This is a genomic window from Anaeromassilibacillus sp. An172 (genome assembly GCF_002160515.1).
GTDB classification, from domain to species: Bacteria; Bacillota; Clostridia; order Oscillospirales; family Acutalibacteraceae; genus Limousia; species Limousia pullorum.
This window is the reverse complement of sequence record NZ_NFKS01000001.1, coordinates 57,672-173,014: the sequence shown is the minus strand read 5'-3', so window position 1 is coordinate 173,014 and position 115,343 is coordinate 57,672. Positions and strand designations below refer to the sequence as shown.

Here is a 115,343-nt window from a genome sequence, read left to right as displayed (position 1 = left end):
AAACACCTTATGCCCAAGAGTGCCCATCACAATTTTCGCATAGTCGATAAACTCTTCAAGTTCGCTCTCTGTCTCCTCAGTTATATTCCCCGGATTGGGGTCATTTCCGTTTTTAACAACATAACGACCTGCTTCAATCGCCATATTACAGAAGCGATTTTCAAGATAGCTTATCTCCGTCGGCCCGAAAGAGTTATTTGTCGTAGTGAACATGACTGCCTCAGTCCAATAGTCAATGGAGTTATGTGCCTCCTGCACTCGCAGAAGGAGCCCCTTGCCATTTTTACGAACTCCTGCCTGGCCTATGTACACCACGGCATTATCTGCCTTATCAGTTCCAAACAGGAAATACACGCCACTCTGTTTGAGAATATCCAAATCTTTGCACTTGTCCAAAGCAGTACGAGGGATTTTATATGCAATCCCGGTCCAGTTGGCCAAGGAGCATTTAATCCTGCCGCTCGGCTCTCCATCCATCAAAAATAGTTTTAAAGTCTTACTCCTTGGCATGGTATTTCCCTCCTTCTCCCATTACTTCCCAATCAAAGCCGCAAACTCCGAGTCAAATTCTTTCATGCGGTTATCCTGATTGAAGAAGTGGAGTCCCCAAATCTTGTAGTCGTTGTCGTCCACAAAGATGGTGGCTGGCACAGCCTCCGTCCTTAACTGGAGCAGGAATTTTTCTTTCCATGCATCCTTTTCGAGAAGCTGCGTACCTTTCGGCTCGATAAAAATCTGGAGTTGCTCAAAACCGTCCGTCTTATCCCTCTGCAGGAAGAGAACATAGTCAGGCTCAAAACGCTCACCATCCTCGAACGAATAAATGTGGAATTCCCGCTCGTTTCTGATAAGGTAGATACGATTATACATTTTTCGTAACTGAGCAACATACCCTCGGAAGTAAGCAACAAATGCCTTCTCTTCCGATGTTCCGTAGTTATCAGTATAGACAAACCAGTCCTCAGTCGAGAGGTCGATTTTCCAGTCGCTCTTCACAGATGGATCGTTCTGCGATATACCAATTCCGCCATCATGAGGATCGGTATAGTTGACAGTCTTGTTGCGAAAGACATCTCTGATATTTCTCGCCCTAAATGTCTTTGTGCCTCTATAGGTTTCTTCAATGCCGGAAATAGAACCGGCGATTTTGCCAAGCACATAGAAAACTGCAGCATAGAGCGTTTCCATAGTCGGATGCTCATCCTTGCTCTGAATGTCGATACGGACAGCACCGAGATACTCATCATCGGTGATAAACTGCCTCGTGGATGAGACATTCGGAAAATAGGAACGCAGGGTATTAAACTTGAAAATCGGATATTTCATCAAAGCCTTGTTAACAATTGCATAATTGATGGCTGCAATTTCCTTGATGGTCATATGAGCCGTTTTTAAATCAATAACAAGGTCGACTCCCTGCGAAGTTTCCACCATGACAGAATCAAAGCCGGATGCTCCCGTCGCAGCTTGGAAACGGTATATGTCATCCCGGACGGTCGGTGTAAGACCGCGCACATCTTTTCTATCTTTCACCTCTCGATCATTCAAGAAGATCAGGCCTTGCTGGTATAAGTCGGTGCCCTTAAAATCATCCTTAAGGACATACTCACGCTGCACGATCTTGTCGGTATCCAAACCAATCTCACGAAGGGCATTACGCAGCTCCGTCACATAGCGATGGTCATTCTGGCAATGGTAATAGAGCGTCTCGCAGACACGCAGTTCACAGGTTACGTCCTCGTCATATTTTCTTTGAAACTTCGGCTGCTCATCATCAAGCTGAAATGGACAGTATCTTGCTCCACGTCCAATCAGCTGTGCTTCCGCTATAGTGGCGGGAGCTATTTTTTTGCCGCTGGACTGTCTCGTTTCATAAAGTCGGACAATATCAAACAGGTTCAGGACATCCCAGCCTTCATCCAGCTTCTTGACTTCAAAGATTGCACGGTAAGGATTGTCCGCATCTTCAAGAGAATTCAAAAGAATCTGCTTCTGCGTGGCATCCTTATCATCATTTACGGAAACGCAATGCTCCTCGGAAAAGTCATCACGAAGCTCCGCAGCAAGCGTATCAAAAGAGATACCGTTGTTAGCGAAGTAAGCAAAGGCTTTGTGCATGACCTCATTATTGACAGCAGTAGAAAGACTGCGCAGCTGTGCGCCGGTCAGCTTTTTCACCGTTTCAATAAACTCAGCCATGAAATCCTTGCTGTCAGCAATCTTCGCAGCCTTAAAAAGCACAACAGGCTTAATCCCAAGACGATGATCCTGAAATACCTTCAAACGATATTGACTGAGGACAAGTGCTTGCAAAGCCCTCTCCATGACGGTCAGATCGGAACGCAGCGTGATGATGTCCTTGGAATACCTGTCGCCATAAAACTTTGCCAGGGCATAGTCGAATATGATCTTGTTCTCATAAGCCGCACGAATCGCGGGGTTTGCGAGGTCGCAGGTCGCCGTAAACTCCAGCAGAATGTTTTCGGCATTTCGGTTGAAAATATTCTTTACAGTCTGCTCCCAAGAATGGTAACTCGACTCCTCATCTGCTGACATTTTCTTTTTAGTATCAACATTCAAATGGTGCGCCTCATCGGAAATCAGAACGACCTTCTGTTCGTCAAAGTCATCAAAGGACATACCATTTTCCTTTGCCATCCACATATCCATATGGAGTCCCTGTGTAGTGGCAAAGCAGATGTTGATGGCATCCTGGTCGGAATACTGGAAATTGTTCACCTGGTTGATGCGGATGCGTTCCCCGTCCAGCACAATCTCATCTGCAAAAAGATACTTTGAGGATACCGGATTGCAGAAGTTCTCTCGTGTCTTTTCGACAATGTTTGAAAGGTTGACAAAGAACAAGAAATTCCGATATCCCTGTTTGTAGAGATACAGCATCAGTCCTGCCATAATCAGCGTCTTGCCGCTGCCTGTCGCCATGTGGAAAAGCACCTGCGTAGGCCTCGGACGGTTACCACTCTCAAAATGTGTTATGAAGTTTTCAAACGCCTGCTTCTGATACGGGCGCAGCTCGAAGTTTGGGTTCAGATTCTCCGGAATATAGGAAGGGAGAACGGCACTGCTACCGTATTCACGCAAGGCATCTATTTTTTCGTATAAGAATGCCATAATTATCCCTCCCTGTAAAAGCTCCTCGTAAACGCCTTGTCCTCATCGGAGATGCCAAACTCCTCATCATCAATATCGCAGTAGTTTACATACAGAAGATTCTTATCCAAGATCTCCATCAAGAATCGTTTCTTGTCATTCAGCGAGAGCGCAGCGTAATCATCAGCAGCCGCATCAATATCAGCCGGATTTACCTTGTAACTGATAAAGCCGGACTTTACCATTCTGCCGTAGATGTCGGACAAAGTAGTATCATCAGTAGAAGCTTCTATTTCTTCCACAATCGTCTGGTTCAGTTTTGCCAGTTCGCAGTAAACGAAGGAACCGCCGCCTTGCCAGTCAACTTCCTTAGATATGCCGCCGTCCTCGCCATCAACTACTCTTTCGAGACGTTTAACGATAAATGTCTCGATATAGTCCATCTGCTCACAAAGGATATATTGCCTTTTCATTTTGTGAGCTACAGCGGCCGACGTACCGCTTCCTCCGAAGAAATCAAGAACGATATCTCCTTCCTCAGTGGAAATATCATAGATCTTTTTTATTACCCTTTCCGGCTTTGGAGTTTTGAACAGATCGCTTGTTGTTACGCCCGGGTAGAGCTTCTTTTGTTCATACTTTGCCTGCCGGGTATGACCTGTTTCTTCAATATCAACCCACAAGGGCTCCTCACATATATCCCACAAAGTTGAAGGCGGCAACCCTTTCTGCTCATTAAGGTATGTTCTACGGATGATTCCTGTTCCAGATTCATTGAATCTTATTTCCCCCGTGGCCATTCTCCTTGCGAGTTCTTCTTGGTTCCATCTCCATCCATTTGCTGGTGGATTGATAATATTGCCATTCGGAGCGGTAATTGTATACCGTAGATTAGGCCGAGGGTTCGGTGAATTTACAGGGTTGCCATCGAACCACGGTCCACGCGGATCGTTATCTGGATTTTTGTAATGTTTAGCTTGACCTTCAGTTCTATCCAGCTTAAAACTTTCCCAGCCTTCATTGCGAGAATAGACAAGAATATAGTTGTGATCCTGTGAAAACTGCTTTGCATCATTGTTGCTATTATCGCAGTTTCTCCAAATAACAGTTTGTATGTATCTTTCCCTGCCAAAAATATCATCCATAAGAACCTTCAAGTAAGCCTGTTCGTTGTCATCACAAAAAACGAATATTGTACCGTGCTTTGACAGCAATCGAAGCGATATTTCCAGCCTTGTTTTCATAAATGTGAGCCAAGCAGAGTGGTTAAAGCTATCGTTATATCCGAACCCGCTATTGCTCGTGTTATAAGGTGGGTCGATGCAAATACACTTGATCCTTCCTTCATAGCGTTTTAAGAGCGATGAAAGGGCAAGTAGATTGTTTCCCTTTATAACAAGATTATCATCATCGGTAATCGAAGATGCAGAGACGATTCCTTCCTTTGAATACGACTTTGCAGAAGCGAGAACCTTTGGAAAAAGAAGCCTATCAACCTCATCGGTCGCTAATGCTTCGTTATAAAAAATCTCATGGCGCTTTTGATCTTCCGTTGTTTGACCGCCTTCCAGAATGCAATCTTTGTAGGGAAAAACAAGTTCCACCTTACCAGATGCAGAAATCAGCGCACCAGTCTCATCGGCAAGCCCAATCTTATTCTTGAAACGGGTATAACTATCCGGCAGAAATTGCCGATTGTTGATTATCCAGGCAAATCCCATCTTGTCAAAGACTTTGACGCCATCGACTTCTGCGAAGAATCGAGTGCGTGTCTCGTCATTCGCAAGAAGGAGACGGATAAGTCCCTCGTCCATCTTCATTGCAGCCTCATAGACCGCATTACGTAGAAAAGTGCCATCCTCGGCAACAAATCTCTCGTCTGATTTTAGTACCGTCAGCACGGTTTCGTAAAAATTCGCCATCTTATTCTTCTCCTTCATCTATGAATAGCTCCGGTACATTGTACTGGATTTCTTCGGTGTCTCTTCTCACCAGTTCATTTGGACACTCCAGTAATGCCGTTTTAAGCAGCTTGGGATTGTCCGGAGTTCCTCGTACATACGTATTAGCATTTTTTCGGATATACTCCGTTGAGTCTCGCTTAAAACCGCTCCGCTGCAGAATGATTCGCAGGCGGTTTGTTGTCCCATACTCCACAAATTCATACCAGTCGTTCGTGAACGGTTCGTTAGGATGCTGACGCTTGTATTCCTCCGAAAATTTGAGGAAGTAGTTTGACAGCCGGAACAGAAGTACATCCTCGATTGCCTCCAGCGTATCGGCGATGATTATGTTCTTGTGTTTCTGAGAACCGTCAAATGGTTCCCACTTGTTGTAGTCAACTTTTACCTCTCGCTTTTTCTCATCGTAATCATCTATGCTTCGTCCGATGATGTAGCTGAGTCCATGTCCCTGCATCCATTGGATTAGGAGAACGGTATACCATGTCAGTTTGGTATAATTTCTTCCTTCTCCGGCTCCGAGAGTTCGATTTTCGTAGATGCGCCATTTGAACGCCACAGCCAGTTTGTTGAGGAATGCCAGCGTCTCGTAATAATCCGCTCCGCGTTTCGAGTCTTTGATTTCTGGGTAAGCCAGTCCGTCGCGGATGAGTTTTTCGATGCCCTGTATCTGGTCATACGAGACATTGATATCATCCTCAGGCTTTTTCTCTGGTACGGAAAACTGCTCCCGGATTTTTGACTCAGTCTCAGATGTCAGGTAAGGGGCAAATTCCCGCTTTATCCGGCTGTTCCTGCCGTCTACAATATCCCCAACAAGAATCAGCATCGTTTTTCGCATCAGCTCGTAGTTGTCTTCACTCTGGTTCTTCTTGGACTTGTGTATTTCTACGCTGCCGGAAAGAAGCGTGTCTACTATTAGCTTTTTCTGGTTCGAGTTTAGCTCCGCTTCTATGGATAGTTTCTGCGGCGGCACATCGTCCTTCAGCAAATTCTCAAACTTCTGTAGATCTTCTTCTCGTTCCTGCTTTTGAAGCCGGACGATAAAGACATTGCCATATAAATTGTACTTAGCGCGTCCTACACGCCCGACCAGGTTCTTGAAGTCTACCTCTGAGAAGTCACTCCTGCCTTTCTTATAGCTTGTAATAAACAGGTTCTCCGCAGGTAGATTTACTCCCTCCAACAAGGTGCTTGTGCAGAACATTGTCTTAATAAGACCTTCGCGGTAATAATCCTCAAGCTGCATTCTGATATTTGCCGGAAGATAACCGATATGGTATGCCACGCCTCTTTCAACCAATTCAGCGAGATAGTACTCCTTATGGACATCGTTGCGGATTGCCTCCGCAAATGTCTGTAGCTTTTTATCGCCGATCGGCTCCTGTGTGTCCGCATAATCTCTTGCAAACTGAATGGCATCATTCTTTGATTTGCAATAAACGATGTTGTGCCTCTTATCGCCGATTCGGGCAATCACCTCACTCAACGAGTACTGGCGACTCATTTCGTGTAACAATATAAATTTCTTCGAGTATGAGTCGAAGACGCGAATATTGCGTTCCCACAAGTCAACGATGTATTTTAGCTGACTGACAGGAGCATATCTGCACGCCACGATAGATCCTTCTCCAATGGTCGATTCTCCCATTGACAATGTATCGAGATAAATTCCCGGATTCGGAATGTTCGGCGATGCAAATATAATATGTGCGTTGCTATGCCGTTCTCCTAACTTGTTGATGACCTTGTAATAAAATGCACTCCTCTTATCTCCAGAAGATATTTTATGAGCCTCGTCCACAAACAAATAATCAATCTTAAGGTCAGGATCATCAATCAGAATATAAAGCATTCGCTCCGGTGTTAGAACGAAAATATAATTATGCTTCGTCTCTAATGCCATCGAGCCAGAGGATGTCACAATACGGTAATCTGTCTCTTTCAGTAGAGTGGTGAGACTCTCGATCAATTCACTTGTAACCTCGTTTATCAATGCCTTCGTAGGGATGAGCAAGGCGAAATTTTTCTTTGCACCATCCACAATCTGCTGCTTAATAAACGCACGCATCATAAAAGATTTCCCCATAGACGTGGGCGCGGAATAGCTGAAATAGGGTCTGGACAGGCTGTCGTATATCTCTTTTTGCGCAGGAAAGAAACGAGCCCCGCCATCGGACGGCACAGACAGATAATCCATGTTGAAGTGCATGAACACACGCTCGAGCAGAGAGGCATTTTCAAAATCTGGTGTCAGTTTATTCATGCCGAGGAAATTCCCCGTACTGGCAAGGACAGAACCGAGATAATACTTCACCTGCTCATCTTTAGGATACATATCGTAAAGCAGTGCTACCATTTCCTGCGCACGAGTCTTATGAATATCCGACAGGTTTGTGCCGCATGATTTTGAAAGCACATCTGCAAAGGTCAAAGCATCCCCAATGTTAACAGGCTGTTCCTCCATCTCATCCAAATGGAACAAACGCCTGGAATAGTTGATAAGGATATTGTGATACAGCTTTTGCAGATAAACGTTATCATCTATTCTCGAAAACAAATGCTCCCCGAAGGTGACATCTCTAAAATCGCTCATGCCTGACCTCCTCCGGATTGCAACAGCTTGTCCATGATATCTTTTTTGTCCTCGTCCGCATCAGCGAAGGGTAGCAAATAGATATACATAGAGTAGCCGTCAAGTCCATACTGCGTGATTTTCGATTCAATGAATAACACATTGTTTTTGATGTCATTTCTGACCTGCTCAAACACATCGTCCTGATATTCGTTTACTGGTTTTCCGTGTGCGGATACTCCGTTCAAACTATACCCCACGAACATACCAAACGCTGTGGCAGGCTTTTGACCGCCCGTTTCGGAAGGCAGGATTATTGCTTCAAGCTGATCGTAAATTTTCGATGGAAAAGAAGCCGCAAATATGTTTGATTCAACAAATCGCCGCTCGTCCTTCTTTCTATTCTTTAGTTTTTGTGCATCCGCAAAGGCTGAGTCTATTGCTGTTTGCAAATTCCCGTTTATCATTGATGTCCCGAGAATGACCTGACTAAAAGGGACTGTTTCATTAGCGGTAAGAAGGTGGATACCGGAACTTTCGCTCGTCATAAAACCGCCGTGATTTCCTATTTCGACCTTGCTCATTAATTTAGGAGCTACGAGAACCTGCTCCAGGAATATGTACAGCAAGAGTTCTCCGAGCTCATTGCCAGTCGGTAATTTCCCGTCAGCGATGGCCTTTTTGATATACGCTATTGCGTCGTAAGCAAGTGCAGAAATCTCATCATCTTCCATGTAAGTCTCAATCTGAGCCCTGGAATAGACGTAATACCCGATATTGTTACGAAGGTGTCTCCACAGACCATGATAGTCAAAATCAAAATCATCAAACTTCAAGCAAAAAATCTGAAGGTCGTGTTTTGCGGATATGGAAAGTGTCTCGCTTGATACGGGCGTAAAAACCTTGTCAAATTTGCCCTTGCTCGTCAGGGGGATTGCTGCCGCAGTTCTTGGTTTTGTTACTTCGTAAAATTTAATGGTATCTGCCATCAAATTGTAAGCTGTATAGAAATTCTTCTTGATAGATTTAGTGAATGCAGCCTCTATCATGTTATCTGTTTTTGCGACTGCATAAATGAACACATCTGTCAGGAATTCAGAGAGTACGAACTCATTTTTATTCCTAAGATCATTCTTGGTGAGGTTGCCGATTGTACCAAGCTGTGTAGAGTCGGCAATTGTGGCATCTTTCAGAATGACATTTTTCAATGCAAGCACAGCATTTTTCTTACGAGCCTCTTCCATTGCAGGGATGATGGTCTGAATAAAATACCGTTCGATTACACGGGCATCCTTCTTTAGAGCCATTTGCATAACCTCGGTTGGCAGGTTCTGGCTTGCAGAGTGAATCTTATTGAAATTAGTATATGAGTAAGTAACCTCATACCCATCGGCTGATGTATATGAAAAGACTGTAGAACCTACCGGACATAGCGACAACATGATTTTTTCGCAGAAGGGATCAAACTTGCGCTCTGCGGGAATAGCGCATGATGTCATAATTCTTACATATGAGCCAACGCAAAGATGCTCCATTTGATTACCTCCTTCTGCTATAGTTCCATTCACTTCAAATTAATCTTCTTTAATCACATCAACGATATCGCCTATATTACAATCCAAAGCTATACATATTTTCCCGAGAACCTCCATACTCACCGCTTTGTTTTTCCCCATCTTGGCGATGGTAGATGATGTGATGCCGGTTTTTTCCATCAGATCTTTTTTCATCAATTTTTTGTCTATTAACAGTTTCCATAGCTTATTGTAGTTATATTCCATCGGCGATCCTCCTTGCTTTAATGTACACTGATATCGTCAATAAAATATTATAGCACATACCTTCGTGTTTGTCAAGCCAACATTGAGAACGTTCGTGTTTAACTTTGACTTTTCAAAGTCAAAATCTATGTCTGATCGTCACCCAGCATATTCGCATCGTCTTGAACCACAACTTGCCAATACAAAACACCTTTTTATCTTTCCGGGGTTTCCGCAGTGAGCGGAAACCCCGTTTTTTCGTTCCGAAAATCTTCCGATTCCATTCTTTTTCCATTCGTTTTTTGCCTCTGCCGTTCTGAGTAAAATTTTAAGTACAAGCACAGCCAAAATCCGGATTGAAGCTGAATACGACAAGGAGGAGGAAAAGTCAATGAAAAATTGTGACAAGCAAAATCTAATCATCAGCATTGAAAGCAGCATCGATTTCATTGAGTCCCACCTGGATTCAGCTGATAAATCCATTGCGTTTATTCTAAAAAAGCATGGCGTTAGAAATCTTGAAAAAGCAAGCATCTATACGCTTCAAGATCTTTTCAGCGAACTGTACGCCATTGAAGCCGATCTAAGATAGTCCATCTGTCCTGAGCAAGACAAAAAACTGCTCACCGCCCGACACCGCATCAGCTGATCACTGATGGCTCAACGGTATCTGGCGGCACAACTCAATATCACGGCTGCCTTTTGAGCGGGTTAGCCGCAATCCGAAACGGAGTACTCCGTCAGGACTGCGGTTAGGTTTTTGCACCCTTTTTGCGGCAGCACCCAGAGTCCTCCGTTTCGAGAAATCGAAAATCGGAGGACTTTTTATGAAAACCAATGCAAATCAGACCACATCAACCATCTACTACCGCCCGCTCAAGCAGTGGATCGAGGTCACCCCGGAACAGAAACGGGACTGGGAGCGGTTCGTAGGAACTACCCGCAAGGCAAAACAGAGAGCCGGAGCCTGCTGTATCCCGTACAAAAAGAGCTACAAGTGCGACGGTATTTGCGACACCTGCGAGTTCCGCTGTATCCCGAAAGACGCTCCCCAGCATCTCTCCATCGACACAGAAATGGAGAACGCCTATGAGAACGGCGTCTCCCGCGCCAGCTTTCTTGCGGACAGCAGGCTGACCACAGAGATCGATATCGACTCCCTGATCCTGAACGGTCTGCTCACGGAGCTTCAGTCAACCGACCCGGAAAGCTATGAGATCCTCATGGCAATTGCGGACGGGCTTTCCGAACGCGCCGGCGCAGAGCGGCTGCAGATGCCCCGGAACACCTTTGTGTATAAGCGCAATCAGCTGCTGAAGCGGCTCAAGGAAAAATTCTAAAATCTTTCGGCCAACCCCTCCTTTCCTGTCCAGATGGGTCTGTGAAAGGCAACACAAGACGCCTTGGGAAAGGAGGAACGCCGATATGCGTTACAACACAAACCGTTATGGCACCCACGCCGACGAGGACATTGTTGATATCCTGACCGCGATCAGCGTGGTGTCGAAGAGACTGGCGAGCAACCTGACCGCCGCACGCCAGCAATGCAAATCCGGGGAAGGAGGAAAATCACATGAGCAGAATGAGCGATATGGCACAGACCATCGAAGACTTACGCAGTGCTGCCGCTGCTATTTCGGATGCCGCTGACTGGCTGACGAAGATGTTCAGCGGAGAGCCGCAGGCAGAGGATACTCCTGCTGCTCCTCCTAAACCGGAACTGACGCTGGAGCAGGTCCGAACCGTGCTTGCGGACAAATCCCGCCAGGGACACACCGCCGAGATCCGCGCCCTGCTTCAAAAGTACGGCGCATCCAAGCTGTCACAGATCGACCCCGCACATTACAAGGCACTACTCGCCGAAGCGGAGGTGATGACGGGTGGCAGTTAAGCACGCAGTCTTATCCGCTTCTTCTTCAGAGCGGTGGATCAACTGTCCGCCCTCAGCAAGGCTGTGCGAAGCCTACGAGGACAAGGGCAGCGATTACGCCGCAGAAGGAACAGACGCCCACTCGCTCTGTGAGTTTCGTCTGAAGCAGGCTCTGGGGATTCCGGCGGATGATCCCATCGAAAACCTCTCCTGGTACAACGAGGAGATGGAGGACTGCGCCGCCGGGTATGCCGCCTATGTATCGGAGCTTCTGGAGACCGCAAAGCAGACCTGCGCCGACCCGCTCATCCTGATCGAACAGCGGGTGGACTTCTCACGCTGGGTCAAAGAGGGCTTCGGCACGGCAGACTGCATCGTCATTGCGGATGGTGTTCTGAACATCTGCGATTACAAAAACGGGCAAGGATGCCTCGTGCTTGCAGAGCGTAATCCACAGATGATGCTCTATGCCTTGGGCGCTCTGGAAATCTTCGATGGCATCTACGACATCGACACTGTCCGCATGACCATCTATCAGCCGAGGAAGTCCAACATCAGCGTGTATGAGATGGACAAGGCCGACCTGTACGAATGGGCAAACAGTGAACTGACTCAGAAGGCGCAGCTTGCTTATGAAGGTCAAGGCTCCTTCAGCTGTGGTGAGTGGTGCCGGTTCTGCAAGGCGAAAGCCGAGTGCAGAGAGCGCGCCGAAGCGAACCTGGCTCTTGCCCGGTACGAATTCCAGACCCCTGCGCTCCTCGCTGATGAGGAGATCGCCGATATTCTCGGCAAGGTCGACGCTCTTACCGCCTGGGCTGCGGATGTGAAGGAATACGCTCTTCAGCAGGCAGTCAGCGGTACGGCGTTCCCCGGCTGGAAGCTGGTCGAGGGCCGCTCCAACCGCAAATACACCAGCGAAGCCGCTGTGGCCACAGCCGTTGAGGGCGCCGGCTTCAACCCCTACGAAAAGAAACTCCTCGGCATCACCGCCATGCAGAAGCTGCTGGGCAAATCCCGCTTTGAGGAGCTTCTCACACCCTACATTGAAAAGCCGCAAGGCAGGCCGACGCTCGTGCGGTCGAGCGATAAACGGCCCGAATGGAATACCGCGAAAAATGATTTTATGGAGGAAATGTAATATGTCTACCAACACAAACAGAGTCAACAACCCTATGAAGGTCATCACCGGCCCCGACACCCGCTGGTCCTACGCCAACGTCTGGGAGCCCAAGTCCATCAACGGCGGCACGCCGAAGTACTCGGTGTCGCTGATCATCCCGAAGTCCGATACCCGGACGGTGGCAAAAATCAAGGCCGCCATTGAAGCCGCCTATCAGGAGGGACAGGCCAAGCTGAAGGGCAACGGCCGCAGCGTGCCTCCTCTCTCCGCGATCAAGACTCCGCTGAGAGACGGCGATGTTGAAAGGCCTGACGATCCCGCCTATGCGAACGCCTACTTCATCAACGCCAACTCCGCCACCGCTCCCGGCATCGTGGACGCAGACCGCAATCCTGTTCTGACCCGCTCCGAAGTGTATTCCGGCGTGTACGGCAGAGCTTCCATCAACCTGTACGCTTTCAACAGCAATGGCAACAAGGGCATCGCCTGCGGTCTGAACAATCTGCAGCTCATCCGTCCCGGCGAACCCCTGGGCGGCAAGGCCAGTGCCGAAGCTGACTTCGCAACTGACGACGACGAGGATTTCCTCGGTTAAGACAAGGGAGGTAAACGGCCATGACAATGTTTCAGACAATTCTGCTTTTTGCTGTTCTCGCCATCTGGCTGTGCATCAGCGCAGTCATTCTGATCAGCAGCATCCAGTCCTTCATCTATGACCGCAAGCACGAAAAGCGTGAGCGTGAACAGGCGGCCCGTGACGCAGAGTATCACGAAAACCGCATGAAGCTGCTGGAGAAATAAAGTACCAAGCCCCAGGGCGGCGGAGCGATCTGCCGCCCTATTGGGGTATGGAAGGAAGTGACGAAATGCAAACCTTATCAATCGACTTGGAGACTTACAGCGACCAGCCCCTTGCTAAAACAGGTGTGTATCGCTATGTGGAGTCTCCCGATTTTGAAATACTGCTCTTTGCCTACAGCGTGGATGGCGCTCCCGTACAGCAGATAGACCTTGCCTGCGGGGAGAAGATTCCCTCGGAGATTCTTTGCGCTTTGGAGGATGACAAGGTAACCAAGTGGGCCTTCAACGCCAATTTTGAACGCATCTGCCTGTCACGCTTTCTGGGCTATCCGACCGGCGACTATCTGGAGCCGGACTCCTGGAAATGCTCGATGGTCTGGGCTGCGTACATGGGTCTGCCTTTATCTTTGGAGGGAGCCGGCGCCGTTCTTGGGCTGGAAAAGCAAAAGCTGGCCGAAGGCAAAGACCTCATCAAATATTTCTGCCAGCCCTGTGCGCCAACGAAGTCCAACGGCCAGCGCACCCGCAACCTCCCAAAACACGCCCCGGACAAATGGCTGGCATTTAAAAAATACAACATCCGCGATGTGGAGACGGAGATGTCTATCCAGGCACGGCTCTTAAAGTATCCCGTGCCGGACAGCGTCTGGGAGGAATACCACCTCGATCAGGAGATCAACGACCGCGGCGTGGGACTGGATATGGAGCTGGTGCGGCAGGCCATTCAGATGGACGGGCGCTCCCGCTCGGAGCTGACCCAGGCGATGAAGGAACTGACCTCACTGGATAATCCCAACTCGGTACAGCAGATGAAGCAGTGGCTTGCGGATAACGGCGTAGAGACCGATACCCTGGGCAAAAAGGCTGTAGCAGAGCTTTTGAAAACTGCGCCGCCGCAGCTGCAAAAGGTACTAACCCTGCGCCAGCAGCTTGCGAAATCCAGCGTTAAAAAATATCAGGCGATGGAGACCGCCGTCTGCGCCGATGGCCGGGCAAGAGGCATGTTCCAGTTTTACGGAGCCAACCGCACCGGGCGGTGGGCAGGCCGCATCATTCAGATGCAGAATCTCCCTCAGAACCATCTGGACGATCTGTCCGAAGCCAGAGGGCTTGTCCGGGCAGGCGGCTTTGACGCTCTGGAAATGCTCTATGAGGATGTGCCGGATACCCTTTCTCAGCTGATCCGCACGGCATTCGTGCCGCAGGAAAACAGGAAATTCATTGTGGCGGACTTCTCCGCGATTGAAGCCAGGGTGATCGCATGGCTTGCCGGCGAGAAATGGCGGCAGGATGTATTCGCCGAGGGCAAGGACATCTACTGCGCCAGCGCGTCCCAGATGTTCGGCGTCCCCGTAGAAAAGCACGGCGTCAACGGTCACCTGCGGCAGAAAGGCAAGATTGCTGAACTGGCTCTCGGCTACGGCGGCTCAGTGGGCGCACTTAAGGCTATGGGCGCACTGGAGATGGGGCTGTCAGAGGACGAGCTTCCAGCTCTGGTTTCCGCATGGCGTCAGGCGAATCCGAAAATCGTGCAGTTCTGGTGGGCGGTTGACCGCGCTGTGATGGAAGCCGTTAGCCGTAGGACTACCACGAAAACACACGGCATCATATTCTCCGCCAGAAACGGGATGCTGTTTATCACTCTGCCGTCCGGCAGGAGCCTTGCCTATGTGAAGCCAAAGATCGGAGAGAACCGTTTCGGCGGCGACTGTATCACCTATGAAGGCGTCGGCGGCACGAAGAAATGGGAACGCATTGACAGCTACGGTCCGAAATTTGTGGAAAACATCGTCCAGGCAACCTCACGAGATATCCTTTGTTACGCCATGAAGACCCTTCGCTGCTGCTCCATCGTCATGCATATCCACGACGAGGTGGTCATTGAAGCCGACCGCCGGATGTCCCTGCAGGCCGTCTGTGACCAGATGGGCAGGACTCCACCCTGGGCAAACGGACTGCAGCTTCGTGCAGATGGCTACGAGACTGATTTTTACAAGAAAGATTAACGAGGTAACACCTATGAGCATCAATAAATTCAACAGCGAGGGCTACTACGACCCTACCACCTATGAAGCCCTCACCAATATAGAAAAAGAAGAACGCGCCCTCCGCGCTTTCCGCCCTATCGTCTACATCTGCTCTCCCTATGCCGGAGAGGTGGCCGCCAATGTGGAGAACGCCCGGAGGTACAGCCGCTTTGCCGTGGACGCCGGATACATTCCCATTGCGCCGCATCTGCTGTTTCCACAGTTTCTCAGTGACGACAACCCGAAGGAGCGCCAGCTGGGGCTGTTCTTTGGAAACGCCCTGATGAGCAAATGCTCCGAGGTGTGGGTGTTCGGAGAATACATCTCTTCCGGCATGGAAGCGGAGATCCGCAGAGCCAAATGGAAGAACTACCGTTTGAGATATTTTACGACTACATGTGAGGAGGTAACCGACTATGCGTGAACTGAACATCGCCTACGGCAACAACCGGCAGGCAAAGAGATGGGTCAACAAGACCATACGGTTTGACGATCTGAAGGAACGGCTCCGAGTGCCTATCCGCACCACCGAGTCCGCCGAGGAATATGCAAAGATGAGCCGCGCCCAGCGCGACACTGCCAAAGACCACGGCGGCTTTGTGGCGGGTGTGCTGAAAGGCGGCAGACGCAAGGTCGATACCGTGGAGAGCCGCTCGATGGTGGCGCTTGACGGTGACCGCATCGACGCCGCTTTTCTGGAAGGCTATGAAACGCTCTGCCCCTATACCTCCGCGCTGTATACCACCCACAGCAGCACAGAGGAAAATCCCCGCGTCCGGCTGGTGTTCCCGCTGACCAGGGATGTGACCCCGGAGGAATTTGTGGCGGTGTCCCGCTATCTCGCTCAGATGCTGGGCATCGACTATTTTGACGAATGCTCCTACCAGCCCAATCAGCTGATGTACTGGCCGTCCACTCCGGCTAACGGCTCCTTTGTGTATAAGGAGACGGACGGTGGCTGGCTCGATCCCGATGCAATCCTCGCAAAGCACCCGGAATGGACTGACCCCACAAGACTGCCCACCTCTTCCAGGGAGAGCAAAGCGAATACCACCGCACAGCAGAAGGTGCAGGATCCTCTGACCAAAGAAGGCGTGGTGGGCCTGTTCAACCGCACCTATTATCCCATCAGCAAGGCGCTGGAGGCATTTCTCTCCGATGTCTATGAGCCGACCGACAATGAGAACCGCTGGCACCTGATCGCATCCTCCAGCATGGCGGGCGTAGAGGTCAAGGAGGACAAGTTCGTCTACAGCCACCATGCCAAAGACCCGGCTTACCTCAAGCTGTGCAACGCCTTTGACATCGTCCGTATCCACCGCTTTGGAGATCTGGACGAAAAAGCGTCGTACAAGGCGATGTGCGAGTTCGCCATGCAGCAAGATGAGGTAAAGCTGCTGGCGGCAAGCGAACGGATGGCGGATGCCGAGACGGATTTCTCCGGCAGCGAGGATACCGACTGGCAGAAGCGTTTCCAGTACGAACCCCGCTCTACAGTTCTGAAAAACAACCTCCACAACATCACGCTCATCCTCCAGAACGACCCACAGCTCCAGAATATCGTATTCAACCAGCAGCTGGACGGCATGGAGATCAAGGGCGAGGTGCCCTGGAAGCACCCATCCAAATACTGGAGGGACGCTGACGATGCCCAGCTGATCAGCTATGTGGATTCCCACTACGGCACATTCTCCCAGCGCAATTATCAGATCGCTGTAACCAAGGTGGCGGACGACCGCTCCTACCACCCCATCCGTAAATATCTGGCGGCTCTGCCGGAGTGGGACGGCGTTCCCCGTGTGGACACGCTCCTCATCGACTATCTGGGCGCGGAGGATAATTCCTATGTCCGTGCTGTGACCAGAAAGACCCTCTGCGCCGCCGTGCGCCGGGTGCAGGAGCCGGGTGTGAAGTTCGATACCATGCTGGTCTTGAACGGTCCCCAGGGCATCGGCAAAAGCACTCTTATCTCCCGCCTTGCCGGGGAATGGTTCTCTGACAGCCTGAACCTGAGCGATACCAAGGACAAGACCGCCGCCGAGAAACTGCAGGGCTATTGGATTCTGGAAATCGGTGAGCTGGCGGGACTTCGCAAAGCCGAGGTGGAGACGCTGCGCTCCTTCCTCTCCCGACAGAACGATATCTATCGCGCCGCATTCGGCAGACGGGCAACGCCGCATCCAAGGCAGTGCATCTTCTTTGGCACCACCAATGCCGAGTCCGGCTACCTGCGGGACACCACGGGCAACCGTCGGTTCTGGCCGGTCAAAACGCCGGGCGGCGGCGCAAAGCACTCCTGGGAACTCACCCATGAAGATATCAGCCAGATCTGGGCGGAGGTGCTGGTGCTTGTGGAGAACGGCGAGAAGCTGCATCTGGCTCCCGATCTGGAGACACTCGCCAAGAGCGAACAGCGGGAAGCGCTGGAGTCCGATGAGCGCGAAGGGCTGGTGCGCGAGTATCTGGAAACTCTGCTCCCTGAGGATTGGGACGGCATGGATCTGTTCGACCGCCGCTCCTTCCTCGCCGGGGTGAATAATATCGGCCGTGCTGGTACGGTCGCCAGAACACGCGTCTGCAATATGGAGATCTGGTGTGAGCTTTTTGGCAAAGACCAGGGCAGCCTTGGCCGCGCCGAATCCAACAACCTCACAGCCATGCTCACCAAGCTCGGCTGGGTACGCAAGGAGAAAAAGGAGCGCGTCAAGCCATACGGGCCCCAGTTCGTCTTTGTTCCCGGCGATGTTCCTGACTGATTTTTCGGGAACGGAGCGAATAAGGAACAGTTCCCGACTTCCGGCAGTGTTCCCAGGGGAGACTCCGGGAACGCCGCCAGGAACACACCGAATGTGCCGCCGCAAGGTAACTTTACAGGCTCCGTTCCTGTGTTCCTAAAAAAGCATATAAATCGGAAATGTATCAAAAAGACTGTACAGAACCCGTAAATCACGCATACGCACGCGCGTAAGGATTTTCAGGTTTTTAAGAACACGGAGGTAAATCAAAATGTCAATGTATGAAATAGACAGCGCATATGTCCGCAGGTGTCAGAAGCGGCTCCAGGAATGGGGAGCGCCCCTCTCCGGCTGGTATTGTGAATATATTTACGATGTGGCCGATGAAGAGGAAGATCCCGATCACATCGACCTGTTCACCTGTGAACTCTGCGATTGTTCACAGGTACGCTTTGTCCATGTGATGCGGCATGACGAGTATTTTGAGACTGTTTCAGTCGGCTGTATCTGCGCAGGGATTATGGAGGGCGATATCCTTGCCGCCAGAGAGCGTGAGCGGCTTATGAAAAACCGAGCCAAACGGAAGCGGAACTTTCCTCACCGTCAATGGCGGAAGAACTGGTACGGCAACTATCAGCTGACTTATCAGGGCAGAAAGGTGTTTATCAACAATAAGGGCGGCAATCGCTACAGCGTTTATGTAGATGGCAAGACATCTTGGAGTTACAAGGGCAAACCCCTCGACAATTTTGTCTCAGCCGCCTACGCCGCTTTTGAATTAGCCGACCCCATAGAAAGGATACGCCCATGAGAGAAAAAGAAATTGAAAAGAAACTGACGCAGATGGTCAAACAAGCCGGCGGCATCTGTCCCAAGCTCGTCTCTCCCGGTTTTGACGGTATGCCGGACCGCATGGTGCTGCTGCCGAATGGACGGATAGGCTTTGTTGAAGTCAAGACTCCGGGAGAAAAGCCGAGACCGCTACAGCTTTCCCGCCACAGGCTTTTGCGGCGGCTGGGATTTCCGGTGTATGTGCTGGACGATATGGAGCAGATTGGAGGGATACTGGATGAGATACGAACCTCATGAATATCAGAAATATGCGGTGGATTACATCGAGACACACCCCGCAGCCGCTATCTTCTTAGACTGCGGCCTGGGAAAAACCAGCATCACGCTGACAGCCATAGCCGACCTGCTGTTTGACAGCTTCGAGGTCCATAAAGTGCTGGTCATCGCACCCTTAAGAGTGGCGCGGGACACATGGACGTCTGAAGCGGATAAGTGGGATCACCTTCAGGATCTCATCTGCTCCGTGGCTGTCGGGACGGAAGCCCAGCGCCGGTCGGCATTGATGAGACGCGCTGACATCTACATCATCAACCGGGAAAACGTCCAGTGGCTCATTGATGAGAGCGGCATTCCCTTTGACTTCGATATGGTGGTGATCGATGAGTTATCCTCGTTCAAGAATCACCAGACAAAGCGGTTCAAGTCACTGTTAAAGGTCAGACCAAAGGTGAGCCGCATCGTCGGACTGACCGGCACTCCTGCGTCCAACGGTCTGATGGATCTGTGGGCGGAGTTTCGCATCCTGGACATGGGGCAGCGGCTTGGACGGTTCATCACCAAGTACCGCACCGATTACTTCACGCCGGACAAGCGAAACGGCCAGGTCATCTACTCCTACAAACCCCTGCCCTATGCAGAGGACGCCATCTACCGACAGATTTCGGACATCACCATCTCTATGAAGTCCGCCGACCACCTGCATATGCCAAAGCTGGTCAGCAGTGAATACACGGTTCGGCTTTCCGAGGATGAACAGAAAAAATACACGGACTTGAAACAGGAGCTGGTGCTGTCGCTGGGCGACGCAGAGATCACTGCCGCCAACGCCGCCTCCCTCTCCGGGAAACTCTCCCAGATGGCGAACGGCGCAATCTATGACGACGGCGGCGAAACCATCCGCATCCACGACCGCAAGCTTGACGCTTTGGAGGACATCATCGAAGCCGCCAACGGCAAACCGCTTCTGGTGGCTTACTGGTTCAAGCATGACCTGACCCGTATTTCGGAAAGGCTGCAAAAGCTGCATATCCCGTTCTCAAAGCTGGATGACGCCGCCAGTATCCGCAGATGGAACAATGGCGAGTTGCCGGTGGCGCTGATCCATCCCGCTTCCGCCGGGCATGGGCTGAATCTCCAGAGCGGCGGTTCGGCCATCGTGTGGTTCGGACTGACCTGGAGCCTGGAGCTTTATCAGCAGACCATAGCGCGACTCTGGCGGCAGGGGCAGACTTCTGAAACTGTGGTGGTACAGCACATCGTCACAAAGGGCACCATTGACGAACGCATCATGAAAGCCATCTCCAAAAAGGAGCATACCCAGACGGCGCTAATCGACGCCGTGAAAGCGGACTTGAAAATCTGAGACAATCTAAGAAAATCCGTGCCAATCCGAGGATCAAAATTTCGGAGGTGCGAATATGAGCAATATCACGATTTACGAGGACCTTGCGAACGCCATCATCCTGCAAGCTGTGAAGGATTACCGCATGGCGCTGAAAAGCCTGAAAGCCAACTCCCGTAATAGGACGGCACAGGCAGATAAAGCCGAAATTGAGCGGTTCTTCCGTTCGCAGTGGTACTCGGCACTCACAGATGTGAATGGCGAGATGCTGATCCGCTCCCTGCAGAAGGAGGTGGACGCATGACCGCAAAAGAGTATCTGAACCAGGCGCGGCACCTGGATGCCCTTATAAACTGCCGCCTGCGTGAGATTGACTACTGGAGGGATTTATCGAGCAGCGTCTCAGGCAGTAATTTCGAACCGCACTACAATCCAAACAAACCGACAGAAGCCCCTTTTGTACGATGCCTTGAGAAAATCGACGCCATCCAGAGGGATGTGGCGGAAAAGGTGGCGTATCTGGTGTGTCTCAAGGAAACCATCAATGCGGCAATCGACAGGCTTGCCAGCCGCGAGGAGCAGCTGGTACTCCGTTACCGTTACCTGGACAACTGCTCCTGGGAGGAGATATCCCGGATGCTGAACGTGTCGCTTCGCACGGTACACCGCATACACGGGTCGGCTCTCCAGAACTTTTCTGTCCCGGATTGAAAGTTGGCACGGTTTGGCACAGTATGGCACACCCGTCCTGTGATATCATTACAATAGCGAAGTAGAATACAAAAACAGCCTTCATGGGAGCGTCCTGTGGAGGCTTTTCTTATGCCCCAAGGAGGTGAAGCGATGCCAAGAAAACCCAAGCGCCCCTGTTCCTACCCCGGCTGTCCCAACCTCACGGAGGGCCAGTACTGCAAGGAGCATGAAGCAGCCGCCCGCAGGCAGTACAACAAATACGAACGCAGTGCGGACGTAAATAAGAAATACGGCAGAGCATGGAAACGCATCCGTGACCGATACGCTGCGGCGCATCCTCTCTGCGAGGTGTGTCTCAAGGAAGGACGGCTGACTCCTGTGGATGAGGTACACCACATCGTTCCCATCTCTCAGGGCGGCACTCATGCAAGGGACAATCTGATGAGCCTTTGCCGTTCCTGCCACACCAAGATCCACCACGACCTTGGCGACCGGTAGGGCGGTCAAAATCTCTGCGGGTCCTGTACGCGGGCAGCGGCCCGGGGCTTCGTGCGCGAAAAAGGCGAAATCAAAAGGGTAATTGACGGCGGCCGATAGCGGTCGCTCTATTTTTGCGGAAAAGAGGTGAGAAAATGCCGACAAAATCCAATAACACAGGTGGGCGCGGTGGTGCGAGACCCGGTGCGGGAAGGAAGAAATCCGCTGTCAAAGAGAAAGCTGAGAACGGCAATCCTGGCGGCAGGAAACTGGAAGTGCTGGACATTCCCGAAGTCGAGGGTGTCGATATGCCAAAGCCCCATGAGTTTTTATCCGCCGAGCAGCGTGACGGAAGCACGCTCCAGGCGGAGGAAATTTATACGGAAACCTGGGAGTGGTTAAAAAAGGTGGGCTGCGCGGCGAAGGTGTCACCTCAGCTTCTGGAGCGGTACGCCATGTGCAGCGCCCGCTGGATTCAGTGCGAGGAGATGACCAACCGCATGGGTTTCCTCTCCAAGCATCCCACCACGCAGAAGCCGATTCCGTCGCCGTTTATTAATATCGGCATCAACTACATGAACCAGGCGGTGCGGCTCTGGAACGAGATCTTCCAGATCGTGAAGGAAAACTGCAGCACCGATTACGGGGAGGTATCTCCCCAGGATGATCTGATGGAGCGGCTGCTCCGCGCAAGGAAGGGGTGAAGCTATGTTTGAGAAAGTAAATCCGTGCCACCCGGACAAGGTGGCGGACCGCATTGCCGGCGCCCTGGTGGATGCGGCGTACCGGAAAGAGGAAAATCCCAGGATCGCCGTGGAAGTCCTGATCGGCCACGGCGTCTGCCATATCATCGCGGAAACATCAGTGAGCATTCCACAGGATGAAGTGGAATCCATTGTCCATCGCATCGCAGGAAATCTGCACACGGACTATCTGGAAATGCCGCAGGACGGATGTCTTGCCAATAACCAGGCGGAAGGAATCCGCTGCGGGGACAACGGCATCTTCAAAGGGGTTCCGGTCACGGAGGAGCAGAAAGCACTCTGTGAGATCGCCAAAAGTGTATATCACACTTATCCCTCGGATGGGAAGTACATCATTGACGAAGCAAGGCTCATCCTCTGCCAGAGCAATGCCCCTGCCGCAGAGCTGCGGAAACGGTATCCGGGCGCCGAGGTCAATCCCTTGGGCGACTGGACAGGCGGCACGGATGTAGACTCTGGGGCGACCAACCGCAAGCTGGGCAGCGACATGGCCGATTCGGTGACGGGCGGCGGCCTTCACGGCAAAGACCTCTCCAAAGCGGATGTGAGTGTGAACATCTACGCATGGCTGAAGGCGCAGGAAACGGGAAAGCCCGTGGAACTGTGCTGCGCCATCGGGGAAGATACGGTGGACGGCATCCCCTATAGAGAAATCGTGGAGACTGCCCGGAGATACATCCGGTCCCTCGGCGGCTTTGAAAAATTTGCGGAATGGGGGCTGGTGCGATGAAAACGACAACCGAGATGCAGCTTGTCCCTATCGCCAAGCTGGTACCCTATGTGAACAATGCCCGCACCCACTCCCCGGAGCAGATTACCAAGCTCCGCTCGTCCCTCCGGGAGTTCGGCTTTATCAATCCCGTCATCATCGACCGGGAGTTCAATGTGATCGCCGGCCACGGCAGAATCCTTGCGGCAAAGGAAGAAGGCATCCGAGAGATTCCCTGTGTGTTTGCCGACCATCTTACCGAAGCGCAGAAGAAAGCCTATATCATTGCGGACAACCGCATGGCGATGGACGCCGGATGGGATGAGGAACTTCTGCGGGTGGAGATTGAGTCTTTGCAGGGCATGGACTTTGACCCTCTGCTCACCGGCTTTGATGAAAAGGAACTGGCAGCTCTGTTCGATGACGGCATGGAAGCCAAAGAGGATGACTTCGATGTGGACGCGGAACTGCAAAAACCTGCGTTCTCCCGGCTTGGCGATGTATGGACGCTTGGCAGGCATCGTCTGGTGTGCGGGGACTCCACGAAGGCTGAGACATACACCACACTCATGGATGGCGTCAAAGCAAACCTGGTTATTACGGACCCGCCGTACAACGTCAACTATGAAGGCTCGGCGGGCAAAATCAAGAACGACAATATGGCAGGCGAGAAATTCTATGAGTTTCTGCTTGCCGCATTTCAGAATATGGAGTCGGTCATGGCGGCGGACGCATCCATCTATGTGTTCCACGCCGACACCGAAGGACTCAATTTCCGCAGGGCGTTTGCCGATGCGGGATTTTATTTATCCGGCTGCTGTATCTGGAAGAAGCAGTCCCTGGTACTTGGACGCTCTCCCTACCAGTGGCAGCATGAGCCTGTGCTGTACGGCTGGAAGAAAAACGGCAGGCACCAGTGGTACACGGGCAGGAAGGAAACCACCATCTGGGAGTTCGACAAACCCAAGAAGAACGGCGACCATCCCACCATGAAGCCAATCCCACTGCTGGCTTATCCCATCGGCAACTCCAGTATGGCAAACTCGGTGGTGCTGGACCCCTTCGGCGGCTCCGGTTCTACCCTCATTGCCTGTGAGCAGACCGACCGCATCTGCCGAACCATTGAGTTGGACGAGAAGTTCTGCGATGTCATCGTGAACCGCTACATCGAGCAGGTCGGCTCTGCGGATGGCGTAAGCGTCCTGAGAGACGGTAAGACATACAGCTATGAGGAGGTCGCGGATGGAACAGAATAAACTGACCCTCGGCAGCCTGTTTGACGGCTCCGGCGGTTTTCCTTTAGGCGGCTTGATCTCCGGCATTACCCCTGTGTGGGCTTCGGAGATCGAGCCGTTTCCTATCCGGGTGACCACCAAACGGCTGCCGTTTATAAAGCATTACGGCGATGTCTCGAAAATGAACGGCGCAGATATTGAGCCGGTGGATATCATCACCTTCGGCTCACCCTGCCAGGACATGAGTATCGCAGGTCGGCGGGAGGGCTTGGACGGCTCCCGTTCCAGTCTTTTCTATGAAGCCGTCCGAATCGTAAAGGAAATGAGGTGCAAAACCAATGGCAGATATCCAAGATACATCATATGGGAGAACGTCCCCGGCGCGTTCAGCTCCAACAAGGGCGCGGACTTCCAGTCCGTCCTCGAAGAGGTCTGCTCGGTCAAAGGATACAAGATTGATCCTGCTCGACCTGCGAAGTGGCCAGCCGCCGGGGAGATCGTGGCAGACGATTTCAGTCTCGCATGGCGGGTATTTGATGCACAGTACTGGGGAGTCCCCCAACGCAGAAAACGTATCTACCTTGTCGCAGATCTTGCAGGCGGGAGTGCCGGAAAAATACTATTTGAGTCCGAAGGCGTGTCTGGGTATACTCCGCAGGGCTTCCGTTCGTGGCAAGGAGCTGCCGGAGCTTTTGAGGAAAGCGCTGGAGCGACAGGCTGCGTCTGCCTAAACGACCAGGGCGGCGGCCGCATGGATGTGACGGAGGACGTTGCAGCAACGCTTCGGGCGGAAAACCACGGGCATCCTCCCTGCGTGATGGGAGCTGCCGGATTCTGCACCGAGCATTCCGCACAGGCCAGGGGCATCGGGTATGAGGAGGAAACCTCGCCCACCCTCCGGGCCGGTACGGTGCCGGCGGCGGTCTATGAGAACCATAGCCAGGACACCAGATACACCGGCCCGCTGGAGACGGCCCCCACGGTCAACGCCACCTACGGCATGGGCGGGAACAACCAGCCCTTTGTAGTGGAGACGCCTAAGACGCTGAAGATCCGCTCCGGCTGTGAGGGCGGCGGCAAAGGCGCGCTGATCCAGGATAACAAGTCCGCCACGCTGGGCTGCAACAACGACCAGACGGTGTTCGTGCCGTTCGTGAAAGGCACACGTCCCCACTCTCCCGATGAGGGTCAGCAGTGGAAAGCCTTCGATGTGGCGAACACGCTGAACACCTACGATGTGGGCGAGATCCGGTGCAATGAACTGGCGGTCAAGGTTTACGGCATCTGCTCCAAGGACAGCAACGCCATGAAATCCGAGAATCCCAAGAGCGGCTTCTACGAAGCGGAAACTTCCAGATGCCTGGATGCGAACGGCGGAAATCCTACCTGCAACCAGGGCGGCATGGCTGTGGTGGCCCTGCAGGGTTCCATGATTGGCAGGGCGGACAAGAACGGTCCCCAGGGCAGCGGCGTGAATGAGGATGTGTCCTTTACGCTGGATGCCGCTGACCGCCATGCGGTGGCTTATTGCATGACCACCGGCACTTACACCCAGATGCTTAAGGAACAGTCCCCGACCTTGATGGCGAGGGACTATAAGGACCCGCCTGTGGTGAACGAGACCGAGCCGGAGTACATCGTCCGCAGGCTGACACCCACCGAATGCGCCAGACTGCAGGGGTTCCCGGACTGGTGGTGCGCCGGACTTGGGACAGACGAGCCGACCGAGGACGAGATCGAGTTCTGGACAGAGGTGTTTGAGACACACCGCTCCGTCATGGGGACGTCCTCCAAGCCTAAGAGCCGGAACCAGATCGTCAAGTGGCTGAAGAATCCCCACTCCGACAGTGCGGAGTATAAAATGTGGGGCAACGGTGTGGCGCTCCCCAACGTCTATTTCGTGCTTTCCGGGATCGTGTACTATGCACAGTTTTCGGAAGGATAAACTGGTTTCTATTCTACAGAGAAATGTGCGAAAACCGCTTGCTATTTCAAGGGTTCAGAGTGATATATGTACCTACCAAAAACAAAGGAGGTTTTCGCACATGGAAATCAGATACAATGTGACAGGCGCCAAGCGCAAGGAACTGGTAAAAGTTATCGCCAATGCCACAGGCGCCAGGGCGGAATACAAGTTTATGCCCACCTGCAATTATGAAATCGACTACTTTACGGTCACCAAGGATGGGACGCTCCTCTTTGATGACTGTGCCGACAGCGAGGAAGTCGAGCGGGTGCTGGAAGCCGTTGCCGCTGCCGGCTTTGAATGTGAGCCGCAGGACGGTGGTGAACAGCCCTCCGGGGAAGAAACCAAGGAAACGGAAGAAGCCGCCGACAGTGCGCCACAGGGCGAACCCGTGGGGCTTACGGTGGAAATCCCGTTCGACAAGGTGGCGGTGGGCAACCTCACCAAGCTGCTGGATGCCAAAGGGAATCTGATACGGAAGGCCATGGGCATCACTGATCTTCGTATCGAGGTGCTGGACGACCGGGTAGCATTTCCCTGGTTCAGGGAGCTGCCAGATTGCGATGCCATCAAAGCCTACACCCATTTCATTTTCGCACTTTGCGAGATGAGCAGGAATGCCAAGCGGGTAACAGCGACCGAGAAGCCGGTGGACAATGAGAAATACGCCTTCCGGTGTTTTCTCCTGCGCCTGGGCTTCATCGGCAGCGAGTACAAAAGGGAACGCAAGATCCTGCTGAAGAACCTCTCTGGGTCCTCGGCCTTCAAGAATGGAGGTGCCGGCCATGCGGTTTCCGAATAAAGATACCGTGGAGCGTATCCGCCGGGACTATCCCGCCGGCACCCGTGTGGAACTGGTGCGGATGGATGATGCCCAAGCGCCACTCGCCGGTACGCTCGGCACGGTACTCGGTGTGGATGATACCGGTTCCCTCCTCATGCGCTGGGACAACGGCAGCGGCCTGAACGTGGTCTATGGGGAGGACATTGTGAGAAAGGTGGGTGACCGCCGTGCCGAATAACATTCTGAAGGACTTCTTCTATGGGAACATTAATCCGAATGAAAAGCAGTTTGATTGTAATTCGGAGTATGGAAAAGCCGCTGCCGGTCTGGCCGATGAAGAAGAAAAACTCCGATCCATGCTGGATCATGAGACGTCCGAAATCCTTGATAAGATGATTTGCCTGCAAGCCTCCATTACGGGCATGACCGCTGAGGAGTATTTTATTGATGGGCTGCGGACGGGATTCCGGCTGGCTCTCGCTATACTCGATGAAGGAAAAAACGGCTCTCTCACGCCAATTACGGATGGTGGAAAAAGGCTGTAAATTACACAGTATCCAGCAGTCATCTTTGTGTAGTATATTATCGGAAATGGCCTTGCTATTATCCTCTTTTAGAGCGAATATGTGTACACCGAAAGGGAAAACACACCAAATGAAAACGGAGGATTCACCATGAATGAGAAAACCGCAAGGCAGATTACAGAGATGAAAAAGCAGACCATCGGGGTCGAGGTTGAGATGAATAACATCACCCGCCAGAAGGCAGCCAAGGCTGCCGCCGAGTTTTTCGGCACCGGACGCTACGAGAATACCGCCGGCCGCAACGGATACAGCACCTGGTCGGCCTGGGACGCAGACGGGCGCGAGTGGAAGTTCCAGAAGGATGTTTCCATTGCGGGACCGGATGACCAGAAATGCGAACTGGTCACCCCGATCCTGACCTACGATGACATCGAAACCCTGCAGGAGCTTTGCAGGCAGCTCAGACACGCAGGCGCCAAGAGCGACGCCTCCAGAGGATGCGGCGTCCACATCCACATCGGGGCGCAGGGACACACGCCGCAGAGCCTGCGCAACCTTGCCAACATCATGGCAAGCCATGAGAGCCTGATCGCTGAGGCGCTGAAACTCGACCGGGGCCGCATGAGCCGCTATTGCCGCACGGTAGACCCACGGTTTTTGGAACAGGTCAACCGCAGGAAGCCCCGCTCAATGGCGCACCTTGCGGATATCTGGTACACCAGCAACGGCGCAAGCTACGGCAGGAGTCACCACTACAACGACAGCCGCTACCATATGCTCAACCTCCATGCCACCTTTACCAAGGGGACGGTCGAATTCCGGCTTTTCCAATTCGATGAGCCGACCGCAGAGCGCCGAGGCGGCATCCACGCGGGGCAGCTTAAGAGCTACATCCAGCTTTGCCTGGCCTTAAGCCAAATGGCAAAGGATGTGCGGACGGCAAGCCCTAAGCCCCAGCAGAACGAGAACCCCAAATACGCCATGCGCACCTGGCTCCTCCGCCTGGGCTTCATCGGCGAGGAGTTCGCAACGGCCAGAGATTTCCTGACCCGCAACCTGACCGGGGACACAGCCTTCCGGCACGGCAGGGCCGCCGCTTGAAGGACACGCAGGAGTTAGCCTCCTGCCACCTTTCCCCTGACCGCTTCGGCGGTCTTAGGGTGGTAGAAGGACAAGTAACCTAAGTCCTTCAGGAAAGGATGGATACACATGAAAAGAAAAAGATACTACATCGCCTACGGCAGCAACCTGAATGTTCGGCAGATGCGGATGCGCTGCCCACACGCCACGATCCTCGGCACGGCAAACCTCAAAGATTGGGAACTGCTTTTTAAGGGGAGCCGGACCGGCTCTTACCTGACCATTGAAGAATGCGAAAACGGCACGGTTCCCGTGGTGATCTGGGAGGTAACGGCTGCAGACGAAGCCGCCCTCGACCGTTATGAAGGATTCCCGACCTTTTACTACAAGCGGGATATCCGTCTCCAGTACAAAGGCATCCGGACAGGCAGACGCAGGACGGTGACGGCCTTTGCCTACATCATGCACGAGGACAGGCCGATTGGGGTTCCCAGCAATCTCTATATGCGGACTTGCCTGGAAGGGTACGACGCCTTCCGCTTTGACAAGAATATTCTGGTTGACGCCTACGATAAATGCAGGGAGGTATGCGGATATGAAGGATAATGTGATCCGGATGGCGGTTTGCCCGATTTGCGGCAGGACCTACCACGGCGCCCCGGCACTTTCCAGAGAGGATAACAAAACGCTCATCTGCCCGGACTGTGGCACCCGACAGGCGCTCCAGTCCATTGGCGTGGAGCCGTCCGAGCAGGAGCAGATCATTGAGACGATCCACCGCCATACACAGGAGTGATATACACAATTTATTCCTCCGATCTTTGTGCGGATTATGCTCAGAATTAACTTGATAATATATGGTTTTAGAGCGAATATGTACACACCGAAAGGGAAAACAAAGAAAACGGAGGATACAAGCCATGATGATCAACGAAGCGATGAAAAAGTACCGGCTGCCGAACCCCACCACAACCGAGGATTTGGAGATGCGGTTCTCCGGCATGGACGGCAAGACGTTGACTTTTGGAGATAAGGTTCTCCTTGCCGGATACTACTACAACGGGAGAAACAAGCCCTGCTGCTTCGGCGCGGCATACGAGTTCCTTACCGATGACCACACCTGCGAAGGTATGATCGGGCTGAGAGCAGCCAGCGGGGTTGAGTTTGAGGATGATGGCCACGCCATCGCTTGGGCGATGCAGCAGTAAATAAAAGAACATAATAACCTGAGATCGAGCCGCACGGCTCTTTCTCTCGTACAGAACCATTTTGGAAGTCGCAGCGATGCGGCTATTTTTTATGCCATTTGGGAGGTGGTGTCTATGCGAAAACTGAAGAAATACAAGCCTACCAAGTTCATGGCGAAGACCTCGCACTATGATAAGGACGCCGCCGACTATGCGGTCATGTTCATCGAGTCCCTCTGCCACACCAAGGGCACCTGGGCGGGAAAACCCTTTGAACTGATTGACTGGCAGGAACAGATCATCCGCGACCTGTTCGGCGTGTTAAAGCCCAATGGCTACCGTCAGTTTAATACAGCATATATCGAGATCCCCAAGAAACAGGGCAAATCGGAGCTTGCCGCCGCCGTGGCGCTCCTGCTTCTCTGTGGGGACGGCGAGGAACGGGCTGAGGTGTATGGCTGCGCCGCTGACCGCAACCAGGCAAAGATCGTGTTTGATGTGGCGGTGGATATGGTGCGGTTCTGTCCGGCGCTTTCCAAGCGGGTAAAGATCCTGGAATCCCAGAAGAAGATCACCTACCTTCCCACTAACAGCTCCTACCAGGTGCTTTCGGCGGATGTGGCGAACAAGCATGGCTTTAATACCCACGGCGTAATCTTCGATGAGCTGCATACCCAGCCTAACCGGAAACTCTTTGACGTCATGCTCCAGGGCTCCGGGGACGCCCGGATGCAGCCGCTTTACTTTCTGATCACCACGGCCGGCAACGATACCAACTCCATCTGCTATGAGGTACACCAGAAAGCCATTGACATCGCAGAGGGACGGAAGGTTGATCCTACCTTTTATTCGGTCATTTACGGTGCTGCCGAGAATGAGGACTGGACAGACCCCAAGGTCTGGAAGAAGGCAAATCCTTCCCTGGGCATCACGGTGGGGATCGACAAGGTCAGGGCAGCCTGTGAATCCGCCCGGCAGAATCCTGGCGAGGAGAACGCTTTCCGGCAGCTAAGGCTCAATCAGTGGGTGAAACAGTCTGTCCGTTGGATGCCGATGGACAAGTGGGACGCCTGCGCGTTCCCGGTTTCCGAGGACGATTTGGAAGGCCGCATCTGCTACGGCGGGCTGGACTTGTCCTCCACCACGGACATCACGGCCTTTGTGCTGGTGTTCCCGCCGCTGGATGAGGAGGACAAATACTACATCCTGCCCTACTTCTGGATACCGGAGGAAACGCTTGACCTCCGTGTCCGACGCGACCATGTCCCCTATGATCTATGGGAGCGCCAGGGGACGCTGATGACTACAGAAGGCAACGTGGTACATTACGGCTACATTGAGAAATTCATCGAGCAGTTGGGCGAACGGTTCAACATCCGGGAGATTGCCTTTGACCGCTGGGGCGCTGTGCAGATGGTGCAGAATCTGGAAGGCATGGGCTTTACGGTGGTTCCCTTCGGACAGGGCTTTAAGGATATGTCCCCGCCGACCAAGGAGCTGATGAAGCTGGTGCTGGAGGAACGCATCGCTCACGGCGGCCACCCAGTGCTGCGCTGGATGATGGACAACATCTATATCCGCACGGATCCGGCGGGCAATATCAAGGCGGACAAAGAGAAATCCACAGAGAAAATCGACGGCGCAATCGCCACTATCATGGGGCTTGACCGGGCGATCCGCTGCGGCAACGATACAGGCGCTTCGGTTTATGACAGCCGGGGGCTTTTGTTTATCTGAAAGGACGGTGATTCGATATGGGTATCTTTTCCGGGCTGTTCCGTTCCAGGGACAAGCCCCAGGACTGCACCGCCGGCAGCGGCTATGCGTTCTATTTCGGCGGCACCACCTCCGGCAAAGCGGTGACGGAACGTTCCGCCATGCAGATGACCGCCGTGTATTCCTGCGTCCGCATCCTGGCCGAAGCGGTGGCAGGTCTGCCGCTGCATCTCTACCGCTACAAGGAGGACGGCGGCAAGGAAAAAGCACTTGACCATCCGCTGTATCTGCTCCTGCATGATGAGCCGAACCCGGAGATGAGTTCCTTTGTGTTCCGGGAAACGCTCATGACGCACCTGCTCCTGTGGGGCAACGCCTACGCCCAGATCATCCGCAACGGCAAGGGCGAGGTCATTGCCCTCTACCCCCTGATGCCAAACCGCATGGTGGTGGACAGGGATATCCACGGGCAGCTTTATTACCAGTATACGCGCTCCACGGAAGAAGCGCCGACCATGAAAGGCGTGACGGTCAATCTGCCGCCCTCCGATGTGCTGCACATTCCGGGGCTTGGCTTTGACGGGCTGGTGGGCTATTCCCCTATCGCTATGGCCAAGAACGCCATCGGCATGGCGATTGCCTGTGAGGAGTACGGGGCCAAGTTCTTTGCCAACGGCGCCGCCCCTGGTGGCGTCTTGGAGCATCCGGGTACCATCAAAGACCCCCAGCGGGTACGGGAGAGCTGGCAGTCCACCTTCGGCGGCAGCGGCAACAGCAATAAGATCGCCGTGCTGGAGGAAGGCATGAAATATACGCCCATCGGCATCTCACCGGAGCAGGCGCAGTTTTTGGAAACGAGAAAGTTCCAGATCAATGAGATCGCCCGGATTTTCCGGGTGCCGCCCCACATGGTGGGCGACCTGGAAAAGTCGAGCTTTTCTAATATTGAGCAGCAGTCCTTGGAGTTTGTGAAATACACGCTGGAGCCCTGGCTGGTGCGCTGGGAGCAGTCTATCCAGCGGACGCTCTTTTCTCCGGAGGAAAAGAAGCGGTACTTTGCCAAGTTCAACGTGGAGGGGCTGCTCCGGGGCGATTATGCCAGCAGAATGTCCGGCTACGCCACGGCGAGACAGAACGGATGGATGAGCGCCAATGATATCCGGGAACTGGAAAACCTTGATCGTATTCCTACGGAAGATGGCGGCGATCTGTACCTTATTAACGGCAATATGCTCCCGCTGGGAAATGCGGGTGCTTTTGCAGATACACAAACGGGAAAGGAGGAAAACCCCGATGAAGAAGTTCTGGAAGTGGAAGAACCAGGCAGCAACGGAGACAGCTCCGGCGGAACGGACGCTGTTCCTGAACGGCACCATCGCCGAGGAAAGCTGGTTTGACGATGACGTCACGCCGCAGCTTTTTAAGGAGGAACTGATGTCCGGGGACGGCGATATCACCGTCTGGATCAACTCCCCAGGCGGGGACTGTGTGGCGGCGGCGCAGATCTACAATATGCTCATGGATTACCCCCATGATGTGACCATAAAGATCGATGGCATCGCAGCCAGCGCCGCCTCGGTCATTGCCATGGCCGGCACGAAGGTGCTGGTATCTCCGGTGTCCATGATGATGATCCACAACCCTATGACCGTTGCCATGGGCGATACCGCAGAGATGCAGAAAGCCATCGAGATGCTTGGCAGCGTCAAGGATTCCATCATCAACGCCTACGAAATCAAGACCGGTTTGTCCCGCGCTAAACTCTCCCATCTGATGGATGCCGAGACCTGGATGGACGCGAACAAGGCGGTGGAACTTGGCTTTGCCGATGACGTCCTGCACCGGGCGGAGATCCCGGAGGATGTGGAGCCGTCTGCGGTGTCCATGCTCTATTCCAAAGCCGCTGTGGTGAATTCCCTTATGGATAAGATCGCAGCCAAATGCAGGACCAACCCTAAGAAAACTGAAAAACCCAACCCCCAGGGCCGCTCTGTAGACAGTCTCTACGAGCGGCTCAATCTTTTGAAGCATTAAGGAGGATACGACTATGACGATTTTGGAACTGCGCGAGAAGCGCGCGAAAGCCTGGGAAGCCGCCAAAGCCTTTCTGGATTCCCACAGAAATGATAAGGGCGTCCTGTCTGCCGAGGACGACGCCGCCTACACCCGCATGGAGCAGGAAATTACCGACCTTGGCAAGGAGATCGCCCGCCTGGAACGCCAGGAGGCGCTGGACGCGGAACTGAACCGCCCGGTGAACAAGCCCCTGACGGGTAAGCCTATGAACGGCAAGGAGGAGAATAAGACCGGCCGCGCCACGGATGAGTACCGGCAGAATTTCTGGAACATGATGCGCTCCAAAGCGCCCATGCCCTCTGTGGTAAACGCCCTGCAGATCGGTACGGACTCCGAGGGCGGATACCTGGTGCCGGATGAGTACGAGCGCACCCTGGTGGAGGCGCTGGAGGAAGAGAATGTGTTCCGCCAGCTCGCCAAAGTGATCCAGACCTCCAGCGGCGACCGCAAGATTCCGGTGGTGGCAACGAAGGGCACCGCATCCTGGATTGACGAGGAAGGCGCCTACACCGAGAGCGACGATTCCTTCGGTCAGGTATCCATCGGGGCCTACAAACTGGGGACGATGATCAAGGTTTCCGAGGAACTCTTGAACGACAGCGTCTTTGATCTGGAAAGCTACATCTCCCGTGAATTTGCCCGCCGTATCGGCGCCAAGGAGGAAGAAGCCTTCTTTACCGGGGATGGCTCTGGCAAGCCCCTGGGCATCCTGGCTTCGAGCGGCGGCGCGGAAACCGGCATCACCGCTGCGTCCGCTACCGCCATTACGGCGGATGAGCTGATCGACCTGTTCTACTCCCTGAAATCTCCTTACCGCCGCAACGCCGTGTGGGTGCTGAATGACTCCACCATTAAGGCCATCCGCAAGCTGAAGGACAGCAATGGCCAGTACCTGTGGCAGCCTTCCCTGACCGCAGGCACACCGGATACAATCCTGGGCCGTCCTGTGCGCACTTCCGCTTATATGCCCGCCATCGCGGCCAGCGCCAAAACCATCGCCTTTGGAGATTTCAGCTACTACTGGATTGCGGACCGCCAGGGGCGTTCCTTCAAGCGGCTGAACGAACTGTACGCGGCAAACGGCCAGGTGGGCTTCCTCGCTTCCCAGCGCGTGGACGGCAAGCTGATCCTGTCCGAAGCCATCAAGGTGCTGGCACAGAAAGCATCGACATAACGGAAAGGGGGCGGCGGTGATGGACACTCTGCTGGAAAAAGTCAAGGCAAACCTGATTCTGGAACATTCGGCGGATGATGCGCTTTTGCAGGGCTACATCACCGCCGCTGTTTCCTATGCGGAGAGCTACCAGCATATCCAGGAGGGGTATTATACAGAGAATGCGATGCCGGCCACCACCGAACAGGCGGTGATCATGCTGGCATCGCATTTTTACGAGTCCAGGGACGGTTCCACGGGCGGCTTTTTCGCAGACAATGTACAGGCCGGCCAGCAGGTCTGGAACACGGTCAACCTTCTTTTGCGGCTTGACCGGGATTGGAAGGTGTGAGCATGAGCTTTGGCAAGATGAACACCTTCATTTCGCTTGTGGAGAAACAGTTCACGCAGGATGATGAGGGCTTTAAGACGGAAACGGATGTGACTGTGGCGGAGGTCCGGGCTTACCGGGAAGGCCGGCATGGCAGTGAGAAATGGGCCAATATGGCGTCCTTTTCCACCGCCACCGACCTGTTCCGGTTCCGGGTAATCCCCGGCGTCACAGTCACAACGGATATGCGCATCCTCTGCGATGGGCATACCTTTGAGATCACTTCGGTGGAAGACGTCAAAGGCCGGGGGATGTATCTGGAGATTATGGCGCAGGAGGTGAAACCCGGTGGCTAAGGTTCAGATGAAAATGCCGGACGACTTTCTGATGAAGGTGTCCAGGCTGGCGGACAAGACGGATGAGATTCTCCCGAAGGTGCTGGAGGCAGGCGCGGAGGTTGTGGAGGACAAGGTGCGCTCCAATTTGCAGGCGGTCATCGGCAGCGGGACGAAGTATGAGTCCAGAAGCACCGGGGAACTTCTGCGCTCCCTTGGCACTTCACCTGCCCTGCAGGATAAGAACGGCGATCTCAATGTAAAGGTGGGCTTTTCCGAGCCTCGTTCCGATGGCGACAGCAACGCCAAAATCGCCACCATCCTGGAATACGGCAAAAGCGGCCAGCCCGCCAAGCCATTCTTAAAACCAGCCCGTTCCTCTTCCAGAAACGCCTGTATCAACGCTATGAAAGCAAAACTGGACGAGGAGGTGGAGAAAATTTGAGCCTTTTATCGGAAATCAAGGCTGCGGTTACCGGCTGCGGCCTGCCTGTGGAGACGGGCGTGTTCTCCGATGAGCCGCCGGAGGAATATGTGGTGGTCACGCCTTTGGCGGACACCTATGAACTCCATGCGGATAATCTCCCAGAGTATGAAACCCAGGAGGCGCGGCTCTCCCTGTTTACCAAAGGCAACTACCTGAAGCGGAAGGAGCAGCTTTCAAAGGCGCTCCTCGCCGCTGATTTTACCATTACGGACAGACGGTATATTGACCATGAGGACGATACCGGCTTCCATCATTACGCCATTGACGTGGCGAAACCCTACAGATTGGAGGAATGAACTATGGCTACGATTGGCCTTGACAAGCTGTATTACGCCAAGATTACCGAAGATACTTCGGGCAATGAAACTTACGAAGATCCGCTGCCTTTGGCAAAGGCCATGACCGCCGAGCTTTCCGTGGAACTGGCGGAAGCTACGCTGTATGCGGACGATGGCGCGGCGGAGGTGGTGAAGGAGTTCCAGAGCGGGACGCTGACGCTGGGTGTGGACGACATCGGCAAATCTGTCGCAGAGGACCTAACCGGGGCGGTAATCGATGAAAACGGCGTCCTGATCTCTGCGTCGGAGGACGGAGGCGCTCCGGTCGCTATTGGCTTCCGTGCCAAGAAAGCCAACGGCAAGTACCGCTATTTCTGGCTGTACCGGGTGATTTTCGGCATCCCTGCCACCAACCTGACCACTAAGGGCGAGAGCATCGAGTTTTCCACCCCGTCCATCGAGGGAACCGTGACCCGACGCAACAAGGTGGACGGTCAGGGCAAGCACCCCTGGAAAGCGGAGGTGTCCGAGGATGACTCCGGTGTGTCTTCCACGGTTATCACGGGCTGGTACGATGAGGTCTATGAGCCGTCCTATGCGGATCAGACAGCGGGCGCGGGCGGCGAAGGATAAGGAGGTTTGAGGTATGGATGAAAGAACAGCTACTGTCAATATCGGCGGGCAGGAATACGAAATGCTCCTGACCACCAGGGCGACCAAGGCCATCGCAGGACGCTACGGCGGATTGGAGAACCTGGGCGAGAAGCTGATGAAGGCGGAGAACTTTGAGATGGCGCTGGACGAGATCGTGTGGCTGATTACCCTTCTGTGCAATCAGCCCATCCTCGTTCACAACCTAAAACACCCGGAGGACAAAAAGCCGGAGCTGACCGCCGAGGAGGTGGAACTTCTCACCTCCCCAATGGAACTGACGGACTATAAGGACGCCATTATGGAGGCGATGTACCGGGGGACGAAACGCAATATTGAAAGTGAGCCGGAGGGAAAAAACACAGCGGCCGGGTAAGCGATGAGGAATTGTTTACCCGGCTTTTGTATTACGGCATGGCGCACCTCTCCCTGCGCATGGACGAGGTGTGGCTCATGCCGTTTGGTCTGCTGATGGATTTGTGGGAATGTCACAGGCAGTTTTTAGGGCTTGCAAAGCCAAAGCAGGAACTGACCATTGACGATGTGATCCCATACGGAATTTAAGGAGAGGGGGTGCGGCTTGTGGCGGATAATTTTGGCCTGAAAATCGGCATTGAGGGCGAGAAGGAATTTAAAAAGGCTCTTTCAGAGATCAACCAGTCCTTCAAGGTGCTGGGTTCCGAGATGAAGCTGGTTTCCTCTCAGTTTGACGCCAACGATAAATCCATCCAGGCGCTTTCCGCAAGGAATACCGTTCTGAACAAAGAAATCGACGCCCAGCGCCAGAAAATTGAAACGCTGCGGGCTGCCCTCCAGAACGCTTCCGAGTCCTTTGGGGAAAATGACCGCCGGACGCAGAACTGGCAGATCCAGCTTAACAATGCGGAAGCCGCCTTAAACGGCATGGAGCGGGAGCTTTCCGCCAACGAGCGGGCGATGGAATCCCTTTCCCAGCAGGAAACGGAGGCGGCGGACGCTACAGAGCGGCTCTCCCAGGAGATTTCCCGGCAGGAGGATGAACTTGCCGGGATGAAACGCGCCTATTCCAACGCCGTGCTGGAGTATGGAAAAGGTTCCAGCGAGGCAAAGGAGCTGGAAGGGCGTATTTCCCAGCTTTCCGGGGAACTGAGGGAAAACCGGGAGCGGATGAAGGATGCCGGGGATGTGGCGGAGGATTTCGGCGATTCCCTGGAGGACGCATCCAACAGGGCGGATAAATTGGGCTCCGGCCTTTCGGTCGCTACGGTGGCGATGGGCAACCTCATCTCTTCCGGCATCCAGGCGGCATTGAGCGGAATCCAGGAGCTTGGCAGCGCCATCTGGAACCTGGACGAAGCCACCGAGGAATACCGGGTGGCCCAGGGCAAGCTCACCACCGCCTTTGAAGCGGCGGGATACAGCGGGGACGCAGCGCAGAAATCCTATACAGAATTTTATAAAATCCTGGGCGATACGGATACCGCCACCGAAGCCTCCCAGCTTTTGGCGCAGCTTGCGGAAAACGAGCAGGACATTACCAAGTGGACGAATATCGCGGCCGGCGTCTACGGCACCTTCGGCGATGCACTCCCCATCGAGGGCATGATCGAGTCCGCCAATGAGACCGCCAAGGTCGGGCAGGTCACCGGTTCCCTGGCGGACGCCTTAAACTGGGTGGGTATCAGCGAGGATGCCTTCAATGAAAAGCTGGCGGCCTGTTCCAGTGAAAGTGAACGGAACCGTCTCATCATGGATACCCTCTCCGGGGCCTATGACGAGGCGAGCAGCGCCTTTTACCGCAACAACGAGGCGCTGGTGGCGTCACGGGAAGGCCAGGCGCAGCTTGACGAAACCCTGGCAGGGCTTGGGGAGACCATTTCCAATGTGAAAAATAACCTCCGGGCAGAGTTCCTCCCGGCAATCTCAGAAGTCATCTCCGCGTTTACCGACATGGTAAACGGTGTGGACGGGGCGGATGAAGCCTTTGCCGGAGCTATTACCGGGCTGGTAAACACGGCGGTTTCCATGCTGCCGCAGTTTGTGGATACCGGGATGCAGATGCTGACCTCGCTGCTCTCCGGCATCATCCAGAGCCTTCCGGCTGTGATGGAGGGCGCGGCGCAGATCCTCGTCACATTGGCCCAGGGCATTGCGGCGGCGGTTCCCACCCTGATCCCGCAGATTGTCCTGGTGGTTACCCAGATCGTGCAGACCTTAATCGAAAACCTGCCGATGATTCTGGACGCGGCATTGCAGCTTATCACGGGGCTGGCTCAGGGGCTATTAAATGCCATCCCGGTCCTGATTGCGGCCCTGCCCGCCATCATTACGGCGATTGTGGAGTTTATCGTGGGGGCGATCCCCCAGATCATCAATGCCGGGATACAGCTATTGACCTCGCTGGTTTCCGCGCTGCCGGAGATCATTACGGCCATTGTGGCGGCGATTCCCCAGATTATTGACGGGCTGGTAACGGCGATCCTCGGCAGTATCCCCCAGATCATTGACGCGGGCGTGAACCTGCTGATCTCCCTGATCCAGAACCTTCCGACCATTATTACCACCATTGTGGGGGCAATCCCGCAGATTATTTCCTCGTTGGTGAACGCCATCCTGAACAGCATCCCCCAGATCATACAGGCAGGCGTCCAGCTATTCGTGTCGCTGATCCAAAACCTGCCCACTATCATCGTGGAAATCGTAAAAGCAGTACCGCAGATCATCGCGGGAATTGTAAACGCCTTTACTTCCTCAATGGGGCAGATTGTCAATATCGGTAAGAACATCGTGCAGGGGCTGTGGCAGGGTATCCAGAGCCTTGCCGGATGGATCTGGGACAAGGTTTCCGGCTGGATTTCCGGCATCTGGGACGGGATCTGCAGCTTCTTTGGCATCAACTCTCCATCCAGGGAAATGGCCTGGGTAGGCGAAATGCTGGGCAGGGGCCTTGCCGGCGGCATCGAGGACAGCGCCGGCGAAGCGGTCAGCGCCGCAGAGGATTTGAACAACGGCATTCTGGGCGTGATGAACGGGCTGGCGGCAGATATGCAGTCCGCTGTTCCCTCGAACTTTGCCTTTGACGCCGGCGGGACGATCCGCTCTGCGTCCGGCGGCATGAACAGCGGGGGCGCATCCTTTGGAACCCTCATTACCATCCAGCAGATGATTGTCCGCAGCGAGGATGACATCCGCAGGATTTCCCAGGAACTTTATAATCTCATGCAAGTCGGCTCCCGCGCACAGGGCCGCATCATTACAGCCTAAGAGGAGGTGGGATTTATGGGCTTTCAATACAACGGAATTTCTTCTCAGTCCATGAATATCAAGGCCCGTCTTACCGGCTGGCAGATGGTTCCCACTCTTCGGAGCAACACGGAAATCGTTCCCGGCAAAGCGGGTCTTGCGGACTTTGGGGCCGACAGCGGCGAGCGGTACATCGATGTTTCCTGCAATGTCTATCCGCAGAAAACCTTTGCCGGTTTGGTGGCAGTTTTAGATCGGGCGGCGGCATGGTTAGACCCTACGGTGGGGACAAAACAGCTTGTACTGGACGATGTGCCGGACCGGTATTTTATGGCCCGGCTTTCCGATACGGTGGACTGTGAACGGCTCCTCCGGGCAGCCGGTTCCTTTACCCTCCGTTTTCTTTGCCCTGACCCTTATGGTTACGCACTGGATGATGAAACCTTTACCCTCTCCCAAGCGGGTGAGCATGAGGTGGAGCGTGAAATCGGAAACACAGACTCCGAGCCGGTGTATTCTCTGCAAGGAACAATTTCCTCCGGCGCGGTTGTACTGACGACCAATGGAGAAAACCTGCGAGTGGTTGGCCCGCTGGCTGCGGGGGAAGTGCTGGTAATCGACACCGGCATGGTCACAGCCAAAGTGACGGACAGCGCGGGCAATACCCTGCGAAACGGCCTACCCTGTTTGGAGGAGCTGAATTTCCCGGTACTGCGCCGGGGTGTGAATAAGGTTGAAATCGCGGTTGAAGGCAGCGCCGTTTTTACCGAACTTCACATACAGGCAAAGAGCCGATGGAGGTAAGCAATGGCAGTAAAAACTACTTTGACTGCGCAGGAGGACTTTACCGGGGAATTTCCATCTGCATGGGCAGGCTCCGGCCTCTGGCGCTTTAACGAGTCCGAACCGGACAGCAACGACCGGCTGATGGATTCTTCCGGCAATGGCCGGGATTTCAATATTATCAACTGGAGCGGCACCACGGCAAACCTGCTGGAAGGCTGGCGTGGACATTATTTCCGCTTCAACATCAATAACCCAACCTCGGAGAAAACATATCTTCAAGCCGTAAACGACGGCTCGATTTTCTCCTCGCTGGGGGAACGGATTGTGGTGGGCGGCTGGATGAACCCCACCATTTACTCGGTAGGCAATACCTTCTGCCCTATTTTTAACACAAGGCAGGGGCCGGGCCAGCCGATCCTGTATCTTTCGCTGTATTCCGGGCGGCCCCGCCTAATGCTCTATAATTCCTCCGGCTCCCTGATTTTGGACGAGTCGGTAACGCCCCCGTTTTCTCTGGTAAACAACGGCTGGTATTTCCTCGCCGCTGTGATCGAGCCGGACGCATACAAAGCCTGCTATGTGGTAGGCGACCGCAGCACCGGTACAGTCTGGATTTCAAACGAGCTGACGATTGAGGGTGAACTGAACCGTTCCTGTACCGCCGACCTTATCATGGGGATGCACGCTGACACCTATTATTACGCAGGCGGCTTTGATGATTGGTTTCTGGATACGGATTCCTCTTTGACTGCCGAAGATCTGGCGGAATATTTTAAGGCCACTCTGTTTGCCAACGGCGGAGATATGTCCGGTGACGTGGATGCGCTCACCGAGCCGGGGAGCGTTACCCTTAGAAGCTCGGACGGAGCCTATCCATCCAGCGGGCAGCTTATTACAAAGGCGACAGCCTGCTCCCTTTCCGGTACGGGCCGCGTGGCTGCGACCAGCGAATATACAGCGGGCGTGACTGCCATTGAACAAGTGGAAACCTCCACTTCGGACGATTTGGAGGAATGGTCTGCCTGGCAGACTATCGGCACCAGCGGCGAACTGCAATCTCCGAACCGCCAGTATATCCGCTTCCGTGTGACGCTTGCCACTGAGGATACCAGCCGAACTCCGAAGCTGTTGGAAATCCAGCTCCACGATATACCGAAGGCCCCCTATGAAAAGCTGGGCTTTGCGCGCCCGGTAGTGCTGGATGCAAACGGCGCGTGGGAAGCGGTTCTGGAAAACGCCTTTGATATTGTTGTCACCAGCGAAGTCAACGGGGCCGATACGATGGAATTTTATCTGCCTTTCCACGATCCCAAGCGTGCCATGCTGGACAATGAAAAGCAGGTGCAGATCGTCAATGACATTTACCGCATACGAACCCTCACCGATACAAAGGACGCCGATGGGCGGATTGTGACGCAGGTATATGCCGAAGCTGCTTTCTACGACTTGTCCTTTTCCGAGGAAAAAGAAACGGTGGACTTCAACGCAGATACGGCGGACGCACCGATGCGGCACGCACTGGAAGGCACCGGCTGGTCGGTGGGAACGGTCAACGTCACCACTCTGCGCACATGGCAGTGTACGGAGAAAAACGCCCTTTCCATCCTGCGGGCCACGCAGAATATCCACGGCGGCGACCTGATTTTTGATTGCCCGAACCGGCTCGTCCATCTTCTTACCTTTGGCGGGAATGACAGCGGCGCTCTGTTTGCATATCGCAAAAATCTCAAAAGTATTGAGCGGGTGGTGGATACCCGCAGCTTGGTAACAAGGCTCTACGCCTATGGCAAGGATGGAATGACGTTCGCCTCGATCAATGGCGGCAAGGACTATGTGGAGGACTTCTCCTATACCACCGAAGTGCGCATATCCACGCTGGACTGCTCGAACTTCACCAATCCCTATCAGATGCTGGAATACACGCAGATGCGGTTGGCGGAATATGCGCAGCCCCGCGTTTCCTATGTTCTCTCCGCAATGGATTTGTCGGCCCTTACCGGGTATGAGCATGAGGCGTGGGCGCTGGGCGACATTGTAACGGTGGATGATAAAGACCTCAATCTGTCGGTAAAAACCCGCGTGGTGCGCCGCCAGTACAATTTGCAGGAGCCGTGGAAAACTGTGCTGGAACTTTCCACTACCCTTCGGGAACTGGGCGATTCCTCCGCACAATGGGATAAGGCCGCCGATGTGCTGGCATCCACCGATGTGATCGACCGGCAGGAAGTAAAGGACTTGGTGCCTTTTAACCATCTGCGTAATTCCCGCGCTGACAGCGGCATGAATTACTGGACGAACTCCGGCTTTGAGGTGGATGCGGAAAACGGCGTTTCCGGTACGGCTTCCTTCAAGGCAGAGGGCGTATTGGGTATGACAAAAAGCCTGACACAGACGGTCTACCCGGCCAGCCGCCGGAGTTATACCTTTTCAGCGCAGATTGCCTCGGAGGATTTGCAGAAAGGCCCCAGCGGGCAGGTCGGCATCGAAGTAACCTTTGAATATGAGGACGGTTCCACGGAAACGCGGTTCATCGACCTCTTTTAATATAGAAGGGAGCGGCCTATGGCTTCTTTTTCGCAAACTGCCACCGACCTGTCCCCCAAGGGGTACGGGAGGCTGCGTTCTATCACCATCCGGCTTTGTATTACGGACTGCACCGGCAAGGTGTATTTTACCGACATTATGGTGCAGGGTGGCTCCATTGCTACCGGCTGGGTGGGCCATCCCAGCGAAATCCAGTGGACGCTGGACGGCTAAGGAGGCAGATATGGCGGCGGAATTTACTCGATTTTCAGAAACAATTTTGACAAAACAGGATCAGCGGGTGGTAAGCATCACCGTGAAGCCGATGATTTCTGATTGTACAGGCCGGATTTACTTCACCGACCTGATGGTACAGGAAGGCGACCGGCTCACAGGTTATGTGATAAATACAGAAACAATTCTGCAAAAATACCGGGAGGATGGCTCCATTGTTCCTCCCCGTTTCTACAACGGCGTGGTGCGCTCGGCGGAAACGGTGGTGCTGTTCAACCTCGGCTCCGATACGGCGGGGCTGGACTGCTATCTCTACCCGGTGCAGGACATGGCGGCGGGCAGCATTTCCGTGGCTTTAGGCGCGGGCGCACACAAGGCAGCTTTCCCTGCTGCGGTAAGTGCCGGGGATGAGCTGGCCCTTCTGGCTTCTTCCCGGAAATGCCTGCTCAACGGAAGCCCCGCGGAAAAGCGCGGCTTCTTTCAATACACGGCTGCCGGGGACAGCAAGCATCCGGTGACAGTAGAGGAGCATAAATCCGCCCGGCTGTTGTTTGAATTTCAGGAAATGCAGGAAGGCGGTGATCGGTTTTGAACCGGGACTATCTAAAAGGAAGGCGGTGCATGGTCTGGTCGTTCATGCAGAACGCTCGGATGTACGAGGCTTTGCGGGACTATGGCGACCGGCTGGATACGGTGGGGATTTTTACTTTTGAGGTGGATGCCACCGGGACGCTCTCGGAAACTGGCACAAGCATTTCCTCCATGATGACCTACATCAACAAGTGGACGCACATTCACTGGATGCTGACCGTGATGAACCACGGGACAGCCAGTATTTTCACGGCTCTGCGCAATAACACAAACGGAGCAAAAGATAAGTTTTTAACGGAGCTGGTGCGCATCATGGAAAAATACCCGTGGTGTGCCGGAGTGGACATTGATTTGGAGCGCGGCGGCGGATATGAGAACCGGGAAGCGGCAAACTCCTTATTTCAGGCTATTTACCAGACGGTCAAAGCCTATGATTCCTCCAAACTCGTCAATATCTGCCTGCCCGGCATGACCGGCGTTCAGGGCAGTGTGGGCGGGGAAAACTGGTGCGTCTATGCCGACCTCAACCCGTACTGCGACACGGCTTCTATTATGTCTTATGGCATGGCGTGGGCAGGCAGCGCCCCCGGCCCCGTATCTCCCCGGAGCTGGTTGGAGGGCATTTACGATTACGCGGTCACGGCGATGTCCCCGGAAAAGATTTTCATGGGCCTGCCGGGATACGGCTGGAACTGGCAGATATACGACACCCCGGAGAACCTGGGCGAAACCTACCGGGGGATTTCCAACACCTACTATGCCGCCAAGCTCTGGATGACTGGCGGCTACAACTTTACCGGGGATGCGCCGCCCCAGCCCATGATCCCCATTATTGCCTATTGGGACGATGTAGATATGGTGCCGTGGGCGCTTCCGCAGGTATATGACTACATGGAAGGATGGGATGCTTCCTCGGTAACTTCGCCCCTGCAGCAGGAAGTCTATAACCGCAGGCGGTATCTGACCTGTTACGGGAAGGAGCAAAAGACCTCCTTCGGCACAATCTACATTGACCGTGGCGGCGGCACACCGGATTCCTACACCGGGCTTGCCACTGTGTCCGATTACATGACGGTTCTCGGTGAGGGCGCGACAGCAACCTTTCATTTTACGATTGAGCAGGCTGGCACCTATGACATAGCGGTACGGCTTGCTTTTCCTTTTTGGGATAAAAACGCGCTGAATGTGGCTGTGGACGGAAGCTCAAAGACCTTTTCGGAGAGCCGCCTGTGGTGGCCATACTGGCGGCGCACCTGCTGGCTTTCCTTTGCTTCCGGCAGGAGCCTCTCCGCAGGCAGCCATACGCTTACGATCAGCGGCGGCGTTCCCGGTGTACAGTTTTACGGTTTCCGGGTATGCAGCAGCTTTTCTGAGGAACCGTCTGCCGGAGAGGCGGCGTTTACCCTCTCACCCCGGCAGTTTCTGGACGTGAACGGCCAGCCAGCCACACCAGACAAGGGCTTTAAACTCACCTGTGAAATGCTCCGGCGAAAACCGGATTCGGCGCTGGTATGGTATGAGGACTTCCGGGATGATACCCCTCTGCCGGACAGCTACTGGATGACGCTCTCCGGGGAATGGTCGGTGTGGAGGGAAAGCTACACCACCGAGAACCGGCCATATTCCTTGCTGGAAGGCTCCGGCAAGCTGGCATGGAAATATGATGGATTCTCCGACCTGCATATCCGGGCACGGGTGGGTTTTCCACAGAATGGCGGCGGACGGGCCGGGGTATTCCTTGGAAACCTGTTCTGCTGCTTAAACTACGATACTCAGCGGGTGGAGCTATACCAAGGCTCCACGCTTTTGGGGAGCTACTCCACCAGCTTTTCCAAGACCCCGGATGCGCAGCTCCACAGCGATCCGACCGTCTATACCATTGAGATGCGAAAGCGTGGGAGCAAGGTCCGGGTGTATTCCGGTTCCAGCTACACCCTGCGGTTTACCGCAACGGTGAGCGCCACCTCCGGCTATGCGGGGATACAGGCGGACAATGAGATCGTCTGCGACCTGCTGCGGGCCGGTGATGCCTGGGCTTATGAACCCTATGAGTGTTTTGACGTGGTGTATCCGGACGGGGTGCGCACCAGCTTCGGGCGGATCGCCCGCTCTGGCGTGACGTGGGACGAGGAATTTCAGATTTTCTCAGTGAACAGCGACGTGGATGAAGGCTCCACCCGCAGCGAGGATATTTCCCTCGACTATGATTTCTTTCATTCCCACCTGCTGGAAATTTCCTGCGGGAATGATTACACAGCCAGGGTGATCCCACGGGATATAAACGTCTGGACCGCCCGGCTGTTCTTGGGCGACGCGGACGGTTTTTCCATTCTGTATTATCAGGACGTGGATTCGCTGGTATATTGGGCCAACGAGGCTGCTTACCGGTGGGGCCTGCGCGGCATTGCGATCTGGTCTTTAGGACAGGAGGATATGCGGCTGTGGGAGGTCATGCCGAAACAAATCGAATAAATCATGGGAACTGGCGACTGCCCTGCGGGGCGGCCGCTTTTTTCAAGTACACAAACCATTTCAAGAAACGGAGGTATCAACATGAAGGAACTTTGGAATACGGCGCAGGTGATCTTTGCGGCAATCGGAGGATGGCTGGGCTATTTCCTGGGCGGCTGCGACGGGTTGCTCATCGCCCTGGTGGTGTTCGTGGCGGTGGATTACATCACCGGCGTGATGTGCGCCGTCTCGGACAAGAAGCTGTCCAGCGAGGTGGGCTTTAAGGGCATCTGCCGGAAGGTGCTGATCTTCCTGCTGGTTGGAATCGCCAACATCGTGGATGTACAGGTCATCGGCACAGGCTCGGTGCTTCGCACGGCAGTCATCTTCTTTTATCTCTCCAATGAGGGCGTGAGCCTGCTGGAGAACGCGGCGCACCTGGGGCTTCCCGTGCCGGAGAAGATGAAGGACATCCTGGCGCAGCTCCATGACCGGGCGGAAAACACAGAAAGCGAGGGAAAATAACTATGGCTTATACGAACAGTTCACTGGTATCTTACACAAAACTCAGCCCGAACCACTCCGGGCAGCGGACGCACTCCATCGACCGCATCACGCCCCACTGTGTGGTAGGACAATGCTCTGTGGAAACACTGGGGAATATCTTCCTGCCGGTTTCCAAACAGGCAAGCTGCAACTACGGTATCGGCGAGGATGGCAGAATCGGAATGTATGTAGAGGAAAAGAACCGCTCCTGGTGTTCTTCTTCCAATGCAAACGACCAGAGGGCTATCACCATTGAGTGCGCGTCCGATACGGCTGAGCCGTATGCCTTTAAGGATGTGGTCTACCAGAAGCTGATCACCCTCTGCGCGGACATCTGCAAGCGAAACGGCAAGAAAAAGCTCCTGTGGCTGGGAGACAAGGACAAGACGCTCTCTTATGAGCCGAAGTCGGATGAGATGGTGCTGACCGTCCACCGCTGGTTTGCCAACAAGTCCTGTCCGGGAAACTGGATGTATGCCCGGATGGGTGATCTGGCGGAAAAAGTTACGGCACAGCTTGGCGGCGGGATCTCTGGGAACACAGAGACGGAGCATCCCGAAAAGCTGACAGAAGGCTATTACCGTGTCCGCAAGACATGGGCGGACAGTAAGACACAGAAAGGCGCATACAAGATCCTATCCAACGCCAAGAGGTGTGCCGACAGCAACCCAGGTTACAGCGTGTTCGACGATAACGGGGTCAATATCTACTCGCCGGGCGGGGCTGCTTCTGCGCCGTCCGAAGATGTGCCGTTTCTTGTCCAGGTCAGCATTTCTGACCTGAATATCCGCAAAGGGCCGGGAACGGACTATGCCAAGACCGGTAAGTTTACAGGAAAAGGCGTATTTACCATCATGGAGGTCAAATCCGGGCAGGGTTCCACGGCTGGCTGGGGCCGGCTGAAATCCGGCGCGGGATGGATTTCGCTTGACTATACATCTAAAATTAAATAACCAAACTGCTGAATGCCCATCGAGCCATAACCGCTCGGTGGGCATATTTTTTTCGGCCAAAATTCGCTCTTCTGTCCAGATGGGTCATTGAGGGTAACCCTCGGAATGGAGGAACCAAAATGACCCATCAGCAAAAAGAACAGATAACTGCCCTACGCTCCCAGGGCTATGGATATGCAACCATTGCAAAGGCGATAGGACTGAAGAAAGATACCGTTGTAGCATTCTGCCGTAAGGTGGGGCTGACCGGCACGAAGGCCGCAGATAACAGCCGCATTGAACTGGACGCCGGATTTTGCCCGCAGTGCGGCGCTCTGCTTACGCAGACTCCCGGCAGAAAGCGCGTCAAGTTCTGCTCCGATAACTGCCGTACCGCTTGGTGGAATGCACATCCTGAAAAGGTTAACCGCAAGGCCGTATACCACTTTACTTGCGCTCACTGCGGAAAGCCCTTCACCACCTACGGCAATGCAAAAAGAAAATACTGCTCTCACGCCTGCTATATTGCAGACCGCTACAAAGGCGGTGACGGGCATGAGTGAGGATAAATTCCGCTCTGAAATGAGCTACCTTGCCGCCCTTTCCATCGCAAAGAATCTCAGGGAAAAGGGGCTTCTGAGCGAGGAGGAATATGCCGTAATTGATACAAATCTGCGGGCTGAGTTCTCGTCGTCTTTGGGTACATTATTATCGGAAAACGACTTGATATAATTGGCTTTCAGAGTGATATATAGTGTCGGAAAGGAGTGATTTCATGCGGATTGTAAATAAAATCGAAGCGAAAACACCGCAGATGCCGCGCCGCAAAAGGGTCGCTGCCTACGCGAGAGTCTCAATGGAGTCCAAGCGGCTGCAGCACTCCCTTTCGGCACAGGTCAGCTTTTACAGCAGTTTGATACAGAGCAACCCCGCCTGGGAATATGTGGGCGTATATGCCGACAATGGAATAACCGGAACCAAAGCCGAAGCCCGCGAAGAGTTCAATCGGATGATTGCCGACTGCGAAGCCGGAAAAATCGACATTGTTCTGACAAAGAGTATTTCCCGTTTCGCGCGCAACACCGTTGACCTGTTGAATACAGTGCGCAGGCTCAAGGAACTGGGCGTTTCCGTGCAATTTGAAAAGGAGCGCATCGACTCCCTCACCGAGGACGGCGAGTTGATGCTGACCCTTTTAGCATCCTTTGCCCAAGAGGAGATACGCAGCCTGTCGGACAACGTCAAATGGGGTACCCGGAAACGATTTGAAAAAGGTATTCCCAATGGTCGCTTTCAAATCTACGGGTACCGCTGGGAGGGCGATCATCTGGTTGTCCATGAGGAGGAGGCAAAGATCGTTCGGCTCATCTACGACAATTACATGAATGGTTTATCAGCGGAAACCACAGAGAAGCAGCTTGCCGAGATGGGTGTGAAATCCTATAAGGGCCAGCACTTCGGCAATACCTCTATCAGACAGATCCTCGGCAACATCACTTATACGGGCAACCTTCTGTTCCAGAAGGAATATGTGCAGGACCCCATCAGCAAGAAAAGCAAAATTAACCGTGGGGAGCTGCCGCAGTATTTCGTGGAGAACACCCACGAAGCCATCATCCCGATGGAGGTCTACCAGGCGGTGCAGACCGAGAAAGCGCGCCGCCGGGAGCTTGGGGCTTTGGCAAACTGGAGCATCAATACCTCCTGCTTTACCAGCAAAATCAAGTGCGGTCGGTGCGGAAAGAGCTATCAGCGTTCCAACCGCAAGGGGCGCAAAGACCCAAACGCCAACTATACGATCTGGATTTGTGGGACTCGAAGAAAGACCGGGAACGCGCATTGTCGAAATAAGGATATCCCGGAACCGATGCTCAAAGAAGCCTGTACTGCGGTTTTGGGACTAGATACGTTTGATGAGATCATCTTTTCAGAGCAGATCGACCGCATTGAGATCCCTGCTCCGAATGAGATGATTTTCTATTTTAAGGATGGCCACATTGTACCGCACCACTGGGAATCCACCATGCGGAAAGACTGCTGGACGGATGAGCGCCGAGCCGCCAAAGGACGGTATGTGCAGGAGCATCAGCTCGGTCCCAACAGTTCCTGCTTCACCAGCCGCATTCGCTGCGACAGCTGCGGCGAGAACTACCGCAGGCAACGTTCACGGCACAAAGACGGCAGCTTTGATTCCGTATGGCGGTGCGCGTCAGGCGGAAAATGCAATAGCCCCAGCATCAAGGAGGAAGTCCTTAAAAACCTCTGCGCTGACGCTATGGGGCTGGAATCATTTGACGAAACGGCTTTCCGTGAGCAGATTGCCTGCATTCATATCGTTGCTCCGTTTCAACTTTCCATCCGCTTCTTTGACGGGCATACCTTTGAAGCGGCATGGGAAAATAAGCGAAAAATGCCCAAGCATACGGAGCAGCGCAAGCAGCATATGCGGGAAGTAATGATACAGAAATGGAGGGAAAAATGTGGCGAAAGTAACGACTATACCGGCAACGATAAGCCGGTTCACGGCAACGCCGATCAATGAAAGGAAAAAGCGCCGCACCGCCGCCTATGCCCGTGTCTCCACGGACAGCGAGGAGCAGCTTACCAGCTACAGCGCCCAGGTGGACTATTATACCAACTATATCAAGAGTCGGGACGATTGGGAGTTTGTTTCCGTATATACGGACGAAGGTATAACCGGTACGAATACCAAGCACCGTGAGGGCTTCAAACGCATGGTAGCGGATGCGCTGGCGGGTAAGATAGACCTTATCGTTACCAAATCGGTCAGCCGCTTTGCCCGCAATACGGTAGACAGCCTGACCACGGTGCGCCAGCTAAAGGAAAAGGGCGTGGAGATCTATTTTGAAAAGGAAAACATCTGGACGCTGGACAGCAAGGGAGAATTGCTTATCACCATTATGTCCTCCCTGGCGCAGGAGGAAAGCCGCAGTATTTCCGAGAACTGTACCTGGGGACAGAGAAAGCGGTTTGCAGACGGCAAGGTCACCGTACCCTTCAAGCGGTTTCTTGGCTACGACCGGGGTCCCGATGGCAATCTCGTCTTGAATAAGGACGAGGCGGTCATCATCCGCCGCATCTACAGTATGTTCCTGCAGGGCATGACGCCGCACGGCATTGCCGCCAGGCTGACTGCCGACGGCATCAAGTCGCCGGGCGGCAAAGACAAATGGAACGCAGGGGCAGTTCGCAGCATTCTCACCAACGAGAAGTACAAGGGCGATGCGCTCCTGCAAAAGAGCTATACGGTGGATTTCCTCACCAAGAAGAAAAAGGTCAACGAGGGCGAAATCCCGCAGTACTATGTGGAGGGAAATCACGAGGCCATCATTCAGCCGGAGGTGTTTGAACTGGTTCAGCAGGAACTGAAGCGCAGAAAGCAAGGTCGGGGCCCGCACAGCGGTGTCCACCTTTTCTCCGGCAAGATACGCTGCGGACAATGCGGAGAGTGGTACGGTTCCAAGGTCTGGCATTCCAACAGTAAGTATCGCAGAGTAATCTGGCAGTGTAATCACAAGTATGACGGCGAGGAAAAATGCTCCACGCCGCACTTGACGGAGGATGAGATCAAAGCGATGTTTATTTCAGCGGCGAACAAGCTGATTGGCAAAAAGACCGCAATTATCTCGCCTCTACGGGCTTCGCTGGACATTGCCTTCGACACCTCCGCACTGGAAGCCGAAACCGAAAAATTGCAGGAAGAACTCATGGTCGCCTCAGACCTCATCCAGAAATGCATCTACGAAAACGCTCATGTGGCGCTCGACCAGAGGGAATACCAGAAACGCTATGACAGTCTTACCGCCCGCTTCGACATTGCAAAAGCACGGCTTGAGGAAATCGAAACCGCCATTGCTGATAAGAAATCCAGACGGGCGGCGATTGAATCCTTTCTGGGCACGCTGGCGCAAGCTGACCTGATGGGAAAATTTGACCCTGTCCTCTGGTGCGGTCTGGTGGATCATGTAACAGTCTACAGCAAGGACGATGTGCTTTTTACCTTTAAGAATGGGCAGGAAATCCGAGCGTAAGGGGAAAAAGGATACTCCTCACTACCAATTGCGGTGGTGAGGAGTATCCTTTTTCCATAAGCATCCTCTTCAGTTGAATACTACGATGTAATCTCTTGCGAATCGGTCAAAGGTTGCTTCGGCTTCCGAGAGGACATCATCCAGTTCTTCATTGATTTTACCACGCACATAGGCTTCTCGTAGGGCAGGTCTTTCGAGCAGTGCCCATTTGAGTTGGCTATAGGTGTATTTAGCAAAGGCTATCCATTGAGGATAATTGATTGCAACAGGGTTGTGCGTAAAATATACCTTTCCGGCATTTGCTGCCGTAGCACCGGCATGAGCAATGAAGAGCATTGTTGCCAGTTTAGGGTGCTTCTCTCGGTTTAAGGAAAACGGAATAGCATCCTTTATTTCGTGTCCTTCCTTTATGCGCTTAATAGAATAACCCAAACGGACAATAACCTCTACAAGCATTGCGGGAATGGACATGGAGCAGAAGTGGATGAAATCATAACCCTCATAGTACATACCTTGAACGATTTCTGCTATGGTTTGTTCCTCTTCACCGATGCTGCCAAATTGAAGAAGGTTAAAGAGACTCATCAGCGGTACAGGGAGTCCCATAGAAGTGGTTACGTCCGATTTGAAATGAATGACCTGTTTTGCCAGTGCTGCGAAGATATCTGATTCTTTGCGGTCGGCATAATTCTCCATCACCTGAGATACGATATTTCCGGCTTTGTCGATGGTAGTCATTCTGCCGGTCAAAATATCCGCTACACCGAATACGAAACCGAGGAGAGGATCATGCCCCAATTGAAGCAGTCTGTGGTAGTAAGCAGAAAGTCCTTCCACACGGATTGTTGTGTGGCGATTATCCTGGGCATCATAAGGAACCTTGCTGACTTTTGAATTGGCAAGTTTCTGCATTTCTTCTTCTGGGAATTTTTTATCGAAGTAGTCTCGAACGTAGTTGGAAAGGGGACCACCTTTCAGCCCATCCGGGGTTTTCTGCGGAATGCCGACAAGAAGAATATCCACTGCAGCACCAACCAACCCGGCAAGAGCGGCGATGCTGATGTCAAAGGCATCAAGCCGATGTACAGCATTAAATTCTTCGTTGAGTTGTTTAATAGCAAGCTCGTTACTGCGGAGTTCCTCCTCAGTGAAAAGGGACTCCAATTCGCAGTCCGTTCCTACGTGTGTTTCTGCTTCGGCGCAGCATTGCTCCCAAGTAGGGATAACCATTGTTTTTCTGGGTTGTACAGGCACTAAGCCCTTGATCGCATCCGGCTGATATCCAAGCCTACGAAGCAGGGCATCCGCTTTGGCTACAGTGGCATCCGCTTCAGACAAAGACGGAAAGTGAATCGATTTGAGGTCTTCATCTTGGTGCTTGAGTACAGAATTTATCTGCCTTTCGGTTTCGCTATACTTGTACTTGCTCATTCAGAAGCACCTCCCTCCGTTAGGTTATTTACGATTTGCTCCAACTGGTCAACCTTTTGTAGAGCTTCCTGTCCCTGTTCTGCCTTGTCTTTCAGCACATTGATTTCAGCTTCATGTTTTCTGATAACTTGCTGTTGTTTGTGAGCATTTTCCTCAAAGGCTTTTTTGTCCTTTTTACGACCCATACGAATACGAATGTTATCAATGGTTACACCAGCAAGAGCCCCTGCGAGAAATTCAGTCGCATGGTTTTTGACAAATGCGCCTGCGGTCTTGCCTGACTCAACAAGGGTGTTACCAACCTTGACAAAGTCAATATTGGGGAGTTTGATTTGCTTTCCCATAGAAGCCCTCCTTTAAGCCACCCCCAAGTCGTGGCCCAAATCCTTCACGGCTTGCTGGAGCAGTATATTCAAACTCTGCAAATAATCCAGACGTTCCTGCGTGGCGTCTGCTTCATCTTTTAGTGCCTTGATAATCGCTTCATGACGAGCGAGAACTTCTTTATAGAGACGCTCCTTCTCCTGTCGCAACTGTTTATTTTTGAGGTGTGCTGCAACGCCAACACCTCCTGCTGCTAACGCTGCGATAGGGGCGGCCAAAACAAATATGCCAGCTACCATACCACCGCCGACCACGGCACCAGCAGCCGCCAGTCCAGATGTTATTCCGGCAGCGGACAAACCAACAACGCCCAGGCCATAGAGGGCAGCAAAGGAACCTACACCGCCAATTCCAGCACCAAGGGCACCTGCAAGGACTTCGGGGATTGCACTTTCTTTGATTGTTCGTTTCGAGTCGTTCACAGCAGCGGCGGCCTCATTTACAACATTTACGATCTGCTGGAGAGAGTCCACACTCTGAAAAACCATGTCTTTTTTCTTTTTCACATATCCGCCCATAAGATTACTCCTTGCCCTTTTTCGACTTCTTTTTTCCGTCGGCGATTGATTTAGCAAGCCACACATTCACAGCAGCAATGCCTGCACCGATTCCGAGAGGTCCCATAAGAACTCCGGCACCAACCACAGCACCGGCTACTTTCATCCATTCCTTAGACACATCCGCACGAGTGGAAGTGCCTGCTAGGATGGAAGGAGCCATCATGTTTGCTTTGGCCAAGAGTTCATTTCTGTGGTCTTCACTGTAGTTCTCCGGGTGATCCACAAGGACATCCAGAAGAACTTTCAGCATTTCTGTGTCATCTGGCTTTTGAATCATTTCTGCATCGAGGACACTTCTCATGGCGATATATTGTGTTTTGGTCAGCTTATTGCGACCACTTTCGATGTTATTAATAGTCTGTCTGGTGACGCCGATTTTTTCACCAAACTCCTCGGCAGTCCATCCAACAGTGCGTCGTATTAAAAGTAAATATTCTTGCATACGAATGATTTCATCCATAGGTGCGCCCTCCTCTTGTATAAATTATATCCTTTGACAATATATTTGTCAATAGTTCGGCGTGGTATATACGCTCTGCTACAATAAAAAACAGCCGCTTCGGATTCTACACCGCAACGACTGTTTTTACACCGCAAAGGCGCACTTTTTAATTATTCCTGTCCTTTGTATCAAACTCGGTAAGATTATTTCTAAAATACTGCCCTCGGAAAATCCCAAACGCTCAAGAGCTTCATACATACCTTTGATTACAACAGGCGGCGTATAAAATGCTGTCAGGGTGGACTCCATTGCCGCACGGTATTCTTCTGGGGAAAGACTTACATACAGCTCTTTGAACTCATCAGCCCACGCCGCATTGTTTTCGTCAAACGCCATAGACAGACCGCCCCAACCGACATACTTTGAAAGGGTTTCCTGTTCTTCGGGTGTGGCAAGTCGGTTTTCAAGCTCCAACTCGTGCAAGAGATTGATAGCCGCCATATTATTACGGAACTTTTCTTTTGCGCCGCCGACACCCAAAGTATCCTCGGTAATGCGGTAATTGTGCCGTGGCTCTGAGGGAGCAGGGACAGGAGATACAGCCTTTTCGGGTTGTTTTTCTTCCTGTGCCTTACTGAGCAGACTGCGGATATAGCCGATTTTCTCAACACGGTTTATGGGAAAGCCCACGGCATTTGCAAAGGTCATATCCCGCATTGACACATCGCCGCTTATTTCGCTGATACTTTCAATGACATAGCGGCGGTTATCAATAAGGATTTCCTTACCGATGAGGTCAGAGTTATCCTGTATATCGGGCTGTTCCTGCTGGCTTCGTTCCTCATCTTTCTGAGCGAACAGCTTGACGATGTTTTCGGCACTATTCAAGGTATCGGCATATTCCTGTGCTTCTTCCTCGGTTTCAAAGGTCTGGTAAATGCCGTCCACATCGTAATATTGCCCGTCCTCTCCGTATGGTACGGTGTTATCCCGTATGATAAACGGGTCGGCAAAGGCATCGGAAGTCAGTTCTACGGTATAATGCGGAACTTCCTCTATTGACAAGAACGGTGTCATCTCGTCTATGAGCTGACGGCAGACCTGCTTTTGCTCATCATCTTCTAATTCTTCTAACCACTCTGTAAGCTGTTCCACATAGCTTTGCACAAGCTCAGGGTTACTTAAATCATTGTTGATTTTCTGAATGGCATCTTCTTTTGTTTCTCCTACTTCAAGGGCGTCCATATACTCATAAGGAGAAACATCTTCCGCAAAATCTACCAGTCGCTCCGCAAGAGTGGCTTCCTTATCTTCTGGAACTCTAAACCAATCGCTTTCCGTTGCCATAATCTCCGCATAGAGCTTTTCGTCCTCTGGAGTAAGGGCTTTATGCTGTTCCAGATAAGGGATAAACACATCTCGTCCCCATTGCAAGGTTTCTATTTTTTCACGGTAGTAATCCTCGCCCTGTTTCTTCCATTCAGGAATAAATGGGCAATTCGGTGACAGGGAGTATTCGTAAAAGTTTTTGATGTGGGAGATAAGGTCGCCCTCGCCATCACCAATATCAAACCTTCCTTCATAATGGAAATCCTCGCCGCCGATAGTAGCGGTAATCTCAAAATCAGTCTTATGATACCAACCAACATTATCTTTGCTTTCACGCTCACGGTGCTGCTTTTCGTCCAGAACGCCGAGAAGATAGTTGCCCAGAGCAAAGCTCAAATCGGTATATCGGTCATTAAATTGCCTGTCATAAAAGGCAGGGTGTTCCGAAAATCCGATAGAGAACTTTATGCCGTCTGACTTTTCTTCGGACGGTATTTGAACGCTCTGCTTTTCGGTAACGACTACTTTCAAATGGTCGTTAGCAGGGTTTTCCTTTAACTTTTCCTCAAAATCAGCTCGGCTGAGTTCCTTGCCGAACAATGGAAAGTCGGGATTACGCAGAGAAACAGCGTTTTCATCAAACGCCGCAATCTCATATTTGTCTGCCCCGATATATACAACATCGTCCTCGTGATAGACATAGCGGAGAGGATACAGCTCCATAAGCTCCTGTGAAAACCGCCACGCATTGCTGCGGCTGTAAACATCGGCGGTCTTTCCCTGTACCAAAGCAAGAAAATCAATGAGCTGCTGAACAGTAGCGGGGTCGCCTAAATGCTGTTCCATTTGTTCGGCGGTCACATTTGCAAGGTCGGTACGCTCCACATTTTCAAACATGTCTTTCTCGTAACCGTCTAAATCACGGATAAAATCGGACAGCCGCAAAGCAAGGGTATCTCTCTTATCGGCAGGCGGAAGGTCACGGTTTGCGTCAATGAAACGCTGCCTTGCCATTTTCCTTTGCGTGTCGATTTCGTACTGCGGAGCTTCCTCACTTTCGAGATAATCGGCGTAGTGGTCTTTTTCCTTTTCATTCAGGTAGCGGTCATTCTTTATCAGCTCACGCAGCCGTTTTTCGACTTTTGCCCAAGAAAGAACAAGGTCGGGGTTTGTAGATGAGCCGTACTTTTCAATCGCAATGCCTTTCCCATCGTGCCAAGTGTGTCCCTGCGTACCGTCTGGGAAATAATGCGTGCCGCCGCCTGTGCCGTACTCTTTTTTGAGAAAATCAATATTGCTTTTGCCGTCCTCATTCTTTTGAAACTGACGGTAGATACGGTATTTACCATTCTGAAAGCCGCTTCCTCTTAGGAGAACAGAGTCAATATCTTCCTGAGAAATAACAAAAGCAGAGGATTTTTCGTCCTCTGCTTCAGCTAACATTTCAATCTGTTCTTCTACGGTGGGGAGATTAACTGTGACCTGCTGTTCATCAGCGACATTTAGCTGTAAATCAGCTCGTTCAGTATCGTTTCCTCCGCTTGACTGCGGATATTGTTCATCAGCCCGACCCATTGCATCGGTGCTTTTTCTTTCAGTTCCTCCGTCACGCCCTGCTCCTTGCAAAGCTGTTTTGTCAGAAGCTCCAACCTCGTGAGAGCCGTCTGTTCCACCTCGTAAAGATGTTTGTTCAGCTCGCCCGATGTCAGCAGGTTGAGGTAGGTCACTCGTTTGTGCTGCTCCAGATAATCCCTGTGCATCAAAGCGTATCTGCCAAGCTGAATTTCTGGCTCTGTCGGTAATGTTAGGTCGGGAATAAGATAATCCCCTTGTTTGGTGTATGTGATTTCGCTCATTATGATTACTCCTTTCGGCTTGTTCTCTGCCTACATCATAGCGTGTTTGAGATTGCGGCGCAAAGGTGCGATTTTGACTTTTCTCCGCAATTTGCACATCTCGGATAGTCTGAGAGATTTCTCTGAGTGCCATTTCAGAAATATCGCTTGTAGCAATACCGAGAGCGTTGATAGTGGCAGGAGTATTAAAGTTAATGATTTCCGCAAAATCCTCACGCTCAAATACCGCTTCGGTATCAACACCGCAACGGCTCATCAGCATATATGCTACGCTGTTGACCGCAAGCTGTCGGTAAATGACCTCGATATTATATTCGTCAAGACCCTCTAACAAACTATCCTGCGTACAGGATTTGAGCTGCGGCATATAATCCTGCAAATTATCCTCAACTGCGTTTTTTGCCGTTTCCATCAGCACCGAAGCAAGGTCGGTGCTTTCCACATCGCCAAATCTGTCGGAAAGCCGTTCAATAACTGCCTGCTCGTATCGCTCACTCATCTGCCATATCGGAACAGGGCGGCTGCCGTAATAGCCCTCGTGCGTATCGGATATATCAAAATAGTATTTCAGCGTGTTCCTGCGACCTTTCGGGTCGAACACCGCAATGCCTTTGCTGTCTTTGTTTACCCAACGCTTAAACTGCTTGTTCCAAGTTTCAAGCTGTGCTACCGCAACAGCGTCAGGGCGTTGAGCGTAAATCAAGAGCTGTTCATCAAATCGGCATTTATAGTTACGGCAAGCGGCAGACAAAAAGCTCTGCCACGCCTGCGGATTTTTAGCAACCGCCACGCCTGTGCGCCGATACAGCTCTGTAATTAGCTGATACTTCGCAGCCATTCTTTACACACCTCCTTATCGTTCTAAATCTCGGTTTTTGTGTTTACGGTCATACTCGCCGCATCGCTCGGCAATCTCAGCGTACATTTTGTTACGCATTTCACGCTCAAAGGCTCGATATTCCTTTGCCTTTTCTGTCGGCTTGTACCATACGCTGTCCTTATCTGCTTTGTCCATCTGTTCGTATTTGTCGTCAATTTGGTCGGTATATTTTTTATAGATGGCGTGAGCAGCAGGACTTTCAATCGCATAGCGATAACGGTCAAGGCTTTTATGACTGCCACGGAGCTGTGCGTATTCATACAGCATACAGACGATTTCTCGGTCAAGTCCTGCCTGTCCTTCGGCGGCATAGATTTCCGAAAGGCTGTTACACCGCCAAGCGTGAAAGGGGGCAGTATCATTTGAACTGTGTGAGGACAGATATACACCGTCTTTCTTTACTGTAATACGGTTGATAAGCTCTGTACTCATTCAGCATTACCCCCGAAAAAGGAAATGACCTTGTTTGCCTTGATACTCTTTTGCAGCTCATTGATAATGCCGATGTCGGCTATGGTGATACCCTGTATCGCAAGAATATCGTCCATTGTCATAGCGGCAATCGACTTTTCATCAGTAAAGCCTGCTTCAAAGACCTTACCAAGCACCTTGATTGCCTTTTGGTTGAGTGCCATTTTCAAAACCTCCTATCGTTCTAAATCTTTATGCTTTGGGGCTTTTGTTACCGTCTGCGGCTCTGTGGACTTTGGCTCGTAGGTCGCTCCGTTTTGTTCCATACGCTCGGCAAACTCGCAGATATGGAAAATGTTATTTCCAATCTCGGTATGATACTCGTCAATAAAACGGCAGGGGCGTTCGGTTTTTTCTCCCCACGATGATGTGATGATGATTTTGCCGCCGTCTGGGATACGAAACAGCTCTTTGTAATTTGGGTCGATAAATCGGATACCCTGTTCAGCTTTTTGGATATGCTTATCAAGCCATTCTTTCACAAAGCAATAGCAGTAAAAATTGTAATCGCCCTTAGTCGGATTGCACCGAAACAGAAAGGCGTGTTTTTCCGTATCCACACGGAAACCGTACTCGGTGCAATAGCTTCCTGCAAATGCGCTTTCGGGATAATGCTTTGCAAACGCACTCATATCATAGCGGTTGTGCAAAAGTCCCTTGTCCTCACGAAGCGAATTGATAACCTCGTCAAGCTCTTTCTTAAACTCGTCCGTTTTCCATTGCGGTCTTGTATCAAACCAAGTAGTGTAAAAGCCATATCCAGAAGATGCAAAATCTCCACGCAAGTGTCCGATATTACTTGTCTGTCCCTCAAGCTGCATACTTTGAGCGTAGGTGTATTTCTGTTCGGCAGGGGTTAAGGCTCGTATCTCCATATCAGCGTTCCTCCCGATTTTTCTGTTTTTTCTCTTTCTGCTGCTCCTTGATTTTTGCAAGAGCTTCCTTTGCCCAAGCTGGCATACATTCAGGCTTGATTTCACCCAACACATCGTACCGTTCCCATCTGGATTTTTCGCCTGTAGCAAGGCAAGTACCAAAGACAGCGTTACCTCTGCCGCCTGTTGCTCCATTGCCGCCGTCCGCCAAAACGAGCTGAAAAGCAGGGTGCTGATATTCATACCGTTTCGGCTCTGCATTGATAACGACAACCTTGCCGACAATACTGCTGCTGCGTTTGTCGGGAATACAATGGTCTTTCGTGAACACGGTATTGTCAAAAGCGAATTTGGATAATTCGGATTTGGTTTGCTCTATCTGGGACTGTACTCGCTGAATGAAAATCCCCATAGCCTCCAGATAATCGTCACAGCCGACGCTTTCGGTTGCCCACGGCACACCAAACGGATTATGGTAGTCGCAGTAGCTTACAAGGAAAGGGTATTTATCGCTTTTATCTACACCGAAAACAACCTCTTTGTCGCCAATATAAATGCTGTTCACGACCTCATAATTGCCGAGCATTCGTTTTTCTTCACTCATTCGATTGCTCCTTTCGTTTCTTTTCCTCTTTCTGCTCGTCTAAAATCCTGCGGATACAGACATCGCAGAAAATAACAGACCCGTCCTTATATCGGGGATAAGGACAGGTCGTGCAGTCATATTTTCGTTTATCGCTCACGGTCATCACGGCTTTTCTGTTTTTTATCGGGCTGGTTGTAGGGCATACGGCACTCTCTCTGGTAGCGTTCATTCAGCTTTTCTCTTGCTTCAGATAACTGATTGCAGTAATATCCCCAGAAATAATCCGAGCCGTCCTTACAATACCAGCACACATACGGGTTGGGGGCTTTGGAGTTATGACCGATGACAAGCTCGTTGTTCCCGATAGTACAGCTCTCAATAATCTCATAACCGCCGTTTATGCGCTTTTCGTCCATTTCACACCTCATTCCTTAGCGTATTTGCGGTATGCCTTTTCGCCCTCGGCACGAAGCCGTCTTACACGGGCGTTTCCCGCAAGCTCTGGATATTTTGCTTGCAGCTTGCGGCGTGTTCTGCCCACGCTCTCAAAACTCGGCAGACCGAGATATTTATACTGTTCCATTACTTCCGCAAAGGGCATTGCTCCTGCACCTTTCAAATAGGTGTTGCACACAATCAGATAGAGGGTCATATCATCGTTTCTTGCGTCCTCGTTCTTTTGCAGAACAGCCTTTACCTTAGCTTCAATGGTTTTCAGATTTTTCATAGATTGCCTCCATATATGGAAAGAGGGCGGCTTATCAACATAAGCCGCCCTTTTCCTGTCATATCGGGTTATTTCTTCTTTCTGTTTCGGATATTAAGCCATATTGCCGCACCGACGATAAACACTACAAGCACAATGGCAATAATAGTTTTAGCGTCCATAAATCAGTCCTCCTTTTTCTTTTTCTTGAAGCCGACAAAGCCGAGAACGCCTGCACCGATAACGGAAGCAGCCGCAAGGCTTACCCACAAGCCCAGATTAAAGTCATCGCCTGTTTTTGGCGTATCCCTGAACTCGTTGTGCATTTCAACAATAGTAGTAGAGTCTGTTTTGACGGTTGCCTGTTTGTCGGCAGGAAGGATATATCCTGCGGAAGCCGAGTCGCTGACTTCGGACACGGTGTATTCACCGATACGCAAACCCTCAATAAAGATTTCTCCGTTTTTGTCGGTCTTAAAGGTCTGGTCGTAGCCGTCAGCACTTGTCACACGGAAAGAGAAGCCCTCAACTTTACCGTCAGAGGAAGTCTTTACGATTTTGAGAGAGCCTTTCTGTGCGTCATTGATAAAGCCAACGCCTGCTTTGTTTTCTACGGTATAGGTCTTGCCGTTTTCCTCGATGGAAACGCCGTACACGCTTTCATCAAGCACAAAGCCGTCTGGAGCTGTTTTTTCACGGACGAAATACTTGCCGTAGCGCAGCTCGGTCATTTGATAAACGCCGCCCTCAAGCTCAGTCATTTCGCCGCACAGCTCATCGTCTTTATCAAATTCGCCGTTGCCGTTTGTATCGGCATACACCTCAAAGACCGCACCTGTGAGCTTATTGTCAGGATAATCTGCGTCAACCTTAGTCAGTTCAATATTCCCCTTGATAAAGTAGTTCACAAGCTCGATTTCCACGACCTCATCAACCTTGCCGACAGTTACGGCGATTTCTTCCTCGGAGAGTACAAAACCTGTGGGACTTTCAATTTCACGGATTACCCAAGTGCCATACGGTACTTTTTCAAAAGAAAAACTACCATCATCGGCTGATGTGGTAGTTTGGATAGCATTTTCTTTTGTAAACTCCTCTGTACCTGTCTTAAAGATACCGATGACCGCACCGCCCAGAGCGTTTCCGTCCTCATCGGATTTCAGACCGCTTACCGAGCCGTAAATGATTTCATTCTCAATAGCTTCGCTGTCATTGGCGGAAAGATGAACAACCGCCGTGTCCTGACCTGCGTACTCAAAGTGGACAGGGTATTTCTGCTCATTCAGCACATAGACGGAATTGGTTGACAGCTCTTTTACATAGTAGCTGCCGAACGGAAGGTCGCTATTGACCGTGCCTTTGCCGTTTTCGTCCAGAGAAATAATCTCAATCAGACCATCGGCGGGGATAACCGTACCGTCTGCGGCGGTAAGGTCTGTTTCTGCATACAATCCAAAGGTTACATCAAAGATTTCGCCGTTATTGCCAACACCGTAGGCTTCGTCTGTTTCAAGGCTCTTTACAAGGTCAATTTCCACACGCTGCCTTTCATTGTAGAAGCTCGTTTCGGTTTCGGTAACAGCAATATTCTGACCTGCATACACAAGCTCGACAGCGTGAATTTCGTCATTCAGCACCATTCCGTAAGGAGCTGTGATTTCCTTGACCTCATATTTGCCCAGATACAGCTCTTTTGATTTTGCAGTTCCGTCCGTGCCTGTGGTAATAGTGTCAACAACCTCGCCCTTAGAAGCTCTCAGCGTTCCGTCCAGAGTATAAATATCCTCGGCGGCGGTAATCTCATAAACCGCACCTTCAAGCCCCTGTACTGCAAATACGGGCTGATACATTCCGTTATTCTCAGAAACGGAAGTGAACACCTCACCAGACTTAGAAACGGTAATTGTGCCTTTCTGCGCCATATTGGAGCGAACTACCTCAATGACCGTAATGCCGCTTTCTTCGGCAGAGCCGTCCTGCGTCACATCAAAATAGACAGGCTCGGAGTTCAGAACATAGCCATACGGAGCCTGCACTTCCACGATTGAGTATCCTGTGCCGTATTCCAAAGTCTGCGGCGTAATGAGATAACCGTCTGCTGTGGTATAAAAGGTGTCAATGGTCGTCACTTCGGGATAAGTGAAAGTCATTGTCACAAGCTCACCGTTGGGGTCGTAAATCTGGAAGCCTGCGCCTGCATACGGAATGGTAGCACCTGTTTCCGCATCTTTCTTTACGATTTTGATATAGCTTTCAAAATTAGCGTTATTGATAAGATAGCGGTAGGTCTGACCGTCCTTGCTGATAAATACCTCAAAAGGCTTCATCAGCTCTCGACCTTCCCACCCAGAGGTCTGCTCTACGACATAAACGCCGTAAGGCAAATCCTTTGTCTGAGCAAAGCCGTTTTTATCACAGGTGAGTATATCCCGCTCGGTTTCCTTTGCTGCGTCATAGCTGCCTGCGTCTTTCAAATAAACCTCAAATGTTGCTCCCGTTTCGGGTGTTTCAATCTGGGTTTCTCCGTCATCGGTGTGCTTGATAATGGCGATATTGCCCTTGATAATCTGCTCAGTCACATCGTTTGCGGTACTGTTGCGCTCTACGGTATAAAGCTCTGGCTCTGCGCCGATATGATGAATTGTAGTATCGAGCAGATAGCCCTCGGACGGGCTGATTTCTCGGATAGTCCAATCATCATCACAGATATAATAGTCGGTGGTAAACTGCCCGTTCTCGTCCGTAGTGTAGGTGTCAATCAGTTCTTCGCCTTTATAAATGCCGTAAACTGCACCTGCAAGAGAAGCGTCGCCCTGTGCCGTGCCTGTTTCCGCATCGGATTTCGTCACGGTCACATTGAACTTTTTGAGAATGTTCGTAAAGCTGCGGCTTGTAACCTTTTCCCATTCAATAGGAGCTGTCTGGCTTTCGGGAACAACATAGCGAATAGCCGTATCTACTTCCTCTACGGTGTAAGGTGTTTCGCCGCTGATTAGGACATTTTCAAATCTTGCCACACCGTTTTCATCGGTAACAGCATACTCATCAACGGGCAAGCCGCTAAGAGATGTGCCATAAAGGTGGAACTTCACAACCTCCACAAGATTGTCCTCAGAGTTTTTGATAATCTTCAGACTGCCACGCTTCAAGGTGTTGTTAAAGGTTACGGTAGCAGTATGACCGCTTACAATCGTTACCCTTTGAACGCTCTGCGGCTCGTATCGGTCAATGGACTGCTCTGTGACGGTGTAAACCCCCGGCATTAGCTGAACATCTACCGTACCGTCTGCGCCTGTGGTAACGGTTTTATTTACACCGTTTCCAGAAATATTGAAGCTAATGCCAGACACAACACCGTCCTCAGAGGTCTTTTTAATCTGCCCTGTGCCGTAGGTTTCTGTGTCGATTTTAAGATAGAAATATACGGGGTCGGAAGCTCCAGAAACCATTGTCTGTTTACCAACACAGCCCCAGATAAGCATTTCTCCGCAATCGAGATTGACATTTTTCTGTGCCGATACTGTTACGGGAGAAGTAATCATCTTATCACTCGTAAAAGTATATTTGTTGCCGCTTCTTGTTACGGAAATACCGCTTGCGGAAAACTTAATATCGGACAATGTGTTGTTGGTATCCTCAAGCGTCAGGCTGTATTTCTTTGTATCGGGATTGTATTTGAGAGTGTAGGTGTCCGCATTGCTCTGGCTTCTTGCTGCAAAGCTCGGAATGGTATAGTGTTTTGACATCTGCGACAAAATCCAGTTGTAGCATTTCTCGGCGGGTCTGCCTTTCAGGGAATAGTAGTAAGTGTCCCCGTCAATCCCGTTTGCACTCTGACGGTTTGAGGGGCTTGTGCGGAGCTGCTGCTGATATTCCCAGATAATTGTCTGGGTCGCAAAAGCATAATCATCTACATTTGTACCTGCAACGGGAGAGGATTTACCCTCGTGCCAGCCATACATCAAAGCCATCATAATACCGAACTGAGCGTCAGTCGGCAGGTTTTGAAAATACGAGCTGTTCTTTCCGCTTTTGGACACATAGGAATTGCCCGTGTTGAAATCAACGCCAGACTCCACGCAGTAAACCTGATGTGTTCCGCTATTATCTGTCATCAGATATTTTCGCTTGGCGTTACCTGCGTTAATGCTTTGCACGGTAATGTTGCCTTTACTGTCATAAACGATAAAGGAATAGGTCGCTTTGCTTCGGTAATACTCGCCGTCAGAGCCGACATAGTAATCGCCAAAGGAAGATGTGCAGCTTTTACCTTCCTCGCTCGTCCACGCAAAGGCAGACATCGGCAGAGCTGTTATCATCATCAGCAAGCAGAGAGCCGCCGACAGGATACGCCTGCCTTTCTTTGTAAACTTAGTTTTCATAGGCTGTTAAACCGTCCTTTCTTGATTTTGGGCATAAAAAATCCCTCTGTCTTTGAACAGAGGGAAAAGCCTGATAGCTGCTCACGCAAAGAGGAAATAAATCGAGTAGCTGCCGTTTCCTCTTGCTTCGCAATAAATATTAAAAGCTGTGATTTCATCAATTCCGTATGCGCCGAGATTTTCGACAGTATGGAATGTGATATAGCGTTCAAGGCTCTGCTTTAATGCTTCGCCCTGATTGTTCTGTGATGCCGTTACAGGTTTCCACCAAGTAGAATTACTCGGAGTGAGTGAGCTGTCTAAGGCAAGCCCCATATCAAGACCAATGCCGATGCAATCCGCTTTAACCGCTTCAATGTCAAATTCATAATCATAGGCGGTCTTAGGCTTTGTATCTTCTGGGACTGTCTGCGGCGGTATTACCACGGGCGGCTCTGTTTCCTCTGGCTTTTCGGCAGGAGCAGAGCTGCTTTCCGTTACCGCAGGCTTGCTTTCAGACACATTGTTTTCCTCTTGCAGCACAGGCTCAGTCTGCTTTGGAGTTTCGCTGTCAACAGGCTCACACGCCGTAGCTTCTGCATCGCTTTCAAGCGCAGTATCCGTTTTCGCACTCTTGCTTTCGGAACTTTCCGAGAAAGAACTGCTTTCCGTGCTTTCTGCTTCGGCGGCGGCTTCTGTTCCCGTCACAAGCCCGTAATTATCACTTTCTTTGGGAGCTGTTGAAACATCGGCACAGCCGCTTAATGACAATATCAGCGCAAAAAGCATTGCAATCATCTTTTTTCGCATAGCATAGACCTCCTTTGCGGCTTCATTATACGAAAAACCGCAGAAGCTCTCAAAGGTAGAAAATCTTTCAAGCAGAGTGATTTGCATATTCTCTTTTCGGATAGTCTTGGTAGTAGCAAAGGGGGTGAGGTGTGGAGAGGGGGAAAGCCGAAAAAGCGGCTATCCACGCAAACGGACAGACCTCGCCCTCGGTGTGCGGCTATCGTTCCTGTGCTTTCTGCCGTTGCAGGTGGCGGTTGTAAAACTCCAGCGCCTTTACAACAAAATCCGCTTCCTGTCCTTTGGGAACAGATTTAGGAATGAGTTTGGTTATCCTCTCGTCACGGAAAGCAGGCTTTTCCCTTTGGTTGGGTTTTTCTTCCTCCATAATGCTCTGGATAACCTCACCTGTCAGCTTACCCTCCTGCATAAACTTCTTCATTTTGATAGCCTGTGCAAGCGACGGGGTAGCGTCGTTGTAGCTCATAGCTTCAAGCAAGGTGTATTGCTGTTCTTCGGTCAGATAAGAGATTTCAACAGCAGGACGAAAAGCAATCTGCCTTTCATCTACCATTTGCAGGATTTCGGGAACAAGCTCGGTCAGACGAATAAAACGGAAAATCTGATTTTTACTTTCACCAACTTTGTCGGCAAGTTCATCGCTTGAAGTGGCAAACTCTAAATTATTACCCATTGGGGAATAATTTTCTTTCGTGGGTCTGCCTGCTTGTCGCTTCATCGCTTCAAGCCGCATTTTATAAGCAAAGGCTTTCTCACTCGGTAAAATCGTTGACCTCTGTAAATTGCTTTCTACCATTACAATAATGGCTTCATCACGGGTCAGCTCTTTAACCTCGCATTTCAGCGTTTCAAGCCCCGCAAGCTCGCAAGCCTTTTTTCTTCTGTGTCCGCTTACAAGCTCATACCGTCCGTCCTCTTTAAGCCGAACGGTAGCAGGGGTCATTACGCCGTTTCGCTTAATGCTCTCGACAAGCTGTTCCATATCCTCGTCCATTAAAACCTTGAACGGGTGGTCTGGAAACTCGTCAATCTGCGATAAGGGAATATCTCTAATTTTACTCAGCTTTGCTTCTGCACGGCTTTCATCTGTCTGAAAAAGGTCATCGTAAGCGGTCAGTTCGATTTTGGTTTCTCTGCTTCTCGCCAATCTCTGCCACCTCCTTTCCGAACTGCTCATAAGCTGCGGCAACCTTACCGCTTTTGTCGTAAGCAAAAATGCTCTTGCCCTCTGCGGTAGCTTCCACCGCACGGATAGAATGCGGTATCTCAGTATCAAACACCTTGATTTTTTGACCGTAGGCACTTTTTACCGTTGCCGTGATTTCCTTAGAAATGTTGGTACGGGGCATTACCATAGTCATTAAAATACCGTCTATCCGCAACTTGGGATTGATTTGTCGTTTTACCATTGACACAGAGCGAAGCAACAGCTCCAAACCTTTCGCTGAAAGGTAGTGCGGCTGTGTTGGGATAATCACGCTGTCTGCCGCCGCCAGAGCATTTATCGTTATCATACCGAGAGAGGGCATACAGTCGATAAGCACATAATCGTAATTCTTCTTAACCTCATTTACATAGGTTTTCAGAACACGCTCACGGCTCATAGCATTGATAAGCCTTACTTCAAAGCCTGATAACTCAATGTTGGACGGAAGCAGGCCAACGCCCTCGCTATGGTGTATGATACCTTGCGAAACATCAAAAGATTTATCGTCTATGATGTTCTGCATTACGGTGGAGAGCGTTATGGGTATATCGTCAGGTCTGTTGTAGCCGAGTGCCATTGTGAGATTTGCCTGTGCATCAGCATCAATGAGCAGAACTTTCTTTCCTTGCTGTACCAGACCTACGCCCAGATTGACCGCCGTGGTCGTTTTACCGACACCGCCTTTCTGATTGGTCAGAGCAATCACTTTGCAATTTGACATTTGTGCGTCCTCCTTTCGCATAAATTTAGCCGCTTTGTCAAGGCGGCTATGTAAAAGAGTGAGAGAACGCAAAAAAGCCGCTTACTCTTAGGGAAATAAGAATAAGCGGCTATGTGTGATATGCCTTAGATATGTTCAATTTTCATTTTCTTAACAGGAGCATTGACAACCTTGAAAATCAGCTCGTCAACGCAGTCCGTGTATCTGCCTTCCTGTATCAGTCTGTTTTTCAGCTCTACAAGGCTATGTATTACCAACTGTCGCTCGTGGCTATCCAGATATGCGTGGTAGGTTTTATCTTTCATAACGAATACCTCCGTTTCATTTTTCATTATAGATATGTTTAAGAAATTACGCCATTGTGCCATCGCTGCCTGTACGCAATTTTCGTATTTGCTCATTAAACCTCTGGTGCTTGACAGACTTCACGGCAATTCCTATGAAATATCTGCTTACAAGGAAATCCAATAGATACTCTTTAGGGATTTGATAACGCTGTTTGATATAAAAGCATTTCAGCTCTTTTTTACCACACCAGCGACTAACCGAGTTTTTATTGTAGCCCGTAAACTGAGCTACCTGTTCAACCGACATAACATCTGGGTTGTTTTTTAGCAGTCGTTCATAATACTGCCGCATACGAATTAAATCCTCTTGTGTGAACACCTCATCAAAGGACGGAGCTTTTTTATCTCCGCCTTTTCCTTTGTAAAAGCCGTCTGGAGCTTTGAATAGCTCTGGGTAATCATCTCTGTCTTTCAAATACTGAATAACATCAACCGTCTTGATTTTGAAGCGGCGTGTTTTTTTGCCGCTATCTATGTTCGGCACAAGACCGCTTTCCAATAAAAACAAGCAGGTCTTTTTGCTGATATGACAGATACGGTACATCTGGTCTTTGGTTATGTATTCTGGGTATTGCTGCAAAATCTCGTTGCAATATTTTTCTGTAATCATCACTTACACCTCTTTGCGCTTTTTGGTCAACAGCAGAAGAAAGGTGTAAAAGTTCTCTCCAATAGTATTTTGAGAGTGCCTGAAAAGTAGGCGGGAAAAGGGGTTTTGTTCTCTCCTGAGTTCTCTCCGTTCTCTCCAAGTTCTCTCTTTTTTGCTTTTTTTGAGCCATTTTTGAAACCTATTCGAACTCACGGTTTTTTGCCGCTTTTCGCCGCTTTTAGCTCAGATTTTACCTGTAAATAAAGTAGTTTTTCTTGCATTATTTTCTGCTCCTTTCTAACACTTTCCATATCACATAACACATTCGAAATCCGGTAGGCGTCCATTGGGCGTGCAAGGGTTCAAATCCCTTCATCTCCGCCAAAAGCTCAGTATTTATGCGGTTTTTACCGTTTAAATACTGAGCTTTTTATATACCTTTTAGATTGTTTTTTGATTGTTCTCTCCTAAAATTTCGGAAAACTCAACTCTAATGATGTTCTTTCGATAGACTTTGTTACGACAAAAGATAGAAATAATATTTCCTTATAACAACTGATTACAAGTCACGTATCAAGTTATATTTGTACGAGTTGGCAAAGAAAGTCATATTTTTCATAAAAGATTAACGGTGCTGTAAACATTAAAAGGATTTACAGCACCGTTTTTTGTATTTATTATCTGTTTAAAAATTATTCAACCTTCATCATTCTGTAACCAACGCCGATATGTGTCTGAATATATTGGGGAGAATTTGCATCCTTTTCCAGTTTTTTGCGAAGTGTCGCCATAAAGACGCGCAGAGAGGCAATATCGTTATCCCAACAACTGCCCCAAATATTCTGCGTAATAAAAGTGTGAGTCAGAACCTTTCCGACATTTCTTGAAAGCAGGCACAAAAGTTTATATTCAATAGGCGTAAGGTGCAACTCTTCATTGTCTAAATAGGCGCATCCTGCGGCGTAGTCTATACGAAGTTTGCCGTTTGTGAAAACGGACGCTTTAGCGGAAGTTTCGTTCTGCATCATATTAAGGCGCCTTTGCGTAACCCTGAGCCTTGCCAACAGTTCTTCCACAGAAAACGGTTTGGTCAGGTAATCGTCGGCACCAGCATCGAGAGCATCAATTTTATCGGTATCTTCACTTCGTGCGCTGATAACAATAATAGGCATATTGGACCAAGTACGGATTTTTTTAATTACATCAACACCATCAATATCAGGAAGTCCTAAATCGAGCAGGACAATATCCGGATTGTGCGATGACGCTTCCAAAATGGCATCTGTACCGTTTTGTGCGGTTAAATATCTGTAATCATGTGCTTTAAGAGTTGTTGTAATAAGATTTTTGACCGAATTATCATCTTCAACAACCAATATCAAGGTTTTATTCATGAATTTCTACCTCCCCGGCAGGTAATGTAATGGTGAACACCGTACCATGCGGTGTATTGTCCGAAACGATTATTTTTCCTCCGTGTGCATTTACAATGGAACGGCACAGAGACAATCCCAAGCCTAAACTGCGGCGGCTGTCAGCTATTTTATTCGCTCCGCTGTAAAACATATCAAATACCCTTTCTTTCATTTCATCGGGTATTCCGTCGCCGTTATCGGCAATGGTTATAACGGCTTTATCTCCTTGCTTCCAAGTTTTAATCAAAATATTGGAGCCTTTCGGCGTGTATTTAATGGCGTTGTCTACAATATTTATAATAACCTGTACCATCAGTTTTGCATCCATTTTAGCAAGAAGATAATCCTCTTTATGTCGGACGATGATATGGTGTTCCACGCTTTTTCGATTCACATGATGAAGCGCTTCAGTGATGACATCGTCCACTAAATCCTCTGTAATGTGAAGATTCAACCGTCCCTCTTCAATTCTTGTTATGGAAAGCAGATTTTCAACAAGATTGATAAGCCACATGGAGTCATCGTAAATATCCGTATAAAGCTGAATCTTTGTAGCTTCATCAAAGGAATTGCCGTTTGATATAAGATTGCTGGCGTTTCCCGAAATAGAAGTAAGCGGTGTTCGTAAATCGTGCGAAATAGCTCGCAGGAGATTTGCACGAAGCTGTTCGTTCTTAGCAAGAATTGCCGCTTCTTCTTTCTCTCTTGCGTTCTTTTCGTTTTCCAGCGACAAAGCACATTCGCCGAGTATGGACAATAGGATACTTTTTTCAAACGAATCAAGCGGCTCATCGCCTATATAAATGCCGACAACACCATAAACATGGCTGTTTACCCTTACGGCAAGGTATAGGCATTTTGCATTTGAAAGCGTTTCCGTAGTTGCTCCTGCGTGTTTATTATTCTTTTGCGCCCACTCCGCAACTGCCTTTTCTTTTGTTCCTGTTATTTCTTTATCTGTTTTATCTCCAGATACTGTAAAAATATGAGGTTCGCCAAGTTTCTCGTCCTCAGTTAGATAAAACACTATATCCTTACCAAGCAGTTTTATGAGCTGATTTGCCGTTGCTGAAATGATTTCGTTCTTGTCCTTTGCCTGCTGTAAGAGCTGATTTGTGTCAAACAGCACCTTTGTTCTGTAAGCCGCCTTTGCAGACTGTTTTGCATGCTCTTTTAACTTTACAGCAAGGGAGCTTGTGAGCAATGCCGCCAAAAACATAATCAGGAAGGTAATAGGATAACCTTTATCGTAAGCCTGAAGTGTAAACTGCGGATCGGTAAAGAAAAAATTGAAAACCAAAACACTGACAATAGAGGAAATCAGGCTATAAATCCTATGTCTTGTAACAACCGAAGTCACAAGCACGCCGAGAACATATACCGTGATAATATTTGCTTCTGCAAATTCTAATTGACGGAATAGCATTCCTATACAGCTTGCCAAAATCAAAATAGCAATGCTTTTCAAAAGATCGGATACCGAAAAGACCATTTTGCTTTTTCTTCTCGCTTTTTTTGCACGGTATGCGGCATTTTTACCGTCGGTATCGGGTATGATATGCACATCCAGGTTCGGCGCATTTGCAATCAGCTTTTCTGTAAGAGTCGGTTTAGAAAATATGCTCTTTCGTGTTGCGGAGCTTCTTCCTATAACGATTTTTGAAACCCCCGACAGCCTTGCAAATTCGGCGATTTGATAAGAAACATCTTCACCGTACACTGTTTCGATTTTAGCACCAAGCTGTTCCGCAAGACGCATATTACTACGCAGTCGCTTTACATCTTCCTCGGGCATAACCTGATAATCCGGGGTTTCCACAAACAGCGCGGTAAAAGCTCCCTTAAAAGCATTCGCCATTCGGGCTGCGGTACGAATAATTTTCGCATTGGACGGTGACGACGATAGGCATACAAGAATATGCTCATCGGTATGATAATCGCTGTGGCTTTTCGTTCTGACGGTTTCGGTAAGCAGGTTTACCCTGTCGGCACAGCGGCGCAAGGCAATTTCTCGAAGCGCCGTTAGATTTTCCACGGTAAAGAAATTCTCTGTAGCACGCTCAGCCTGAACCGAATTATAAACATTTCCCGCCTTAAGCCTATCAATCAATTCCTGAGGCTCAATATCCACAAGCTCGACCTGACTGGCATTGTCAAATACTGAATCCGGAATGCGCTCGTGTACCATAATACCCGTTATAGACGCAACTGTGTCATTAAGGCTTTCAATATGCTGAACATTTACTGTGGTATAAACATCTATTCCTGCTTTAAGTAATTCTTCAATATCCTGATAACGCTTTGTATGTCGACACACGGGGGCATTTGTATGAGCAAGCTCATCCACAAGGATTAACTGCGGATGGCGAGCAAGTGCGGCGTCAAGATTAAATTCCGAAAGAGTAATTCCGTTATATTCCGAAACAAGATTAGGAATACATTCCAATCCGTTTACAAGTGCTGATGTCTGCGGTCGGGCGTGTGGTTCAATGTAACCGGCAACGATATCAATACCATGCCTTTTAGCCGCATGTGCGGCTTTTAGCATGGCATAGGTTTTGCCTACTCCTGCGGCATATCCGAAAAATATCTTTAAATGCCCACGATTAAGACTTTGTTCTTCCTTTTTAATTTGCTTTAAAATTTCTTCCGGGCTTTGCCTTGTTTCGTTCATGAAAACACCTTCTGTAAGTCTCATATTTTAAGAGAAAAGTAAGAAACAGAAAAACGGTTTTTTCACCGCATTTTTGGGTGACTTTGCAAACTCACATTCTTTGAATTAATAAAGCATTGCAGCATATACCTTTCTTTCCGCTCTTTATTATATCATATAAGTCAACGCTTGAGTTGCGCTTCTCTGTATCAGCTTTATTTTTCGACCTGAATCGCTACAACTGTAACGATGTAATATTCTTGTGTTTTAAATTTGCCGTTTTATCATAACGGATACCTTTGCAATCTTAATATCACATTTAGGCTGTCTTTATTTTATCTTAATCTGCATTAAATCGGCATAAGCAAGAGAAAGACAGTATTAAGATTGTATAAAGATAAAGGCGAAAAAGCCTAAACTCATCCGCCTTAAATTTATTACATAATTCCATCCAGCATCAAATTCACTTCAAGAACATTTACTGTTTTTTCTCCGAATATGCCTAAAAATTTACCGTCAGTGCATTTCTCAATAATCTCTCGTACCTCGTCTTCGCTCATATCGTTTGCTTTTGCAATTCTTGCAACCTGATACTCGGCGGCGGCAGCTGAAATATGCGGGTCAAGTCCACTGCCTGAGCAAGTCACAAGATCAACGGGGATTGCCGTTTCGTCCATATCGGGGTTAGACTCTCTCAGCTTTTCCACACGTTCCTTAACCAAAGCCTCATATTCTTCGCTTGCAGTAGAAAGATTGGACGGTGCGGCATACATCAAAGTTTTTCCGTTTTCATCTTTGTAGGTTGAAACATCAATATTCATAATGCGCCCCCACATATGTCTGTCGTCCGTATATTGCTGACCAAGCAACTCGCATCCATACTTTTTTCCGTCAACCTCAATAATACTGCCGTTTGCTTTGTCGGGGAAAATAAGCTGTGAAATGCCTGTAACAACACCCGTATAAGCCACACCGCAGAGTAACGTAAAAATAAGAAAGATTATTGCCGCTTTCGGAAGTACATTTTTAAATGTTTTCATTATAAATTCCTCCTTATGCAAGTCCGAAAAGAACTAACAGCATATCAATCAGCTTAATGAAGATAAATGGTGCTGCCAGACCGCCGAGACCGTAAATTAACAGGTTACGTGACAAAAGCTTACCTGCCGGAACTTCACGGTATTTTACACCTTTAAGCGCCAAAGGAATCAGCGCAATAATAATCAGTGCATTGTACATAATAGCCGACAAAACAGCGCTTTGCGGTGAATGAAGACCCATAATGTTAAGTGCCGAAAGTCCGGGATAAATTCCCATAAACAAGGCTGGAATAATAGCAAAATATTTTGCCACATCGTTCGCTATTGAGAAGGTAGTAAGACTTCCTCTTGTCATCAAAAGCTGTTTTCCGATGCGGACAATATCAATAAGCTTTGTCGGTGACGAATCAAGGTCAACCATATTACCAGCTTCCTTTGCCGCCTGTGTACCTGTGTTCATAGCAACCGCCACATCAGCCTGTGCAAGCGCTGGAGCGTCGTTTGTGCCATCGCCTGTCATTGCCACAAGGTGTCCCTTGCTTTGAAAATCACGTATCATCTGAAGCTTGCCTTCTGGTGTTGCTTCGGCAAGAAAATCGTCCACGCCCGCTTCTGCTGCAATAGCGGCGGCTGTCATCGGGTTATCGCCTGTAATCATAATGGTTTTTATACCCATTTTACGAAGATCTGCAAATTTTTCCTTTACTCCCTGCTTGATAATGTCTTTCAGATGAATAACACCTAAAATCTTATGGTTTTTCGCAACAACAAGCGGAGTTCCGCCTTTGTTTGCAATTTCTTTAACGATTCGGTCGCATTCCTCTGAGTAAATACCGCCGCTTTCGGTTACATATTTTTGCATTGTATCGGCGGCTCCCTTGCGGATTTCGTTGCCGTCATAATCAACGCCGCTCATACGTGTTTTTGCCGTAAAGGGAATAAATGTCATATTCTTATCGGAAAGCTCTCTGCCTCGAATATTAAATTTCTCTTTTGCGAGAATAACTACACTTCTGCCCTCTGGCGTTTCATCGGCAAGCGAGGATAACTGTGCCGCATCGGCAAGCTCCTGTTCACTCGCCCCGTCTACGGGAATAAAAGCACTCGCTTTGCGGTTTCCCAGTGTAATTGTTCCTGTTTTGTCAAGCATAAGCACATCTACATCGCCTGCGGCTTCAATGGCTCTGCCGCTCATAGCAAGTACATTTGCCTGATTGAGTCTGCTCATTCCCGCAATACCAATAGCAGAAAGCAATGCACCTATGGTAGTTGGGGCAAGGCAAACAAGCAAAGCCACCAAGGTAGTAACAGAGGTTGGATTGTCAATTCCTGCCTGTTTTGCCGAGAATATGGAATATGTATACAGAGATACAGTAACAAGAATAAATATAATGGAAAGCGCAACAAGAAAAATCTGCAATGCAATTTCGTTAGGTGTCTTTTTTCTGGAAGCGCCCTCGACCATAGCAATCATCTTATCAAGGAAGCTTTCCCCTGCTTCATTTGTTATCTGCACGACAATCCAATCGGAAAGTACAGTAGTACCGCCTGTTACGGCGCTTCTGTCACCGCCTGCTTCACGGATTACAGGTGCAGATTCGCCTGTAATCGCACTTTCGTCTACCGAAGCGGCACCCTCGATTACCTCACCGTCTCCCGGAATTTGCTCTCCTGCTTTTACAATCACAATATCGCCTTTTTTAAGCATTGCGGAAGAAACTGCTGTTATCTGCTCCTTTTTATTGGCAAACGGTATTTTATGTGCTTCTACATCTTTTTTTGATGCTCTCAAAGCGTCCGCCTGAGCTTTTCCGCGTCCCTCGGCAATGGCTTCGGCAAAATTTGCAAAAATACAGGTAAACCACAGAATTACTGCGATTGCCAATGTGTAGCCGCTTGAAGCATCCTTTAGCCCGAACAGAGAAACAATCCACAGTCCGCTTGTAAGAATCGCCGAAATATACACCAAAAGCATAACTGGGTTTTGTACCTGCGTTTTTGGGTTTAGTTTTATAAATGAATCTTTTATAGCTCTGCCGAGCATCTTTTTATCGGCAAAAGTACTTTTTGTATTTGATGCCATAACAGTGCCTCCTTATATCACATTACTGAAAAATTCAGCCAACGGTCCGAGTGCCAGCGCAGGGAAAAAGCTGAGTGCGCCGATAATCAGGACAATTAAAATCAGCAAAAATATGAACATACCATTTGTGGTGGAAAGTGTACCCGAGCTTGTTGCAATTTTCTTTTTCCCTGCAAGGCTTCCCGCAATCGCCAGAGTTCCGATAATCGGCAGAAAACGAGCAAACAGCATTACAATACCGAGCGAAACATTCAAAAATACGGTGTTTGCATTAAAACCTGCAAAGGCGGAGCCGTTATTACCGCCGCAGGAGGAATATGCGTAGAGCATTTCGGAAAAACCGTGTGCTCCGCTGTTGTTGAGACTGTCCGCCACGCTCGGAAAGACAGCCGCAATACCGCTTCCTATAAGAATTGCAATCGGTGTGGCAAGGCAAACAAGCACAGACCATTTCATCTCGTAAGGTTCAATCTTTTTGCCTAAAAACTCAGGAGTTCTGCCCACCATAAGTCCGGCTATAAATACCGTCAGAATGGCAAAGGCAAGCATACCATAAAGACCGCATCCAACTCCGCCGAAGATAACTTCGCCGAGCTGCATCAGAAGCATTGTCACCATACCGCCGAGCGGCGTGTAGCTGTCGTGCATAGAGTTTACAGAGCCGTTGGAAGCTGCCGTTGTAAATGCCGCCCATGTTGAGGATGTTGCAATGCCGAATCGGGTTTCCTTACCCTCCATATTGCCACCTGCCTGGTCGGTCATAGAGATGTTAACGCCATCCTGTGCAAGCTGCGGTGTTGCAACCTGTTCGCTGACGGCGATCGTGCCGAGCGCCAGCACAAGGCATATAAACATTGCCATAAAAATTGCAATGCCCTGTTTTTTATTTTTTACTGCCTTACCAAAAGTAAAGCACAGCGCCGCAGGAATAAGCAAAATTGAAATCATTTCAATTAAATTTGTAAAAGCATTAGGATTTTCCAGCGGATGAGCGGAGTTAACGCCCATATAACCGCCGCCGTTTGTACCTGTTTGCTTAATGGCGACCTGACTTGCCGCAGGACCCATAGGTACAAACTGTTCGGTAACAATTTCGGCGTCTTCTATTTTTTTACCGTCAACTGTTACGGTGTTTGTATCAATGTCAATTTCGGCATTTTCAAGAATTTCTCCGTCTGCACTTACCGCAATCGGTTCAACGAGCGATACGGTTTCAGCGCCTTTAAGGTTTTGAATAACGCCTCCGCCAACAAGGCAAATGGATATTACAAGATTAAGCGGAATTAAAATGTGAATCACAATTCTCGTTATATCAACCCAAAAACTGCCTAATCCATCGGCTTTAACTTTTATAAATCCACGTATCAGGGCAAACAGCACAGCAATGCCCGTGGCTGCGGAAACAAAATTCTGCACGGTAAGTCCGAGTGCTTGAGTAAGATAGCTTAATGTAGACTCGCCGCTATATGCCTGCCAGTTTGTGTTGGTTACAAAACTGGCTGCTGTGTTAAATGACAAATCCCATTTTACACCTGAGAGCCCTTGTGGATTTCCAGGAAGAACCCCCTGCAAAAGCTGAAGCAAAAACAGAAAAATAAGCCCTATGCCTGAAAAAACCAGAACAGAAACGGCATATTTTTTCCAGTTCATTTGCTCGTCCTTATTAATATGCATAACCTTATACACAGCGTTTTCGCAGGGCGTTAGAATTTTAGAAAGAAATGTTTTCTCTCCGTTCATTACTTTCTTGATGTAAGCACCGAGCGGAATTGCTAAAACAATAAGAACAACAAGATAGAGTATGTATTGTATTACCGCACTCATTTTTGTTCATCCCCCTTCATTAGTATATAAACATAATAGATTAGCAGTGCCGCAGCACAAAGACCGATAAATCCGATTATAATATTCATTAGTCTTACCTCCTTGCCTGATATTTTAACAGCATAAATATTAAATCGGGATTAGGAGAATTTTCAGCGTATTAAGATTATATTAAGATGCTTACAGCCATCCGAAAATCAAAGCGATAGGAACAGTAATAATTACTGTAAAGAAAAACACGGCAGCGAAAACACAAATCGGCATACCGATAAATAAAGCGAAAAAAGATATATATGGATACTTAAACGCAAAATGCTCCGCATGTGCTTCTATACGTTTGTCAAGTTTATGTATAGTTTTAAATATAGCTGACATATTTAATCCCTCCTTATGCTTATAGATTAACACATGAGAAATTAAAACGGGCAAAAGACCTCATTGATTACTGTTAAGAAAAAATAAAGTTCCAATTAGTAGAACTTACCTCCCAAAATAAAAAGTGGCGACAGATAGACGTTTGTCTTTCAGTCGCCGCTTTTTCTATTTTATAATAAATCTTTTATTGCTTTTCTTCTCTTATCCAACGCTTTTTGTACTTCTTATGTATAGATCTACGAATTGTATCTTTTTTTATTGAAAAATATGTTCTTTTTCCAGCCTAACATATTAGAAATATATATTATGTTTTTTCTTGCCATCTTTATAAAGTTTATATATTGTAGGAATTATAATGAACACAATAATACTGATTATAATAATGATTATTATAATGTATTTAGTGATTTGATAACTATTAACATCATAAATAATTTTAACATCACTGTTTTGATCTGTAATCAGTAATTGGGAATAATTGAATGAGAATATATTCAACGGTCCCATATCGTTTCTGATTTCGTATGTTTTGTTATTATTTGTCCTCTTTGTAGCATAAACTGTATTTTTCCAATACAACTGGTTATTTATTGTATCTGCTATTTTATCAACAGCTACAACATCACCTTTTGAATCTACTGAAATCACAATATTACCTCTAACGTTATAAATCAAAATATTATCATTGTCCCACTCCAGCCCAAATTTTCCTGCAGTTTCAAACTCAAATCCGTATTGAAAAGCTCCATCTTCTGAATAAATTTTTATAATTCTTTTGAGAAAGTCAGAAGAACCAACAGCAATGTTTCCTTTTTCATTTACATCAAAACATTCTATAGCTTTTTTATCTCCCTCTTCTGTAATTTTATTAATTTCGAAATTAGATAATATTTCTTTCTCTTCACTTGAAGTAAGTATCTCTGTTTCAAAACCGGTATGTATTGTCGAAGCGAAAGCAGATAAAACAAAAATATCCCAAAATACAATAATAAAAAATATTGATATTAAAGCTGATGTCAGTTTTTTCATACGTCATTGTCCTTTCTATTCAAATAAATTATTTATTCTGAATTGAAAATTTAATTGAAAGGTTTTCTAAATTAGTAAGATCACTTTCGGTTGCATTCCACATAAACGCCATTTTTTCGTGGGAAACACTTCCAAACCATGGTCTTTGTTTTCTGTAAAAACATATATCCTCTGGGAGACCATTTTTCAAAGGTAAATACCAATTCTCCAATTTTTCCAATAGGTACCTACTGTTTTTACATAATCGATAGGTAAGCATAACAGTATGACTTCCCCCACTTCGATATGTACCAGGCCATTCTTTTATACCAACAATATAATCTACCATATAAGGGGACAGTTCCATCATTATTTTGTCATGGATAAAATTTGGTGGTCGCTTTGAATATGGCTTTTTAAGAGTTGTAATAACAGTAAACGTATCTGAATTTTTTCCTGCATACCTCAATAGTTCAATTTGATGATTTATTATATCTTCAAAATTTATCATTAAATTATAAACAATATTTTTCACCCCCATATTTTCTTATTAACATTCAAAGTTTTATTCATGTTGTTTGATTTTATTATACTACTTATAATTATATAATTCAATAAATTTAACAAAAACAAATAAGCCAACCAAAAATCAAAATCTTGATTAGCTTTTTTGCATTTGTATTAAAGTCCTAATATCGCAAGCGTCCGTTTTTGAATAAAACACTGTTTTGATTTAATTGAAATATTGAGTTCATTTATTTAAAATACCTATTCGTCGGATTTGGCTATTGATTGCATTTTATTATTTCTCTGTAAGCATTAAAAATAAAATTTAAGAATTTATTATAATATCACGAGTTTAAACGTGCATTATATCGTTATATTTCAAATTGTTTTATTTTATATAAACTATTTATAAAAAAAACTAAATATATATTTTCTTTATAACCACAAAAGTATATTATATTTTGAATTTTTTTAACTTTTTATAAATACAGTATTGACATTAAAAATTATGTATGATAATATAAATGCATAAAAAATAAAAATTTTTATTAAGGTTAATTGTTTTTATCTATTTATTATAATTGACAAAGTTTTAGATTAAAAAACATTGTCTGTGTTTTTATACTTATGTTTTTTCTTTGGATTATTGGTGTAAAAAACGCCGGTACATATACAAGATCTATTTATGGAGTCTGGAGCCCTGATTCAAGTCATTTTTAAAATGTCATAAAACAAGCGCTGTTCGCAAATATTTGCGAACAGCGCTTGCAAGGAAAGAGAGGTATTTTCTATGGTAAAAAGACGAATTTTTGTGTTTATTTCCGTTTTATTGGTTGGACTTTTAGTTTTATCCGGATGCGATGTGACATCCATACTCAGCAAAGATAAAGAACCGCCATCTCATGGTGAAACCTCAGATAATGAAAATAACGCCTCTGAATCTTCCGACATTATTGAAGTTTCATTTGCAGAGCCTATTAAGCTTGATAATCACATCACTGTAACTGTGAACGACGCAAAAATTTTCAGTTCCTTTGCGGAAACAGGCTATGCAGAAGATGAAGAATGTGTTGTCAAAAAAAAGGATTTTAACAGCGGCTACGTATTTCTGCTTTTAGATTATACCTTTCTTTATACAGACGAAAACCTGAAAGGACAGCTTATAAAAGGAACGGACAAACTTTCAGGCATAAACAGTATGTTTGGTTTGTATTCCTCCGAAACAGGTGAACAAAGCGGCACATGGGACAGATTTCCTGACACCGAGGTTGTTTTTGATTACACCATAGTTGACGGAGGAGAAAACTATACAGATTCCAGTACTCAGTATCTTTATTTTGATCTTATAGAGGGACAGGAATTAAATCTAAAAGTTCTCTATGCCGTTCCTGAAGAAAGAGCCAATCTGCCGTTTTACTTGCTGATTTCCAAGATTTTAGATTCAGATGAACAAAAATATTATGTCAATCTGAATCTATCCAAGGAGGGCTCATGATGGCAATATTTAAAATAGAAATGAAAAAAGTATTTAAAGGTAAATTATTTTGGTTGGTAATAGCCTTTGCTGTTGTATTAACTGTATTGAGTGCAGTATATGAGCTTCAGTCAAGTAAAAAAGATTTCGACACTCTGGCTGGATTTGGATATAATGTAATGTCTGCCACTTTAGACAACACTTATGTCAATACGGTTTACCGTGACTTTACCAGTATAACTCCTGCCATGTTTTATCGCTTTATTCCCCTTATCTGTGTGCTTGCCTACGGCTGGTCATACAGCAGCGACGTGAGAAGCGGCTATATTAAAAGCATTATTACCCGTACAAGTAAATTGAAGTATCTTACCTCCAAGTATTTTGCCACATTTATCTCCGGAGGGCTTGTGGTGCTCATCCCAATTTTGGTGAATATTTTAACACTTGCCTGCTTTATGCCATTTCGTATGCCAAATGTTTCTGAAAGTATATACTATGCGGAACTCCCGGCGTTTGCCTTTGCCAATTTATTTTATAAAGCTCCGGCATTATACATGGTGATTATTCTCATATTTCATTTTATATTGGGCGGTCTGTTTGCCACATTTGCAATGGCGGTTTCAATGTTTACAACAAATAAATATATTGTAACGCTTTTTCCTTTTGTATTTTCTTTTTTGTATTCATATGCATGTTCAATGTTTTTAAATCGCCTGTTTTGGGGAGAAATGGATCCACTTTACCTTATAAACGGGCTTAGCAACACATATAGAGTATTGGAATATTTAATCTTAGTATACGGTGTATTTTTAATTTTAACTGCCGGAACGATATTTTTTAAAGGGATGAAAAAAGATGTTTTTTAAAATACTTAAATACGACTTAAAAAACACCATCATAAAAAAGTATAAAAACTACATACTTACCTTTTTTGTATTCTGCTGGTTTTTACTTGATGCCTATATGAGAATCTTAAATTCCGATATATCCATTAAAGATGTTACAATTACTGAAATGGTGATGTTTATTTTCAATGGCATGAAAGAATATATCCCCGGCGGCGATGAATCCTTTGCTTTTCCCATGATGTGGATGGTAATTTTTGTTTTGCTCTTGTTTTTTACCCTGTACTATCCATACAACGACATTATGGGCTACGGAAAAAATGTACTGATTGCAAGCACATCAAGGACGGTCTGGTGGCTTTCTAAATGTGTGACAACCATTTGTATATGCATAGTCTATTTTTTTACTGCTGCACTTAGCATTTTTATCTTTGCTTTTTCCTTTGGCTTAAAATTTGAGCTTACTGTTAAACCTGAGGTATTTTCAAGGCTTCTTATACTTGGAGGAATGCCCGAGGGATTTAACTTGTCACCTGAACCTTTATACATGGTTCTCACTGTATTTGTACTTCCGTTTATATTTGCAATAGCTATGTGTCTTTTGCAAATGCTTTTAACCTTGATAATAAGACCTTTTGCCAGTATAATTGTGATAACCGCAATATTTATGGTTTCTTCGTATTATGTAAGTCCCTTTATGATAGGAAATTATGCTATGACTCAGCGCAGCATATGCTTTGTTTCAAATGGCGTTGACCCTGTTGTGGGAGTTATAGTTATGGCGTCAATAATAGTATTTTCTATTGTGGTCAGCACGGTTCTGTTTAACCGTTATGAGATTTTAGAGAAAGAATAGTGATAGCTTATGACAGAAATTAAAATTGAAAACCTTGTAAAAACAATCAAGGGAAACAAAGTAATAGACAACATTACCCTTACCCTGACATCTCCCAAAATAGTTGGCTTTAAAGGTATCAACGGTTCCGGAAAAACTATGCTTATGCGTTTGATTTGCGGGCTTATAAAGCCGACAGACGGAACAATAACCATAAACGGAAAAGTTCTTCATAAGGATATTTCTTTCCCTGAAAGCGTCGGCATACTTATTGAAAATCCGGCTTTTCTCGACGGTTATTCAGGATTTGAAAACCTGAAAATGCTGGCTTCCATAAAGAATATTGTTAAGGACTACCAAATAAAAGATATTATCAAAGCTGTTGGACTGAACCCTGATGACAAAAAGCATTATAAAAAATATTCTCTTGGCATGAAACAGCGTCTCGGAATAGCCTGCGCCCTTATGGAAAGTCCCGATATCATTGTTTTGGATGAACCTACAAATGCTCTTGACAGCGACGGAATTACAATGGTAAAGGAGCTTATTGTCCAAAAAAGAGAAGAAGGTGCGCTGGTTATAATATCATGTCACGATATAGATATTCTCAAGGAACTGAGTGAGGAAATATACGTGCTTGAACAAGGAAAGCTCACAGACCATTTCAATGTAGAGGAGTGATGAAGATGAAAAAAAGAAAACTTATATTTCTGATTTTTGTTATTGCTCTCTTTGTTGGTGTGATTTCCCGAATTATGTATGTAAACATTACCTCAACACGACCGCCTAAGGTATATTATCCTATGGGAGAAACAATAGAATACACAGATGATTTTTTATTTAATCCTATGGATTCACCCATAGGATACACAGTCAACATAAAAAGTGCCTCATTGATGACTTCTCAAGATTATATGGAAAAATATGAGATAAAACAAGAAGATTTGCCGCTTCCTGAATACGAGGTTGCAAGCTATGTTATAGATTTGGAAGTAGAATTTTCCAATATAAATTCTGAAAAGGGTATAAATCCTTCAATATACACACTCTTATCTGATTTTGATGGGCTTGTTATAGAACAAAACCTCTTCGGTGCGTTGTATGAACAACCGCAAATCATTCAAGGAATATCATTGGAAAAAGGTGAAACAAAGACATATCATCTTCCCTATTGTTATAACGGCTCTGAAAATATACCTTTCTTTGATGTATATGATTATCTGAAAAATTCAGATTATTTGTATGTGCTTTCCCAGTATCCAACAGAAAGATATATAACCGTAACAGTCAAAGATGAAACATAAAAACATATCTCAATTAAACATAAAAAACTCAATCTCTTCAAATACATAATAATAGAAAAACAATCTTTTCTGCCAAAAATACCATTAACAGCAAAACGCATCGAAGAAAACTGTTCTCCGATGCGTTTCTAATTTTGTGATATAAATCATTTAATCTTTCCAAATAAAATTATGTTTTATAGACTCTCCGCCGTCTACTACTATGCTTTGACCTGTGCAAAATGTGTTTGTAACTGTTAAAAAATACGCCCATTGTGCAATCTCTTCAGGTGTTGCCCACTTTTTCAAAGGTGTTTCATCCATAATCTGAGCCCAAAGCTCTTCGTCATTCATAACACATTCATTAAGAGGCGTCAGAACACCGCCCGGGTCAAGACTGTTACAGGTCGCTCCAAAATTTGCCACACGCATTGCCACATTCTTTGTATATGCCAAAACTCCGCCCTTACTTGCGCAGTATTCCGGAAATTCCGAACCTGTATGTGCGCTTGCGGAACCGATATTTAATATAGAACGTATATCTCCTTGAACACCGTATTTTTCGGTGATATGAATAAGTGCTTTCAGATTTATATCTATATCATCTTCGTTTTGTGTTCCCGCATTGTTTATTAAAATATTCACACCGCTAATCTCCGGTAAATTATCGTAATCACGGACGTCAAGCTGATGATGTGTATAGCATTTATGTTCAATTTCAGATTTTTGTCTGTCAATTCCGATAACATCATGTCCTTCTTTTAAAAACAACTCGGCAATGGCTTTCCCTATGCCCTGTGATGTTCCGGTTACAAGTATTTTCATATTATTGACCCACTTTCATATAGGTGAGATACTCCTGTCCCACATTATACTTATGCCATCTCTTTACAATCTTATATCCTATAGGTGAAAAAACTATCTCCATAAACAATTCTGCCACAGCTCCTGTCAAAGAACACATTGCGCACTGCACAATTGTCCAGTGAAATCCGTCCCAGAATATTGGCGCAAAAAACACAAAGACAATAATTGCAAATATGAAATTGTCCATAAACTGACCTAAAAAAGTAGATATATAGGTCTGCGCCGCAAATGCTCGTTTGCTGTCCGGATTATTCTTAAAAGCTTTTCCTATAGTCCAGTTTAAAAAATTGTTTATCACAGCAGACGCCAAAAATGCAACCGTACTACCAAAAAGAATAAACCATGTGCCGCCTAAAATTCCATTTAAGGCAGTGTAATCTGCTGCATTTGATGGAATTACGCTGGCTATATAAAAAATCAAACAGGTAAGCAGATTTATAGCCGCCGCAAGAACCGCAATTTTATTTGAGGCTTTCGGTCCAAAATGCTTGGTTATAATATCCATGCACATAAATGAAAGCCAAGATATTAAAATACCGCCGTCCAAAGCAATCCACTCTGTTTGAACCAATGTCTTATTTGCAAGCAAATTCATGCATATAACGCTTACAACAAAAAGAGAAACCACCGTTGCAGGTATGCATCTGAGCAATATAGCAGTTTCTTCTTTTTCTTTTTTAATCCAAGCTCTGATTGTTTTGGTCTGTTGTGTTGATTGTAAAATTTCACTATTCATTTTCATTCCTCCGAAAAATAGTTTTTACAAAACACAAAACCACTTTCACAGAAAGAAAATGGCTTTGCAAAACGCAAAGCCACTATCATTACAAAATATGAATAGCAGTCCTGGTTTTGTTTAACGACAGGATGGTACAAACGAACTGTCGGCATCGCACTGATGCGGATAATATTATATACTATATTTTTTGAAAATACAATACTTTATTTCGGTTTACGCATAACTTTTTCCAGTGCTTTTCCCTTTGCAAGTTCATCAGCCAATTTATCCAGATATCTGATTTCCTGCATAAGAGGATTTTCAATATTCTCCACACGCACTCCGCATATTGTACCTGTTATAAGCTTTCTATCCGGATTTAAGTTTGGTGCTTTTAAAAAGAAATCACCGTAGGTTATATCGCTTTTCATAAGTTCATCTAAATTTTCTATGCTGTATCCTGTTAGCCAGCAGGTAACCTCATTAAGCTCTGCTTTGGTACGTCCTTTCTTTTCTACTTTAGCTATAAGCAACGGGTAAACCTTTGCAAATGACATACCGAATATTTTTTCTTCTTTCATTTTTCCCTCCGATATTCTTATTTAATAACATTTTACCACAAAAACAAAAGAACACAAGTGAGAAAAATCCGAGAACAACGGCAAAATTGTTCTCGGATTTTCTATATTGAGTGAGGTTAGATGAATATGGTATTATCAAATATTATTTCAGCTTCCAAATATCCTTATTGTATTCGGAAATTGTTCTGTCAGATGAGAAATATCCGGAATTTGCGATATTTGCAGTCATCTTCTTTGCCCATGAAATTCTGTCTTCATAATCCTCATAGGCCTTTTCTCTAACTTTGATGTATTCTTCTGTATCAAGAAGAGCTTTGAAGTAGTCTTCGTACTTTATATTGCGCCAAAGTGCTGAGAGCATTTGAGGATTTCCGATGGACAAAAGTTCAGGTGATACTATAAAGTCAACAAGATATTCAAGCTCCGGCTTATGATAGAAATCAACTGCTCTGTAAGATGAGTTTTTGTAAAGCTCTATAACTTCGTCACTTGATTTTCCAAAGGTATAAATATTATCTTCTCCAACAAGCTGAGCTATTTCAACATTTGCGCCGTCCATAGTTCCCAGAGTAATTCCACCGTTTGCCATAAACTTCATGTTTCCGGTTCCGCTTGCCTCTTTTGAAGCCAAGGAAATCTGTTCTGAAATATCACAGGCAGGAATTAAGCTCTGCGCCCATGTTACGTTATAGTTTTCTATCATAACGACTTTAAGCCACTTGTTTACACTTGGGTCATTTTCTATTAAAGACTGCATACAAAGAATAAGATGAATTATATTTTTCGCCATATCGTATGCTGGCGCCGCCTTTGCTCCGAAAATAACCGTAATAGGACGTTTTGGAATTTCGCCGTTTTTAATCTTGATATACTTGTAGATTACATAGAGCAAATTCATCTGCTGTCTTTTGTACTCGTGGAGTCTTTTTACCTGAATGTCGTAAATAGAATTTTCGTCTATCTCCACGCCGCTTGTTTTCAAAAGCTGTTCTTTAAGTCTGATTTTGTTCTTATGCTTTACCTCAAGTAATTTATTTAAAAACTCCTCATCCTCGGAATAATCCATAAGTTTTTTAAGGTCTTCGGCGTCGTTTTTCCAGCTGTCCCCTATATATTCTGTAATAAGCTCTGATAAATCCTGATTGCAAACCTGAAGCCATCTTCTGAATGTAATTCCGTTTGTCTTGTTGTTGAATTTTTCAGGATAGAGCTTGTAAAAATTATTAAGCTCAGTATTTTTCAGTATCTCAGTGTGCAGATAAGCAACACCGTTTACTGAAAAACCGAAATGCATATCCATATGAGCCATATTTACAAGCCAGCCGTCGTGGATAATTTCAACACTGTTATCTGAGGTTACTTTTCGTGCTCTTGCGTCAAGCTCTTTGATTATCGGAACAATCTGAGGAGCTACCTTTTCAATATATGAAATGGGCCACTTTTCCAAAGCTTCTGCTAAAATTGTATGGTTTGTGTATGCGCAGGTCTTGGAAACCTCTTCAACAGCCTTATCCATAGTTAAGCCTTTTTCAACCAGCAGTCTTATAAGCTCAGGAATAACCATTGACGGGTGGGTATCGTTTATCTGGATAACAACGTGCTTTGAAATATTTTCAAAGGAAAATCCGTTGTCCTCAAGCTCTTTCAGTATAAGCTGTGCGCCTGCCGATACCATAAAATACTGTTGATATACTCTAAGAAGCTTGCCGTCTTCATATCTGTCGTCAGGATACAGGAACGAAGTAAGACAATGAGAAATATCGTTTTTGTCAAAGTCTATGCCGCCGTTTTCAAACTCCTTTGGTTCTTCCACATCGAAAAGATGAAGTCTGTTTGCAACTTTTGAACCTGCTCCCGGAACAAGTATATCTTTCATAATTGCTTTCTGGGTAAAACCTCCGAAAGGAACTTCAAAGCTCACGCCTGTATCTTCCAGCCAGCTTTCATTTTCTATCCATGGATCGGGGTTTTCCTGCTGATTGTTATTTACAAATCGCTGTCTGAAAAGACCGTAATGATAATTAAGTCCTACACCGTCGCCGTTAAGTCCAAGGGCTGCGATAGAATCGAGAAAACACGCCGCAAGTCTGCCGAGACCGCCGTTTCCCAAAGAGGGCTCCGGCTCATATTCTTCGATTTCACTGAGCTTTTTGCCCATACTTTCAAGAACTTTTTCTGTTTCCTCAAATATTCCCAAAGCCAAAAGGTTGTTGCTCAAAAGTTTTCCTACAAGGAACTCTGCGGAAAAATAATAGAGCTTTCTTTCACCCTGAGGTTTAGGCAAATCTCTGCACAGCTTGTTTGTCATTTCAAGCATTGCGTAATATATTTCATGATTGGTACAATCTTCCGGTTTTTTATTCCATTTTGTATTTGTGACATCGTTCAGTTTTTCATAAATTTTCATCATAATCAATCTCCTTTTCAGACATTGGTTTATCCAAAAAATTTAATCCTTTGGAAGTCTTCCATAGCATCCTGTGATACTATATATTTTTTCCGCAAGGGATTTGTCAAAAGCTGATTTTGGCAATCTCCATTTCCAGTTTACGCTGACGGTTGACGGTGTATTCATTCTTGCGCTGTTGTCAAGTCCCAAATAATCCTGCATTGGAATTACGCACCATTTGGAAACCGACGCCATTGCAAGGCAGACAAAATCCCAGTAAATCTCACTTTCAGGGGTATATCTGTTGTTGAGATAAAGCCTTGCCATGTTTCTTTCTTCCTCTGTTATATTTTTAAACCATCCCGCAATGGTTTCGTTGTCGTGCGTTCCCGTATACACAACTGAGTTTTCTTTATAATTGTATGGGAAATAGTGCTGAGCTCCTGAAGAATCTCTTGAGTCAAAAGCAAATTCCAGCACCTTCATTCCAGGGAAACCGCAGTCGTCTACAAGTTTTCTAACTGAATCAGTGAGATATCCTAAATCCTCTGCGATAACCTCTCTTTTTCCAAGCTTTGCTTCAACTGCCTTGAAAAGCTCAATACCCGGGCCTTTTTCCCATCTTCCGTCAATGGCTGACTCTGCACCAAAGGGAATACTGTAGTACTCGTCAAATCCTCTGAAATGGTCTATTCTCAAAATGTCGTAGAGCTTATAGCAGTATTCAATTCTCTTTATCCACCAGCTAAATCCTGTTTCCTTGTGGTAATTCCAGTTATAAAGAGGATTTCCCCAGAGCTGTCCTGTTGCGGAAAAACCATCCGGAGGACATCCGGCAATTCTTGTAGGCTTATTGTCGCTGTCAAGGTAAAAAAGCTGTGGGTTTGCCCATGCATCAGCGGAGTCAAGGGATACATATATAGGTATATCTCCGATGATTTTTATGCCTTTGGAATTTGCGTAACTTTTAAGCTCTTTCCATTGGCTGAAAAACTCAAACTGCATGTACTTTTGAAAATCAATCTGTTCTTTTAATTCTTCTTTAAGTTTTTCCAAAGCTTCTTTATCTCTGAGTCTTATTTCTTTATCCCAGTTGTGCCAGCTTTGATTATCATATTTTTCTTTCGCCGCCATAAAAAGGGCATAATCTTCAAGCCAGAATGAATTTTCCTTTTGAAACTCTTTAAATGCGTTATTTTCATTTATATTTGAATTTTCAAAAGCCTTTTTCAAAAGTTTGTATCTTCCTTTGTAAAGCTTTTCATAATCGACTTTTTCGTTGTCTTCTCCAAAGTCAACAGCGTCACATTCTTCCTTTGTCAAAAGTCCGTCCCTTATAAGTTTTTCTAAATCTATAAAATAGGGATTTCCCGCAAAGGTTGAAAATGACTGATAAGGGCTGTCGCCGTAACCTGTAGGGCCTAAAGGAAGAATCTGCCAAAAGCTTTGTCCCGCTGCGCAAAGCTTATCGACAAATTCATATGCTTCCTTTGAAAAACAACCGATTCCGTAATTTGACGGAAGGCTGCTTATTGACAATAAAATACCGCTTTCTCTCAACATAATCACCTCTCACTTTAAAGTAATCATTACACCGTAATGATCCGAAACTACACCGTCGTTAGTTCCGTTAAAAACAACAACGGATTTTTCAATATTTGTATTTTCGTTAGTAAAGATAAAATCTATTCTCATTTTGCTGTCTGTGTCTTTATCTTTCCAGCCGTCTATTTTTTTGCATACTGTGTAACCCTCATCTTTTAGTTTAGCAAGATTATACGTATCATTCCAGCCTTTAGCTGTGATATAGTCGTATCCTCCGCCTGAAACCGAAGCCGGACTGTTAAAGTCACCCATAACAAAACATTTCATATTCTTTTCAACTATTTTTTCCAGTGATTCCCACTGATCGGTGAAAGGCTCTTCCTTATCCTCCCACCAGCCCATATGTACGGTAACAAACTGCATATCTCTCCCATTTACATCACAAACAACTGAAAGCGCTTTTCTTACTTTCCAGTTTTCAAACTCTTTTGAATGTGTTGTATAGCGCTGGGTTGTCTTTTTAAATGGCATAGACGAGAAAATCGCCAAACCCTCCTGATATTTTCCATAGCCTATTTTTGCCGGTGTCCATGTCCAGTACATGGGATATCCCAATTCTCTCAAAAGCTTTGCCAAATTATAGGCGTGGTTGTCGCTTTTAAGAATTAAATCCTTTTCGTCGGAGGTGAAGCCGTATGCGGCTTCCGAAGAAACCGCTTTAGCTTCGATTGACTGATTAACCTCCTGCAAAGCAACTATGTCAGGTTTTTCCTTTGCAGTCCATTGGGCGAATTTTAAAAGTTTGTCCTGATAGTTTTCTTCTTCAAGACTATGACAGTTTAAAGTTAATATTTTCATGGCAATCACAAAATATCCAAAATATCGGATTTAATAACATCGGCTTTCGGGCCGTATATAGCTTGAATACCTGTGTCTTTTCTTACAAGTCCCAAAGCTCCCTCATTTTTCCAGTCGCTCAGTTCAGCAACCAAATCAGGATTTTTTACTGTAACACGGAGTCTTGTCATGCAAGCGTCAACATCAACAATGTTTTCTCTTCCGCCAAGCAATGCAATAATTCTTTCAGCCTTACTTCCTGCAGCTCCTGTCTTTGCTTTGCCCTGGTCTTCGGAAACGTCTTCTGATTGAACATCATCATCAATATAGTTGCCGAGTCTTCCCGGAGTTGCAAAGTTAAATTTCTTAATCATGAACTTTGATACGAAATATCCTACAACAAAGAATACTATTACGCAGATTACAAAGTTGAATACGTCCCAGCCAAGACCTGCGCTGAATGACATTGGAAGTCTGCTGATAAGCTCAAGGTTTCCGAATGAGTGAAGTCTTAAATGGATAACTCCTGCAAGGGCAAATGCAATACCCTGAAGAATAGCGTAAACAATGTAAAGAGGAATTGCACAGAACATAAACATAAATTCCAAAGGCTCTGTAACACCTGTAAGAAGAACTGCAACGATTGTTGAAAGGAACATTGAAGTATATTTCTTTCTCTTATCCGGGTCAATGCACTTGTACATTCCCACACCGATACCTATAAGCAATCCTGTTGCACCGATCATCTGTCCAACCTTAAATCTTGCAGGTGTAACAGTTGTTAAAAGCTCCTGATAGCCAGCCATATCGCCCTGATTTTTGAGATTTACAAGGTCTGTAACCCATGCAAGCCACAATGGATCCTGTCCGAATACCTGTGTTCCTGCGTTTGTTCCTGTAAGAATTGTATATGTACCGCCGAATGATGTGTAGTTCATTGGAATTGTCAGCATGTGATGCAATCCAAATGGGAGAAGCAATCTTTCCAATGTTCCGTAAACAAACGGTGCAAGGATAGGAGATGTTTCTGATGAATTTGCAATCCAGATACCAAAGGAATTGATTCCGCCCTGAATAAGCGGCCAAACTATTGCAAGAACAATAGCAATTACCACTGACCAAACCATTACAACCAACGGAACAAATCTTTTGCCGTTAAAGAATGAAAGTGCGTCCGGAAGCTTTCTGAAATTGTAGTACTTATTGTAAACAACAGCGCCTACAAATCCTGAGATAATTCCTATAAATACTCCCATGTTAAGAGCAGGTGCTCCCAAAACAGATGTAAAGTAATCCGCAACCGGAATTTCCTGTCCGAACAATGTGTGTGTCGTTGCTCCTTCTGCTGTAAGCATAGCGCTTGTAACACCAAAGAATGAACCTGTAAGCAGGTTGATAAGAATAAATGCAATGGATGCCGCAAATGCTCCGCCTGCACGCTCCTTAGCCCAAGAACCACCTATTGCAACCGCAAACAACAGACTGAGGTTGTTAATAACGCCCCATCCGATATTGGAAACAATATTTCCTATCCACATGGCTGTTGAATTATCTTTTCCGAAAATCTGAACCATGCTTCCCAAGGAAATCATCAAACCTGCCGCAGGCATAACAGCAATAACAACCATCATTGCTTTGCCCAACTTTTGCAGAAATTCAAAATTTACGAATTTTTTCTTTGAAATCTTTTTTGACTGCTCCTGAGCAGATTTAATTTTTTTATCAAGAGCCTTGTCAGTTTTGTTTTTTTCTTTTGTCTTACTGCCTATTGACATGACCTGTCACCAACCTTTACCTCTCTTAGATAATATGTAACCATTCAGAAGTCAAACATTTTCTATTTCCGTTTTACTTCCATGTTTTAACACAAAACTTTTAATTTGTGTTTTCCGCCAACGCAAACAGCCGGACTGCACATTTTTTACTGCTTTCTTTCCCCGCAAAATATGCAAAAGAAAGCATCAAGAACATTTTAAACGGAACTGTTTTACATTTAAGCGATGCTGAATACAACCTGAAACCTTTCCCAAACACCTTTTCAACCTCCTTTTATTTTATTTGTGCAATCCGTTGTGCAAATTTACGCAACCGCTTTCATAACTTGATTGTACTACTGCAAAATCTATTTTTCAAGTACTTTTTTCTATTTCTCTCTTTTTTACAATAACAAATGATATTTTTTATTCAATTTAACTAATCTAGATTTTGGATATTTAATAACCGCATAAAACCATTCCATAATGCCTCATAAAAACTCAACGTTTTCTTGACAAGTTTCGTTGAAAGAGATATAATTATTTCATAATTTTTTGCATAAAGGAGTTGCGCAAATCATGGCAACAATTTCAGATGTAGCAAAACTTGCAGGTGTTTCCCCATCAACTGTTTCGAGAACATGCAGCAATCATCCCTCTATAAGCCAGCGTACAAAAGAACGTGTGCGCAAAGCCATGGCAGAACTTGGATATGAACCTAATTTTCAGGCAACAAGCCTTGCAACTCAAAATTCCAAAACTTTCGGGATTCTTCTTCCATCTTCCGATTATGATGTTTATCAAAAATCTTTCTACCTTGAAGCAATACGAGGCATAGGCTTGTTCTGCAATCAAAAACAATACATGAATACGATTATCACAGGTCAAAATGACGAAGAGATTTTACAAACCGTCCAGTCCATGGTAAAAGGCGGTCGTGTAGAAGGCTTTATCCTGCTTTATTCACGCCATGACGACCCTGTAATTAAATATTTGAACTCCGAAGGTATTCTCTATGTGCTTATCGGTAAAGCCACCAAAGATTTAAGCGACGCAATATATGTTGACAACGACAATATTCAGGCAAGCCGTGAGCTTACAAATCTTTTGATAAGCAAAGGCCACAAAAAAATCGGATACATTTCAAGCGACTCGGAATATAATTTTTCCCAAGACAGAAAAAGCGGCTATATGCTTGCCCTTACTGAAAATTCTATACCAATGAACTCACAGTACATTGTAGAGTGTTCAGGAATTCCGGATTACAACAATGATAAAATAAAAGAGCTCCTTACACTTGAAGACAGACCGACCGCAATAGTTACTAGCGATGATGTTTTGGCTACTCTTTTGATAAGTACCGCATATACTTTGGGACTCAAAGTTCCAGATGACTTGTCTGTTGCGTCTTTTAACGATTCTCTTTTATCTCATCTTTGCCATCCTCAGCTTACAAGCGTTGACATAAACGCATTGCAGTTGGGAATTGAAGCAGCATCACAGATAATAAATCATATTGAAAACCCTGATTTGCTGGCAACAAAGATTATTGTTCCTCACAGAATTATCGAACGTGAAAGCTGTTCTTCACCAAAATAAAAATCTTATATACATAAAAAAGCACTATACCCTAAATGAGTATAGTGCTTTCACTTTTATATGGAAATCATCATTCCAATATTACGCATTTATTGCCACGTGATTCAAATACGCTTTCAAATGCGGCTCTGTCATATTCAACTATTCCGGAAATCGGGTCAGCGATAGTTACAGTATCTTCCGAATATCCTATGAGAACTGCTCCGTGGTCGCTGGTACTCCAATCAACGTATTCTCCGCTTTCAGTATACCAACCGCTTACACCGGATCTTTCCACCATGTAAATAGTTACCCACACAACCACTGGGGTATCTTTGCTTACAAGCTGGTAAAGTTCTTCAGGCGTTGAACCGGTCATGTCCACCGCTCTCATTGAGCTTCCCACATCTTCAAGATAGTCATCTGCAGCCGTGGTAATCGCTCCGGTTCCGCAGATATATCCGCCGGTGGTGGTAGGATCACCTATAAAGTAGTTATTAAGGTCAGGGCCATACAAGTTACCTTCGCTGTCGTAATAGAAATATGTCGGTGCAATAGGCAGATACTCTGTAGCCATTACAACTTTATCTGCATCATAACCATAATAGTTAAGAACCATTGTTAAAGCTGTTATTTCGCAACCTGTGGGAAGTTCAGGTGTCTGTATTATTGACTCAAAATCATCTATAACATACGAGCTTTTAGCTTCTGTTGTCGGCTCGGTAGTTTTTGTATGATTTTCATTAACATCTGTATTTTCACCTGAGTGAAGCGATGATGTTCCTTCCTCTGAAGTTTCTATATTGTTTGGATTAGTTTGCGCAACCTCTATGTAATTATTAAAAGTCAGATGATTGCTTAAATAATTTACAATCAAAAAAGATCCTACAGCTATGAAAACTAAAGACAAAATACATATACCGCCAAAAGTATGCTTATTCTTCATTTTTAGTTTCCCTTTTCAAAATTTAAGTTGCCGTCAACTCTATTATACCCTAAATTTCAATAATGTCTAATACCAAAAACATGTAAAATTTAAAAATATTATGCAAGCCTTAAATAGGATTTTAAAATTCTTCGAAACTTATTATAACAGTATTTTTTAAATTATCTATAACAATAACAAAATAAAATTATATTCCTTATTGTTCGATTATATAATTCTTTTGCAAAATATCTTATGGGATGTTTCTCAAAACTTTCACAAAATTTTTAGAATAAAATTAACTCCAACTTTTATTTTTATTATACAATATAAACCTTAAATATAATTATAACCTTAATCTGTGAACACAAATTTATTAAATTGCATAAAACTTGTATATTTAAAATTTAACGTTTCTTTTATTTCTATAATAATAAAAGAAAAAATTTAATCAAATCCTTTTTTGTCGATGGATAAAAATAACACAGCCTATTTTATGATTTAGGCTGTGTTATTTTAAATTTATTTTTTTATTCTTCTTTTATTCTGATTGAACAAGTCATTTAAGTGTTCCGTCAAAGGCAATTCTGTACGGAAAGGACGGAAAAAATGATATTTTTGCTTTCTTTCATCGTAGCGTTTTCTTATATCCGCCTTTATAGTTTCATAACGGACAACAACATTGTTTTCCTCTGCATATTTTTTGAGCTTTGCCACAATCTGTGCAGAATTAACCACATCTATAATAAAGAACCCAAAAAACAAACCTATAAAAAACGAAAATGCCAAATTATTTGAAAGCCAGTTCAATGCATCCAGTATATAGGGATGAATAAAGAAATAGTATACCGCCCCGAGTATTGCCCATATTAGGGAAAATTTAGGACAAATAACACCCTGTATATTTCCCCATTCTTTTGTATAATCCCATAAACGGACTTTTGTATGCTTCAAACTAACTATACCGGCTATGTATTCGATTGCCGTCATACAAACAGACATGAAAATAAATAACACAATTTTGTTCCAGAACGGATCTGTTATCATATTAAATTTTTCCATGGACGCTATCAAATACATAATGCACAGCCCACAGCCGTATATTGGAAGATACGGTCCGGTGCAAAATCCCGGGTTTATCCATTTTCTTTCAGGATTGGCAGAAGATATAAACCGCCTAAAAAGTAATTCCAGCACCCATCCCGAAACCGAACCTATGAAAAAAAGAAAAGCAAGTATAAGCATTACATTCATATAATACACTCCGATTATTTTATATTGATTATTATAATATTATCTGTTTCTTTGTCAAGATGTCGCTTTAAATTTACTGCGATATATCATCTTTCACCGATTTTATCCAATCTTCTACAGATTTCGCTAAGATAAGCTGCTGCTTTAGCACTGCCAAACCTGTCTTTGGTATTTCCGGAAGATTCTCTTTCAACAATAGATTTTCCTCCATATATCCCTTGACTTCTCTTATCTGCTCTTCTATTCTTTCGATACATAGCTTTTTATCTTCGGTTGACAAATTTTCAAGATTCACTATAACTGCGTTAAAGTCCAAGAAAAAATTTATTTTTTTCCCTGATAGTTCAAACATTAAGCGTTTAAACTCCTGTTCTCCCTTTTCTGTAAGTGTGTATACAGACTTTTCCGGCATCTTTCCGTCTTTCTCTATATGCCCAACGATAAATCCCTTTTCTTCAAGCTGAATTACCTTTTTATAAATCGAAGGCGTACTTATTTTAACCCATTTTGAGATGTTTCTATACTCAACAAGTTTTTGAATATCGTATGCGCTTAATGGTTCTTTTTTTATTATTCCTAATACGATTAAGTCTATTGTAGCCATATTTTTCTCCTTTGGTATTGACATCTATTATAAATTATAGTACTATACTCTTTGCGACGCAACTACTATAATTTATAGTACTATAATAAATACTGTGAAAGGGGAATTATCATGAACAAAACAAACAACAAACTTCAGCTTTTATCCACATCACCTGTTCCAAAAGCACTTCTCGCTTTAGGTATTCCAACAATGATAGGAATGATGGTGAACGCACTTTATAATCTTGCAGATACCTATTTTGTAGCCGGACTTGGAACAAGTCAAAATGGAGCTATTTCTGTAGCTTTTCCTATAGGTCAGATTATTGTCGGCCTCGGTTTGCTTTTCGGAAACGGAGCTGCATCATATATATCACGATTGCTTGGTAAAGGTCAAAAAGACATTGCCGGCAAAACAGCAAGCACAGCTGTATACAGCAGTCTTTTTATAGGAGCAGTTATAATTATTATCACATCTATTTTTCTTACTCCTATTTTAAAGCTTTTAGGTGCTACTGAAAGCATTCTTCCATATGCCCAAATATACACAAGAATTTATGTTATATCATCTATTTTTAATGTGTTTAATGTCACTATGAATAACATAGTAACAAGTGAAGGCTCAGCTAAAACAACTATGTTTGCTCTGCTCTCGGGAGCTATACTGAATGTAATACTCGATCCGATTTTTATATACACTCTTAATTTTGGTGTTGCCGGAGCTGCCATCGCCACTGCAATATCCCAAATTGTTTCAACTCTTATTTACATTCAGTACATACTTAGAAAAAAGAGCAATTTTTCTTTCAGTATTAAAGAGTGTTCTTTTACCAAAGAAATCATTTCAGAAATTTTAAAAATCGGAATTCCAACATTAGTCTTTCAGATATTATCAGGTGTTTCCATAGCAATGATAAGCAGGCTGGCAAAAGATTTTGGCTATGGCGACTCGGTTATTGCAGCTATGGGAAATGTTTCAAAAGTTATTTCTGTCGGCAGTCTTATGGTGTTCGGGTTTATTAAGGGATTTCAGCCTATTGCCGGATTCAGCTACGGAGCCGGAAATTATGACAGATTAAAAAAATCAATAAAAACATCTCTTCTTTGGTCAACAGGATTTTGTATCCTTTTTGGCATTTCAACAGCCGTTTTTTCCACGGAAATAATGTCCATGTTCACTCAAAACGATAGCAAGCTTATTGAAACCGGCTCAAAAGCACTGATAACCAACGGCATTACTTTCATCCTTTTTGGATTTAATACGGTTTTCTCATCTCTGTTTTTATCAATTGGTAAAGCCACAAAAGGATTTATTTTAGGAGCTTGCCGCCAGGGACTGTGTTTTATTCCTACAGTCGTATTCATGACTTTTTCCTTTGGTTTAAACGGAATTATATATTCTCAGCCGACAGCTGATGTAATCACCGCTATAATAACAGCAATTATGGCAGCAGGGCTTTACAAAGAAATTTTTAATAATCCTAACGATCTATAAGCCCGAGTTTTTTCAGTCTGCTTCTTATTCCGCCGTTGGTTCTCCCTAGAGCTTCTGACATTTCTGCGATAGTATATTTTTTATTGTACATATCAATCAAATCCATTTCTTCATCGTGATTCCAGGGTTGACCGACATTTTTGTTTTTAGAATTTTGAGGAGTTATGTCAGATTTATACTTTTCTTTGTTAATCGCTTTGTCAAAATTTAAAATAGACCATAAGTTATCTAAAATAAACTGCTGGGCTTTACTGTTGTATACCACTGCATTAAAAAAGCCATGATCTGTCATCATCCTTCTAACCGACATGCCCATTGACTTTCCCGATTCTGTCGGTCGTTTAACTGTTTTTCCGTTTTCCTCAACCTCTTGCAGCAAATCGCAGTTTAAAAGCCATTGGGTTATAGGTTTTGTGGTAAGTTTTACCATATTTTCATCGTTCTTTAATTCGTTGAGTTTTTTTACTATTGCAGATATTGTAATTTCACCATTTGATATTCTAAAATTTTCTATCTCATGTTGTGAAAGACTAAAAGGTTTCTTCTTTCGCCCAGATTTCTTTTTATCACAATTCATCGCCTCTTTAATCGCTTCCGAAACAAAATAGAGACATCTTACTATTTTCACATCGTTTATTACACTGTCCTCCGGTAAAACAGCTTTTGTAATTGGATGCAGACCTTTTGCAAGACTCGATATGTATTCATCTGCCAGCAATAATTTCTCTTCTTTTTCCAATCACTCCACCCCATTCCAAAAAATATATTTATACTTTATTATACAATATAATTGAATTTATAGCAATAATATTGATGAAATATTTAATAATTTTTATAGCAAAAGCAACCGATTTTTTGTGATATCGGTTGCTTTTTAATATGTTTTATTTATTTTTCTCCAGCATAAATGTCACTTTCCAAGGCCCCTCGGTATAATTGTTATAGTTATAAAATCTGCCGTATAACTTACAGTTATCCGTATTGTTTATTCCCTCAAAAACATATTCGTATATTACATCTTCGCCATCATTAAATCTTATACAATCAGTTGGACTGATTCTTTTCTTTCCGCTGTCGTCTAAACAAATCCACAAATAACTGCCGTTTTCCCAAGGATTTATACAGCGAGCCTGAATATGCAGGTTTCCTTCAATATATCCCATTCCTGTTATTTCAATATTGTTTACAGGAGTGCTGATAGAGAGGTTTTGGTCCAATACTGTTATTTCTTTTATTTCATAATAAATATTTTCCGACTTCTCAATAATTTTTACATTTGGATTTCTTTCAGCCAGTGATAAATCTATATCCTCTGCAATACCCATATATTTTTCCTTAGCACTCATAAAGTTACCAACAATAAAAGTGACTTTATCTTTTATGTTAAATTCTTCCCCACTGAAAGGTTCCATCTGTATCAGAAAGACCGCTTTGTTTTCTTCCTCTACATATCCATACATTTCACAATGAGCTGAACAATCACCTGCTGAAAATATGCCATAGCTTTCGTTCAAGTTAGTGGTTTCATCAATTCTCTTTCCTGACAAATCCTGCAAGCTCACTAATATTTCGGCTTTATTTTTGCTGATACTTACGGAATCAACTGTCATTATGATATTATCTTTGACACATGACATATTAACAGGCATAAAGAACTGGGCTGTGTGAGGTGACACATAATATAATGCATAGTAAAAATCGTTAACATTAGCCACCAGCGCAGAGGTACCTGAGAAAAGAAACAACACAAATACTATTGCCACAGCCAATTTTTTTCCGAACCACAATAATGTACATTTCTCTTTCTTATGATTTATGTTTTCAATTTCATCATTACAGTATAATACAATTTGTCTTTTCATATCCTGAGGAATTCTAATGCTTTCTGCTTGTCTTTTTAAATCGGTAATGTTCATGTCAGATACTCCTTTCTGTATTCTTTTTCAAGCAATTCTCTTCCCTTCTTTAATCTCATTTTTACCGCTGAAGGCGTTTTGCTGATTATTTTTGCTATTTCATCCACCTTGTATTCTTCCACATAATAAAGCGTTAAAACGATACGGTACTTTTCCGGAATCTGCATAAGAGCTTCCAAAATTCCTGTGTTATCAGGCTCATCTGAAAATTCTTTAAGCATTTCTAAATCAAATTTGGGATGATTTATTCTGTAACGCAGAATATCTTTACAGCGGTTTGCAGCGACTCTTAAAAGCCATGCTTTTTCATGATGTTTATCTTTAAAATCCGGCGACTTTTTAATGTATTTTATTATTGTATCCTGAACAGCGTCCTGTGCATCTTCCCTGTTGCTCAGTAAAATAAAACAGGTTCTAAAAATCAAATCACCATATTCATTTACAATTTCCTCCGCTTGAGTATTCTTATTCTCCATTTTGATCCCTCCTCTGATATATAAACGATTGAAAACATATTTTGGTCAATTATTTCAAGAAAAAAGCTGTTGTGTTCCGGCAAAACACGGACACAACAGCTTTTTGGATGTAGATTTATCTCATAATAAAGCTTTCATTTATTTCGTCTGCTTCTTTGCTTTCTTTTGAAGCTTATCATATATCGGTCTATACCCCGCATAATATCCTTCTTCTATATTCATAACCTCTCTAAGGTCCATAACTATATCATCTCTGTTTTATAATCCATTATCCATTTCATATTTCATCGGTGTATACCTTATGCCGTCCGTGGTTTTTTCTGTATCTGTATCAATAAACCCAAACTTATGATAAACTTTAACAGCATATGGCGATGAGTTTACGGTGACAACATCATTTTGATTGTGCTTTTTTATGTATTCCCAAAGCTTTCTGCCTATTCCCTTGCGCTGACTGTCTGCTTCTACAAAAAAGCAGCATATGTGTTTTCTGTTTTGATTTGTGGCAATGACGCCTAAAAGCTTTTCTTTTTCATAAGCTCCAAAAATTTCTAAAGTGTCTAAAATCTTATCATTAAAAATAAAAGACCTGAAAGCATCAACCCCTTCAAAAGAATAGTCAGGAGCTTCAAATTTCAAAAATGTATCCCATATCAAAGCAACAGCCGTTATGCGTTCAGTATTTTCTATTTTTCTAATTATCACGATACCACCCCTCAATTAAAAAATATCGCTTAAATTACAACCACTTTTTAGTCTCTTAATTTATTTTATCATATGATATATAAAATTTCAATTAAAACAATATCAAGTATTGACGGACTTAATAATATGTTATAGAATTTAGTAACATTATAACGAAACGGAGAGGTAAAAATGATGCCTGAAAAAATATTTGTAAAGAAAAGCAACAGAAAAACCCTCTCAATAGAAATAGGCAGTGACTTGAATTTATATGTTAAGGCTCCTCTTAATTTAAGCGACAGCGAAATTAAAAAGTTCATTAGTTCAAAAAGAACATGGATTGAAAAACATATGCTTTCAATGAAAGAACGCCAGGAGGAAGCTGCTAAAAATGCTGAGCCAAAGCTTACCAACGAGGATATAAAAGCTTTAGCAGACAAGGCACTTGAGTACATACCAAAAAGAGTTGAATACTTTGCAAAACAGTTGGGTGTAACCTATAACAGAATTACAATAAGAAATCAAACTACCCGCTGGGGAAGCTGTTCCGGAAAGAAAAATCTTAATTTCAACTGTCTCTTAATGCTTATGCCCAAGGAAATGATAGACTACACCGTTGTTCATGAGCTTTGTCATTTAAAAGAGATGAACCATTCAAAAAATTTCTACAACTTGGTGGCTTCTATTTTGCCTGATTATAAGGAACGGGAAAAATGGTTTAAAGAAAACGGAAACAGAATAATGATGAGAATGAAAAAATAACTTAGAAAAACTCCCTTTCAGATTTGAATATCCGAAAGGGAGTTTTTTATACTAAACCTTTACTCCTAAAGTATACAACATTTTGCTTATGCAGCCTGAGACTTAATAAGAATAATCTGTACGCCTGTTGCATCCTTTATTGTTATAATTCCGTCGCCATCTACATCAGCAAGGCTTTCATAGAATGTTCCCTGGGTTTCTATGTTGACAATGTGTTTCTGGATAAGTGTTACATCGTTTATATCAAGTACATTATCAAAGTTTACATCTCCGAGGATTGCCGGGATAACATTGAATATTGCAGTTTCAAGCTTCTCGTATGCAGCTGTTATTTCTCCAGCTGTGGCATCCTGTTTGTCAACTATCTTCTGAGCATTGTCCATTTCTTGCTTCATATTGTCAATAGATTCAGGCAGATAGAAATTATCAGAGTCGATTATTTCCTGAGCCTTAGCAATAAGCTCTGACAAATCGGTCTTATCAACATCCAAAACAAATCTAAGCACAGGCATGTTGTCCTCTCCGCTTATCCATGTTTTATAGTAATCCTTCTTGCCGCTATTGAGTTTATCAAGCAAAGTACCGTCTGTGAGCTGTTCTGCTGTTATAGAAGTATAATCAGCATAGTTTTCACAGTTGCCTATTGGGTTTTTGCCCTCAAGATAGTAAGCCTTATCTATTGTTGACAAATACTGTGGGTATGCTGCATATTCGTCCCAACCTGCTATTGCGCCAACGTTACCTTCGCCCTTGGCTTCTGCTGTTGAATAACAGTTATTTACAACCATCTGTGCTTCAGGATTTGCATCAAGGCTGCTGTTCATTGAACCAAATACTCCGCCTATTGATATACCTGTGCCTGTGATTGTACCTGTTGTAAAGCAGTTTTCAACCACGCTGTTATTGCACATTCCTACAAGACCGCCGACATCGTTTCCGCCGTTTACAGTTACATTCTTTCCATAGCAGTTATAGATAGTCGCATGCATTGTTCTTCCTGCAAAAGCTCCGACCTTATCTCCTCCTGTTATTGTTGAATCAGCTATACCGAGGTTTTTGATAGTTCCGCCCTCTAAGAAGCCGATAAGTCCTACATTTGTTACACCTGAATTATTGATTGTAAGGTTGCTGATAACATGACCGTCGCCGTCAAATGTTCCACTGAATGTGGCTACAGTTGTGTATTTAGCACCTGCCATATCTATATCGTTGGTAAGTTTGAAGTACGCATCTGTATATTCACCGGAATTGAGGAAGTTGCTGAACATGCTCAGGTCTTCTGCATTCTGAATAAGATAAGGTGACTCTTCTGTGCCTTCTCCCTCAAATTTGAAGTTCGGGTCATAGAGAAGTCTATACTTATTATAAATGCTTATATTGTCAATCTTTCCTGTGATTCCCTCAAACATCTTTTCTGTTCCGATGTAGGAAGATTTTGAGTTGTTATCTCTGCCCAAAACAGCTGGACTGAACTCTTCATCATTGATAACAAGAGTTGTTGTATTTACTCCGCCATGTACAAATGTGCTTGTAAGCTTAATATTTACCCACTGATCTGTTGGGATAGTTGTATTGAAAGTATATTCATACTTATCAACTACAAAGGATACACCATTTTCTTTATAGTTGAGATAGAAAGTACAGTGATCATCCTGGAACAAAACTGCATTTTCAGGCTGTTCTCCGTCCAAATACAAATCAAAGGAAATTGTGTACGGATAACCTACAGCCTCAAATGGCAAGTTAATATATGATGTTCCGTCAAGCTTAAACACATTGCTTCCAAGGGTATCATCGAATATGATTTCACCGTTTACTAAAGTTCCGTCATAGTCGTTTGCTATATCCTCAATGGTGTTTTCAGTAACATTTTCAAAATCATACTGAGCAATTGTGTACGTATCTGTTTTTACTATTCTTCTCGGATTTGCATAAGCTGCAAAATCTCCAACTGCGTTGAAAGCTTCAACAAATTCATCTCCGCTTTCAAATCTGTCCTCATCACCGTACCAAAGCTTCTCGCTTATACCTCCTATGTAGGAAATCATAAGGTCAAGCATATCATAATCAGAATACCAGCCCAAGTCGTTCCAGTTACAGAACAAGGAACCAAGAATCTGAGGATTTCCTTTAAGTACGTCAAAATCTCCATAGTAGTTATCTATGCCGCCTCTGAGCATGTAAGGGTTGGAAAGATTTCTTGTGGTGAAATCGCTTCCGCCCTGCCATGTGTCATAGAATCTTGCCATGTCAACATATCCGTTAAAGAAAGTTCCCGGACCGAATGCTGCTCCTGTATTTGGAACAAGGTACATAATATTACTTGTGGAATTGATTACCTCAAATCCTGCGTCCAAAGCCTCATCAACACGCTGGTCAGCGCTATCCCAAATTTGATTTACAACATTTTCACTGTTTACTGTAGTTTCACCGTAATAGTATGTAAGGTTACCCCAGAATACAACCTTATCAACATTATCTTTACCCAGTAAATACTGAGCCAAGTCGTTGATATAGCGTCTCATGTTTTCGTTTGTGTTGGCTGACTCGTCTGTTCCTATATGAACATATGCACTCTGGAATACAGGGTCTTCACCGTCTAAGAATTCATCGAAAACATCCTCAACCAATGCAAGTGACTCGTCATAATGTCCTGACAAATCGAAGTTTGCCCCGTTTACTATTGTGCTGTCAATGTTTCCAAACATTGCAGCATGTCCGGGAGTGTCTATCTCTGTGATAACATTCACACCATATTCCTTGAGATTTTTCTGCATCTGACGATAGTAATCCTGTGACCATACATATTCTCCGTTATTCAAGTTAAGCTGCGGATACTTTTTGCTCTCAACTACAAAGGAATTAGGATATTCACCGCCGCAGTCATTTATATGCAGGCTGAGGGTGTTCAGCTTAAACCATGACATGTATTTACCCATTTCCTCGATATAATCAAGTGAGAAATACTTTCTGGCAACATCCATCATTCCGCCACGGAGTTCATATTCAGGATAATCACGAATGTAGCCCTTTGGAATCAGGCTGTGTGTCGGCTCCTGATACAAAATCTGAGTAAGAGAAACTCCGCCGTAGAACAGACCTATTTCTGTAGGTGCTTCAATTATAATTCTATCTGTGATAGAAATCTCGTATCCTTCTTCCTGAAGGTCATTTTGTCTGTCGGTATTGAAATTAAGGATAATGTCATTTGCTTCTCCCTGCGGAAGCTGTACAACAGAAAGCTCTATGTCAAGCATATCTTTGAAATAGGTTTTAAGTCTGTTTGCCATTTCCAGTGATTCATCGCTTGTGGCAACAATTCTTGTTTCACCTGTTATTTCAAAATTACCCTCAAGGCCATACCACTCTCTTAATCCGGGAACTACATTAGGCTTCTGATTTATGCCTTCATTGTCGTATTTTCCCGGTATGGTAATTTCAATATTTCTGTCAATGCGTCCAACTTTTTCATTGCTCTCGGTATCATATACATCCAATATCAAAAGCGCTGTCTGTTCTGTCAAAGGAGTATAAACATTTCCCTCAAGGTCAACCACGTTTTTATTTGTTGAACCGTAAACAGATGTTACATATTTACCGTCATCTGAATAAATAGGAGAAATTTTTCCGTCTTTTACCTCAACAGAAGTTACAGAAGCCATGAAAGCTTCCAGTTTGCCTACCTCTTCAAATTCCTCAAATACAGCGGTTTTATCTTCGCCATAAGTCCATGTGAGATATCCCTCTTTTGCATTTGAATTTAAAAGGTTTACAAATTCGCTGTCTGTAAGTTCAGCTTTTGTTTTTCCGATAACTCCAGCATTGGTGATAAAAGGCTGTACATTGCCTATTCCCATATCAGGAATTTGTTCCATGTTGTAATATGTATTGGAAATATTTAATTCAGGCACAGCGGTAAAACCTATAACCTTTCCTGAATATGTTCCCCAGTTAACATGTCCCAAATTGTAGCAGTTATCAAGTACTGGCTCTGTGAAATCTTCATCTATTGCAGATATTTTACCTACAATTCCACCCAGTCTGAAAGTACCTCTGATTTTTCCTTTATTAAAGGAATTCTTTATTGTGGTGTTGCTGATAGAACCTGCGATACCTCCGACTGTATCAAAACCCTTTATTTCTGCATTGTTATAGCAGTTAATAATCTGAGAATTATTTGCGTTGCCTGCAATAGAACCAACAGTAAATCCACCGGAAATAGAACCGCTTTCAATACCAAAGTTCTTTATAACAGCGCCGTCAATATTTCTGAAGAAACCTGCGTTTGACTGGCCGCCTAAATCCATATTAAGATTTCTGACAACGTGATTGCCTCCGTCAAATGTTCCGGAGAAGCTGAAATTTCCTATACCTTCGAAATCAACGTCTTTCATATCTATGGAAGCGGTAAGTTTATAGTTAGCGCCTGCAAACAAATAAGAAAGCTCTACTACACGGGCCATTTCAAAAAGGTCATCGGCATTTTCAATTAAATATGGACTTTCTTCTGTTCCGTCACCTTTAAGGGTTGTTTCAACTGAAGAGCCTGTTCCCTCTCTGAATTCAGGATAACCTGAACCGCCGGTAATCCATGCAGCATAATTTTCATTACCTGTGCTGTTGAGCTTTTCAAGCAATGTACCATCTATAAACTCTTTCAAAGCACAAGGAGTGTACTCATCACTTTCTCCATTATTTCCCATTGGTTTTTGACTTTCCAAATAGTAAACATTCTCTATGGTTCTTGCAAACTGAGGAGAGCTTAATCCTTCGTCCCAGCCCATTATTGCTCCGCCGTATTTAGTTGCTGAAACAATGGCGAGAGAATAGCAGTTTCTCAAAACCGGTTTTGCTTCCGGCGTTGTATCAAGGCTTGCATTGAGTGAACCCAAAAGTCCGCCTGCTGAATCGCCTTTACCGGTTACGTTACCGTTTGAAAAACAGTTTTCTACAACTGAATTGTTGCACATTCCTATAAGTCCGCCTGCATCCTTGCCTCCGACAATAGTTACTCCTCTTGCATAGCTATTGTAAACTGTTGCATGCATACTTCTTCCGATAAGCGCACCGGTATTGCCTGCGCCTTTAATATTAGAATCAACTATGCCTATGTTTTTAACAGTTGCTCCGTCCGCAAAAGCTATCAATCCTGTATTGTCTGTGGCGTCATCTATAACAATATTTGATATTTCAAAAGACTGTCCGTCAAGAACACCGCTGAAATAGTTAGTTTTTCCGATAGGTGTTATTGAAGCTCCGGTACAGTCTATATCGTTTGCTAAAACATAATAATCGTCTGCATATGCTGCATCCTGTTCTATAAGATTTGACATATCAATCAAATCATCTGCCGACTTTATCACAAAAGGATTTTCAGCAGTTCCCTCTCCCTCAAGCTGTCCGACGTTTTCATCTGCAAAAGATGCCACTGAAACCATGGACAAAACCATAAGACAAGATAAAATCACGCTCAGAAATTTTTTCATCGCTCTATCCTCCGTTCTGTTAAACATTTTACACTTGAATAATTAACTTACATATGTCTTTTACCTCTGTTTTTACTCCTTTCTTTAGATAAAATACAAATAATTCATCACATAAGCGGCATAAAGTTTTGCAAAATATTGCTATTATCCATTCTCCTTTCCTGCAATATATTTTTTTACAAATGTACCACTTTATATAGTTTACATTATACTCTTAAGGTAATTTTTTTCAATAATTTTCTTGTATTGTTTTATTAAATTTAGACTATTATTTATTGTTATGTTTAATTCTTTTTGCGGTTAAATACAAAATTCCATGTGTTTTATACACCTAACTTCATCAATTAAAATAAAAAGCGAGATATCTATATTTCTATATATTTAAACAATAAATTAGATTTAATTGGCTTTTAAACAGTTTTTAAATACAACACCTTAAATGATTAAGATATCAATGATAATTTTCATCATATTCAGTTTTTTAGAAACCTTTTAAGTACTGTGTGAAATAAAAAAATCAAACCTATAAAACAAATTCTACAGGTTTGATTTTTGATAGTTTTTTAAATATTGGATTTATAGAGTTTTACTGTTGGTTACGCTCCTATATCATTAAATATAGAAAAATCATAATAATTCAAAATACACATAATCACAGAGGCAATACAGACTAAAATAACTACTACAGTAAAAATTTTCATGACAGTAATTTTAGGTATCCTTCTGTTTTCCATGTTGTCTCTATAAAAATGGTCTTCCTTTATATCCTCTTACAAAGTTCAAGCCTCCAATGCACAGCGGAAAAGTCAAATACAGCAATGTAAAACGGTCAACCGGCATTATTTTTTTATATATCAAAAATTATATTATTATCAAATGAAAAACCGCTGTAACCGCAGATATTATAACATCAATAGTTTTGTACTTCCGCTGTGTGTTCCAGACATAATATATGTTTAAAATTATAATCGGTGAAAATATCAATCCGACTGCAATAATTGCCGTTATTAACGCTGAATTTGGACAGCAATAGACTATTCCGGAAGCGCAAAGGGTTGTTAATGTATTAACAACAAACGACCCTATTATTATTTTTGTCGCAATCGTATTTTTTACTATGTTTAATAATTCCATTTTCTACCCCTCAAAAGCCTCATATAAAAGTATAGAAATGTACTGTATTCATATCCTTTGGTATATTCTTTCCATGATTTCCGGGAGGAAAAATACTTCTGTGACATCCGTGGTCCGGAGCAAACGCCATAAAAGTTCTATGCTGTTTCCAGTTTTCTTTAATTAGCTCATAAAGTGCGCAATAGGTATCAATATTTTTTCTAAGCTCGTTTATGGATTTTCTACCCTTTGGTGTAAACCTGTGCATGTAGTAGTCATAATTACCGTTATACAAAACTATAAGGTCGTGATTGTCCGCAATTATCAGCTCTTCCGCCTTTTTGTTGCACCGGTCAATGGTTGGATAAATAAAATAGTCTACCTTTCTGCCCTTAAAAATCTCGGCTATAGAATCCCCCTGAGTGCAGACTATAGCTACCTTTTTACCTACTGAGGGTAAAAAATCGAAAATGGTGTTTACCTGCAAAACAGGTTTTTCATATTTAAGAATCCCATGATTTTCAGGCTTCATTCCCGTATACATTGAGCCAAAACACACCGGCGTTACAGGAGGATAAACCGTTAGAATGTCCTCCCTAACTTGGGTAATATTTTCAAGAGGCTTAAATAAGTCTTTGTACTCCTGATATATCCACAATCCTATGGCGTCAGGGTTATACATAAAAACTCTGTCAACTTTTGATTTTCCATTTTCATCTACAAAACCAAGTTGTTTGGCAGTTTCTAAGGTTTTTTCTAAAACACCACACTCAATGGTTTTGTCATGTTCGGTATCAGCACCCAGAAAAAATTCTATAGTAGGCCTTATTTTTGTAATTGGAGTTGTATTAAAAATATTATTGTCTTTCACATCAATTCACCCTTATACTATCTTAATCAAGGCTCCAACTGTCGCAATAAGAGAACCTGCAATGACTATAATCTGAAAAGGTATACTTCCGAATTTTCCGCATATTGTGTTTTCTTTTTTGCCTTTTCTGGAATGATTATAAGCCAAAATAACACCCACTCCAGTAAGCACCTGTACAACGCTTGCAAGTCTTGCAAAACCAACAAAGCTTGTAAGTCCCAGCAATGCAATTCCAAGACAAGGAATTGAAGCCAGCAGCCAGCTTTTTTTATTTCCCAGAGAAAGCTGTTCTTCAACAACATCTCTCAGATTTAAAGTATTTGCCCAAAAAGAGGTAGCAAGAGCCAAAAGTGAGAATATATAGCCGATAATGCTGACCCATCCGCCGATTTTTGCCGACATATCTACGATTGCACCATTCTGTGTTACATTATTACCAACACAATACAGAGTTGTAAATGTTATCAGAACAATTAACATAAGATTTATTCCTGTTCCAAGGGCAATAGCTCCACGGATTTTTTTAATATTTCCGTCAAGACCCTTTACCACCTGGGGCACAGACATTACAGCAGACAGAGAAAATGAAATAATGCTGTAAAGAGCCAAGACATTTCCCCATGCTATAAACTTGCTGGCAAAATCTGCACGGCCACTTTTAAAGGATGCACCTATTAGAATCACTATAACCGCCAGCATGAAAATAACTGCAAATTTTTCAAAAATTCCAACCAGTTTCAATCCGAAAAATACAACCAATGCCGCCGCCACAAAGAAAATGCTCATTCCAATTCTGTAATCAATTCCAAGCCAGGATTCCAGCACAGCTCCACCGCCGGTGATAAATCCGCTGACATTGACTATTACGGAAAAACCTAAAAGTATAAATGCAGCTGCCGCCATTATCTTTTTATATTTTCCAATAAATAAATCATTTTCAAAGCATTTGATAAACTGCATTCCTCCGTTGTTGTATGAAAGCTCTGCAATCATAAAATGAAGCAGAAGATTTATACCATACACTAAAACAAATATCACGCACATATCAAATACATTGTTTCTCGACGCTATGTATGGTACGGACAAAATTCCTGCCCCCACACCATGTCCGATTATTATACTTGTGGCTTCAAAAAAAGTAAGCTTTGCCTCGCTTTTCATAGTTACTCCCCTTACTTAAAATATTGTCGCTGTCAATTAGCTGAAACTCGATTGAATTATAGCATAAATAATAGTTACTTTCAATAAATTAAACAAATAAGCGATAGTTTCTGCAAGATAAAAAACTATCGCTCAATAATTGTTATATTAAATTTCTTTTTCTCGCTTCGTTTATCGCTTCCAGCTTACTTTTTGCATTAAGCTTCCTGTAGGTTTCACCGCAGTGATACTTAACAGTAGATTCCTTTATGCTCAGCCTTTCCGCTATATTTTTAATAGACATGCCTTCTGCCTGCATTTTTAAAATTTTCAATGCATTTTCCGAAAGCTTTATTTCTCCGTCCGTTCCACGTTCTAAATATTTTGGATAAAATTCCGCCATTTGTGCACATTCAGATATTACCCTGTTTTTAAAATCCTCATTTTTCCAAACCAGTTTATTTGATTTTAAAAGCTTTATCACAGCAATACCTTCTCTGGAAATTATTCTAACAAAGCCATATTCCTCTGACATATCAATACATTTTTGTAAATTAACTGTCCAATCCTTTCTGCCCATACGATACCATGCAATAGACAACAATAAATATGATTCTATCATAATATATGTACGCTTCATAACATCGGCATAGTAAAGCATTTTTTCCAGAATAGAACATGCCTGATTTAATTTTCCCATTTGCAGATAAACACGAGCTTTGGTTAAATAACGCAATCGTTCCATAGTGGAAAATTCGGCATTTTCCTGAGGGGCTGTCTTCATCCATTCGTTTATTTTTGGATACTTACATTGATAAAGATAAATACGGCACAGCATTGCGTCAATATTAAACAAAAGTCTTTCAGCCTCTTTTTCCGCACGCTCACGAAAAACTAAAAGCTGTTCTTCAGCATAGTCTGCATTGCCGTTAATTATAGATAACCATACAAGTATTCCTGTTGCAACAAAGCACTGTTCTATTTTTCCTCCGCTTTCTGCGGCAAGCTTTCCTTTTTCTGCAAGAGTCATAACACGGTAGCCGTCCATTCCTTTTTCCAGATAGCTTTCTGCTAATGCCAAAGAAACAAGACCCTTTCCATATTTTCCGAGAACAAATTCAACCATTATTCCTATACTTGCGGCAAGCTCATTGTCATGTTTACTCCAATCGCAAAAATCCTTGCCGCCGTTCATCATCGAAGGCAGATTACTTGTAACAGAAAACTCCGGAAGTGTGGCTCCTCTATCCTTTATCAGTGTCCCCGCATGCTTTAAGATATCAACTAAATTTACTATTCCCCTGTGCGGAAGTCCTATATCAAGATACAAAAGTCTGCTCTTAGCCTCTCTTCTCTCACTGCATATATGGGTTTTTGCAAAATCTTTCAGGGCTTCATACCAGCGTTCACTTTCATCAATATTCATCAGCATTGACTGAAGCATACTCATTCCCGCTATAAGCAAAGGATTTTCAAGAATTTTTTCTTCAGGCAAAGAAAGATAATACTTTCTCATTTCAAAATAGTGACCTGATGCAGGGTTCTTTCTCGCATTAGCTATTAAAACTCGAGATATGCTTTCCTTATCATTGCATTGTTCATACATTGAAAGAGCTTCCGGTATTTTGTCATGCATTTCATAATAAAGTCCTGCATGATGATAAAGAGGGTTAATACGCTCATTATTCCATTTTTTCTTTAATCTTAACCGCATGGAATCTCTCATCTGCCATCTATATTCCCATATACCGTTTACACCATCTGAGACAAAAAAGTTTCCCATCTCCTGTGCACGAGCCAATAAAACTGCCACATTACTCTTTCCGGTTATCATTGACGCAAGCTCTTCTGTAAAATTGTCCACAATAGAGGTCTGCATAAAAAATTCCTGCAGCTCAATATCCCATTGGTCATAAACATAGCTTTCAAGGTAATTACACAGTTCCTGAGTAGCTGTCCTCAAATCACCACCGTTTATAGCCAAAAGTCTAATAGCAATCGGAAATCCCTCTGTAAATTTTATAATTTCATCCTCTTGCTTTTCATTTAATATAATGTTATTTTCTTTCAAAAAAAGAATTTGTTCTTCCCTTGTAAGATAAAAATCAGACTCAGGTATAGTAATAAAAGCATAGTGTATGTAAATAGATATGAGCCATCCGGGCATAGGAGAACGTGATATGAGCAGCAGCCATATATTTCCTTGTTCTAAAAGCTTTATTATGAGTTCTTCATAGCTTTTTCGTTCAGAAACACCCGTAACAAAATGCAAATCATCAATTACTACTATTTTTTCTTTTCCGTCTTTGCTTATATTTATTTCCTCAGGTGATACTTTAGCCGCTGAAAAGACACTATACTTTTTATGAGCTAAAAAATCCTTTACTAACGCCGTTTTTCCCGAACCTGTCACCCCATACATATACACCGGTGTTCTTATTTTATAGGCCATACTTAATTTTCTGCTTGCTTCCTTTGGTCTTATATAGTAACTATCATTATACAACATATTTTACTCCTTATAACGCCGCAAATTTCTTCCATCACGCTGTATTACATGGCTATATAAATAAATCTATAAAAATATAATAACAAAAATTTTTATAAAAGTGAACTATCCAAAAGTATAGTCAAAGGGCTTTTTTAATTTTATTTTGCAGGCTTTTCCAATATTATACAAGCAAAAGCCCCTACTGCTAAAAGCAATAGGGGCTTCGCCTCATTTATTATTGATTATAACTTGATAGAATTATTTTTTTGATATTGAAATCTGAATCAATGTTGCATCAATAATTGATATTGTTCCATCATTGTTCATATCTGCAAGAAGTTTATCAAACTCTGGGCCTTCTGCAAGTGAACCTACTATATATCTCTGAATAGCTGTTACATCTGCAACTTCCAATGAGCCGCTGTTATTTACATCACCAAGAACAGCTCCGCAGCCTGTGCATACGCCATCTTCAAAATGATGTCCTGTTGCAGGAATAACTTTCCACTCATCGAGATTTGTAATCTCTACAGTGCATTCTGCATCTTCAAAATATTTATCGCATGAGCAAATATAATAATCCTTAACTCCAAGCTCTGTGCAGGTTGCAGGCTTGCCGCTTACAAGTGTTCCTGAATGTACATGTGCATCTTTCCACATACGCTCTACAACAGCATAGTCAATACGGCTGTATCCGCCTGTAACAGTAACTTTAAGTGTATGTTCCTCGTTTGCCTTAGCATTCTCAACTGGAACATACCACATGCGTGCGGAAATTTTACCATTTGTTCCAAGCTTTGAAGTATCAATTGTCTGAGGTTCA

108 protein-coding genes (2 of these 108 cut by a window edge) are annotated in these 115,343 nt (G+C 46.0%); 56 read left to right on the top strand and 52 right to left on the bottom strand.

Annotated elements, in window-relative coordinates; genetic code table 11:
- From B5F08_RS00780 to B5F08_RS13090, 7 genes are all read right to left on the bottom strand, one after another.
- Nucleotides 1–510 carry the 5' portion of a GIY-YIG nuclease family protein gene (locus tag B5F08_RS00780; protein ID WP_055158938.1) on the bottom strand. 342 nt of this gene lie to the left of the window's left edge, so only the first 510 of its 852 coding nucleotides appear in the window; its start codon is at nucleotides 508–510; its stop codon lies off the left edge, out of view.
- Between the two features lie 21 nt (nucleotides 511–531).
- A complete protein-coding gene (locus B5F08_RS00775; protein WP_055158940.1) occupies nucleotides 532–3,132 on the bottom strand; it encodes a DEAD/DEAH box helicase family protein in 2,601 nt (866 codons plus the stop codon).
- Between the two features lie 2 nt (nucleotides 3,133–3,134).
- Nucleotides 3,135–5,051, bottom strand: a complete 1,917-nt coding sequence (locus tag B5F08_RS00770) for a DNA methyltransferase (protein WP_242968154.1) — start codon at nucleotides 5,049–5,051, stop codon at nucleotides 3,135–3,137.
- Nucleotides 5,035–7,668 carry a DEAD/DEAH box helicase gene (locus B5F08_RS00765; protein WP_055158944.1) on the bottom strand — a complete coding sequence of 878 codons (2,634 nt, stop codon included), beginning with the start codon at nucleotides 7,666–7,668 and terminating at the stop codon, nucleotides 5,035–5,037. The genes B5F08_RS00770 and B5F08_RS00765 overlap by 17 nt, the downstream gene beginning before the upstream one ends.
- Complete coding sequence (locus B5F08_RS00760; protein WP_204245142.1) at nucleotides 7,665–9,182, bottom strand: HamA C-terminal domain-containing protein; 1,518 nt, start codon at nucleotides 9,180–9,182, stop codon at nucleotides 7,665–7,667. The genes B5F08_RS00765 and B5F08_RS00760 overlap by 4 nt, the downstream gene beginning before the upstream one ends.
- A gap of 39 nt (nucleotides 9,183–9,221) precedes the next feature.
- Nucleotides 9,222–9,428: a helix-turn-helix domain-containing protein gene (locus B5F08_RS00755; protein ID WP_055158947.1), complete on the bottom strand. Its 207-nt coding sequence runs from the start codon at nucleotides 9,426–9,428 to the stop codon at nucleotides 9,222–9,224.
- 138 nt (nucleotides 9,429–9,566) lie between these two features.
- A complete protein-coding gene (locus tag B5F08_RS13090; protein WP_143256336.1) occupies nucleotides 9,567–9,857 on the bottom strand; it encodes a hypothetical protein in 291 nt (96 codons plus the stop codon).
- Between the two features lie 377 nt (nucleotides 9,858–10,234).
- Between B5F08_RS13090 and B5F08_RS00740 the strand changes: the two genes are divergently transcribed.
- The 48 genes from B5F08_RS00740 (at nucleotide 10,235) to B5F08_RS00505 (ending at nucleotide 52,156) form a co-directional block, all read left to right on the top strand.
- Nucleotides 10,235–10,747, top strand: a complete 513-nt coding sequence (locus B5F08_RS00740; RefSeq protein ID WP_087375931.1) for a hypothetical protein — start codon at nucleotides 10,235–10,237, stop codon at nucleotides 10,745–10,747.
- Nucleotides 10,748–10,980: 233 nt separating this feature from the next.
- The gene (locus B5F08_RS00730; RefSeq protein WP_087375929.1) at nucleotides 10,981–11,298 is read left to right on the top strand and encodes a DNA ligase; all 318 of its coding nucleotides are present in this window, start codon (nucleotides 10,981–10,983) and stop codon (nucleotides 11,296–11,298) included.
- Nucleotides 11,288–12,415, top strand: coding sequence for a DUF2800 domain-containing protein (locus B5F08_RS00725; RefSeq protein WP_087375928.1), 1,128 nt, complete (start codon nucleotides 11,288–11,290; stop codon nucleotides 12,413–12,415). Before B5F08_RS00730 ends, B5F08_RS00725 begins: the two co-directional genes overlap by 11 nt.
- A gap of 1 nt (nucleotide 12,416) precedes the next feature.
- On the top strand, nucleotides 12,417–12,992 hold the full coding sequence (locus tag B5F08_RS00720; RefSeq protein ID WP_087375927.1) for a DUF2815 family protein: 576 nt from the start codon (nucleotides 12,417–12,419) through the stop codon (nucleotides 12,990–12,992).
- A 20-nt stretch (nucleotides 12,993–13,012) separates the two neighbouring features.
- The gene (locus B5F08_RS00715; RefSeq protein WP_055158960.1) at nucleotides 13,013–13,198 is read left to right on the top strand and encodes a hypothetical protein; all 186 of its coding nucleotides are present in this window, start codon (nucleotides 13,013–13,015) and stop codon (nucleotides 13,196–13,198) included.
- 65 nt (nucleotides 13,199–13,263) lie between these two features.
- Nucleotides 13,264–15,204, top strand: a complete 1,941-nt coding sequence (locus B5F08_RS00710) for a DNA polymerase (protein ID WP_087375926.1) — start codon at nucleotides 13,264–13,266, stop codon at nucleotides 15,202–15,204.
- A gap of 13 nt (nucleotides 15,205–15,217) precedes the next feature.
- Nucleotides 15,218–15,649 carry a DUF7768 domain-containing protein gene (locus tag B5F08_RS00705; protein WP_055158964.1) on the top strand — a complete coding sequence of 144 codons (432 nt, stop codon included), beginning with the start codon at nucleotides 15,218–15,220 and terminating at the stop codon, nucleotides 15,647–15,649.
- Entirely contained in the window at nucleotides 15,642–17,981 is a 2,340-nt protein-coding gene (locus B5F08_RS00695; protein ID WP_055158966.1) for a virulence-associated E family protein, read from the top strand. The genes B5F08_RS00705 and B5F08_RS00695 overlap by 8 nt, the downstream gene beginning before the upstream one ends.
- A gap of 250 nt (nucleotides 17,982–18,231) precedes the next feature.
- Complete coding sequence (locus tag B5F08_RS00690; protein WP_204245141.1) at nucleotides 18,232–18,771, top strand: hypothetical protein; 540 nt, start codon at nucleotides 18,232–18,234, stop codon at nucleotides 18,769–18,771.
- Nucleotides 18,768–19,049 carry a VRR-NUC domain-containing protein gene (locus B5F08_RS00685; RefSeq protein WP_055158968.1) on the top strand — a complete coding sequence of 94 codons (282 nt, stop codon included), beginning with the start codon at nucleotides 18,768–18,770 and terminating at the stop codon, nucleotides 19,047–19,049. The genes B5F08_RS00690 and B5F08_RS00685 overlap by 4 nt, the downstream gene beginning before the upstream one ends.
- Entirely contained in the window at nucleotides 19,030–20,394 is a 1,365-nt protein-coding gene (locus B5F08_RS00680; protein WP_055158970.1) for a DEAD/DEAH box helicase, read from the top strand. The genes B5F08_RS00685 and B5F08_RS00680 overlap by 20 nt, the downstream gene beginning before the upstream one ends.
- Nucleotides 20,395–20,449: 55 nt before the next feature.
- Nucleotides 20,450–20,677, top strand: a complete 228-nt coding sequence (locus B5F08_RS00675; protein WP_055158972.1) for a hypothetical protein — start codon at nucleotides 20,450–20,452, stop codon at nucleotides 20,675–20,677.
- On the top strand, nucleotides 20,674–21,084 hold the full coding sequence (locus B5F08_RS00670) for a sigma factor-like helix-turn-helix DNA-binding protein (protein ID WP_087298908.1): 411 nt from the start codon (nucleotides 20,674–20,676) through the stop codon (nucleotides 21,082–21,084). Before B5F08_RS00675 ends, B5F08_RS00670 begins: the two co-directional genes overlap by 4 nt.
- Before the next feature lie 132 nt (nucleotides 21,085–21,216).
- The gene (locus B5F08_RS00665) at nucleotides 21,217–21,564 is read left to right on the top strand and encodes an HNH endonuclease (protein ID WP_087375924.1); all 348 of its coding nucleotides are present in this window, start codon (nucleotides 21,217–21,219) and stop codon (nucleotides 21,562–21,564) included.
- Between the two features lie 134 nt (nucleotides 21,565–21,698).
- Nucleotides 21,699–22,247 carry a P27 family phage terminase small subunit gene (locus B5F08_RS00660; protein WP_087371621.1) on the top strand — a complete coding sequence of 183 codons (549 nt, stop codon included), beginning with the start codon at nucleotides 21,699–21,701 and terminating at the stop codon, nucleotides 22,245–22,247.
- A gap of 4 nt (nucleotides 22,248–22,251) precedes the next feature.
- On the top strand, nucleotides 22,252–23,037 hold the full coding sequence (locus tag B5F08_RS00655) for an S-adenosylmethionine synthetase N-terminal domain-containing protein (protein ID WP_087375923.1): 786 nt from the start codon (nucleotides 22,252–22,254) through the stop codon (nucleotides 23,035–23,037).
- Nucleotides 23,034–24,272, top strand: a complete 1,239-nt coding sequence (locus tag B5F08_RS00650; protein ID WP_087375922.1) for a site-specific DNA-methyltransferase — start codon at nucleotides 23,034–23,036, stop codon at nucleotides 24,270–24,272. Before B5F08_RS00655 ends, B5F08_RS00650 begins: the two co-directional genes overlap by 4 nt.
- Nucleotides 24,259–26,196: a DNA cytosine methyltransferase gene (dcm, locus tag B5F08_RS00645; protein ID WP_087375921.1), complete on the top strand. Its 1,938-nt coding sequence runs from the start codon at nucleotides 24,259–24,261 to the stop codon at nucleotides 26,194–26,196. Before B5F08_RS00650 ends, dcm begins: the two co-directional genes overlap by 14 nt.
- 100 nt (nucleotides 26,197–26,296) lie before the next feature.
- On the top strand, nucleotides 26,297–27,019 hold the full coding sequence (locus B5F08_RS00640; RefSeq protein WP_087375920.1) for a virulence protein: 723 nt from the start codon (nucleotides 26,297–26,299) through the stop codon (nucleotides 27,017–27,019).
- Complete coding sequence (locus B5F08_RS00635) at nucleotides 27,003–27,239, top strand: DUF4314 domain-containing protein (RefSeq protein WP_087375919.1); 237 nt, start codon at nucleotides 27,003–27,005, stop codon at nucleotides 27,237–27,239. Before B5F08_RS00640 ends, B5F08_RS00635 begins: the two co-directional genes overlap by 17 nt.
- On the top strand, nucleotides 27,229–27,546 hold the full coding sequence (locus B5F08_RS00630) for a DUF6809 family protein (RefSeq protein WP_087375918.1): 318 nt from the start codon (nucleotides 27,229–27,231) through the stop codon (nucleotides 27,544–27,546). Before B5F08_RS00635 ends, B5F08_RS00630 begins: the two co-directional genes overlap by 11 nt.
- 129 nt (nucleotides 27,547–27,675) lie before the next feature.
- Nucleotides 27,676–28,626 carry an amidoligase family protein gene (locus B5F08_RS00625; RefSeq protein ID WP_087375917.1) on the top strand — a complete coding sequence of 317 codons (951 nt, stop codon included), beginning with the start codon at nucleotides 27,676–27,678 and terminating at the stop codon, nucleotides 28,624–28,626.
- Between the two features lie 108 nt (nucleotides 28,627–28,734).
- Nucleotides 28,735–29,211 carry a gamma-glutamylcyclotransferase family protein gene (locus B5F08_RS00620; protein WP_087375916.1) on the top strand — a complete coding sequence of 159 codons (477 nt, stop codon included), beginning with the start codon at nucleotides 28,735–28,737 and terminating at the stop codon, nucleotides 29,209–29,211.
- Complete coding sequence (locus tag B5F08_RS00615; RefSeq protein WP_087375915.1) at nucleotides 29,201–29,401, top strand: hypothetical protein; 201 nt, start codon at nucleotides 29,201–29,203, stop codon at nucleotides 29,399–29,401. The genes B5F08_RS00620 and B5F08_RS00615 overlap by 11 nt, the downstream gene beginning before the upstream one ends.
- Nucleotides 29,402–29,525: 124 nt before the next feature.
- Nucleotides 29,526–29,813, top strand: a complete 288-nt coding sequence (locus tag B5F08_RS00610) for a hypothetical protein (protein ID WP_087375914.1) — start codon at nucleotides 29,526–29,528, stop codon at nucleotides 29,811–29,813.
- A gap of 114 nt (nucleotides 29,814–29,927) precedes the next feature.
- On the top strand, nucleotides 29,928–31,529 hold the full coding sequence (locus tag B5F08_RS00605; RefSeq protein WP_198659468.1) for a terminase large subunit: 1,602 nt from the start codon (nucleotides 29,928–29,930) through the stop codon (nucleotides 31,527–31,529).
- A gap of 17 nt (nucleotides 31,530–31,546) precedes the next feature.
- The gene (locus tag B5F08_RS00600) at nucleotides 31,547–32,905 is read left to right on the top strand and encodes a phage portal protein (protein WP_087375912.1); all 1,359 of its coding nucleotides are present in this window, start codon (nucleotides 31,547–31,549) and stop codon (nucleotides 32,903–32,905) included.
- The gene (locus tag B5F08_RS00595; protein ID WP_087375911.1) at nucleotides 32,802–33,542 is read left to right on the top strand and encodes a head maturation protease, ClpP-related; all 741 of its coding nucleotides are present in this window, start codon (nucleotides 32,802–32,804) and stop codon (nucleotides 33,540–33,542) included. The genes B5F08_RS00600 and B5F08_RS00595 overlap by 104 nt, the downstream gene beginning before the upstream one ends.
- Nucleotides 33,543–33,555: 13 nt before the next feature.
- A complete protein-coding gene (locus tag B5F08_RS00590) occupies nucleotides 33,556–34,758 on the top strand; it encodes a phage major capsid protein (RefSeq protein ID WP_087375910.1) in 1,203 nt (400 codons plus the stop codon).
- Nucleotides 34,759–34,777: 19 nt separating this feature from the next.
- Nucleotides 34,778–35,089, top strand: a complete 312-nt coding sequence (locus B5F08_RS00585; protein ID WP_087375909.1) for a head-tail connector protein — start codon at nucleotides 34,778–34,780, stop codon at nucleotides 35,087–35,089.
- Nucleotides 35,090–35,091: 2 nt separating this feature from the next.
- Nucleotides 35,092–35,424, top strand: coding sequence for a phage head closure protein (locus tag B5F08_RS00580; protein ID WP_087375908.1), 333 nt, complete (start codon nucleotides 35,092–35,094; stop codon nucleotides 35,422–35,424).
- Complete coding sequence (locus tag B5F08_RS00575; protein WP_087375907.1) at nucleotides 35,417–35,848, top strand: HK97-gp10 family putative phage morphogenesis protein; 432 nt, start codon at nucleotides 35,417–35,419, stop codon at nucleotides 35,846–35,848. The genes B5F08_RS00580 and B5F08_RS00575 overlap by 8 nt, the downstream gene beginning before the upstream one ends.
- On the top strand, nucleotides 35,845–36,186 hold the full coding sequence (locus B5F08_RS00570; protein WP_087375906.1) for a hypothetical protein: 342 nt from the start codon (nucleotides 35,845–35,847) through the stop codon (nucleotides 36,184–36,186). The genes B5F08_RS00575 and B5F08_RS00570 overlap by 4 nt, the downstream gene beginning before the upstream one ends.
- A 3-nt stretch (nucleotides 36,187–36,189) precedes the next feature.
- Nucleotides 36,190–36,801: a major tail protein gene (locus tag B5F08_RS00565; RefSeq protein ID WP_087375905.1), complete on the top strand. Its 612-nt coding sequence runs from the start codon at nucleotides 36,190–36,192 to the stop codon at nucleotides 36,799–36,801.
- 13 nt (nucleotides 36,802–36,814) lie between these two features.
- A complete protein-coding gene (locus B5F08_RS00560; protein ID WP_009269250.1) occupies nucleotides 36,815–37,195 on the top strand; it encodes a hypothetical protein in 381 nt (126 codons plus the stop codon).
- Nucleotides 37,196–37,206: 11 nt separating this feature from the next.
- A complete protein-coding gene (locus B5F08_RS13190; protein WP_158096171.1) occupies nucleotides 37,207–37,383 on the top strand; it encodes a hypothetical protein in 177 nt (58 codons plus the stop codon).
- 18 nt (nucleotides 37,384–37,401) lie between these two features.
- A complete protein-coding gene (locus B5F08_RS00555) occupies nucleotides 37,402–40,062 on the top strand; it encodes a phage tail protein (RefSeq protein ID WP_087375904.1) in 2,661 nt (886 codons plus the stop codon).
- Between the two features lie 15 nt (nucleotides 40,063–40,077).
- A complete protein-coding gene (locus tag B5F08_RS00550; protein ID WP_087375903.1) occupies nucleotides 40,078–40,845 on the top strand; it encodes a distal tail protein Dit in 768 nt (255 codons plus the stop codon).
- Between the two features lie 3 nt (nucleotides 40,846–40,848).
- Nucleotides 40,849–43,371 (top strand): phage tail spike protein, encoded by a 2,523-nt coding sequence (locus B5F08_RS00545; RefSeq protein ID WP_087375902.1) that lies wholly within the window; start codon nucleotides 40,849–40,851, stop codon nucleotides 43,369–43,371.
- Nucleotides 43,372–43,389: 18 nt separating this feature from the next.
- Nucleotides 43,390–43,584, top strand: coding sequence for a hypothetical protein (locus tag B5F08_RS00540; protein WP_087375901.1), 195 nt, complete (start codon nucleotides 43,390–43,392; stop codon nucleotides 43,582–43,584).
- A gap of 10 nt (nucleotides 43,585–43,594) precedes the next feature.
- Nucleotides 43,595–44,176 (top strand): hypothetical protein, encoded by a 582-nt coding sequence (locus B5F08_RS00535; RefSeq protein WP_087375900.1) that lies wholly within the window; start codon nucleotides 43,595–43,597, stop codon nucleotides 44,174–44,176.
- A gap of 29 nt (nucleotides 44,177–44,205) precedes the next feature.
- Nucleotides 44,206–46,647 carry a glycosyl hydrolase family 18 protein gene (locus B5F08_RS00530; protein WP_242968153.1) on the top strand — a complete coding sequence of 814 codons (2,442 nt, stop codon included), beginning with the start codon at nucleotides 44,206–44,208 and terminating at the stop codon, nucleotides 46,645–46,647.
- Nucleotides 46,648–46,728: 81 nt separating this feature from the next.
- A complete protein-coding gene (locus B5F08_RS00525; protein WP_087375999.1) occupies nucleotides 46,729–47,151 on the top strand; it encodes a phage holin family protein in 423 nt (140 codons plus the stop codon).
- A gap of 2 nt (nucleotides 47,152–47,153) precedes the next feature.
- A complete protein-coding gene (locus tag B5F08_RS00520) occupies nucleotides 47,154–48,125 on the top strand; it encodes an N-acetylmuramoyl-L-alanine amidase (RefSeq protein ID WP_087375899.1) in 972 nt (323 codons plus the stop codon).
- A 119-nt stretch (nucleotides 48,126–48,244) separates the two neighbouring features.
- The gene (locus B5F08_RS00515) at nucleotides 48,245–48,667 is read left to right on the top strand and encodes an RNA polymerase subunit sigma-70 (protein ID WP_087375898.1); all 423 of its coding nucleotides are present in this window, start codon (nucleotides 48,245–48,247) and stop codon (nucleotides 48,665–48,667) included.
- A complete protein-coding gene (locus B5F08_RS13345; RefSeq protein ID WP_204245140.1) occupies nucleotides 48,660–48,836 on the top strand; it encodes an SHOCT domain-containing protein in 177 nt (58 codons plus the stop codon). The genes B5F08_RS00515 and B5F08_RS13345 overlap by 8 nt, the downstream gene beginning before the upstream one ends.
- Before the next feature lie 43 nt (nucleotides 48,837–48,879).
- On the top strand, nucleotides 48,880–50,646 hold the full coding sequence (locus B5F08_RS00510) for a recombinase family protein (protein WP_087375897.1): 1,767 nt from the start codon (nucleotides 48,880–48,882) through the stop codon (nucleotides 50,644–50,646).
- On the top strand, nucleotides 50,585–52,156 hold the full coding sequence (locus tag B5F08_RS00505) for a recombinase family protein (protein ID WP_087375896.1): 1,572 nt from the start codon (nucleotides 50,585–50,587) through the stop codon (nucleotides 52,154–52,156). Before B5F08_RS00510 ends, B5F08_RS00505 begins: the two co-directional genes overlap by 62 nt.
- 69 nt (nucleotides 52,157–52,225) lie before the next feature.
- Here B5F08_RS00505 and B5F08_RS00500 read toward each other — a convergent pair whose 3' ends face one another.
- The 25 genes from B5F08_RS00500 to B5F08_RS00375 all read right to left on the bottom strand — a co-directional run bounded on the left by B5F08_RS00500 (nucleotide 52,226) and on the right by B5F08_RS00375 (nucleotide 80,644).
- Nucleotides 52,226–53,587 (bottom strand): hypothetical protein, encoded by a 1,362-nt coding sequence (locus B5F08_RS00500; protein WP_087375895.1) that lies wholly within the window; start codon nucleotides 53,585–53,587, stop codon nucleotides 52,226–52,228.
- Complete coding sequence (locus B5F08_RS00495) at nucleotides 53,584–53,931, bottom strand: hypothetical protein (RefSeq protein WP_087228844.1); 348 nt, start codon at nucleotides 53,929–53,931, stop codon at nucleotides 53,584–53,586. Before B5F08_RS00495 ends, B5F08_RS00500 begins: the two co-directional genes overlap by 4 nt.
- A gap of 12 nt (nucleotides 53,932–53,943) precedes the next feature.
- Nucleotides 53,944–54,489, bottom strand: coding sequence for a hypothetical protein (locus tag B5F08_RS00490; protein ID WP_087228847.1), 546 nt, complete (start codon nucleotides 54,487–54,489; stop codon nucleotides 53,944–53,946).
- 4 nt (nucleotides 54,490–54,493) lie between these two features.
- The gene (locus B5F08_RS00485) at nucleotides 54,494–54,991 is read right to left on the bottom strand and encodes a helix-turn-helix transcriptional regulator (protein ID WP_087228850.1); all 498 of its coding nucleotides are present in this window, start codon (nucleotides 54,989–54,991) and stop codon (nucleotides 54,494–54,496) included.
- A 126-nt stretch (nucleotides 54,992–55,117) separates the two neighbouring features.
- On the bottom strand, nucleotides 55,118–58,996 hold the full coding sequence (locus B5F08_RS13710; protein WP_158096170.1) for an LPD25 domain-containing protein: 3,879 nt from the start codon (nucleotides 58,994–58,996) through the stop codon (nucleotides 55,118–55,120).
- A gap of 15 nt (nucleotides 58,997–59,011) precedes the next feature.
- Nucleotides 59,012–59,470 carry a hypothetical protein gene (locus B5F08_RS00470; RefSeq protein ID WP_087375892.1) on the bottom strand — a complete coding sequence of 153 codons (459 nt, stop codon included), beginning with the start codon at nucleotides 59,468–59,470 and terminating at the stop codon, nucleotides 59,012–59,014.
- Nucleotides 59,467–59,673 (bottom strand): hypothetical protein, encoded by a 207-nt coding sequence (locus tag B5F08_RS00465; protein WP_032521093.1) that lies wholly within the window; start codon nucleotides 59,671–59,673, stop codon nucleotides 59,467–59,469. The genes B5F08_RS00470 and B5F08_RS00465 overlap by 4 nt, the downstream gene beginning before the upstream one ends.
- 12 nt (nucleotides 59,674–59,685) lie before the next feature.
- Nucleotides 59,686–60,384 (bottom strand): hypothetical protein, encoded by a 699-nt coding sequence (locus B5F08_RS00460; protein ID WP_087375891.1) that lies wholly within the window; start codon nucleotides 60,382–60,384, stop codon nucleotides 59,686–59,688.
- A gap of 1 nt (nucleotide 60,385) precedes the next feature.
- A complete protein-coding gene (locus tag B5F08_RS00455; protein ID WP_087375890.1) occupies nucleotides 60,386–60,988 on the bottom strand; it encodes a hypothetical protein in 603 nt (200 codons plus the stop codon).
- A 128-nt stretch (nucleotides 60,989–61,116) separates the two neighbouring features.
- Nucleotides 61,117–61,386, bottom strand: a complete 270-nt coding sequence (locus B5F08_RS00450) for a hypothetical protein (RefSeq protein ID WP_087375889.1) — start codon at nucleotides 61,384–61,386, stop codon at nucleotides 61,117–61,119.
- 8 nt (nucleotides 61,387–61,394) lie between these two features.
- Nucleotides 61,395–61,697 (bottom strand): hypothetical protein, encoded by a 303-nt coding sequence (locus tag B5F08_RS00445; protein ID WP_087375888.1) that lies wholly within the window; start codon nucleotides 61,695–61,697, stop codon nucleotides 61,395–61,397.
- A gap of 164 nt (nucleotides 61,698–61,861) precedes the next feature.
- A complete protein-coding gene (locus tag B5F08_RS00440) occupies nucleotides 61,862–66,058 on the bottom strand; it encodes a SpaA isopeptide-forming pilin-related protein (protein ID WP_087375887.1) in 4,197 nt (1,398 codons plus the stop codon).
- Between the two features lie 81 nt (nucleotides 66,059–66,139).
- Nucleotides 66,140–66,847 (bottom strand): hypothetical protein, encoded by a 708-nt coding sequence (locus B5F08_RS00435; protein ID WP_087375886.1) that lies wholly within the window; start codon nucleotides 66,845–66,847, stop codon nucleotides 66,140–66,142.
- Nucleotides 66,848–67,046: 199 nt separating this feature from the next.
- On the bottom strand, nucleotides 67,047–67,994 hold the full coding sequence (locus tag B5F08_RS00430) for a ParB/RepB/Spo0J family partition protein (RefSeq protein ID WP_087375885.1): 948 nt from the start codon (nucleotides 67,992–67,994) through the stop codon (nucleotides 67,047–67,049).
- Nucleotides 67,948–68,775, bottom strand: a complete 828-nt coding sequence (locus B5F08_RS00425; protein WP_087375884.1) for a ParA family protein — start codon at nucleotides 68,773–68,775, stop codon at nucleotides 67,948–67,950. The genes B5F08_RS00430 and B5F08_RS00425 overlap by 47 nt, the downstream gene beginning before the upstream one ends.
- Before the next feature lie 125 nt (nucleotides 68,776–68,900).
- A complete protein-coding gene (locus B5F08_RS00420) occupies nucleotides 68,901–69,080 on the bottom strand; it encodes a hypothetical protein (protein ID WP_087375883.1) in 180 nt (59 codons plus the stop codon).
- 46 nt (nucleotides 69,081–69,126) lie between these two features.
- Nucleotides 69,127–69,732 carry a helix-turn-helix domain-containing protein gene (locus tag B5F08_RS00415; RefSeq protein ID WP_087375882.1) on the bottom strand — a complete coding sequence of 202 codons (606 nt, stop codon included), beginning with the start codon at nucleotides 69,730–69,732 and terminating at the stop codon, nucleotides 69,127–69,129.
- 671 nt (nucleotides 69,733–70,403) lie between these two features.
- Nucleotides 70,404–71,105 (bottom strand): response regulator, encoded by a 702-nt coding sequence (locus B5F08_RS00410; protein WP_087375881.1) that lies wholly within the window; start codon nucleotides 71,103–71,105, stop codon nucleotides 70,404–70,406.
- On the bottom strand, nucleotides 71,098–73,800 hold the full coding sequence (locus B5F08_RS00405) for a sensor histidine kinase (RefSeq protein WP_087375880.1): 2,703 nt from the start codon (nucleotides 73,798–73,800) through the stop codon (nucleotides 71,098–71,100). The genes B5F08_RS00410 and B5F08_RS00405 overlap by 8 nt, the downstream gene beginning before the upstream one ends.
- 416 nt (nucleotides 73,801–74,216) lie before the next feature.
- Nucleotides 74,217–74,819, bottom strand: a complete 603-nt coding sequence (gene kdpC / locus B5F08_RS00400) for a potassium-transporting ATPase subunit KdpC (RefSeq protein WP_087375879.1) — start codon at nucleotides 74,817–74,819, stop codon at nucleotides 74,217–74,219.
- Nucleotides 74,820–74,832: 13 nt separating this feature from the next.
- The gene (kdpB, locus tag B5F08_RS00395; RefSeq protein WP_087375878.1) at nucleotides 74,833–76,902 is read right to left on the bottom strand and encodes a potassium-transporting ATPase subunit KdpB; all 2,070 of its coding nucleotides are present in this window, start codon (nucleotides 76,900–76,902) and stop codon (nucleotides 74,833–74,835) included.
- 12 nt (nucleotides 76,903–76,914) lie between these two features.
- Nucleotides 76,915–78,726 carry a potassium-transporting ATPase subunit KdpA gene (gene kdpA / locus B5F08_RS00390; protein WP_087375877.1) on the bottom strand — a complete coding sequence of 604 codons (1,812 nt, stop codon included), beginning with the start codon at nucleotides 78,724–78,726 and terminating at the stop codon, nucleotides 76,915–76,917.
- A 180-nt stretch (nucleotides 78,727–78,906) separates the two neighbouring features.
- Complete coding sequence (locus tag B5F08_RS00385) at nucleotides 78,907–79,101, bottom strand: hypothetical protein (protein ID WP_087375876.1); 195 nt, start codon at nucleotides 79,099–79,101, stop codon at nucleotides 78,907–78,909.
- Nucleotides 79,102–79,392: 291 nt separating this feature from the next.
- Complete coding sequence (locus B5F08_RS00380; protein ID WP_087375875.1) at nucleotides 79,393–80,130, bottom strand: hypothetical protein; 738 nt, start codon at nucleotides 80,128–80,130, stop codon at nucleotides 79,393–79,395.
- A 28-nt stretch (nucleotides 80,131–80,158) separates the two neighbouring features.
- Nucleotides 80,159–80,644, bottom strand: coding sequence for a hypothetical protein (locus B5F08_RS00375; protein WP_158096169.1), 486 nt, complete (start codon nucleotides 80,642–80,644; stop codon nucleotides 80,159–80,161).
- Between the two features lie 762 nt (nucleotides 80,645–81,406).
- On the opposite strand from B5F08_RS00375, the gene B5F08_RS00370 reads away from it, so the two are divergent.
- Genes B5F08_RS00370 through B5F08_RS00350 form a run of 5 tightly spaced genes read left to right on the top strand, consistent with a single transcriptional unit; the run spans nucleotide 81,407 to nucleotide 85,074 of the window.
- Nucleotides 81,407–82,111: a hypothetical protein gene (locus B5F08_RS00370; RefSeq protein WP_087375873.1), complete on the top strand. Its 705-nt coding sequence runs from the start codon at nucleotides 81,407–81,409 to the stop codon at nucleotides 82,109–82,111.
- Nucleotides 82,111–82,956, top strand: coding sequence for a hypothetical protein (locus B5F08_RS00365; protein ID WP_087375872.1), 846 nt, complete (start codon nucleotides 82,111–82,113; stop codon nucleotides 82,954–82,956). The genes B5F08_RS00370 and B5F08_RS00365 overlap by 1 nt, the downstream gene beginning before the upstream one ends.
- Nucleotides 82,946–83,791 (top strand): hypothetical protein, encoded by an 846-nt coding sequence (locus B5F08_RS00360; RefSeq protein ID WP_087375871.1) that lies wholly within the window; start codon nucleotides 82,946–82,948, stop codon nucleotides 83,789–83,791. Before B5F08_RS00365 ends, B5F08_RS00360 begins: the two co-directional genes overlap by 11 nt.
- Before the next feature lie 9 nt (nucleotides 83,792–83,800).
- Nucleotides 83,801–84,451 (top strand): ABC transporter ATP-binding protein, encoded by a 651-nt coding sequence (locus B5F08_RS00355; RefSeq protein WP_087375870.1) that lies wholly within the window; start codon nucleotides 83,801–83,803, stop codon nucleotides 84,449–84,451.
- 5 nt (nucleotides 84,452–84,456) lie between these two features.
- Nucleotides 84,457–85,074, top strand: coding sequence for a DUF5028 domain-containing protein (locus B5F08_RS00350; RefSeq protein WP_158096168.1), 618 nt, complete (start codon nucleotides 84,457–84,459; stop codon nucleotides 85,072–85,074).
- Between the two features lie 150 nt (nucleotides 85,075–85,224).
- On the opposite strand, the gene B5F08_RS00345 is transcribed toward B5F08_RS00350, so the two are convergent.
- From B5F08_RS00345 to B5F08_RS00315, 7 genes are all read right to left on the bottom strand, one after another.
- On the bottom strand, nucleotides 85,225–85,878 hold the full coding sequence (locus B5F08_RS00345) for an SDR family NAD(P)-dependent oxidoreductase (RefSeq protein WP_087375868.1): 654 nt from the start codon (nucleotides 85,876–85,878) through the stop codon (nucleotides 85,225–85,227).
- A gap of 1 nt (nucleotide 85,879) precedes the next feature.
- Nucleotides 85,880–86,656, bottom strand: coding sequence for a VUT family protein (locus tag B5F08_RS00340; protein ID WP_087375867.1), 777 nt, complete (start codon nucleotides 86,654–86,656; stop codon nucleotides 85,880–85,882).
- A gap of 206 nt (nucleotides 86,657–86,862) precedes the next feature.
- Nucleotides 86,863–87,219 (bottom strand): DUF2200 domain-containing protein, encoded by a 357-nt coding sequence (locus B5F08_RS00335; RefSeq protein ID WP_087375866.1) that lies wholly within the window; start codon nucleotides 87,217–87,219, stop codon nucleotides 86,863–86,865.
- Between the two features lie 142 nt (nucleotides 87,220–87,361).
- A complete protein-coding gene (locus B5F08_RS00330; RefSeq protein WP_242968151.1) occupies nucleotides 87,362–89,629 on the bottom strand; it encodes a glycogen/starch/alpha-glucan phosphorylase in 2,268 nt (755 codons plus the stop codon).
- Between the two features lie 39 nt (nucleotides 89,630–89,668).
- A complete protein-coding gene (gene malQ, locus B5F08_RS00325; RefSeq protein WP_087375865.1) occupies nucleotides 89,669–91,171 on the bottom strand; it encodes a 4-alpha-glucanotransferase in 1,503 nt (500 codons plus the stop codon).
- 9 nt (nucleotides 91,172–91,180) lie between these two features.
- A complete protein-coding gene (locus tag B5F08_RS00320; RefSeq protein WP_143256333.1) occupies nucleotides 91,181–92,011 on the bottom strand; it encodes an endonuclease/exonuclease/phosphatase family protein in 831 nt (276 codons plus the stop codon).
- Between the two features lie 5 nt (nucleotides 92,012–92,016).
- Nucleotides 92,017–93,675, bottom strand: coding sequence for a PTS transporter subunit IIBC (locus tag B5F08_RS00315; protein WP_442856045.1), 1,659 nt, complete (start codon nucleotides 93,673–93,675; stop codon nucleotides 92,017–92,019).
- Nucleotides 93,676–94,323: 648 nt separating this feature from the next.
- On the opposite strand from B5F08_RS00315, the gene B5F08_RS00310 reads away from it, so the two are divergent.
- On the top strand, nucleotides 94,324–95,343 hold the full coding sequence (locus tag B5F08_RS00310) for a LacI family DNA-binding transcriptional regulator (RefSeq protein ID WP_442856043.1): 1,020 nt from the start codon (nucleotides 94,324–94,326) through the stop codon (nucleotides 95,341–95,343).
- Nucleotides 95,344–95,413: 70 nt separating this feature from the next.
- Here the strand turns inward: B5F08_RS00310 and B5F08_RS00305 are convergent, their stop codons facing one another.
- The 3 genes from B5F08_RS00305 to B5F08_RS00295 all read right to left on the bottom strand — a co-directional run bounded on the left by B5F08_RS00305 (nucleotide 95,414) and on the right by B5F08_RS00295 (nucleotide 98,105).
- Entirely contained in the window at nucleotides 95,414–96,268 is an 855-nt protein-coding gene (locus B5F08_RS00305; protein WP_087375862.1) for a C39 family peptidase, read from the bottom strand.
- Nucleotides 96,269–96,769: 501 nt separating this feature from the next.
- Nucleotides 96,770–97,492, bottom strand: a complete 723-nt coding sequence (locus B5F08_RS00300; protein WP_242968163.1) for a putative ABC transporter permease — start codon at nucleotides 97,490–97,492, stop codon at nucleotides 96,770–96,772.
- An 82-nt stretch (nucleotides 97,493–97,574) separates the two neighbouring features.
- Entirely contained in the window at nucleotides 97,575–98,105 is a 531-nt protein-coding gene (locus B5F08_RS00295; protein ID WP_087375860.1) for a PadR family transcriptional regulator, read from the bottom strand.
- Nucleotides 98,106–98,216: 111 nt separating this feature from the next.
- On the opposite strand from B5F08_RS00295, the gene B5F08_RS00290 reads away from it, so the two are divergent.
- On the top strand, nucleotides 98,217–99,581 hold the full coding sequence (locus B5F08_RS00290) for an MATE family efflux transporter (RefSeq protein WP_087375859.1): 1,365 nt from the start codon (nucleotides 98,217–98,219) through the stop codon (nucleotides 99,579–99,581).
- Here B5F08_RS00290 and B5F08_RS00285 read toward each other — a convergent pair.
- The 4 genes from B5F08_RS00285 to B5F08_RS00270 form a co-directional block, all read right to left on the bottom strand.
- Nucleotides 99,568–100,320, bottom strand: a complete 753-nt coding sequence (locus tag B5F08_RS00285) for a hypothetical protein (protein ID WP_087375858.1) — start codon at nucleotides 100,318–100,320, stop codon at nucleotides 99,568–99,570. The two genes, B5F08_RS00290 and B5F08_RS00285, sit on opposite strands and share 14 nt — an antisense overlap.
- Before the next feature lie 145 nt (nucleotides 100,321–100,465).
- On the bottom strand, nucleotides 100,466–101,497 hold the full coding sequence (locus B5F08_RS00280) for a hypothetical protein (RefSeq protein WP_087375857.1): 1,032 nt from the start codon (nucleotides 101,495–101,497) through the stop codon (nucleotides 100,466–100,468).
- Nucleotides 101,494–101,973, bottom strand: coding sequence for an RNA polymerase sigma factor (locus tag B5F08_RS00275; RefSeq protein WP_087375856.1), 480 nt, complete (start codon nucleotides 101,971–101,973; stop codon nucleotides 101,494–101,496). The genes B5F08_RS00280 and B5F08_RS00275 overlap by 4 nt, the downstream gene beginning before the upstream one ends.
- Before the next feature lie 258 nt (nucleotides 101,974–102,231).
- Nucleotides 102,232–102,678: a GNAT family N-acetyltransferase gene (locus tag B5F08_RS00270; RefSeq protein WP_087375855.1), complete on the bottom strand. Its 447-nt coding sequence runs from the start codon at nucleotides 102,676–102,678 to the stop codon at nucleotides 102,232–102,234.
- A gap of 171 nt (nucleotides 102,679–102,849) precedes the next feature.
- On the opposite strand from B5F08_RS00270, the gene B5F08_RS00265 reads away from it, so the two are divergent.
- Complete coding sequence (locus B5F08_RS00265; RefSeq protein WP_087375854.1) at nucleotides 102,850–103,419, top strand: M48 family metallopeptidase; 570 nt, start codon at nucleotides 102,850–102,852, stop codon at nucleotides 103,417–103,419.
- An 86-nt stretch (nucleotides 103,420–103,505) separates the two neighbouring features.
- On the opposite strand, the gene B5F08_RS00260 is transcribed toward B5F08_RS00265, so the two are convergent.
- The 6 genes from B5F08_RS00260 to B5F08_RS00235 form a co-directional block, all read right to left on the bottom strand.
- The gene (locus B5F08_RS00260) at nucleotides 103,506–108,905 is read right to left on the bottom strand and encodes a family 20 glycosylhydrolase (RefSeq protein WP_158096167.1); all 5,400 of its coding nucleotides are present in this window, start codon (nucleotides 108,903–108,905) and stop codon (nucleotides 103,506–103,508) included.
- A gap of 861 nt (nucleotides 108,906–109,766) precedes the next feature.
- Entirely contained in the window at nucleotides 109,767–110,039 is a 273-nt protein-coding gene (locus B5F08_RS13180; RefSeq protein WP_087375852.1) for a hypothetical protein, read from the bottom strand.
- A gap of 19 nt (nucleotides 110,040–110,058) precedes the next feature.
- A complete protein-coding gene (locus B5F08_RS00250) occupies nucleotides 110,059–110,889 on the bottom strand; it encodes an alkaline phosphatase family protein (protein ID WP_087375851.1) in 831 nt (276 codons plus the stop codon).
- Between the two features lie 12 nt (nucleotides 110,890–110,901).
- On the bottom strand, nucleotides 110,902–112,050 hold the full coding sequence (locus B5F08_RS00245; protein ID WP_087375850.1) for an aromatic amino acid transport family protein: 1,149 nt from the start codon (nucleotides 112,048–112,050) through the stop codon (nucleotides 110,902–110,904).
- 142 nt (nucleotides 112,051–112,192) lie between these two features.
- Nucleotides 112,193–114,538, bottom strand: a complete 2,346-nt coding sequence (locus tag B5F08_RS00240; RefSeq protein WP_087375849.1) for a LuxR C-terminal-related transcriptional regulator — start codon at nucleotides 114,536–114,538, stop codon at nucleotides 112,193–112,195.
- Between the two features lie 240 nt (nucleotides 114,539–114,778).
- Nucleotides 114,779–115,343 carry the 3' portion of a discoidin domain-containing protein gene (locus B5F08_RS00235; protein ID WP_158096166.1) on the bottom strand. It continues 3,635 nt past the right edge of the window, so the window shows 565 of its 4,200 coding nt (coding positions 3,636–4,200); its start codon lies beyond the right edge, outside the window; it ends in the stop codon at nucleotides 114,779–114,781.

Bases quoted from the DNA above. Each gene is read 5' to 3' on its own strand.
- B5F08_RS00775 (WP_055158940.1), bottom strand. From the start codon at position 3,132: ATGGCATTCTTATACGAAAAAATAGATGCCTTGCGTGAATACGGTAGC.
- B5F08_RS00770 (WP_242968154.1), bottom strand. From the start codon at position 5,051: ATGAAGGAGAAGAATAAGATGGCGAATTTTTACGAAACCGTGCTGACG.
- B5F08_RS00765 (WP_055158944.1), bottom strand. From the start codon at position 7,668: ATGAGCGATTTTAGAGATGTCACCTTCGGGGAGCATTTGTTTTCGAGA.
- B5F08_RS00760 (WP_204245142.1), bottom strand. From the start codon at position 9,182: ATGGAGCATCTTTGCGTTGGCTCATATGTAAGAATTATGACATCATGC.
- B5F08_RS00755 (WP_055158947.1), bottom strand. From the start codon at position 9,428: ATGGAATATAACTACAATAAGCTATGGAAACTGTTAATAGACAAAAAA.
- B5F08_RS13090 (WP_143256336.1), bottom strand. From the start codon at position 9,857: ATGAAATCGATGCTGCTTTCAATGCTGATGATTAGATTTTGCTTGTCA.
- B5F08_RS00740 (WP_087375931.1), top strand. From the start codon at position 10,235: ATGAAAACCAATGCAAATCAGACCACATCAACCATCTACTACCGCCCG.
- B5F08_RS00730 (WP_087375929.1), top strand. From the start codon at position 10,981: ATGAGCAGAATGAGCGATATGGCACAGACCATCGAAGACTTACGCAGT.
- B5F08_RS00720 (WP_087375927.1), top strand. From the start codon at position 12,417: ATGTCTACCAACACAAACAGAGTCAACAACCCTATGAAGGTCATCACC.
- B5F08_RS00715 (WP_055158960.1), top strand. From the start codon at position 13,013: ATGACAATGTTTCAGACAATTCTGCTTTTTGCTGTTCTCGCCATCTGG.
- B5F08_RS00710 (WP_087375926.1), top strand. From the start codon at position 13,264: ATGCAAACCTTATCAATCGACTTGGAGACTTACAGCGACCAGCCCCTT.
- B5F08_RS00705 (WP_055158964.1), top strand. From the start codon at position 15,218: ATGAGCATCAATAAATTCAACAGCGAGGGCTACTACGACCCTACCACC.
- B5F08_RS00695 (WP_055158966.1), top strand. From the start codon at position 15,642: ATGCGTGAACTGAACATCGCCTACGGCAACAACCGGCAGGCAAAGAGA.
- B5F08_RS00690 (WP_204245141.1), top strand. From the start codon at position 18,232: ATGTCAATGTATGAAATAGACAGCGCATATGTCCGCAGGTGTCAGAAG.
- B5F08_RS00685 (WP_055158968.1), top strand. From the start codon at position 18,768: ATGAGAGAAAAAGAAATTGAAAAGAAACTGACGCAGATGGTCAAACAA.
- B5F08_RS00680 (WP_055158970.1), top strand. From the start codon at position 19,030: ATGAGATACGAACCTCATGAATATCAGAAATATGCGGTGGATTACATC.
- B5F08_RS00675 (WP_055158972.1), top strand. From the start codon at position 20,450: ATGAGCAATATCACGATTTACGAGGACCTTGCGAACGCCATCATCCTG.
- B5F08_RS00670 (WP_087298908.1), top strand. From the start codon at position 20,674: ATGACCGCAAAAGAGTATCTGAACCAGGCGCGGCACCTGGATGCCCTT.
- B5F08_RS00665 (WP_087375924.1), top strand. From the start codon at position 21,217: ATGCCAAGAAAACCCAAGCGCCCCTGTTCCTACCCCGGCTGTCCCAAC.
- B5F08_RS00660 (WP_087371621.1), top strand. From the start codon at position 21,699: ATGCCGACAAAATCCAATAACACAGGTGGGCGCGGTGGTGCGAGACCC.
- B5F08_RS00655 (WP_087375923.1), top strand. From the start codon at position 22,252: ATGTTTGAGAAAGTAAATCCGTGCCACCCGGACAAGGTGGCGGACCGC.
- B5F08_RS00650 (WP_087375922.1), top strand. From the start codon at position 23,034: ATGAAAACGACAACCGAGATGCAGCTTGTCCCTATCGCCAAGCTGGTA.
- dcm (WP_087375921.1), top strand. From the start codon at position 24,259: ATGGAACAGAATAAACTGACCCTCGGCAGCCTGTTTGACGGCTCCGGC.
- B5F08_RS00640 (WP_087375920.1), top strand. From the start codon at position 26,297: ATGGAAATCAGATACAATGTGACAGGCGCCAAGCGCAAGGAACTGGTA.
- B5F08_RS00635 (WP_087375919.1), top strand. From the start codon at position 27,003: ATGCGGTTTCCGAATAAAGATACCGTGGAGCGTATCCGCCGGGACTAT.
- B5F08_RS00625 (WP_087375917.1), top strand. From the start codon at position 27,676: ATGAATGAGAAAACCGCAAGGCAGATTACAGAGATGAAAAAGCAGACC.
- B5F08_RS00620 (WP_087375916.1), top strand. From the start codon at position 28,735: ATGAAAAGAAAAAGATACTACATCGCCTACGGCAGCAACCTGAATGTT.
- B5F08_RS00615 (WP_087375915.1), top strand. From the start codon at position 29,201: ATGAAGGATAATGTGATCCGGATGGCGGTTTGCCCGATTTGCGGCAGG.
- B5F08_RS00610 (WP_087375914.1), top strand. From the start codon at position 29,526: ATGATGATCAACGAAGCGATGAAAAAGTACCGGCTGCCGAACCCCACC.
- B5F08_RS00605 (WP_198659468.1), top strand. From the start codon at position 29,928: ATGCGAAAACTGAAGAAATACAAGCCTACCAAGTTCATGGCGAAGACC.
- B5F08_RS00600 (WP_087375912.1), top strand. From the start codon at position 31,547: ATGGGTATCTTTTCCGGGCTGTTCCGTTCCAGGGACAAGCCCCAGGAC.
- B5F08_RS00595 (WP_087375911.1), top strand. From the start codon at position 32,802: ATGAAGAAGTTCTGGAAGTGGAAGAACCAGGCAGCAACGGAGACAGCT.
- B5F08_RS00590 (WP_087375910.1), top strand. From the start codon at position 33,556: ATGACGATTTTGGAACTGCGCGAGAAGCGCGCGAAAGCCTGGGAAGCC.
- B5F08_RS00585 (WP_087375909.1), top strand. From the start codon at position 34,778: ATGGACACTCTGCTGGAAAAAGTCAAGGCAAACCTGATTCTGGAACAT.
- B5F08_RS00580 (WP_087375908.1), top strand. From the start codon at position 35,092: ATGAGCTTTGGCAAGATGAACACCTTCATTTCGCTTGTGGAGAAACAG.
- B5F08_RS00565 (WP_087375905.1), top strand. From the start codon at position 36,190: ATGGCTACGATTGGCCTTGACAAGCTGTATTACGCCAAGATTACCGAA.
- B5F08_RS00560 (WP_009269250.1), top strand. From the start codon at position 36,815: ATGGATGAAAGAACAGCTACTGTCAATATCGGCGGGCAGGAATACGAA.
- B5F08_RS00550 (WP_087375903.1), top strand. From the start codon at position 40,078: ATGGGCTTTCAATACAACGGAATTTCTTCTCAGTCCATGAATATCAAG.
- B5F08_RS00545 (WP_087375902.1), top strand. From the start codon at position 40,849: ATGGCAGTAAAAACTACTTTGACTGCGCAGGAGGACTTTACCGGGGAA.
- B5F08_RS00540 (WP_087375901.1), top strand. From the start codon at position 43,390: ATGGCTTCTTTTTCGCAAACTGCCACCGACCTGTCCCCCAAGGGGTAC.
- B5F08_RS00535 (WP_087375900.1), top strand. From the start codon at position 43,595: ATGGCGGCGGAATTTACTCGATTTTCAGAAACAATTTTGACAAAACAG.
- B5F08_RS00530 (WP_242968153.1), top strand. From the start codon at position 44,206: ATGGTCTGGTCGTTCATGCAGAACGCTCGGATGTACGAGGCTTTGCGG.
- B5F08_RS00525 (WP_087375999.1), top strand. From the start codon at position 46,729: ATGAAGGAACTTTGGAATACGGCGCAGGTGATCTTTGCGGCAATCGGA.
- B5F08_RS00520 (WP_087375899.1), top strand. From the start codon at position 47,154: ATGGCTTATACGAACAGTTCACTGGTATCTTACACAAAACTCAGCCCG.
- B5F08_RS00515 (WP_087375898.1), top strand. From the start codon at position 48,245: ATGACCCATCAGCAAAAAGAACAGATAACTGCCCTACGCTCCCAGGGC.
- B5F08_RS13345 (WP_204245140.1), top strand. From the start codon at position 48,660: ATGAGTGAGGATAAATTCCGCTCTGAAATGAGCTACCTTGCCGCCCTT.
- B5F08_RS00510 (WP_087375897.1), top strand. From the start codon at position 48,880: ATGCGGATTGTAAATAAAATCGAAGCGAAAACACCGCAGATGCCGCGC.
- B5F08_RS00500 (WP_087375895.1), bottom strand. From the start codon at position 53,587: ATGAGCAAGTACAAGTATAGCGAAACCGAAAGGCAGATAAATTCTGTA.
- B5F08_RS00495 (WP_087228844.1), bottom strand. From the start codon at position 53,931: ATGGGAAAGCAAATCAAACTCCCCAATATTGACTTTGTCAAGGTTGGT.
- B5F08_RS00490 (WP_087228847.1), bottom strand. From the start codon at position 54,489: ATGGGCGGATATGTGAAAAAGAAAAAAGACATGGTTTTTCAGAGTGTG.
- B5F08_RS00485 (WP_087228850.1), bottom strand. From the start codon at position 54,991: ATGGATGAAATCATTCGTATGCAAGAATATTTACTTTTAATACGACGC.
- B5F08_RS13710 (WP_158096170.1), bottom strand. From the start codon at position 58,996: ATGGCTGCGAAGTATCAGCTAATTACAGAGCTGTATCGGCGCACAGGC.
- B5F08_RS00470 (WP_087375892.1), bottom strand. From the start codon at position 59,470: ATGAGTACAGAGCTTATCAACCGTATTACAGTAAAGAAAGACGGTGTA.
- B5F08_RS00465 (WP_032521093.1), bottom strand. From the start codon at position 59,673: ATGGCACTCAACCAAAAGGCAATCAAGGTGCTTGGTAAGGTCTTTGAA.
- B5F08_RS00460 (WP_087375891.1), bottom strand. From the start codon at position 60,384: ATGGAGATACGAGCCTTAACCCCTGCCGAACAGAAATACACCTACGCT.
- B5F08_RS00455 (WP_087375890.1), bottom strand. From the start codon at position 60,988: ATGAGTGAAGAAAAACGAATGCTCGGCAATTATGAGGTCGTGAACAGC.
- B5F08_RS00450 (WP_087375889.1), bottom strand. From the start codon at position 61,386: ATGGACGAAAAGCGCATAAACGGCGGTTATGAGATTATTGAGAGCTGT.
- B5F08_RS00445 (WP_087375888.1), bottom strand. From the start codon at position 61,697: ATGAAAAATCTGAAAACCATTGAAGCTAAGGTAAAGGCTGTTCTGCAA.
- B5F08_RS00440 (WP_087375887.1), bottom strand. From the start codon at position 66,058: ATGAAAACTAAGTTTACAAAGAAAGGCAGGCGTATCCTGTCGGCGGCT.
- B5F08_RS00435 (WP_087375886.1), bottom strand. From the start codon at position 66,847: ATGCGAAAAAAGATGATTGCAATGCTTTTTGCGCTGATATTGTCATTA.
- B5F08_RS00425 (WP_087375884.1), bottom strand. From the start codon at position 68,775: ATGTCAAATTGCAAAGTGATTGCTCTGACCAATCAGAAAGGCGGTGTC.
- B5F08_RS00420 (WP_087375883.1), bottom strand. From the start codon at position 69,080: ATGAAAGATAAAACCTACCACGCATATCTGGATAGCCACGAGCGACAG.
- B5F08_RS00415 (WP_087375882.1), bottom strand. From the start codon at position 69,732: ATGATTACAGAAAAATATTGCAACGAGATTTTGCAGCAATACCCAGAA.
- B5F08_RS00410 (WP_087375881.1), bottom strand. From the start codon at position 71,105: ATGAATAAAACCTTGATATTGGTTGTTGAAGATGATAATTCGGTCAAA.
- B5F08_RS00405 (WP_087375880.1), bottom strand. From the start codon at position 73,800: ATGAACGAAACAAGGCAAAGCCCGGAAGAAATTTTAAAGCAAATTAAA.
- kdpC (WP_087375879.1), bottom strand. From the start codon at position 74,819: ATGAAAACATTTAAAAATGTACTTCCGAAAGCGGCAATAATCTTTCTT.
- kdpB (WP_087375878.1), bottom strand. From the start codon at position 76,902: ATGGCATCAAATACAAAAAGTACTTTTGCCGATAAAAAGATGCTCGGC.
- kdpA (WP_087375877.1), bottom strand. From the start codon at position 78,726: ATGAGTGCGGTAATACAATACATACTCTATCTTGTTGTTCTTATTGTT.
- B5F08_RS00385 (WP_087375876.1), bottom strand. From the start codon at position 79,101: ATGTCAGCTATATTTAAAACTATACATAAACTTGACAAACGTATAGAA.
- B5F08_RS00380 (WP_087375875.1), bottom strand. From the start codon at position 80,130: ATGAAAAAACTGACATCAGCTTTAATATCAATATTTTTTATTATTGTA.
- B5F08_RS00370 (WP_087375873.1), top strand. From the start codon at position 81,407: ATGGTAAAAAGACGAATTTTTGTGTTTATTTCCGTTTTATTGGTTGGA.
- B5F08_RS00365 (WP_087375872.1), top strand. From the start codon at position 82,111: ATGGCAATATTTAAAATAGAAATGAAAAAAGTATTTAAAGGTAAATTA.
- B5F08_RS00360 (WP_087375871.1), top strand. From the start codon at position 82,946: ATGTTTTTTAAAATACTTAAATACGACTTAAAAAACACCATCATAAAA.
- B5F08_RS00355 (WP_087375870.1), top strand. From the start codon at position 83,801: ATGACAGAAATTAAAATTGAAAACCTTGTAAAAACAATCAAGGGAAAC.
- B5F08_RS00350 (WP_158096168.1), top strand. From the start codon at position 84,457: ATGAAAAAAAGAAAACTTATATTTCTGATTTTTGTTATTGCTCTCTTT.
- B5F08_RS00345 (WP_087375868.1), bottom strand. From the start codon at position 85,878: ATGAAAATACTTGTAACCGGAACATCACAGGGCATAGGGAAAGCCATT.
- B5F08_RS00340 (WP_087375867.1), bottom strand. From the start codon at position 86,656: ATGAATAGTGAAATTTTACAATCAACACAACAGACCAAAACAATCAGA.
- B5F08_RS00335 (WP_087375866.1), bottom strand. From the start codon at position 87,219: ATGAAAGAAGAAAAAATATTCGGTATGTCATTTGCAAAGGTTTACCCG.
- B5F08_RS00330 (WP_242968151.1), bottom strand. From the start codon at position 89,629: ATGATGAAAATTTATGAAAAACTGAACGATGTCACAAATACAAAATGG.
- malQ (WP_087375865.1), bottom strand. From the start codon at position 91,171: ATGTTGAGAGAAAGCGGTATTTTATTGTCAATAAGCAGCCTTCCGTCA.
- B5F08_RS00320 (WP_143256333.1), bottom strand. From the start codon at position 92,011: ATGAAAATATTAACTTTAAACTGTCATAGTCTTGAAGAAGAAAACTAT.
- B5F08_RS00310 (WP_442856043.1), top strand. From the start codon at position 94,324: ATGGCAACAATTTCAGATGTAGCAAAACTTGCAGGTGTTTCCCCATCA.
- B5F08_RS00305 (WP_087375862.1), bottom strand. From the start codon at position 96,268: ATGAAGAATAAGCATACTTTTGGCGGTATATGTATTTTGTCTTTAGTT.
- B5F08_RS00300 (WP_242968163.1), bottom strand. From the start codon at position 97,492: ATGCTTATACTTGCTTTTCTTTTTTTCATAGGTTCGGTTTCGGGATGG.
- B5F08_RS00295 (WP_087375860.1), bottom strand. From the start codon at position 98,105: ATGGCTACAATAGACTTAATCGTATTAGGAATAATAAAAAAAGAACCA.
- B5F08_RS00290 (WP_087375859.1), top strand. From the start codon at position 98,217: ATGAACAAAACAAACAACAAACTTCAGCTTTTATCCACATCACCTGTT.
- B5F08_RS00280 (WP_087375857.1), bottom strand. From the start codon at position 101,497: ATGAACATTACCGATTTAAAAAGACAAGCAGAAAGCATTAGAATTCCT.
- B5F08_RS00275 (WP_087375856.1), bottom strand. From the start codon at position 101,973: ATGGAGAATAAGAATACTCAAGCGGAGGAAATTGTAAATGAATATGGT.
- B5F08_RS00265 (WP_087375854.1), top strand. From the start codon at position 102,850: ATGATGCCTGAAAAAATATTTGTAAAGAAAAGCAACAGAAAAACCCTC.
- B5F08_RS00260 (WP_158096167.1), bottom strand. From the start codon at position 108,905: ATGAAAAAATTTCTGAGCGTGATTTTATCTTGTCTTATGGTTTTGTCC.
- B5F08_RS13180 (WP_087375852.1), bottom strand. From the start codon at position 110,039: ATGGAATTATTAAACATAGTAAAAAATACGATTGCGACAAAAATAATA.
- B5F08_RS00245 (WP_087375850.1), bottom strand. From the start codon at position 112,050: ATGAAAAGCGAGGCAAAGCTTACTTTTTTTGAAGCCACAAGTATAATA.
- B5F08_RS00240 (WP_087375849.1), bottom strand. From the start codon at position 114,538: ATGTTGTATAATGATAGTTACTATATAAGACCAAAGGAAGCAAGCAGA.